This is a genomic window from Thermotalea metallivorans, assembly GCF_001562415.1.
Taxonomy (GTDB): Bacteria; Bacillota; Clostridia; order Peptostreptococcales; family Thermotaleaceae; genus Thermotalea; species Thermotalea metallivorans.
In genome coordinates this window covers 1-97,782 of sequence record NZ_LOEE01000072.1, presented here as the reverse complement: position 1 = coordinate 97,782, position 97,782 = coordinate 1, and the positions used below count along the sequence as shown (strand labels likewise).

95 protein-coding genes, 2 tRNA genes and 4 pseudogenes are annotated in these 97,782 nt (G+C 39.4%); 28 read left to right on the top strand and 73 right to left on the bottom strand.

Annotation, left to right across the window (positions count from 1 at the left end; translation table 11 throughout):
- Window positions 1–264 (bottom strand): annotated as a pseudogene (locus AN619_RS16215) (hypothetical protein); the annotation flags it as partial.
- 94 nt (window positions 265–358) lie between these two features.
- Between AN619_RS16215 and AN619_RS14255 the strand changes: the two are divergent.
- A complete protein-coding gene (locus AN619_RS14255) occupies window positions 359–694 on the top strand; it encodes a hypothetical protein (RefSeq protein ID WP_068557933.1) in 336 nt (111 codons plus the stop codon).
- A 38-nt stretch (window positions 695–732) separates the two neighbouring features.
- Here AN619_RS14255 and AN619_RS16400 read toward each other — a convergent pair.
- The 3 genes and pseudogenes from AN619_RS16400 to AN619_RS14245 all read right to left on the bottom strand — a co-directional run.
- Window positions 733–999: pseudogene (locus tag AN619_RS16400) on the bottom strand (IS4 family transposase); the annotation flags it as partial.
- Window positions 948–1,229 (bottom strand): hypothetical protein, encoded by a 282-nt coding sequence (locus AN619_RS16395; RefSeq protein WP_068557932.1) that lies wholly within the window; start codon window positions 1,227–1,229, stop codon window positions 948–950. The gene AN619_RS16395 and the pseudogene AN619_RS16400, both read right to left, overlap by 52 nt.
- 437 nt (window positions 1,230–1,666) lie before the next feature.
- A complete protein-coding gene (locus AN619_RS14245) occupies window positions 1,667–2,566 on the bottom strand; it encodes a LysR family transcriptional regulator (RefSeq protein WP_068557931.1) in 900 nt (299 codons plus the stop codon).
- 140 nt (window positions 2,567–2,706) lie between these two features.
- On the opposite strand from AN619_RS14245, the gene AN619_RS14240 reads away from it, so the two are divergent.
- The 4 genes from AN619_RS14240 to AN619_RS16385 all read left to right on the top strand — a co-directional run bounded on the left by AN619_RS14240 (window position 2,707) and on the right by AN619_RS16385 (window position 5,970).
- A complete protein-coding gene (locus AN619_RS14240; RefSeq protein ID WP_068557930.1) occupies window positions 2,707–3,288 on the top strand; it encodes a flavin reductase family protein in 582 nt (193 codons plus the stop codon).
- Between the two features lie 17 nt (window positions 3,289–3,305).
- Window positions 3,306–3,932 (top strand): class I SAM-dependent methyltransferase, encoded by a 627-nt coding sequence (locus AN619_RS14235; protein ID WP_068557929.1) that lies wholly within the window; start codon window positions 3,306–3,308, stop codon window positions 3,930–3,932.
- A gap of 736 nt (window positions 3,933–4,668) precedes the next feature.
- Window positions 4,669–5,475, top strand: a complete 807-nt coding sequence (locus tag AN619_RS16390; RefSeq protein ID WP_068557928.1) for a transposase — start codon at window positions 4,669–4,671, stop codon at window positions 5,473–5,475.
- Entirely contained in the window at window positions 5,476–5,970 is a 495-nt protein-coding gene (locus tag AN619_RS16385; protein ID WP_083525164.1) for a transposase, read from the top strand.
- Between the two features lie 308 nt (window positions 5,971–6,278).
- Here the strand turns inward: AN619_RS16385 and rlmH are convergent, their stop codons facing one another.
- From rlmH to AN619_RS14175, 11 genes are all read right to left on the bottom strand, one after another.
- Window positions 6,279–6,758: a 23S rRNA (pseudouridine(1915)-N(3))-methyltransferase RlmH gene (gene rlmH, locus AN619_RS14220; protein ID WP_068557926.1), complete on the bottom strand. Its 480-nt coding sequence runs from the start codon at window positions 6,756–6,758 to the stop codon at window positions 6,279–6,281.
- Window positions 6,759–6,895: 137 nt separating this feature from the next.
- Complete coding sequence (locus AN619_RS15735; protein ID WP_083525163.1) at window positions 6,896–7,063, bottom strand: CxxH/CxxC protein; 168 nt, start codon at window positions 7,061–7,063, stop codon at window positions 6,896–6,898.
- Window positions 7,064–7,128: 65 nt separating this feature from the next.
- Window positions 7,129–8,388 (bottom strand): serine protease HtrA, encoded by a 1,260-nt coding sequence (gene htrA, locus AN619_RS14215; protein WP_068557925.1) that lies wholly within the window; start codon window positions 8,386–8,388, stop codon window positions 7,129–7,131.
- Window positions 8,389–8,405: 17 nt separating this feature from the next.
- Window positions 8,406–9,218: an MBL fold metallo-hydrolase gene (locus tag AN619_RS14210; RefSeq protein WP_068557924.1), complete on the bottom strand. Its 813-nt coding sequence runs from the start codon at window positions 9,216–9,218 to the stop codon at window positions 8,406–8,408.
- A 72-nt stretch (window positions 9,219–9,290) separates the two neighbouring features.
- Window positions 9,291–10,553, bottom strand: a complete 1,263-nt coding sequence (locus AN619_RS14205; RefSeq protein WP_068557923.1) for a UDP-N-acetylglucosamine 1-carboxyvinyltransferase — start codon at window positions 10,551–10,553, stop codon at window positions 9,291–9,293.
- A gap of 302 nt (window positions 10,554–10,855) precedes the next feature.
- On the bottom strand, window positions 10,856–11,677 hold the full coding sequence (gene yycI, locus AN619_RS14200; protein WP_068557922.1) for a two-component system regulatory protein YycI: 822 nt from the start codon (window positions 11,675–11,677) through the stop codon (window positions 10,856–10,858).
- A 17-nt stretch (window positions 11,678–11,694) separates the two neighbouring features.
- Entirely contained in the window at window positions 11,695–13,167 is a 1,473-nt protein-coding gene (gene yycH, locus AN619_RS14195; RefSeq protein ID WP_068557921.1) for a two-component system activity regulator YycH, read from the bottom strand.
- 22 nt (window positions 13,168–13,189) lie between these two features.
- Entirely contained in the window at window positions 13,190–13,720 is a 531-nt protein-coding gene (locus AN619_RS14190) for a hypothetical protein (RefSeq protein ID WP_068557920.1), read from the bottom strand.
- A gap of 81 nt (window positions 13,721–13,801) precedes the next feature.
- Complete coding sequence (locus AN619_RS14185) at window positions 13,802–15,604, bottom strand: sensor histidine kinase (RefSeq protein ID WP_068557919.1); 1,803 nt, start codon at window positions 15,602–15,604, stop codon at window positions 13,802–13,804.
- Window position 15,605: 1 nt separating this feature from the next.
- Window positions 15,606–16,295: a response regulator YycF gene (gene yycF / locus AN619_RS14180; RefSeq protein WP_068557918.1), complete on the bottom strand. Its 690-nt coding sequence runs from the start codon at window positions 16,293–16,295 to the stop codon at window positions 15,606–15,608.
- A 333-nt stretch (window positions 16,296–16,628) separates the two neighbouring features.
- Window positions 16,629–17,453, bottom strand: a complete 825-nt coding sequence (locus AN619_RS14175; RefSeq protein WP_068557917.1) for a peptidase MA family metallohydrolase — start codon at window positions 17,451–17,453, stop codon at window positions 16,629–16,631.
- 327 nt (window positions 17,454–17,780) lie between these two features.
- Between AN619_RS14175 and AN619_RS14170 the strand changes: the two genes are divergently transcribed.
- Window positions 17,781–19,076: a S8 family peptidase gene (locus AN619_RS14170; RefSeq protein WP_068557916.1), complete on the top strand. Its 1,296-nt coding sequence runs from the start codon at window positions 17,781–17,783 to the stop codon at window positions 19,074–19,076.
- A gap of 215 nt (window positions 19,077–19,291) precedes the next feature.
- Here the strand turns inward: AN619_RS14170 and AN619_RS14165 are convergent, their stop codons facing one another.
- Together AN619_RS14165 and AN619_RS14160 are read right to left on the bottom strand one after the other, a co-directional pair.
- Entirely contained in the window at window positions 19,292–20,710 is a 1,419-nt protein-coding gene (locus AN619_RS14165; protein ID WP_083525161.1) for a M23 family metallopeptidase, read from the bottom strand.
- Window positions 20,711–20,998: 288 nt separating this feature from the next.
- Window positions 20,999–22,516, bottom strand: coding sequence for a M1 family metallopeptidase (locus AN619_RS14160; protein ID WP_068557914.1), 1,518 nt, complete (start codon window positions 22,514–22,516; stop codon window positions 20,999–21,001).
- A gap of 147 nt (window positions 22,517–22,663) precedes the next feature.
- On the opposite strand from AN619_RS14160, the gene AN619_RS14155 reads away from it, so the two are divergent.
- From AN619_RS14155 to AN619_RS14140, 4 genes are all read left to right on the top strand, one after another.
- Window positions 22,664–23,710: a DnaD domain-containing protein gene (locus AN619_RS14155; protein WP_242867414.1), complete on the top strand. Its 1,047-nt coding sequence runs from the start codon at window positions 22,664–22,666 to the stop codon at window positions 23,708–23,710.
- 14 nt (window positions 23,711–23,724) lie between these two features.
- Entirely contained in the window at window positions 23,725–24,708 is a 984-nt protein-coding gene (locus AN619_RS14150; RefSeq protein WP_068557912.1) for an ATP-binding protein, read from the top strand.
- 95 nt (window positions 24,709–24,803) lie between these two features.
- Window positions 24,804–24,879, top strand: a tRNA-Lys gene (locus AN619_RS14145).
- A 6-nt stretch (window positions 24,880–24,885) separates the two neighbouring features.
- A tRNA-Thr gene (locus AN619_RS14140) sits at window positions 24,886–24,960 on the top strand.
- A 109-nt stretch (window positions 24,961–25,069) separates the two neighbouring features.
- Here the strand turns inward: AN619_RS14140 and AN619_RS14135 are convergent.
- From AN619_RS14135 to AN619_RS13995, 30 genes are all read right to left on the bottom strand, one after another.
- Entirely contained in the window at window positions 25,070–26,356 is a 1,287-nt protein-coding gene (locus tag AN619_RS14135) for an adenylosuccinate synthase (protein WP_068557911.1), read from the bottom strand.
- A gap of 222 nt (window positions 26,357–26,578) precedes the next feature.
- Complete coding sequence (locus AN619_RS14130; RefSeq protein WP_068557910.1) at window positions 26,579–27,088, bottom strand: DUF421 domain-containing protein; 510 nt, start codon at window positions 27,086–27,088, stop codon at window positions 26,579–26,581.
- A 316-nt stretch (window positions 27,089–27,404) separates the two neighbouring features.
- Window positions 27,405–27,614 (bottom strand): DUF1858 domain-containing protein, encoded by a 210-nt coding sequence (locus AN619_RS14125; protein ID WP_068557909.1) that lies wholly within the window; start codon window positions 27,612–27,614, stop codon window positions 27,405–27,407.
- 125 nt (window positions 27,615–27,739) lie between these two features.
- Window positions 27,740–28,936, bottom strand: coding sequence for an HD-GYP domain-containing protein (locus tag AN619_RS14120; RefSeq protein ID WP_068557908.1), 1,197 nt, complete (start codon window positions 28,934–28,936; stop codon window positions 27,740–27,742).
- A 179-nt stretch (window positions 28,937–29,115) separates the two neighbouring features.
- Window positions 29,116–29,748, bottom strand: a complete 633-nt coding sequence (locus AN619_RS14115; protein ID WP_068557907.1) for a GNAT family N-acetyltransferase — start codon at window positions 29,746–29,748, stop codon at window positions 29,116–29,118.
- Window positions 29,749–29,882: 134 nt separating this feature from the next.
- On the bottom strand, window positions 29,883–31,214 hold the full coding sequence (gene dnaB, locus AN619_RS14110) for a replicative DNA helicase (protein WP_068557906.1): 1,332 nt from the start codon (window positions 31,212–31,214) through the stop codon (window positions 29,883–29,885).
- A gap of 12 nt (window positions 31,215–31,226) precedes the next feature.
- Complete coding sequence (gene lonC, locus AN619_RS14105; protein ID WP_068557905.1) at window positions 31,227–33,149, bottom strand: Lon family ATP-dependent protease; 1,923 nt, start codon at window positions 33,147–33,149, stop codon at window positions 31,227–31,229.
- Window positions 33,150–33,162: 13 nt separating this feature from the next.
- Window positions 33,163–33,609 carry a 50S ribosomal protein L9 gene (gene rplI / locus AN619_RS14100; RefSeq protein ID WP_068557904.1) on the bottom strand — a complete coding sequence of 149 codons (447 nt, stop codon included), beginning with the start codon at window positions 33,607–33,609 and terminating at the stop codon, window positions 33,163–33,165.
- Entirely contained in the window at window positions 33,606–35,603 is a 1,998-nt protein-coding gene (locus AN619_RS14095) for a DHH family phosphoesterase (protein ID WP_068557903.1), read from the bottom strand. The genes rplI and AN619_RS14095 overlap by 4 nt, the downstream gene beginning before the upstream one ends.
- Before the next feature lie 18 nt (window positions 35,604–35,621).
- Window positions 35,622–36,578 (bottom strand): YybS family protein, encoded by a 957-nt coding sequence (locus tag AN619_RS14090; RefSeq protein WP_068557902.1) that lies wholly within the window; start codon window positions 36,576–36,578, stop codon window positions 35,622–35,624.
- 13 nt (window positions 36,579–36,591) lie between these two features.
- On the bottom strand, window positions 36,592–36,918 hold the full coding sequence (locus tag AN619_RS14085) for a MazG-like family protein (protein ID WP_068557901.1): 327 nt from the start codon (window positions 36,916–36,918) through the stop codon (window positions 36,592–36,594).
- Window positions 36,919–37,180: 262 nt separating this feature from the next.
- Window positions 37,181–38,620: a spore germination protein gene (locus AN619_RS14080; protein ID WP_157065027.1), complete on the bottom strand. Its 1,440-nt coding sequence runs from the start codon at window positions 38,618–38,620 to the stop codon at window positions 37,181–37,183.
- 12 nt (window positions 38,621–38,632) lie between these two features.
- The gene (locus AN619_RS14075; protein WP_083525157.1) at window positions 38,633–39,778 is read right to left on the bottom strand and encodes a Ger(x)C family spore germination protein; all 1,146 of its coding nucleotides are present in this window, start codon (window positions 39,776–39,778) and stop codon (window positions 38,633–38,635) included.
- Window positions 39,759–40,853: a GerAB/ArcD/ProY family transporter gene (locus AN619_RS14070; protein ID WP_068557899.1), complete on the bottom strand. Its 1,095-nt coding sequence runs from the start codon at window positions 40,851–40,853 to the stop codon at window positions 39,759–39,761. Before AN619_RS14070 ends, AN619_RS14075 begins: the two co-directional genes overlap by 20 nt.
- A 318-nt stretch (window positions 40,854–41,171) precedes the next feature.
- Window positions 41,172–41,399, bottom strand: a complete 228-nt coding sequence (rpsR, locus tag AN619_RS14065) for a 30S ribosomal protein S18 (protein WP_068557940.1) — start codon at window positions 41,397–41,399, stop codon at window positions 41,172–41,174.
- Window positions 41,400–41,418: 19 nt separating this feature from the next.
- Complete coding sequence (locus AN619_RS14060; protein WP_068557898.1) at window positions 41,419–41,820, bottom strand: single-stranded DNA-binding protein; 402 nt, start codon at window positions 41,818–41,820, stop codon at window positions 41,419–41,421.
- Window positions 41,821–41,844: 24 nt separating this feature from the next.
- Complete coding sequence (gene rpsF / locus AN619_RS14055) at window positions 41,845–42,132, bottom strand: 30S ribosomal protein S6 (RefSeq protein WP_068557897.1); 288 nt, start codon at window positions 42,130–42,132, stop codon at window positions 41,845–41,847.
- Between the two features lie 540 nt (window positions 42,133–42,672).
- On the bottom strand, window positions 42,673–43,326 hold the full coding sequence (locus tag AN619_RS14050) for a group II intron maturase-specific domain-containing protein (RefSeq protein WP_242867413.1): 654 nt from the start codon (window positions 43,324–43,326) through the stop codon (window positions 42,673–42,675).
- The gene (locus AN619_RS16050) at window positions 43,310–43,447 is read right to left on the bottom strand and encodes a hypothetical protein (protein WP_157065026.1); all 138 of its coding nucleotides are present in this window, start codon (window positions 43,445–43,447) and stop codon (window positions 43,310–43,312) included. Before AN619_RS16050 ends, AN619_RS14050 begins: the two co-directional genes overlap by 17 nt.
- A 447-nt stretch (window positions 43,448–43,894) precedes the next feature.
- Complete coding sequence (locus AN619_RS14045; protein ID WP_068557896.1) at window positions 43,895–45,082, bottom strand: aminotransferase-like domain-containing protein; 1,188 nt, start codon at window positions 45,080–45,082, stop codon at window positions 43,895–43,897.
- 230 nt (window positions 45,083–45,312) lie between these two features.
- Window positions 45,313–45,507 (bottom strand): DUF951 domain-containing protein, encoded by a 195-nt coding sequence (locus AN619_RS14040; protein WP_198153323.1) that lies wholly within the window; start codon window positions 45,505–45,507, stop codon window positions 45,313–45,315.
- A 22-nt stretch (window positions 45,508–45,529) separates the two neighbouring features.
- Complete coding sequence (locus AN619_RS14035; RefSeq protein ID WP_068557895.1) at window positions 45,530–47,806, bottom strand: ATP-dependent Clp protease ATP-binding subunit; 2,277 nt, start codon at window positions 47,804–47,806, stop codon at window positions 45,530–45,532.
- 207 nt (window positions 47,807–48,013) lie between these two features.
- Window positions 48,014–48,883, bottom strand: coding sequence for a mechanosensitive ion channel family protein (locus tag AN619_RS14030; RefSeq protein ID WP_083525167.1), 870 nt, complete (start codon window positions 48,881–48,883; stop codon window positions 48,014–48,016).
- A 29-nt stretch (window positions 48,884–48,912) separates the two neighbouring features.
- Window positions 48,913–49,173, bottom strand: coding sequence for a DUF3343 domain-containing protein (locus AN619_RS14025; protein ID WP_068557893.1), 261 nt, complete (start codon window positions 49,171–49,173; stop codon window positions 48,913–48,915).
- A 9-nt stretch (window positions 49,174–49,182) separates the two neighbouring features.
- On the bottom strand, window positions 49,183–49,770 hold the full coding sequence (gene yedF, locus AN619_RS14020; RefSeq protein ID WP_068557892.1) for a sulfurtransferase-like selenium metabolism protein YedF: 588 nt from the start codon (window positions 49,768–49,770) through the stop codon (window positions 49,183–49,185).
- Between the two features lie 125 nt (window positions 49,771–49,895).
- Window positions 49,896–50,597 (bottom strand): CvpA family protein, encoded by a 702-nt coding sequence (locus AN619_RS14015; protein WP_068557891.1) that lies wholly within the window; start codon window positions 50,595–50,597, stop codon window positions 49,896–49,898.
- A 13-nt stretch (window positions 50,598–50,610) separates the two neighbouring features.
- A complete protein-coding gene (locus AN619_RS14010; RefSeq protein ID WP_068557890.1) occupies window positions 50,611–51,735 on the bottom strand; it encodes a DUF5711 family protein in 1,125 nt (374 codons plus the stop codon).
- A gap of 102 nt (window positions 51,736–51,837) precedes the next feature.
- Window positions 51,838–52,959: a SpoIIE family protein phosphatase gene (locus AN619_RS14005; RefSeq protein WP_068557889.1), complete on the bottom strand. Its 1,122-nt coding sequence runs from the start codon at window positions 52,957–52,959 to the stop codon at window positions 51,838–51,840.
- Between the two features lie 201 nt (window positions 52,960–53,160).
- A complete protein-coding gene (locus tag AN619_RS14000) occupies window positions 53,161–54,201 on the bottom strand; it encodes a YkvI family membrane protein (protein ID WP_068557888.1) in 1,041 nt (346 codons plus the stop codon).
- A 126-nt stretch (window positions 54,202–54,327) separates the two neighbouring features.
- Window positions 54,328–54,804, bottom strand: coding sequence for a DsrE/DsrF/DrsH-like family protein (locus AN619_RS13995; RefSeq protein ID WP_068557887.1), 477 nt, complete (start codon window positions 54,802–54,804; stop codon window positions 54,328–54,330).
- Between the two features lie 754 nt (window positions 54,805–55,558).
- On the opposite strand from AN619_RS13995, the pseudogene AN619_RS13985 reads away from it, so the two are divergent.
- Window positions 55,559–56,137 (top strand): annotated as a pseudogene (locus AN619_RS13985) (transposase); the annotation flags it as partial.
- A 161-nt stretch (window positions 56,138–56,298) separates the two neighbouring features.
- On the opposite strand, the gene AN619_RS13980 reads toward AN619_RS13985, so the two are convergent.
- The gene (locus AN619_RS13980) at window positions 56,299–57,642 is read right to left on the bottom strand and encodes an aminotransferase class V-fold PLP-dependent enzyme (protein WP_068557885.1); all 1,344 of its coding nucleotides are present in this window, start codon (window positions 57,640–57,642) and stop codon (window positions 56,299–56,301) included.
- A gap of 229 nt (window positions 57,643–57,871) precedes the next feature.
- Here AN619_RS13980 and AN619_RS15725 point away from each other — a divergent pair, with 229 nt between their 5' ends.
- Window positions 57,872–58,039, top strand: a complete 168-nt coding sequence (locus tag AN619_RS15725) for a Spo0E family sporulation regulatory protein-aspartic acid phosphatase (protein WP_083525154.1) — start codon at window positions 57,872–57,874, stop codon at window positions 58,037–58,039.
- Between the two features lie 44 nt (window positions 58,040–58,083).
- Here AN619_RS15725 and AN619_RS13975 read toward each other — a convergent pair whose 3' ends face one another.
- The 5 genes from AN619_RS13975 to AN619_RS13955 all read right to left on the bottom strand — a co-directional run bounded on the left by AN619_RS13975 (window position 58,084) and on the right by AN619_RS13955 (window position 61,827).
- On the bottom strand, window positions 58,084–59,037 hold the full coding sequence (locus AN619_RS13975) for a calcium/sodium antiporter (protein WP_068557884.1): 954 nt from the start codon (window positions 59,035–59,037) through the stop codon (window positions 58,084–58,086).
- A 140-nt stretch (window positions 59,038–59,177) separates the two neighbouring features.
- The gene (locus AN619_RS13970; protein ID WP_068557883.1) at window positions 59,178–59,552 is read right to left on the bottom strand and encodes a hypothetical protein; all 375 of its coding nucleotides are present in this window, start codon (window positions 59,550–59,552) and stop codon (window positions 59,178–59,180) included.
- A gap of 313 nt (window positions 59,553–59,865) precedes the next feature.
- A complete protein-coding gene (locus AN619_RS13965; protein WP_068557882.1) occupies window positions 59,866–60,504 on the bottom strand; it encodes an SdpI family protein in 639 nt (212 codons plus the stop codon).
- On the bottom strand, window positions 60,491–60,769 hold the full coding sequence (locus AN619_RS13960; RefSeq protein ID WP_083525153.1) for an autorepressor SdpR family transcription factor: 279 nt from the start codon (window positions 60,767–60,769) through the stop codon (window positions 60,491–60,493). Before AN619_RS13960 ends, AN619_RS13965 begins: the two co-directional genes overlap by 14 nt.
- Before the next feature lie 164 nt (window positions 60,770–60,933).
- On the bottom strand, window positions 60,934–61,827 hold the full coding sequence (locus tag AN619_RS13955; protein WP_068557881.1) for a nucleoside hydrolase: 894 nt from the start codon (window positions 61,825–61,827) through the stop codon (window positions 60,934–60,936).
- Between the two features lie 243 nt (window positions 61,828–62,070).
- Between AN619_RS13955 and AN619_RS13950 the strand changes: the two genes are divergently transcribed.
- From AN619_RS13950 to AN619_RS13920, 7 genes are all read left to right on the top strand, one after another.
- A complete protein-coding gene (locus AN619_RS13950) occupies window positions 62,071–63,309 on the top strand; it encodes an ABC transporter substrate-binding protein (protein ID WP_068557880.1) in 1,239 nt (412 codons plus the stop codon).
- Between the two features lie 4 nt (window positions 63,310–63,313).
- On the top strand, window positions 63,314–64,189 hold the full coding sequence (locus AN619_RS13945; protein ID WP_157065024.1) for an ABC transporter permease: 876 nt from the start codon (window positions 63,314–63,316) through the stop codon (window positions 64,187–64,189).
- A gap of 188 nt (window positions 64,190–64,377) precedes the next feature.
- Complete coding sequence (locus AN619_RS13940; protein ID WP_242867412.1) at window positions 64,378–65,025, top strand: ABC transporter permease; 648 nt, start codon at window positions 64,378–64,380, stop codon at window positions 65,023–65,025.
- 241 nt (window positions 65,026–65,266) lie between these two features.
- On the top strand, window positions 65,267–66,283 hold the full coding sequence (locus tag AN619_RS13935; protein WP_068557878.1) for an ABC transporter ATP-binding protein: 1,017 nt from the start codon (window positions 65,267–65,269) through the stop codon (window positions 66,281–66,283).
- A 4-nt stretch (window positions 66,284–66,287) separates the two neighbouring features.
- Window positions 66,288–66,965, top strand: a complete 678-nt coding sequence (locus AN619_RS13930) for a TIGR04283 family arsenosugar biosynthesis glycosyltransferase (protein WP_068557877.1) — start codon at window positions 66,288–66,290, stop codon at window positions 66,963–66,965.
- Window positions 66,962–67,669: a TIGR04282 family arsenosugar biosynthesis glycosyltransferase gene (locus AN619_RS13925; protein WP_068557876.1), complete on the top strand. Its 708-nt coding sequence runs from the start codon at window positions 66,962–66,964 to the stop codon at window positions 67,667–67,669. Before AN619_RS13930 ends, AN619_RS13925 begins: the two co-directional genes overlap by 4 nt.
- Window positions 67,644–68,657: a phosphotransferase family protein gene (locus AN619_RS13920; RefSeq protein WP_068557875.1), complete on the top strand. Its 1,014-nt coding sequence runs from the start codon at window positions 67,644–67,646 to the stop codon at window positions 68,655–68,657. The genes AN619_RS13925 and AN619_RS13920 overlap by 26 nt, the downstream gene beginning before the upstream one ends.
- On the opposite strand, the gene AN619_RS13915 is transcribed toward AN619_RS13920, so the two are convergent.
- The 4 genes and pseudogenes from AN619_RS13915 to AN619_RS13900 form a co-directional block, all read right to left on the bottom strand.
- Window positions 68,614–69,429 carry a chorismate mutase gene (locus AN619_RS13915; protein ID WP_068557874.1) on the bottom strand — a complete coding sequence of 272 codons (816 nt, stop codon included), beginning with the start codon at window positions 69,427–69,429 and terminating at the stop codon, window positions 68,614–68,616. The two genes, AN619_RS13920 and AN619_RS13915, sit on opposite strands and share 44 nt — an antisense overlap.
- Window positions 69,430–69,442: 13 nt before the next feature.
- Entirely contained in the window at window positions 69,443–69,886 is a 444-nt protein-coding gene (gene aroQ, locus AN619_RS13910) for a type II 3-dehydroquinate dehydratase (RefSeq protein ID WP_068557873.1), read from the bottom strand.
- A gap of 1 nt (window position 69,887) precedes the next feature.
- Window positions 69,888–70,766 (bottom strand): shikimate dehydrogenase, encoded by an 879-nt coding sequence (gene aroE / locus AN619_RS13905; RefSeq protein ID WP_068557872.1) that lies wholly within the window; start codon window positions 70,764–70,766, stop codon window positions 69,888–69,890.
- A gap of 608 nt (window positions 70,767–71,374) precedes the next feature.
- Window positions 71,375–72,283: pseudogene (locus tag AN619_RS13900) on the bottom strand (geranylgeranyl reductase family protein); the annotation flags it as partial.
- Between the two features lie 293 nt (window positions 72,284–72,576).
- Between AN619_RS13900 and yyaC the strand changes: the two are divergent.
- Window positions 72,577–73,179: a spore protease YyaC gene (yyaC, locus tag AN619_RS13895; protein WP_068557870.1), complete on the top strand. Its 603-nt coding sequence runs from the start codon at window positions 72,577–72,579 to the stop codon at window positions 73,177–73,179.
- 29 nt (window positions 73,180–73,208) lie between these two features.
- Here the strand turns inward: yyaC and AN619_RS13890 are convergent, their stop codons facing one another.
- From AN619_RS13890 to AN619_RS13860, 7 genes are all read right to left on the bottom strand, one after another.
- Complete coding sequence (locus tag AN619_RS13890; RefSeq protein ID WP_068557869.1) at window positions 73,209–73,478, bottom strand: YkuS family protein; 270 nt, start codon at window positions 73,476–73,478, stop codon at window positions 73,209–73,211.
- Window positions 73,479–73,541: 63 nt separating this feature from the next.
- A complete protein-coding gene (locus AN619_RS13885; protein WP_068557868.1) occupies window positions 73,542–74,456 on the bottom strand; it encodes a diacylglycerol/lipid kinase family protein in 915 nt (304 codons plus the stop codon).
- 14 nt (window positions 74,457–74,470) lie between these two features.
- Window positions 74,471–74,998, bottom strand: a complete 528-nt coding sequence (locus tag AN619_RS13880) for a DUF4446 family protein (RefSeq protein WP_068557867.1) — start codon at window positions 74,996–74,998, stop codon at window positions 74,471–74,473.
- Window positions 74,999–75,052: 54 nt separating this feature from the next.
- Window positions 75,053–76,201 (bottom strand): aminotransferase class V-fold PLP-dependent enzyme, encoded by a 1,149-nt coding sequence (locus AN619_RS13875; RefSeq protein ID WP_068557866.1) that lies wholly within the window; start codon window positions 76,199–76,201, stop codon window positions 75,053–75,055.
- A 753-nt stretch (window positions 76,202–76,954) separates the two neighbouring features.
- The gene (locus tag AN619_RS13870) at window positions 76,955–77,869 is read right to left on the bottom strand and encodes a PhzF family phenazine biosynthesis protein (RefSeq protein WP_068557936.1); all 915 of its coding nucleotides are present in this window, start codon (window positions 77,867–77,869) and stop codon (window positions 76,955–76,957) included.
- Window positions 77,870–78,062: 193 nt separating this feature from the next.
- The gene (locus AN619_RS13865; protein WP_068557865.1) at window positions 78,063–78,932 is read right to left on the bottom strand and encodes a ParB/RepB/Spo0J family partition protein; all 870 of its coding nucleotides are present in this window, start codon (window positions 78,930–78,932) and stop codon (window positions 78,063–78,065) included.
- On the bottom strand, window positions 78,933–79,706 hold the full coding sequence (locus AN619_RS13860; protein WP_068557864.1) for a ParA family protein: 774 nt from the start codon (window positions 79,704–79,706) through the stop codon (window positions 78,933–78,935).
- A gap of 219 nt (window positions 79,707–79,925) precedes the next feature.
- On the opposite strand from AN619_RS13860, the gene AN619_RS13855 reads away from it, so the two are divergent.
- Window positions 79,926–80,195 (top strand): TMEM165/GDT1 family protein, encoded by a 270-nt coding sequence (locus AN619_RS13855; protein ID WP_068557863.1) that lies wholly within the window; start codon window positions 79,926–79,928, stop codon window positions 80,193–80,195.
- 65 nt (window positions 80,196–80,260) lie between these two features.
- Here the strand turns inward: AN619_RS13855 and noc are convergent, their stop codons facing one another.
- From noc to rpmH, 9 genes are all read right to left on the bottom strand, one after another.
- The gene (gene noc / locus AN619_RS13850; protein WP_068557862.1) at window positions 80,261–81,061 is read right to left on the bottom strand and encodes a nucleoid occlusion protein; all 801 of its coding nucleotides are present in this window, start codon (window positions 81,059–81,061) and stop codon (window positions 80,261–80,263) included.
- A gap of 155 nt (window positions 81,062–81,216) precedes the next feature.
- A complete protein-coding gene (gene rsmG / locus AN619_RS13845) occupies window positions 81,217–81,936 on the bottom strand; it encodes a 16S rRNA (guanine(527)-N(7))-methyltransferase RsmG (protein WP_068557861.1) in 720 nt (239 codons plus the stop codon).
- A complete protein-coding gene (gene mnmG, locus AN619_RS13840; RefSeq protein WP_068557860.1) occupies window positions 81,929–83,824 on the bottom strand; it encodes a tRNA uridine-5-carboxymethylaminomethyl(34) synthesis enzyme MnmG in 1,896 nt (631 codons plus the stop codon). The genes rsmG and mnmG overlap by 8 nt, the downstream gene beginning before the upstream one ends.
- A gap of 114 nt (window positions 83,825–83,938) precedes the next feature.
- Window positions 83,939–85,321 (bottom strand): tRNA uridine-5-carboxymethylaminomethyl(34) synthesis GTPase MnmE, encoded by a 1,383-nt coding sequence (gene mnmE / locus AN619_RS13835; RefSeq protein ID WP_068557859.1) that lies wholly within the window; start codon window positions 85,319–85,321, stop codon window positions 83,939–83,941.
- 374 nt (window positions 85,322–85,695) lie between these two features.
- On the bottom strand, window positions 85,696–86,313 hold the full coding sequence (jag, locus tag AN619_RS13830) for an RNA-binding cell elongation regulator Jag/EloR (protein WP_068557858.1): 618 nt from the start codon (window positions 86,311–86,313) through the stop codon (window positions 85,696–85,698).
- Window position 86,314: 1 nt separating this feature from the next.
- The gene (locus AN619_RS13825; protein WP_242867411.1) at window positions 86,315–86,974 is read right to left on the bottom strand and encodes a YidC/Oxa1 family membrane protein insertase; all 660 of its coding nucleotides are present in this window, start codon (window positions 86,972–86,974) and stop codon (window positions 86,315–86,317) included.
- Window positions 86,975–86,995: 21 nt separating this feature from the next.
- Window positions 86,996–87,205 (bottom strand): membrane protein insertion efficiency factor YidD, encoded by a 210-nt coding sequence (yidD, locus tag AN619_RS13820; RefSeq protein WP_083525151.1) that lies wholly within the window; start codon window positions 87,203–87,205, stop codon window positions 86,996–86,998.
- A gap of 9 nt (window positions 87,206–87,214) precedes the next feature.
- A complete protein-coding gene (gene rnpA / locus AN619_RS13815) occupies window positions 87,215–87,550 on the bottom strand; it encodes a ribonuclease P protein component (RefSeq protein ID WP_068557857.1) in 336 nt (111 codons plus the stop codon).
- Between the two features lie 65 nt (window positions 87,551–87,615).
- Entirely contained in the window at window positions 87,616–87,750 is a 135-nt protein-coding gene (gene rpmH / locus AN619_RS13810) for a 50S ribosomal protein L34 (protein WP_068557856.1), read from the bottom strand.
- A gap of 655 nt (window positions 87,751–88,405) precedes the next feature.
- On the opposite strand from rpmH, the gene dnaA reads away from it, so the two are divergent.
- The 7 genes from dnaA to gyrA all read left to right on the top strand — a co-directional run bounded on the left by dnaA (window position 88,406) and on the right by gyrA (window position 97,553).
- A complete protein-coding gene (gene dnaA, locus AN619_RS13805) occupies window positions 88,406–89,743 on the top strand; it encodes a chromosomal replication initiator protein DnaA (protein ID WP_334292205.1) in 1,338 nt (445 codons plus the stop codon).
- Window positions 89,744–89,977: 234 nt separating this feature from the next.
- The gene (dnaN, locus tag AN619_RS13800; protein WP_068557854.1) at window positions 89,978–91,081 is read left to right on the top strand and encodes a DNA polymerase III subunit beta; all 1,104 of its coding nucleotides are present in this window, start codon (window positions 89,978–89,980) and stop codon (window positions 91,079–91,081) included.
- Between the two features lie 174 nt (window positions 91,082–91,255).
- Window positions 91,256–91,468 carry an RNA-binding S4 domain-containing protein gene (locus AN619_RS13795; protein ID WP_068557853.1) on the top strand — a complete coding sequence of 71 codons (213 nt, stop codon included), beginning with the start codon at window positions 91,256–91,258 and terminating at the stop codon, window positions 91,466–91,468.
- A gap of 67 nt (window positions 91,469–91,535) precedes the next feature.
- On the top strand, window positions 91,536–92,657 hold the full coding sequence (recF, locus tag AN619_RS13790) for a DNA replication/repair protein RecF (protein WP_068557852.1): 1,122 nt from the start codon (window positions 91,536–91,538) through the stop codon (window positions 92,655–92,657).
- A 120-nt stretch (window positions 92,658–92,777) separates the two neighbouring features.
- On the top strand, window positions 92,778–93,074 hold the full coding sequence (gene remB, locus AN619_RS13785; protein WP_068557851.1) for an extracellular matrix regulator RemB: 297 nt from the start codon (window positions 92,778–92,780) through the stop codon (window positions 93,072–93,074).
- A gap of 102 nt (window positions 93,075–93,176) precedes the next feature.
- Window positions 93,177–95,090: a DNA topoisomerase (ATP-hydrolyzing) subunit B gene (gene gyrB, locus AN619_RS13780; protein WP_068557850.1), complete on the top strand. Its 1,914-nt coding sequence runs from the start codon at window positions 93,177–93,179 to the stop codon at window positions 95,088–95,090.
- Between the two features lie 15 nt (window positions 95,091–95,105).
- Window positions 95,106–97,553, top strand: a complete 2,448-nt coding sequence (gene gyrA / locus AN619_RS13775) for a DNA gyrase subunit A (RefSeq protein ID WP_068557849.1) — start codon at window positions 95,106–95,108, stop codon at window positions 97,551–97,553.
- Window positions 97,554–97,782 lie beyond the last annotated feature (229 nt).

The window sequence follows — 97,782 nt, the reverse complement described above, 5'->3', positions numbered from 1 at the left end:
TTTCATGATGCCCATGCAATCCCATTGGTTTTTACTTAAAAATCGTTCCCAGCTTGCAAGATGCTTCTTGTAAAAGAAACAATATCTATATATATTTCTGGTAGTCTTTTTACCTTCAGTCACTAGAAGACACCAGATAAAATTAATAAAATATTTATAGTTTGGTATGGATAACAGTTCCTTGAGAAATAATAATTGTAGTATTTCTTGAGGAATATAAATGTACACAAGCTTCACTCCTTTGACTAGAGGTATTGTGTACATATATTCCTCTTTTATTTTGTAAATTATTATGTAAATTTTTGGTAACTATTTTAAAAGTGCAAAACTTTAGAAAATGATAGGGGGATAACTTAATATGGAATTAAAAGATTTTTATATGTTAACTAATTACACCACTATTAAAGCATTTGTGCTGGTTAGCATAATTATACTAACTAGTGCAGCATTGCAAAATAAATCACCTTTTTCTTCAATAAATTTTCATAGTTCTAAAAGTCCATTTTATCAAAAATCTAAACTTATATCTAAATTCATAACTGCTTTTTCATTTTTAGCATATGCCATATATCTTTCTCAATCTACTAATCTAGAAAAGAGAGTAAATTGGGCCCCTATATCTGTAATATTTATCTTTCTATATCATTTTTATATTTGGCTTATTACAAGAATATTTGAAGCTAAAAACCAGTAAAATACAAAAATATAGTGAACTCATCGGGCGGACACAATGCGTAAATCCGTGTTATTACGGTTTTCAACCGCTAACATGATGTACCTTGAAAAAACGATAGCAGTGTGGATAACCATCATATCCTATGAACGACCTTGAAATTCTTTGGCTAACTTAAGATATGACTTGCACATTTTAAAGAAGACTTCAATATCCCAGCGTTTTCCGTAAATCCTGATGATCTCTGTTTCCGGAAGGTTTATATCCGTAGAAATCAGGGCAAGCCATTTACTCTTGTTTCTTCGGTCACGAATAAATACAATTTTTTCCGGGCAAATGGTATAGGTGAGTTCTCGGCCTCATAATTCATAAACAGATTCTTACCCGTAAAATCAAGGGTAAAAAGAACCTTGAATACTTGGACACAAGGAATTCCCTTTTCCTTGTATGCATTTGCCTCTTTCAGCATTGAACTTATATGAAACTTTTTAAAAAAGATATCGACTGTTCGTGAAAAACCATTTTCTACTTTTATCTTCTGTGATACAATAGACATATTCAAGAACCTCCCAATCGTTGATTTTAATGGGATTTTATTCACTTCTATTATATCACGAGAAGGGGCTTCTTGGACTTTTTTATTGTCCAAAACTGTTGATTTTTTAATGTTTACTGGACATTAACCATGTGCGAAAGTTGATTAAAATTCTTTATGGATGAAGATGTGCCATCACCTCCAGACGGTGGCTCTTCTTTATATTATAAGAATGCATTGAGCTAACGGTGGTACGGTTCTCCGTAACGGGTATAACGGCGGTGTTTTTTATGTATTTCAAGCAACGATCTATTGCTACTAAACCTCCATTCGGGATAGAGTCCTGTCGCCTAGTAAAAGATTATCAAAACCTTTGTCGTTAACCCTAGCTTATCTATCTAATGAAAATAATAGAATCAAATCATTAGGGATAAGGGATCTGTCCCTATCCTCATGAGTTAGATACTTTTATTCTTGATGTGTTGTTTTGACAATTCTATCATTGCTGACAAGGCTGGAGAAAGCCATTTATTCCTACAATAAAGAATTTGGGTATGTATGTTAAAGTCTGGCGAACTCCATGATATTTCTTTTAGTTGTCCATCTCTGATTTCCTTTTCAACAGAAATAAGCGGAAGAATGGAAACTCCCAGCCCGCTGATGACACATTTCTTAATCATCTCAACACTGCCAAATTCCTGAATTGAACTTGGATAAACACCAGCTTCAGCCATCAGAGATTCAAATATCATTCGATAGCAGCATCCATCTTCTTCTACGAGTATCAAGTCTTCTCCTTCAAGATCCTTTAATTCTATAGTATTTTTATTTGTCATAAAATGGTCATTTCCGGCAATTAAAACTATTTGCTCCTGGCACAAACATTTCGAAACAAGACTAGGAACGTCAAGAGGAGTATCCATTAAAAAGGCTATGTCAATAATGCTTTTCTTAAGCCAGCTAAGAATATCCCTGCAACTTCCCAATTTCAACACAAGCTTTACATTTGGAAACCTACTACGGTATTCTTTCAATAGCTCAGGTAATCGGAAAACACTTAATGATTCTGGTGCTCCAATTATTAGGGTTCCTCTAGGCTGAGTACTTCCGGTTACTGAATCTTTTGTTTCCTCTGCCAGTTTCAATAATTGTTCAGCATAAACCAAAAGCCGTTTTCCTTCCTCAGTTAAGCACACCGCCCTTCCCAAACGTTCAAACAATCTGACTTCAAACTCTTCCTCCAAAGCCCTTATTTGACCACTTACACTGGATTGGGCATAATCAAGTAACTCCGCTGCCTTAGTAAAACTACTTACTTTTGCAATTGTTATAAATGTTTTAAGTTGCTGTAGTTCCATTTGATCTCCTTTCTCATCGATATAACCGATTGATATAATCAAAACAATCGCATGTAACTATTTTTCATTAATGTTACAATAAAACTGAAAAAAAATCTAGTAACTTTTTTAAAAAAAAATATTAAATGAGGAGGGATAAAATGAAACGTCAGCTCGGTCAAACAGATGTCTTTTTTCCTGCTCCTGCAGCATTGATAGTCGGCGGGACAATCGAGGAGGCTGATGTGGCCACGATAGCATGGATTGGCATGCTCAGCTCAACTCCGCCAATCGTTGGAGTTTCCTTTGATAACCGCAGGTATACTTTAGAACTGATTCGTAGAACAAGAGAATTCACTGTGAATATCCCCAGTGCTGATCATTACAAGGAGACAGATTTTTGCGGTCTAATTTCCGGCAGGGATACCAACAAGTTTATAAAAGCTGGTTTAACTCCGATAGCCGCAAGCAGAATAAAGACACCGATCATAAGAGAATGTCCTTTCAATCTGGAATGTAAGATTGTACAAGAATTTCAGTTAGGTGATTACCTATTAATTATGGGTGAGATTGTCGAAACACACATTGACGAGGACAAAGTTAATTTTGTAAATAATCGACCCCAAATTGATATCTCTAAGATAAATCCCCTTGTGTACTGCGCAACAGTACGTGAATATTGGAGTCTCGGAAAGAAACTGGGAAATGCATTTCAGTCCGGTATGGATTTACTAAATCAATAATAGAAGGAAGGTATCACATGGGTAGCAAAGATTATTTTGAAAAGGTAGCTGAAAATTGGGATAGCATGCGACAGAGTTTTTTCACTGTTGCAGTTCGTGATGAGGCATTTAAAAAAGCAGGTATTATTGCAGGTCAAATTGCTGCCGATATTGGGGCAGGAACTGGGTTTGTAACAGAGGGTTTAATTTCCCACGGATTGAGAGTAATTGCTGTTGATGAATCCGAAGCCATGCTTTCACAAATGAAAAAACGCTTTGCTGGTTTTAATTCAATTGAATACCGAATAGGGGAATCGGAAGCTCTACCTCTTGACACTGCATCTGTAGATTATGTATTTGCAAACATGTATCTTCACCATGTGGAATCACCAGGAACAGCTATAAAGGAAATGACCCGGATATTAAAACCAAAGGGAAAACTAGTAATAACTGATCTTGACGAGCACCAATTTCTTTTTTTAAAAACCGAACATCATGACCGCTGGATGGGTTTTAACCGTAAGGATATCAAAGAATGGCTAATAGATGCAGGCCTGACTGATGTCGTGGTAGATTGTATTGGGCAAAATTGCTGCACTCAGTCAATTTGCAGTAATGAAAAAGCTGCAATTAGTATTTTTGTGGCTTCTGGGAACAAAGCCTAACCGACTGGAATAGAAATAATCCATTTATATATGGAAGGGGCTATTATATTAGAAATTTACAAAGGATAATCACTATCTGAAAGATATTGCTCTGGGAGTATATCACACGAAAACCATGGACACTGAAAAATAGAGGAAGGTACCTTGATTTATATCTTTTTATTTGAATCGCGGTACCTGTCCCCATGATTGCACATGATTGCATGTAATGCGTTCGGTTCTCCGTATCGGGTATAACGGCGGTTTATACTAATATAAGCAATAAACGCAACTATCTTTACTTGTAATTAAATGACTGGCTTTTTAACAATTATATTGATTAAAGTAATGAAGAGTAGATATCTACTCTTCATCTCTATATATTTCAATCAACTTCTCATACCAATAGACGTTATATTCTGTCTTTCTCTGACTATTCATCGGAATTACCCTTATCCTCCTTGGAGAACTTAGTCGCAATTTTTTTAATATTCCCTTATTTTCGAGACTTCCTTTTACCAAGGCTTCATAATGTGATTTTCCAAATGAAGATATGTTTTTACTCCAGACATTTTCTGGCAACCATGTAGTAGCATAAAAAGATGTTCTATCTACGTAACTTTTGTACAAAGATCTAATCATGGATTGGATAAGTTATCCATGGAAATATAGCCAAAAAAATAACAAAAGGTAACACCTTGTGCCTATCGAAGTAGTATTTTTCCAACAAAAACTCTACGAAAGGCGGTATTACCTTATGAATAAGATAACATTTCACCAGAGTAATTGCAAGGAAGAAACTGCTTCAGCATGGTTGGTTTCACTACTGAAGTTTGCTTCTGAAACTGAGTATTTTAAAGAGCTAGAAGATTTTCAGCTTCCAATGATTAAAAAGGATTACACTATTTACCAAAAGCTGATGACCTTGATTGCTTCCATTGCCGTAGGCTGTGAGTCTACAAATGATATTAATGAAAAACTTCATCCTGAAAAAGTGGCTGCAAATATTTTAGGCATGGAAAGATTTCCTGACCAATCTCAGATCAACCGCTTTCTACAAGCGATGGATGAAAAAAGCATTCATCAACTTCAACAAATTCATCATCAAATTTTTATGAAACATAGCAATAGCCTTTCTTTAGACGAAGAAATTGTCGTTGATTTTGATCAAACAGGGCTGATCGCCAATGGCAAAACTTACGAATGTGCTAGCAAAGGTTACTTTCCAAACAAGAAAAATCAGCTAGGTTATCAAGTTTCTGCTGCTTTTGCAGGAAAAAACTCTGAAACCGTCGCTTTGTTCTTAGATACAGGCAACACCCATTGCAAGGATAGAATAGAAGATTTACTTACTGCTACCCTGCCAAAATTTAGAGAACATCCTTTAGACAGAAAGCTCATCATTCCCATGGATAGTAGTTATGGTTCTATGGAAACCATAGAAAAATTAAAAAGCATTCCTCATCTGCTATTCCTTACAAAGGGCTATTCTACCCGTCAGTCACCAAATTTAGCAAAAGGGATTAAGTTAGATGAATATACCCAAGCTGATGAAGGAGTATAGATATATGAGTTTTCTTCAAAAGATGGACTTAGAGTCATATTGGTTCAAATACTAACCAAACATGGAAAACTAGTATATACTCATTTGATTACCAACATTTCGGAGGAAGGAATGTCAGCCGTAGAACTCTTTTATTTCTACAACCAGCACCAGACCATAGAGGCTTTCTTTAAGATGGCAGAGAATGTATATGGTATGAAAAACTTAAGAACAGGAAAATTTTACGGGATTTATGCATTCTTATGGATAGTGTTTATGACCCATAACTTTATAACAAATGTCAAGACCCTGTTATTTGAAGGCTCACCTTTAGTTGATACCGGAATGAAAGTACTGGTAAAGAGAATTGGAAATATAAAAGCCCTTGTAGAACGAAGCGTCGAAGGTATAAACGTAATTATGCCTGCGTTTACTAAATTGGCAAAACAATTGGTTACCGCTTTAACAGAGCCGAAGTATGTGCAATTAAGCTTGTTTGATAATCAGAGATTCTGAAACAGTTTGTAAGTATGGAATAAGCAAATATATTCCAGAAAGGGTAATAATCCTATTCCCTTTGGTTTTTGGGACTATTTTATAGATGGAATATTATTCCTGTTAAAAGAAACCAAATAAAAGGAATAATATAGAATTCATTTCCTAATTTAAACTGGTAATTTAGTTCCAATTGCCTCGGTTATTTTTGTACAAAACTTAGGTAGTTAAAAAAACATCTATAATTCTCTTGCATAAGATTTGAAGTCCAGTGACTGCACCGTATATTGAAATATTTACCAACTAACAGAATTAACAAAAAACCGCCGTCACTTATGGTACGGTTCGCCCCTCATGATTCTAAATCCCCTATAAATCTGTTCCAGCAGAATGACCCGCATCAGTTGATGGGGAAAGGTCATGGGAGAAAAGGACAATCGAAAGTCTGCTCTTTTGAGAACTTCATTGGATAATCCTAAAGATCCTCCGATAATAAAAGCCAGGCTGCTGTTTCCCGTAACCCCCAGCTTTTCCAGCGTATCTGCCAACTCTTGGGAGGACAGCATTTTTCCCTTGACATCCAGGGCAATAACGTACATCCCATCCTTCACATGCTTTAAGATATTTTCTCCTTCTACATTTTTAACATTTTCCATCTCTTTATCGCTAAGACTCTCCGGCGCCTTCTCATCTGGTACTTCTATGATATTCAACTTGCAGTACCTGCGAAGCCGCTTTCCATATTCATCAATGGCCTTCGCAAAAAAATCCTCTTTTACTTTTCCTACGCCAATAATGGTTATATTCAACCTTCATCCCTCCGCCGCCACAAAATGATAAGGCGAGGTTTTCCCCGCCTTCATGATCTCGTCCTCTCAGTTTCCTAACATCTGATGTCTTGATCAAATCCAGAAAACAATTAATTTTTCCCACAAAAGAAATCAGACTATACCACCAAATATCTAGGCGGCCTATCGCAAAAATCACAGACATGGGGACTCGTCCAGTCAGTAAAAGACACTTTATCTAATTCATAAAGATCCGGAGGCTGCTCATATACTTCTATAAATTCATCAATGGCCTCCGAAAGGTGGTCCGGACACACTACATACATTTTATCCACTCCATATGCATTATTTTTTTATTCTGTCACAATCCCACCGCTGTTATACCATATTTTTAACCCCTCGGTGCAGCTTCTAAGGTCACCCCAAGCTCCATTTTCTTACCTCTTCGGATGATGCCCACAGTTACCTTATCCCCGGGTCTATATTGATACAATTTTCTCACCAGTTGCCCCATGGTGTCTATTTTTTGTCCATCCATAGAAACAATTACATCCCCATCCTCCATGTTTGCTTTATACGCCGGCGAATCGGGGGTTACCCTATAGACAAACACACCCTGTTCTGTTCCCAGATTATTTCCATAGCTTCTTATGTATTGTTGCACATTGATTCCCTGAATACCCAACTGGACCTTGACAAATTCCCCTTTTTCAATAAATTCATCTACAATAGGCTTTGCAATGTTAATGGGGATGGCAAAACCCAAACCTTCTCCCGTCTGAATCTTCGCCGTATTGATCCCGATAACTTCTCCCTTCGCATTCAAAAGCGGCCCGCCACTATTCCCAGGATTGATGGACGCATCCGTTTGTATCAGCCCTTCGATGCTTTCAAACTCTCCTATGGGAATGCTTCTCTCCAAACCGCTGATAATTCCTGAAGTAACGGTTCTCTCAAAAGTCAGACCTAAAGGATTTCCTATGGCAATCGCCGTCTCTCCTACTACAATCTGATCGGAATTTCCTAAAGCAGCCGCCGTTAAATTTTGGGCATTTACCTTTAATACTGCCAGATCCAGCAAGGGGTCATTCCACAGTACATCTGCCTTTAAGCTTTTGCCGTCATAAAGCAGTACCGTTACCTCTTCACTCTTGCCGTCATTCACCACATGGGAGTTGGTCAAGATATATCCTCTGCTGTCCACAACGACCCCTGTGCCTACGCCTTGTCCTCTTCGAGTGCCGAAAAACAAATCTCTTTGAACGGTAACCGTAGTAATGCCTACCACAGAAGGCATGGCTTTTTTGGCCACAGCAGGTATCACACCCAATTCTTCGCCCTTCGTAACAATTTCAATCTGAGGTTGGGGACTCATGCCCTTTCCTTGCGGATCAGGTATGTACTTTCCATATAAGTAGGCAGGCCCTATATAAGCACCGATAACTCCCCCCAGCATGGCAGCAATCAAAGCCACCAGCATGATAGTAAAATAGGGCATCCTTTTTTCCCTATAATAATACGTTTGGTTCGGCCTGCTGACATAATACCTGGAGCTGGGATGGCGTTCTTCCTGCTCTTCTCCGTTCATTTCCTGAAAGGCAATCCTTCTTTGGAAGTCATCCTGATTTTGATGGTCATCATGATAATCCATAGGCTTCCCTTCTTTCTCTAGAATGATTTGCATACATCATATACTTTACTTACCCGATCCCGATAAGTTAAATCTATATTTAGATCCATTCCTACTTTGATTTTTCTTGATTCCAATATTCCCCTCACTGTTTCATAAGCCAGCTCTGGAAAATTGTTTTCTTTGCTTAAGTGGGCTAAAAGCACATGGCGGATAGGAGCATTGGCTTCCATCATTTCCGCAATGACGTTCCCTGCTGTCTCATTGGAGATATGCCCCTTGTCCCCTAGAATTCTCTTCTTCAGATACCATGGGTATTTTCCCATTTTCAGCATCTCCACATCATGATTGGATTCTAGGACCAATAAGTCCGAATCTTGGATCTCTGCCTTGATCCGATCGTCCACATACCCCAAATCTGTAGCTACGCTGATCTTTCCCTGATCATGGTAAAAGGAAAAGCCCACAGGTTCCATCGCATCATGGGAAATAGGAAAGGCTTTGACACGAATATCGCCGATGGCAAAGGGCTCCCCTGTATGAAACACACGGATATTTTCCTCATGGACGACACCAATTTTATCTTTGATTTCATTCCATGTTTTAGTATTTGCATAGATCGGTATATGAAACCTCCGGGATAATACGCCAATTCCTCGAATATGATCACTGTGCTCATGACTGACCAAAATCCCGTCTATTTTCCCGATTTCTTCCCCAATACCTTCAAGACATTGAATAATTTTTTTCCCGGTTAGACCCACATCCAGCAAAATCCTGTATTCTTCACTGGCAATATACTGGCAGTTTCCACTGCTGCCACTGGCTAATGAGCAAAATCGAAATCCCATATGCGTCCTCCAATTCTATGTGCGTCTATAATTCCTCCAAAAGGAAAAAACAGGCGACTACATACAGCCTGTCTATATCTCTTTTTTACGATGGATCTTGGCACCCAGGCGCATCAATTTTTGTTCTATATTTTCATACCCTCGGTCAATATAATGGATATTTTCTATCTCCGTAATTCCCTCTGCCATCAATCCTGCAACAATCAGGGCAGCACCTGCTCTCAAATCCGTGGCGGCAACAGTAGCACCGGATAAACACTCTACACCCTCAATCACGGCTACTCTTCCCTCGACTTTGATTTTTGCGCCCATACGTTTCAACTCATCCACATGTTTAAATCTGCCTTCATAGATTGTTTCCGTCACAATGCTGGTCCCCTGAGCTTGGGTAAGCAGGGCCGACATGGGCTGCTGCAAATCCGTGGGAAATCCAGGATACACCAAAGTTTTTATATTACACCCTTTCAGCTTATGGCAACCAATCACCCTGATAGATTCCCCGTATTCCTCTATTTCCACGCCCATCTCTCTCAGTTTGGCTGTAACAGGATCCAAGTGCTTCGGGATAACATTGTCTACAATCACATCTCCGCCGGTGGCAGCAGCCATAATCATAAATGTTCCAGCCTCGATCTGGTCAGGAATGACACTGTAAGTACATCCCCTCATTTCTTCCACGCCATGGATTTTGATGACATCGGTACCGGCTCCTCGAATGTCAGCACCCATGGCATTCAAGAAATTGGCTACATCCACCACATGGGGCTCCTTGGCTGCGTTGTCAATAATGGTGATTCCTTTTGCCCTACAGGCTGCCAGCATGATATTGATCGTAGCCCCTACACTGACTACATCCAGATATATTTCTGCCCCTGTCAGCTCCTCGGCTTCTACATGGACAATTCCATGCTCAATCTCTACCTTTGCCCCCAAGGCTTCAAAGCCTTTGATATGTTGATCAATAGGTCTTGTCCCAATATCGCACCCGCCTGGATAGGCAACCCTTGCCTTTTTGAATCTTCCCAAAGCAGCACCTAAAAGATAATAGGATGCTCTAAGCTTTTTAGCCATCTCATAGGGTGCATAGCATTCTTGAATCATACTGGTATCTATATGCATTGTCTTTGCTTTACCGTCAAATTCCACTTGTCCGCCAAGCTCTTGCAACATCTCCCCTAGCACTTCCACATCCTTGATATTGGGAAGATTTTCGATGGTACATCGATTCCCTGCAAGGATAGCAGCCGGTATAATCGCCACTGCCGCATTTTTGAATCCGCTAATGCTTACTTTTCCCTTTAATTTGTGTCCACCCTCGATAACAAATTTCTCCATATGTTATTTTCAACCCTTTCAATCCATAATTGCACGATTTATGTAAACTTATAAAAAGACAGTATTTTAAAAGAATATCCATAGTTTTCCAAAGACATCATATGTCAACCTTCCCTCATTATATCACTATTGTTTCCATTTGATAAGTAGTAATTATATGGAAATGATTGTTTTTATTCAAAAAAAAGAACAAAATCTTCCCCCATTCTAAATAAAGAAGATTTTGTTGCTAAACAAGGAAAAAATCAAAAAAGTATATCGTGAAATTTCCCTTTTCTTTTTCAGTCCTATTTTTCATAGAATCAATCATTTTCATAGGCATCGATAAAGATCACATCCCCTTCTTTCAGCACAATCCTCCATACAGGAAAGGCAGTTCCTGACTTTACATTTTGCCAATTGGGCGGATCAAAGCGATAACCTAATGCAATATCCGTAATCACTTTTTCCTCTTCCGGGTTTCCCATTTTTTCAACAGATTTCAGCAATGCCTTGGTAGATGGTATAATTTCATTTTTATGACTTCCGGCCTTCAAAGGTCTTAACCATATCCTTTCAAACAACCGCACAGCACCTGTTTTGCTGATCACCACCTTCATATAACTTTCTTCCAAAAAAGTATTTTTATATTTTTGTTTAAATATGATCTCATAGCCCTCTTCATGATAGACAGTACGCCAATGATCCACGTCACTTTTCATAAATCCATAGGCCCTTAAAAATTTTTCTGCCACATTCAATGCCTTTTTATGATCCATTGAACCATTTGTGCCTTTTGCACCGGAATTGGTATAAACCAGCATTTTTCCATTGATAATCTCTACCTGTCCCCTGCCGTTTGGATCAGCATCTTTACGCCCCCCAAAAAGCTTCATCATTTTATCCTCATCATAGGTTTCATATGCTACTTCCAATACGGCCATAGGTGCCATATGTCTAGGAATATCCCCTTCCACTTTCATATTTTTTTCTTCCAATATACGGACAACATTTTCAACAGTTCTATCGATTGGCATTGGCATACCTTTACTGGCGAGCATATTTTTTTCTATATTGATGATCAGAAAAATATTCGTAATGGTAAATGCGATAATCAGTATATTTTTTGCCTTTGACCAATCCATAATGCCTTCACCATTCCTTATCCCTTAAACCTGCTAATGATTTTCCCCTTATAGCCATCAAAGAAATATATGTCTTCACCCAGTTGAAGCCTCCAGACAGGTGCCAGTTTGCCTCTTTCTCCATTCATATAGTCATAATAACAAAGCTCTACAGATCGTACGGAAGCCAAAATCTCATTAAACACTTTGCTATCTTCACCGGATAGCCCCATATGATTTTTAATCGTATTAAAATTTTCCACTAAAGCTTCCTGGGGTGTCAACAACATAGGCAAATTATCCGTATCTTCTATAAAACTTATATCGATCTTTTCCCTTGTCAAAAACCTCTTAAAATAAGTAACTTGTTTCCCAAACACTTCTACTTCAATGGGTGCCTGCATCCGATTGTCCTTTACATACACCGGCAACCCATTAATGCGATTGGTAAAGAGAAGCAAATATCCTTTTTTCTTATCTTTCTCAATGATTTTAATGTCTCTTAAATATATATTATGGCTTGGTGTAATTTCATGGGACAAAACAAATTGCACAGCCGCCTTGACAGACTCTCCCAGTTCTCCAGTGCCAAGAGCTTTTGTACTGTCCAATTCTTCCACATATTCTAGTCCTCCGAAAGCATCCACCTTCAATACTTTCCGTCCATACCCATACATGTAGGTTATCGAATTGTTGGTTCCGATGATTTTTTTTACAAAATCAAAGTTTTCTCCAAAAAAGGTACTGGCAAAGGCATCTACCTGTTTTAAATTATCCATATCAATCTCATTTACAACCTTAATCTCCGGTATTCCCTTCGATACATGCAAAGGAACAAGTACATGGTTATTCACATCAAACAAAACTTTAATGGAATAATAGTAATCGTACTTTGGAATTTCAAATTTCCTTTCATGGATGCTGTTTTCCTCTTCGATTTGATCAATAATGGCAGCAATTTTTTCTTTGCTCATACTTCCAACGGCTTTATAAAATTTTCCGTTGGACTTATCCCATATGTAAATCAATCCATCCTCGGAAATAGGAATCAAAATACCGCTTATGGCAGAAATCTTCCCATAAATTCCTGTTTCTTTTCCCTGGGCAAGATTTCTTAACACACCTATAGGCATGCTATACCCAAAATTTACCTGGATGGCCCTAACATTATGGATTTCTACCCATCGCTCCGGTGTTATTTCTTCAACGGTCACACCATCTTCAAAATATCCTTTGATCATCGGTAGGATTTCCTTCCAGATCCTATGGGAATCGGAAAAAAGTACCGTATGATTTACACCCCCAAAGTTAACTGTAAAACTTTGGGGGTTGATAACATCAGAAATATCAATTGTATTATTGAATTGTTTCCGGTTTGTATCAAGATCAGTCTCTTTTGAAGAAGGAATACCAGATGTGACTGGAATACTCATCCACAGTTGCCGGGTAAGGGCTATACTTAAAACAACTAATGCTGCGAGCAGTATTGTTTTAAAGCTCTCCTTACGCATTTCGGTGATCACTCCCCATACCCTATTTATAAATTAAATTGAGGGGATTTGTATTCTGGATACTATTTAAAGTTTTGCTCATTTCTTCTTCCTTATTCTTCACCGTAAATTCTTTTACGACAGCATCTCTTTTATTGCCGTTTTTATCTCTTATGTCAAATACAATGGCATATTTTCCCGGGGACAGTCTAATTCTTTTTTGATAAAATTTCAAATTCTCCCCTTGTTCCACCTTATCGGGTCCAAACACAACTGCTCCCTTGATAGTAGTATCACCCACAGTAATTTCTTCTATCTTCACATCGTCCGCTTTTACTGCATCTTGCTTGTATATCTTCAAAGATACAGTGGCATTATCGAAAACCTGTACAGAAATCAGCACATTGTTTTCAAAAATAATGTCTCCCGTAGGCTGAATAATCTTTACATAGCCTTCCGTTATCGTTCCGGTATATTGATAAGATGATAATTTACTTGATGCAGCATGACCAGTTACACTCGCTGTTCCTAATATAATCACAGCCAGTGCCCCAGCGACGACCTTTTTTAACATCGCAATTCCTCCCAGTGTACACAATCATCATGATACACTTACATTATATACTATAAATATTACAAACAGATTACAGCCATTTTAAATTCCCATTACACAAGCTTTTTCTTCTAGGGGCAATTGAATGATCACCTCTGTTCCCTCTCCATAAACGCTCTCGATCCAGATCCTTCCCTCATGGGCCTCAATAATCTGCTTGGCGATAGAAAGCCCTAATCCTGTTCCCCCCATTTCCCTAGACCGGGCTTTGTCTACCCGATAGAATCTTTCAAATAATCTTGGAAGATCCTCTTTAGGAATACCGATGCCATTATCTCTCACGCGGACAATGCTCTGATTGTCCACTCTTTCCAGAAAAACTTTAATTTCTCCCCCATCGGGCGTATACTTAATGGCGTTGGTAAGTACATTCAAAATCACCTGCTCAATCCTGTCGCTGTCAAAATAGCCCATCATTTTATCTTCGCTGGTAATCAACGTCATCTTTTGCTTCTTATTTTTTGCAGTCATATCTAATTTAAACACGGAATTTTTGACAATTTGCACAAGATCTGCATCCTTTTTATTCCATTTCACCTGCTTATAGTCTAAGCTGGAAAGCTGCAGCAAATCCCTGACAAGCCTTGCCATACGGTCTGCTTCACTGTTGATTACCCTTAAAAATTGTTCTGCCATCTCCCGATTCTCCAGAGCTCCTTCCAACAAAGTCTCTGTGTAACTCTTAATACTGGTCAGAGGCGTCTTTAGTTCATGGGATACATTGGCTACAAATTCCTTCCTCATATTGTCAAGCTTCTGCCTTTCAGTAATATCCTGCAGCACCATAACAATTCCGGCTTTATCGCCCTTTTCATCTTTAAAAGGGGCGAAATTGGCTTGATAAATAGAATCATTTACCCGAAGGATTTCACTTCCCATCCAGTCTGGGTTGTGTTCGTCCAAATAGGCAAGGGTTAGCTTCTTATTGAGTTCTCCGATAAAATCATCATAAGGCTCCTGAATCAGCGCGTCCCTTGACAAACTTAGCATCCTTCGGGCACTGGGATTGGCATGGATTACTTCCCCCTGCAGATTTACCGCAATCAGGCCGTCGGCCATATAGTTCAAAATGGTTTCCATCTTGCTTTTCTCACTGGAGATTTCAGAAAGGGTATCCTTTAACTTTTCCGTTAAATAGTTAAACATGTTGGCCAATTGTCCGATCTCATCATCGGACTTCACTTCAACCACCTGATCAAAATCTCCTTTGGCCATTTTTGCTGCCTTCACCGTAACATCGGTAATAGGTTCCGTTACGCTCCTGGCTATCAAAAAACCTAGGACCACCGTGATCAATAATGCCAACACCGTTGCCTGGGTCAAAATGATTGTGGATTTGCGGAGGGTTGCATAAATATCCGACAAGTCCGAACGCAGGTACAAAACCCCTTGAATATCACCATTGGCAGCCTTGATTGGAAAAACCATATTTTTTACATTGATCACCGTGTCCCGATTTTTAATTAAACTATCTTTTTCCGCGATTTGTCCTAGAAATCCGTCAGTAATCAACTGTTCATCCACAATATCTACAATGTTCCTATCCAACAGGCTGTCGTTGCTGCTAGCAATAATTTTAAAATTACGATTCACTACAATAATTTCCTCATTGATGCTTGCCTTTCCGATAATGTCTTGGATTTCTTTTCGATTGGCATCCAAATCCCCTATTTTTTCAACATTTGGAAGCAGATTCAGCCGGGCAATTCTGGTTAAATTTTCACTGACAACTCCCAGATGGTAGCCTTCAAACTGCTGAATGATAAATACCCCCACAATTACCATCGCAATAAACACGAGAAGAAAATAGATGGTAATAAACTTCCATCGAATACTTCGAAACATCTTACGCCCTCCTAAAGTAATATCCTACGCCTCTTTTCGTCTGGATATACTGAGGGTTGCTGGAATTATCCTCTATTTTCTCCCTTAATCTTCTCACTGTAACATCTACGGTGCGGATATCTCCATAATATTCATATCCCCATACTTCTTCCAGCAATTGTTCCCTTGTAAATACCTGATCCTCTTGGGTGGCCAGAAATTTCAGCAATTCAAACTCCCTCAATGTCAAATCAATCACTTGCTGTCCTTTCTTTACTTCATACTTGCTCAAATCAATATTTAAATCGCCAAAGCAAAGAACCTGACCCTTTTGGTGATTGCCGTTGGATTCCATTCTTCGCATATTGGCTTTTACCCTAGCCATCAATTCCCGAATGCTGAAGGGCTTTGTAATATAGTCATCGGCCCCCAATTCAAGCCCCAGTACTTTATCCACCTCTTCTTCCTTCGCTGTCAACATCAAAATGGGAGTATTCAAGTTCTCTCGAATTTTTTTGCATACTTGAAACCCATCCAGTTTTGGCAGCATAATATCTAATAAAATGAGATCGGGCTCAAATTGATATACTTTTCGGATTGCATCTTCTCCGTCATAGGCAACATTCACTTCATAGCCTTCTTTTTCCAGATTAAATTTCAAAATATCCGAAATGGGTTTTTCATCATCTACGACAAGCACTTTCCTTTTCATGCCGTTTCACCTCATTATTTTTTCACTTTTTATGATAATATTCTTTTTTTTTGTTTCGAATCCTTTTGCTGCCGTACAAAATATTTTAAGACTTTTGTACTAGACGAATCCTACAATCAACCCATATGCACAACCTACAAGTTGGGGTATAATGACATTAACTTATATTCTTCATAAGTACTTTTCCACATTTTCTCCATGATGTACCTTTTTCGCCAAAATCTATATTTTCCCTTCCTATCTGCAGAAATCTATCTATAGAAATTTCGTCTCCTCCTTTTCACATAGATCTGGCAGGATATATTTGCACCAATATATCCTGCTTTTTTGACGCTATTTTCCATAGATTGTTTCAATTTCTTTACCAAAAACCTCCCTGTGTACATCGGAAAAATTTTCCCCTCTGCCCAAGGCCCTTAAAACTTTATTTAGTCCATCAGGTCCATAGGTTTCCACCATATGCTTCATCATTTCAAAGGATCTCTTGTAAGCCAACATTTCATCCAGTTGATGAAAATTCTCTGTCATTTGGCTTATTGTATAAGGGGCGCCTTCAAATTCCAAATCCTTTCCCCATTCATATCCTGTATGAATATATTCTTGATATAGTGCAACTCCCTCCGTAAACCACAGGGGATAATTTCCCTTGGCTAAGTCATCCACCAGCAAATGGGCAAATTCATGGACCATAGGCCCCTCATTCAAGAATATCTCCCGCATGTCTTCATTTTCGGGAACCCATAATCTCGGGGATAGGATTTGGACTGTAGAGGCGTAATATACGCCCATAGGAGGCTTTCCTTGCCTTAGGTTTGTATTTTTCATCAGTTTCGCCGGATCATCATAGACAATCACGATCGTCTTTTTTTTCGGATAATAGTCCAACAAACGGCTTACATCATCGTAATATCTTTCCGATGCTTCCGCGATAAGATCCAACACTTCGTCATCTTTTGTCTGGTACTTTATAATAAAATGTTCCGTTTCCCTCACACCAAAATCCCTTGTCCGGTACGCTATGATACGATATTGCACTTCTCGAAAAAGAGGATATAAACCTACTTTCATGGTCTCCATGGGCAAAGCCCTAAAGATCAAGGCAAAACCTAGGAAAAGCAGTAGAAAAACTTTCCCCTTTCTTATGCATACTCTTTTCATCTGCATCTCCTCCCCCTTTATAAAACTTGCGGCAGAAAAACTAACCTGCCATAGGTCAGGATCAATGCCGCACAAAATTTCCAAGGAACCTGATGGCTAAATCCTTTGGGATTTATGTCCAGAGATTCAAAACCCAGATTCTTTTTTCAGGGTATGTATATGAGGAGATACACCGATATTATAACATAATGTTATGTCAACTTCACTAGCAATAATAGGAATTTCATTGGCCTCACCCCTGATTTCATCTTATTTTCTTCCTTTTGAACACTTTATGACATGCCGGCATACATTGGTATTGAAAATAAATGATATGGAGTGAGCATGATGAATCAAAATAGAGTAATAACCAAATTTGTCCATCCCACAGTATTAAAGCGTATTGCGGCAGGATCCAAACAGACCCTTTCGGTCATTGTATATAGCCATGGCAATTGTGACCATATAAGGGAATGCATCGTAAAAGCCGGAGGGAAGATCAAATATGAGCTGCCCGTTATCCATGCCATTGCCGCCGAGATTCCTGCAGAATCCATTGATCAAGTTGCAGCCCATCATATGGTCCAGTATATCAATGATGATGCCAAGGTATTCAAATGCATGGATATGGCTTCTCTGGCTGCCAACGCCGGCTTAGTCCATGACGCAGGCTATACGGGCAAAGGCATCGGCATTGCCATATTGGATACAGGGGTATATCCTCATAATGATCTGGTGAAGCCTACCAATCGCATCGTGGCTTTTAAAGATTTTATTAATAACAGAACACATCCCTATGACGATGACGGCCATGGCACCCATGTGGCAGGCATTGCCGCCGGAAACGGCTACAGCAACGAGCGATATAAAGGCATTGCCCCCGAAGCCAACATCATCGGTGTGAAAGTTCTGGATGAAAAAGGCAGCGGCACCACTTCTGATATTGTGGCAGGCATTCAATGGGTCATTGACAATAAAGATAAGTATAATATCCGGGTAATCAATATGTCCTTCGGTTCTCCCGCCGATGCCTCATACCGTGATGATCCTCTCGCCAGGGCAGCAGAAGCAGCAGTAAAAAACGGGCTTACCGTCGTTGTTTCTGCAGGCAACAGTGGGCCCAATCCCAGAACCATCACCACACCCGGCATTGCTCCCTCTGTGATTACTGTAGGCGCCGTAGATGACAACCGTACATCCACCTATGAAGATGATTTTGTAGCAAACTTCTCCAGTAGGGGTCCTACCCCCGGTGGCATCATGAAACCCGATGTGGTAGCACCGGGCGTAGATATCACCTCCCTTTCCAATACAGGACCAGGGGCCTATGTCAGTCATTCTGGAACCTCCATGGCAGCTCCTATGGTGGCCGGGGCAGCAGCACTGCTCTATGAAAAGGAATCCAATCTATCGCCGTCAGCCGTAAAAGCCAAAATCATGAATACTGCTGTCCCTATCACTCAATCAAGAAACGCAGGAGGGTCCGGAATCATTAATGTCAATAAAGCCCTAGGAGTAGAAGAAATTTCCCTGCCGGATACACCTCATTCTAAAAGGCCCAGACCATCCTTTCCTCGGCGACGGCCTAGGCCAGGTTTCACCTTTGACCCCAGCCTCCTGATCATGTTTTTGTTCCTTCTATAGCAAATAGCCTGACGCTTCAGTCAGGCTATCAGTCTATAGAAAAAGTAATAGAATAAGTAAGAACCCTTGAGATTTAGGCTTCGTCGCGAATCAGCAAGCCGCTTTTTTCTTCATTTTTTTTATTTAGAAAAGCGGCGCAGGTCTGAGCAGGAAGCCAAATCTCAAAGGTTTGTCTACAAGCAAATAGCCTGACGCTTCAGTCAGGCTATTTCTATTTAATATCGCACATATTTCAATGGATTTACCGGCTGCCCGTTCTTTCTTACCTCAAAATGTAGATGGGGCCCCGTACTTCGTCCTGTATTTCCTACTTCAGCAATTTTTTGACCCTTATATACCTTATCTCCTACTGCCACAAGATTCTTGCTATTGTGTCCGTAATAGGTCTGGGTTCCGTTGCCGTGATCAATAATTACCAACTTGCCATACCCGCTCCTTACGCCGGAAAATATAACTTTTCCTCCGTCAGCCGCATAGATAGGCGTTCCAATCCTCGCCGCAATATCAATCCCTTCATGTTTTCTTCCCCATCTCCAGCCGAATCTGGAAGTCAATTTGCCCCTTGTAGGATTCGCCAAGACACCCGTAGCCACCGTCAGGGGCTTCTTTTTGGTGCCCTGTAATACCACTTGCTTTTCCGGCTGTACAATCATCTTTTCTTCCAAAATCCTTCTCTCAATCTCTATTCCGTTATGTCTTACAATCTCTGCTATGACTTCCCTTTTCCCGTCTTTTCCTTCAATTTTTATCTTTTTCTCTCCTTGAAACAGTGCAGAAGTATTTTCCATCACAATTTCACGGGGGATCTTTTCTTCATATCTCACCTTTTCCACCGTAGCCACTGTTAATAGGGGCTTTGGAACAACCAAATTGATTTTTTGCTTCAGCTGCAGTTTTTCAGGATTGATGCCTGGATTGGCCTTTTCCAAATCCTCAACCCTTAACCCGTATTTTTTCGCAATGGTCCAGAAACTCTCCCCGCTTTGCACTTCATGCACCCGTATTTCATCGGTTCCCTGCTGAATCAGCTTTAGGGCCTCTTCTGTGGTTTTCAGATCATAGAATTCCGATACAACCTCTGCGATTTCAACCTTTTCTCCAAAGTACACTTGCCCATAGACTGCATTGGAATTGTCGGTGTATATTTTTTTGATCTCATCTAAAACTTTTTCTGCCTCTCCCTTCGTAGACAGGCAAGCAATCACCTGCCCATTGGCTTTGATGCCGTAGGCCCTTACCTGAAAATGCATCATTTCTTTTACAGCCTTTTTTAAGGCATTGCTATCCGTCAATTCTTTCTTTTTCGCCTTCGTCCTTTCATAGACAATGGTTTGATTCAAGACAATCTCTTTATTATATGTGCGATGCAAATTTGCTTGCATGGTTTCCACAAGTTTTGAAAAATCCTCTTTTTCTCTAACGATTCCCACAATCTTGCCGTCCACTTTCACAGCATAGGCCATATTGTGGTAGTGGATGAAAATGGATAACAACAGCATCGAAGCAATCGCCCCAGATCCTAGGGCAATCTTTTTTCGGTCTTTTCGATGGAGACCCATCCAATATCTCGTCAAGCGTATGTAATTCCGTGATATCCACCTTTTCACATGCTCATGGAATTTGTTTATAGGCATTGGAAAAGCTCCCTTCCTCTTTTCTATAGGTTTGCATTTTCTATATCTTTCACACTATGTTGATCCTTTAAAAATTTTTGTAACATGAATGTAATATTTACTTAAGCTTTTTCATTATATCAATACTTTCTAGTTTTATCAACCCTTATTCCCATCACCCCTGCTTGCCGGATTATCTTAAATTTTAGCATCCATCAAAATTTTCATGGAACAAAATTTTTTCACAAAATAGGATTTTCCATAAAATGGACAACCCCTTTGCTACTATTCTATGTGAAATTTTTTATATTATTCCTGATGATATCGAAGCCACGCTTTAAAATTATCTCTCCATCCTTTATCCGTTACCTGCTCGCAAAGTTTTATAAAATCTTCCGTATTGGCATTTTTAAATTTATACTTATCAAAATACACCCTCAGAAGCTTGAAAAACTCCTCATCCCCTAATTGTTGCCGCAAATCCTCTACAAACATAGCCCCTTTATAATACACCATCACCTGGTATTCCATAGAATCTTTAAACTGGTGCAAGCTCCTGTATACCGTTTCATTGCTTTCGGGCTGATGTTCTCTATAGGTATGATAATAATGGACAATCATGTTTTTATAAATCTGATCCTTTACTTCTTTTCCGTACTTCTTTTCGTAATAGAGCAAGGTAGAATACTCCGTCAATGCTTCATCCAGCCAAGGCTCGTTTACCTCATCATTGCCCACAATGCCGTACCACCATTGGTGGGCCGCCTCATGGGCAATGACATATTCCAATATGTCCTGCCGCTCTCCCCTGTACAGCCCTTCATCGATGAACACAAGATTGGGATACTCCATCCCTCCAATAAAAAAATCTGCCGCTGCCACAGAAAATTGTTCATAGGGGTATTTCCCGAAGCATTCACTGAATATTTTGATGGCATCCCTGGCCGTTTTTAAGGCAATATCTGCATATTTGTCTTCAAAATAATAGGAAAAAATTTTAATACCGTTCACCTGATCTTCCATGATTTTATACTTATCACTAATGATCATGGCAAAGTCTCGAACGGTCTTGGCATTCATGGTCCATACAACCTTGCCGTCCTTATTTTCTTTCTTTGTGATATTCCCCGTGGCAGCTACAATATATTCGGGAGGCACAGCAATAGAAACCCTGTAATTGGCGATATCGCTATAAAAGGGATCTCCAATGGCATAGTAGGGCTCCAAATTCCATCCCTTATGGTCAAATACAGCAGCGATGGGATACCAATTGGCTATGCTGATGGTATTTTCACCATAGCCAAATCTGCCGTAGCTGGGAGGAATTTTCACAGCAAAATCTATATCCAAATCGATGGTTTCCCTTGGTTCCAATTCCTTGATCAAATTTACTCTTAAAATCGTGTCCCCTTTTCCCATGACCACATAGCTTAAGGCCTCATCCCTGCTTTTTACCGATGTAATTTGTATGTATCCCGGTTCAAATCCCTTGGGGTAGGCTAATCCCATCTCTTTTTTCTCAAAAGGCACCGTTTCCTCGAGCTTAAAGGCATTGGGGTAAAGATGAAAATACAGGGTATGGAAAGGCCGATCTGCATGATTGACATAATGGATCTTCTGGCGGGCCGTTAGCATCTTCTCCGCAGGGTCCAATTGAACCTCCATATCATACGCATGAATATTTTTCTCTGAAAGCAGCTTCCCGTTGGAATAGACAGATGTAATCCTTTCCAATACATGCAATTTTACTGCAAATAAAGATAAAGACAATATGAAGAAAACTACCGTGAGGGCAGTAAATCTTTTGTTCAATTGTAATTTTATCAAACAAACCCCTCCTATTCCGGTTTTTCTGCTTATATAAACTATATGTCGCCAGCCTTCCAATATGTGCATATTTTGTTTCTCGACTTAAATTCTTCTTTGCAGTTATGATATAATGGAATCAGTCCATATCTTCAGTAAAAAGGGAGGATGAGGTTATTGCGTTTTATCAAGCAAATAGCGGATTTCGATTTAGGCGATACCCCCATTGAGAATATATTTATTAATGATTTTATGCCTATGGCCAACGGTACCTATGTAAAGGTATATCTACTGGGATACAAATATGCCTATGATAAAGATACTTCTTTGTCTGTAGATCATCATACCATTGCCAAGCATTTGAATATTCCTTTGTCTGATGTTCTGGATGCTTGGGATTTCTGGGAAAAAAAAGGTATTATCAAAAAACATGCCGCCGATCCGGAGGATAAATCCCAATTTGCCGTTGAATTCCTAAGCCTAAAACAGTTATATATACATAATCATTTTCAGAGCACGTCCAATGAAAATACCGCAAAAAGCTCCTACACCTGTTCTCCGGCCGATCTGATTGAGGCCAATAAAGTTCCGGAGATCAAAGAAATGTTTTACCATATCAATCAGCTTATACGGCGAAGTCTTGTTCCCAATGAGATGATGGAGATTCTGGAATGGATATACAACTATAACATGGATCCCGACTTGATCATCCAGGCTTTCATGTACTGCGTACAGCAAAAAAACATCAAAAACGTCAAGTATGTAGGTGCTGTCATCAGAAATTGGTATGATCACGGTATCACCAACGGACAAAAATTGGAGGAATACCTTTCCAAAACCGATGAAAGATACATGCAGTACAGCAAGATTTTCAAAGCCTTGGGATTTCGTTTCAGAGAACCTTCCGAGGCAGAAAGGAAGGCCATGGATACCTGGCTGGACGAATGGGGCTTCAGTATGGAGCTGATCTTAAAAGCCTGCGAAAACTCCAAAAAAACCTCTAATCCTAATATCAACTACATTCACGGCATTTTGGCAGATTGGAAAAATAACAATGTAAGGTCCGTAGAAGATATTCCCGAACAACGCTCGGGGGAAAAATCTCCCGCTAAGAAGCAGAGCCGGCGTGCAACAAACCGTTTCCATAATTTTGAACAACCCCCCTTTGAATATACAAATGAGGAACTGGAAGAGCTGCTGAGAAAAAAGAAATAAGGTAGGTGTTAAGCTTGTACCATCAATTTGTGAAAGACATATTGCTGGAATACGAAAAGATAAGGGATTTCGAGCATAAGGAACTGGAAAAAAGAAAGAAGCATGTATACAGCTTAGTACCCAGAATCAAGGCAATTGACGAGGAAATCGGCAAGACCGGAATGCTGGTAGCCAAGACGATCCTTTCCAATCCCCAAAACTATGAACAGTCCCTCCGGTACATCAAGGAGAAAATGGATCGGCTGAAACAGGAAAAAGCCATTCTTTTGACCGAAAACAATTTTCCCCTTCATTATATGGAGCTGAACTATCAGTGCAGTACCTGCAAAGATACAGGTTTTGGGCCGGACGGAGAAAAGTGTAGTTGCTTTAAACAACGGCTGATTAACCGTGCTTATGAAATGTCTAATATGTCCAGGGTTTTAGAAAAGGAAAACTTTCAAACCTTTAACTTAGAGCTGTTTTCAGACAGCAAATACAAGGATGAAGAGCTTACACCAAAACAAAATATGCAAAATATCCTGAGTATTTGCGAGGGGTTTGTCATCAATTTTGATCAAAAGCCAAAAGAAAATCTGTTTTTCTACGGAGCGACGGGGTTGGGCAAAACCTTCATGTGCAATTGCATCGCCAAAGCTTTGCTGGATAAGGGAAAAATTGTCATCTACCAAACAGCCTTTAAAATTTTAGAGATTCTGGAGGATTATAAATTTAACAACCAGAGAACTCCAGACATAGAAACCAGTTACCAGCTTCTTTTTGACTGCGACCTGTTGATTATTGATGATTTGGGTACAGAACTGAACAACTCTTTTACCAATACAGAAATCTTTAATATCATCAATTCCAGGTTAGTTCAAGGAAAGAAAATTTTGATATCCACCAATTTATCTCCCATTGAAATAGCAAATATATACAGCCATAGGGTATCCTCGAGAATCTTTGGAGAATTTACCATCCTCAAATTCTATGGCAAAGACCTTCGCTGGGAAAGATAATAAAATTGCAAAACTTTCCATAAAAAAATAGTGTATTTTTATTGACTTATGCTGTTTGATGGTGTAATATATATAACTGTGGTACAAAACAGTTGGACCCATTAGCTCAGCAGGTAGAGCACTTGACTTTTAATCAAGGTGTCCCGCGTTCGAGCCGCGGATGGGTCACCATCTTTTGCTGGCGTGGCTCAACGGTAGAGCAGCTGACTTGTAATCAGCAGGTTGGGGGTTCGATTCCCTTCGCCAGCTCCATTACATAGGAAAAAGGGATGTGAGATTGGTGTACTCATATCTCTTTTTTATGCATTTCCTGCATATGCAACAGACCCTGGAGTCATAAATCATACCCCAGGGTCTATTTTTATCTGAAAATTTTATCCCGAACCATCGTCTGTTTTCTTTTCGGTCCTACGGAAATCATCTTCACCGGAATGCCGATGAGGGCCTCTATGCGTTCAATATATTTTCGTGCATTTTCCGGCAAGGCCTCATAGGAAGTACAGCCGCTGATATCCTCTTTCCATCCGTCCATCTCTTCATAAATCGGTTCACATTTGGCCAATACCTCCAGACTGGCAGGAAAATGCTCAATGACCTTGTCCCCGATCTTATAACCCGTACAGATAAAAACTTTATCAAAACCTGTCAATACATCCAGAAGCATCATGGATAAGCAAGTCAGCCCGTTAATTCTGGCTGCATATTTCACCATTACCCCATCGAACCAGCCGCACCTTCTTGGCCTTCCTGTAGTAGTACCAAACTCATTGCCCGCTATCCTGATTCGATCACCGATCTCGTTGTCCTGTTCTGTGACAAAGGGTCCTTTGCCTACTCGGGTAGTATAAGCCTTGATGACTCCTACCACTTCTTCAATCATGGTCGGTCCAATGCCGGCACCTACCGTAAAACCTCCTGATATGGGATGGGAGCTGGTTACATAGGGGTAAGTTCCCAAATCCACATCCAGCAATGTTCCCTGGGCCCCTTCAAACAACACCTTTTTGCCGGCTCGAATGGCTTCATATAGAATTACCGTCGTATCATCCACATATTTTCGAATACGTTCTGCATATTCTAAATAGTTTCTGATGATTTCATCCTTATCCACCTTTTCGCCGCCGTAGACTTTCTCTATAATTTCATTTTTTTGCTCTATTTGCTTCGTTATCTTTTCAATAAATACTTCTCTGTCCATAAGGTCGCAGATCCTGATGCCGGAACGCTCTACCTTGTCCATATAGCAAGGACCGATTCCCTTCTTTGTGGTGCCAATCATTCCTTCTCCCCTGGAAGCCTCCGCCAGTGCATCAATTCTCTTATGATAGGGAAAGATCACATGGGCTCGATCGCTGATTTTAATATTATCTGTTTTCACTCCCTGCCCTTCCAGTTTCTCAACTTCCATTAAAAATCCTTCAGGATCAAATACAACACCATTTCCTATGATATTGATTGTTTCAGGATATAAAATTCCAGAAGGAATCAAATGCAACGCGTATTTTGTATCTCCCACCACCACCGTATGTCCTGCATTATTTCCTCCCTGGGCCCTTACAACCACATCTGCTTCCCCTGCCAGATAATCGATCACTTTTCCTTTTCCCTCGTCTCCCCATTGGGCTCCTACGACCACAACCGTTGACATAACCCACACCTTCCTTTACCAATATTTATCCTATCTATTTTACGACGCTCCCTATGATCAGATCTATCCTTCCTAATTTCCGAACGCACACAATTTATAGTATCAAATTCACCCTATATAGTCAATAAAAAACCGAATATTTATTTGTTATGATATATTTTTATTCGTAACATGAAAGATTTGTTTTTCCTTCTCTATCAACGATTGCATGATCAACTTCATCTACTCCTGGGGTTCCATTTTTGCCGGCGCTTCAGCATTTTTTATAGAACAGATTTCCTTGCCTTTGGCCATTTTGCTGTCCTTTTTGGGTACCGCAGTTATTTTGCCCGTATTTTCTAAAATGGCAAATTCTACATCGGCTACATTGGTATACCCCAAATCTTTTAACTCATCCACCAACTCCGATAAAGTGAGTTTTGCAGATTTTAGATTTTTTTCCGATATTTTTCCTTTTTCAATAAGCATTTTAGATTTTCCTAAGATATATTCCCTCATTTTATGGTTCATGCCCAATACCTTCAGAAGCAAATGCAATCCCATAAAAACGCCCATGCCTGTCAATGCCAAAGCAAAATCCGAAGTAATTAACGGCCCGGCTGCAATGGCACTGAGAACGAAAATATTGGCCAAGTCATAATTGGTTAACTGGGATACCAGCCTTTTCCCTAGAATTCTAAAGCTAAACAAAATAAAAATAAAGACAATGATAATTTTCAAGGAATATGCCATATTACCCTCCCATATATTCATATTTCTACGGGTAATATAACGCAAACTTTCATGAAATATACCTTCGCCTGCAGTCTTTTGCATTATCTATTATCTTTTGTGCTATAGATTTACAACTTCAAAATTGAATTTACTGTAAAAAGTTATATTTTTTGAATAACAGTTCGTCGCCAGTTATCAGTTGCCAGTACTGATGACTGGTAGCTGGTAGATGCAACAAAAAAATTTATTGAACTGAACAAGCAATATTCAATTGTAGAATTGCTTATCTATATATGTAAAAAGTGCCTAAGTTTCCCTAGGCACCTTGAAAAAATTACTCCCCTTTGTTTTCAAAATAATCATTTAAATCTTTTAATAAAGCGTCCACATCTAATCCGTGAACCATTGCAGCATCACCAATGCTTTCCATAGAAGATGCAGGGCATCCTAAGCAGTGCAAACCGTGTCTCATGAATATGGGAGCAGTGGCTCTATCCATTCTCAGTACATCGGCAATAATCATGTCCTTTGTTATTTTTGCCATTTGATTTCCTCCTCTTTTTGATTTCACAATCCATTACCATTATACCATTTTTCAAAGAAAAACAAACAATATTTTCTAGAGGGACTCCATCAATGGATGCAGCCTTCCATGCCCTTAGTATCTCTTTAAATTACTGCTTCTAAACAATCCACGATTTTTTTCATAATTTTTTTGCCCTTTACTAATTTATCCAAAATTTGCAAGGCCTCTTCTTTTCTGAGTCCCCTGCGATAGGGTCTATTCTCCGTTAAAGCCTGATAAATATCTGCTACGGCAATAATCTGATCCTCTTCCGTAATCTGATCTCCCGTCAAACACTCAGGATACCCTTCTCCATCCAGTTTTTCATGATGGTTTCCTGCCCATCGGGCAATATCTTCAAAACCTTCCACTTGATTAAGAATCAGTTTTGTATAGTAGGGATGCGCTTTGATTTTAAAAAATTCTTGAGGTGTGAGAGCCCCCGGCTTATCCAGAATGTCATTAGGAATTGCCAACTTGCCCAAATCATGAAGATAAGCTGCAATGCCGATTTTCCTCCACTTGAGCTCGTTATATCCCAAAAACTTTCCCATTTTTCTAGAATAATAGGAAATGCCCTGGGAGTGCATATAGGTAAATTCACTCTTATTGTCGATCAAAAGGGCAAAAACCTCGGCAATTTTTTCTAAATCCGAAACATCCATGGTTACCGTCCGAACAGGTTCCATCTTGTTTAAAATAGGGTGCATATTATGGTACTGCAAGTCCATCCAGAATTTTTCCGTTTCTGCAATGGCCACCAAGCTCTCCACCACATCGGGATGAAATTGGGTCCCTGCCCCTTCCTTTATCTTTTCCATGATCACTTTTCTGGATTCATAGGAACAATCCCTGCGATGAAGTAGAATATCAAAACTATCAGCCACATGGATAATATGGGCCCCCAAAGAAATTTCATTTCCCTTTAATCCATTGACACCGGTACCATCCCAATGGTCATGATGAAACAGGATAGCGTCCGCAACAAATTTACTGAAAGGCAGTTTTTGTATAAGCTCAAATCCGTTATCCGCATGAAGTTTTTTCAAAGTTTGATTTCTGTGAAATTCTTCGATACGATATTTTGACAAAGCGCCTGACATCCCAATGTCATGGAGTAGAGAAGCAAAATATATATCCGATCTTGTGTTGACATCCAATGCCATCTTATCTGCCAACCTCAATGAAATATAGGCCGTTCTCCGAGCATGTTCATGACTTCTATTCTGGGCCAAATCCAACGCAATGGATAAAGACGATAATAACTGATTCAAGCTTATATTGATTTTCTCCCTAGGCATCCACAACCCTCTTTTCAGATATTGAAACTCGTTTTCAGTTACATAATGCTATCATCTTATTTTCCCTTGTCAATTATATCATCTTTTTCCAACATTGTCTAAGGAAATCCTCGTTATCCCCAGATTGTATCATAGATTTTTGTGCAGTTGCTCTAGCATTGTTTCACTTATCCACAACTTTATTCACATTTCCACACAGTTTTTGTGGACAGGCTGTTGATACGATGTTCATAATTCTCTTTCTTTAGAGCCATTCTCATGTATTTCGTTGCCATTCCTTGCTTTGTCCTTGTGAATAACTTTTGAAGATCATGGTATTTGGGATTGTAAAAAATCTCTGCCCTCTGATCTTCAAAGGCCATCTCCTCTTCACCAATCACCTCAAAACCGCACTTGCAGTAGCATCGGATAGCCCTTTCATTAAAATGGGCTACCCTTAAAGTAATCGTCTTCATCTTCATCCCTTGAAAATAATAGTACAAAAAGGCTTTGATAGCATCGGTCCCATACCCCTCATTCATACAATCGGGATTTAAAACAATGCCCAATTCGGATTCCCTTTTTATCCACTGAATATCCCGTATGGAAAGAAAGCCAATGACTTCTCCCCTTGTATTCTCAATGGCAAAGCTCTTTTTTCTAAACTTGCCCGTTTTCGACCGGTACCATTCATCCCTCTCGTTTGTGTCCAGATAGGGAAAATTATAATGAAAAAAGAGGGGATCCCTATGGCTTCCCCAATTTTGCATTTGATCCACATCTTCCCTGAATAGCTTCCTAATCCTGGTTTTCTCTCCTATTGCAATCCACATGATGCAGAGCCCTCCACTTCAGTTCTCTATCATCTTGCTGTGCCATCCTACCATCGATGGATTATCTCTACCGATCTATCCTCCCATCAAGGTTATTTATTTCCGGCCATGGCATTTTTCAAACAACTGTTTTTTTATTCTCTATACTTTTCAAGATTGGCAAATTTCGTGAATTGTCCGAGCCATGCCAGCTCTACCGTTCCTGTAGCGCCATTCCGCTGCTTGGCAATGATGACTTCTCCTATATTTTTCTTTTCACTGTCGGGATGATAATATTCATCCCTATATAAAAACATCACCAGGTCCGCATCCTGTTCAATAGCCCCGGATTCCCGCAGATCGGAAAGAATGGGCCGATGGTCAGCCCTCAGCTCCGGTGCACGGGAAAGCTGAGAAAGGGCAACCACAGGACAGTCCATTTCACGGGCCAAGCCCTTTAGGGCACGGGATATGGAGGAAATCTCCTGCTGCCTGCTTTCAGCCTTTCCATCACCGGACATCAACTGCAGGTAGTCAATCATAATCATATCCAATCCATGTTCCATCTTGAGCCTGCGGCATTTTGCCTTCATCTCCATTACCGTAATGCTGGGGGTATCATCAATAAAGATTTTGGCCTGAGCCAAAGGCCCCATGGCTTTGGCCAATCTTGGCCACTCATCTTCACTGAGGGTTCCCGTTCTGATTTTCTGGATCTCAATATGGGATTCGGCACTGAGCATACGTTGTACCAACTGTTCCTTCGACATCTCTAAACTGAATATAGCCACCGATGCACCGCCCTTTAAAGCAGCATTCTGCGCTATGTTGAGGGAGAAAGCGGTTTTCCCCATACTAGGTCTTGCAGCAACCAAAATCAGGTCTGAGCGTTGAAGTCCCGAAGTTTTCCTGTCTATGTCCGTAAATCCTGTGGTAATTCCCGTAATGCCGCCTTTATTTTGATAAAGCTCTTCAATTTTATTAAAGCTCTCCAAAAGGACTTCTTTGATAGGATGAAAGCCTTCTTGAGATCTTTTCTGGGAAATATCAAAAATATTCTTCTCTGCTAAGTCCAAAATATGATTGATTTCATCCTCTGCTTGATATCCTTTTTCCAAGATTTCGGCCGAAGCCTTGATAAGCTTGCGAAGAATGGATTTTTCCTCTACAATTTTGGCATAATATTTTACATTGGTGGTGGTAGGTACGGCGGAAGACAAGCCAGCCAGGTAACTGATACCTCCTACGGCATCCAGAATCTGACGTTGGGCTAATTCTTCCGCTAGGGTAACCATATCCACGGGCTCATCCCGATTATACAAGTCCACAATGGATTCAAAAATTTCCCGATGGGCCTCTTTATAAAAATCTTCTCCCCGAATCATCTCCGTAGCCGTAATAATGGCCTCCCGATCCAGGATCATGGCTCCCAGCACCGACTGCTCCGCATCGATATTATGCGGCGGAATTCTACCCAAGTATTCCATACATGTCCCCCCCTACACAACGCTTACAAACATGATCTGTAAAACTTCCTCTATGGTTTCCACAGGAATAATCTCCATATCATCCCATTGGCGATGGACATCCTTTACATTATCCCTTGGAATAATCACCTTTTTCATTCCTGCCTGCTTCGCCCCGTAGATCTTTTCATTGATGCCTCCTACAGGCTTAATTCTTCCCCGTAAAGAAATTTCTCCTGTAACTGCTGTATCCTGTCGTATCTTCCGATTCTGTATGGCACTGATGATGGCGGTCACAATAGCAGCTCCCGCAGAAGGACCGTCGATATTTCCTCCTCCAATCACATTTACATGAACATCATAATCTGAAAGCAGTTCCCCTGTCATCCTGCGCACCAAGGAAGCCCCATTGAAGAAAGAATCCTTGGTCATAGCACCGGCCGTATCATTCAACCGGAGGCTGCCCCTTCCCTTTTCGGCTGCCTGAAAAACTACACATTCCAATTCCAGTACGGAGCCTAAAAACCCATTGACCCCCAACCCGAAGACCTTCCCTATTTCCGGCATATTACTGGCCTTGCAGGCTGCGACCGGTGTCAATCGGCTCATCTGCACAACCTCGAATATATGTTGTTTTGTAATGCAGATATGCTTCTGATTCCCTTGCTCATACAGAGCCATGCTATAAGCATCGGAAAGAAGGTTGATGGCTTTCCTTCCCTCAACTGTATACTGACTGATGATTTCTGCAACTTCTTCATCCAGTTTTACCGATAATCTCTCTGCTGCCTTCTTTACAATATCTTGGATATGTTGTGCCGTCAAAGGTTCAAAATATACTTCCGCACATCTTGACCGCAAAGCTCCATTGATCTCGTGGGGTTGCCTTGTAGTTGCCCCAATCAGTATAAAATCGGCCGGAGCTCCCTCATGAAACAACTTCTTTACATAGAGGGGCACAGCCGGATTATCGGGATCATAATAGGCAGACTCAAACTCGACCCTTTTGTCCTCTAAAACCTTTAACAGCTTATTTTGAAGCATTATATCCAATTCTCCGATTTCATCGATAAACAATACACCCCCATGGGCTTCCGTTACAAGACCAGGCTTTGGTTCTGGTATTCCCACTTCAGCCAGATCTTTTTTGCTTCCTTGATAAATTGGGTCATGGACAGAACCTAACAGGGGATTGGTAATTTCCCTGGGATCCCATCGTAGAGTCGTTCCATCTACCTCTACAAACTTGGCATCCTCTGCAAAGGGTGTATGTTTCATTTTTTTTGCATACTCTAAAGCAAGCCTCGCTGCCGTCGTCTTCCCTACCCCCGGAGGACCGTAAATAATGATATGCTGTGGAAAAGGGGATGCAATCTTAGATACCAGAGACTTTATCGCCTTGTCCTGTCCTTCAATATCCTCCAATCTTTGGGGCCGGAAAAGCTCCATGGCTGATCTGGTCAATTTTTTGGACTCCAATTTTTCCAGAAGAGCATATTTTTTAAATGTATATGCATTTTCCGGTCCTGCAGTGCTTTTCAAAATCTGCATCTTTATTTCTTCCATGTACTGCTTCTGCTTACGTTCTAGTTTGTCTAGGGTTTCCCTTTCAATTCTATACTCCACCGTCTTTCGCGCCAATATATCGGCAATTTTTTCTTCAATACGGCTGAGAATCAGCTTTATATTGGATTCTTTGGACATTTCCTCTGATTCCTCCGAATCAAATACAATGCGATGAAGTGCCAAAATTCGATCCTCCACCTTTTCCGAATGGATTAATTCCTGTAGCCCCGTTTCCTGAATCTTTTTGGAAACCTTCTCTGTTCCCAACACATCATTTAAAATATGATAAAGAGCGGAGATTTTTCTTGGGATCAGTCCGCTCTCACTGATTTTCTCGTAAAAATTTTCCATATCCTTCATTTCTGGATGCTGGTCCAATTGTAACGCCATGGATATCTCCCTTCTATTCTGCTGTAACCTCTACCTTTGCCTTTGCTGTTACCTCTGGATACACTTTGATTTCTACAACCGCTACCCCCAATTCTCGAATAGGGTTCTCCAACTGGATCTTCCTCTTATCAATTTTAATCTTATGCTGCTGTTCCAATCCTTCCGCTATATCCTTCGATGTAATGGAGCCAAACAATCGGCCTCCATCTCCTGCTTTTCCCTTCAGCCTTACGGTAAGTTGAGATATTTTATCGGCTAAAGCCTTCGCTTCTTCCAATTCCTGCTGTCTCTTCCTCTCTTCGGCGGCTTTTTGTTTTTCTAATGCCTTGATCCCACCTTCTGTGGCTTCCTTGGCCAATCCCCTTGGAATCAAAAAGTTTCTGGCATGGCCGTCGCTGGCATTGACAACTTCCCCTGCTTTCCCCAATCCTTTTACATCCTTTAACAAAATTACTTTCACTTGATATCACCTTCCTCAAAATATTCATCAATTGCTTTTTTCAACATCTCCTTTGCCTCCTCTAGGGTTACGTCCTTCAGTTGCGTACCGGCAATGGTCAGATGTCCCCCTCCCCCTAATTTTTCTAGAATAACTTGAACATTGATATCCCCCAAGGATCTTCCGCTGATAAACAGCTCCCCGTTTTCCCGAATACCTAATACAAAGGAGGCCGTAATCCCCCGGATGTCCAACAGCTCATCAGCAGCCTGGGCTGCAACCAATGCCGCATTATGAGTTCCCTTGGGGCAAACAGATATGGCGATATTCCTTCCGATATCCTCGGCATTCTTTACCACCTGAGCCTTTGCCACAAAGGTCTGAAGATCATCTTGAAACAACTGCCTGACACTGGTAGTATCTGCCCCTGCTCTCCTTAGCAGGGATGCTGCCTCAAAGGTTCTAACGCCCGTCTTGAAAGAAAAGTTCTTCGTATCCACGGCAATCCCCGCCAACAGCGCCTCGGCCTCCACCTTTTCCAATGTGATTTTGTCCTCCATATACTGGAGAATTTCTGTCACCAACTCGCAGGTAGATGAAGCATAGGGTTCTAAATATGTAAGAACCGTATTTTCTATGAACTCCGTACCTCTGCGGTGATGGTCAATTAAAACAATCTTGTCTGCACGGCTTATAGCCTCCGGACACTGGGTAAATTGAGGCCTATGGGTGTCCACCACCACCAATAGGGCATTGTGATCTAAAGTTGCCGGCACATCTTCCACATCGATCATCCGGTATTCTCCATGCTGTTGAATCCGATGATATAAATTCTCGATGGCAGGATTTACGCCATCAAATACAATATATGGGTCCTTCCCTCGATTTTTCACAGCCCGGTATACACCAATGGCCGCCCCAAAACTATCCATATCGGGGAACTTATGTCCCATAATTATCACCTTGCTGGATTGATCAATCAACTGCCTTAGGGCATGGGCAATCACCCTGGCCTTTACCTTATTTCGTTTCTCTACGGCCTTTGTTTTTCCTCCGTAAAAATTCAATGTGTCAATTTTTTTCACCACAGCTTGGTCGCCGCCCCTTCCCAAGGCCAAATCTACTCCGGCCCGAGCAAACTCCTCCAGCTGTATCGGGTTTTTTCCGTTTACGCCCACACCTATACTTAACGTGATGGGAATTTCATTGCCTCCTTGTATTTCCCGAATTTCATCTAATATGGCAAATCGCTTTGATTCTAATCGCTCCAGATACTTGTGTTCAAAGAACACAATATATTTGTCCTTTTGATACTTCTTTACCACAGCATTCATCCTGGCCGCCCAAAGACTAATCCTTCGATCAATCTCTGCAATCACCAAAGGACGGCTGGCTTCCTCCGTATTCTGCAGCACATCATCATAGTTATCTACTTGGATAAGAGCAATGGCAGGCTTTTCCTCATTATATTTTGCTTTTAGATTCTGGAAATTGGTGATATCGATCCAATACACCATAATAATATATCTGGAATCGCAATCGCTGGCTATTTTCACTATATTATAGAGGACTTTATAATGTCTATCCTTAATTGTTACCTCTGTTACCATATCTTTTTTGTCCTGCAAAATATTGCTGACCTTCAAGCTTGGAATCAAGTCTTCAATATTTCTTTCCAATATGTCCTTAGCATCGATCATTTCAGAAAATTTGGGATTATACCAGGCTATGCTGCCATCAAATTCTACAATGGCCAAGGGAATTGGCAGATTCAAAATAGCATGTTTCGTGGCTGCATCGATGTCCGAAGACAAACTCTCAATGTACTTGGTCCACATCTCCTTTCGGTCATGCTGGGTTTTCCAATGATGATAAATAAGATACAGTAGCACAAAAATACCGATTCCACCTATCATTAGATTATAATAGGCCAAAATAGAGATACACACTGTCATAATCCACAAATGTATCTTCGTATCCGGTATAAGCATTTTCATAAATCGTTTATTTCCCATGGGTTGCACTCCTAATGATTATTCATGACTTTTTCTCAGTTTCCTAAAATCCGCAAAAGCATCCGCAAGTCCCAATAATATGGCAACCGTTCGCCCCAACGGATTTAACACCGCAAGAATATAAATGAAGATTCTTAGCGGTTTGCCAAGACCATAGGCCGATGTTAAAAAACTGATCACTGCCAATCCCTGTATAAAAAAGACCATGTTAAAAAGATAAGATACGTTCACCATCAGTGTTTCATAGTTTACGATTTTCAGATAACCGGTAACATAGGTAAGCACTAAAATAATGACCGTGCCCATGATAATGCTCTTTGGCAGCCGGAAATAGCGAAACGGTTGAAACGTAGCAGTCTTGTGCCCGATACGGTTTAAAATAAAAGCCGTCAGGATGTAGTTGATATAGGAAGAAAATACCGCAGCCAAAATAACAGCAGAAGGCAAAATCATCCTGGCAGTATAGAGCATATAATCATACATTTTTTCCATCTCATTCAATTTATCTGCATCTACGCCCATGCCACGATAAAAGGACATGGTCATATCAATGGATTTTTTCATGGTTTCCATCATTTGTTCGACCAGATTCACCCCATGGACAGCGGAAATCAAACTAATGATGAGCAGTATAGAGATAAGGGATGCAACGGTTCCGCCTGCCCAAACCTTTCCAACGGCGTATTCTTTGCCCATCATATATCCCATAACTATCGCCATAATTCCAAATTGAATAAATAGGAATAACATGGGCATGGGTCCGATAAGGCTGCCAATGACCATGCCAGCAGTAACAATGGAGAGAATTTCCATATAGGCTCCGTGCCTTTTTCCCAAGATCATAAAAGGTACCGGAAGAAAGATTAATAACATACTTAGAAAAGGTATATAGTTGCCAATAATAACAAATATGCTGGTAATTGCCACGATAAGGGCAGCTTCCACCAATGCCCTTGTTTTATTTTGTATACGCAAAATTTAATCACTCCTAGCTTCTATTTCTATCTAAATATTGTTTCAAATTTGACAAGTCTCCATACCAATCCTCAACTTTGTGCTGCTCCAATATTCCCAACCGTATCTTATCATCTATACGCATATCTATAGTAGCAAAGTTGATCCCCAAACGTTTGCCTAAAATATACGTCACAAGAATAATATTGGCCAATACATCTATTAAAGTGTCCTGGGTCCCCTTTACGCCCTTTACCAAAATCTCAAATAGAGATGCGATGGTCGTCAGCAATTCGCTTTTCAGCCACTCAATAGTTTTTATATTTTTGGTTACATCAATTTGTTGATCTCCCATAGCCATATGTATACTCTCCTCCTTTATATACATTATAGCAGATTCCCCCCCGTTGTATATATTCTGCAGGAAAGATTCCTATCCTTTTTAGAATATTTTCCATTAGGAAATCCATTTTATTTTCCCCCTGTTAGCAAGAAAAAAAGAGAGGCCTTTGCCTCCCTAGAGTTTGCAGACAAACCATCTTTCTCATTTCTTCTCCTCTATAATTTGACTAATCTTTATAGCGTAAAAACCATTGAAAAAATCTTTCCTCCGCATCTCAGGCTTATTGCCTTGTTTTATCCCGCGTATTCAAAAATTTTGGTCTTTTTTTCGCTAGAGTTACATCACTGAAAAGATAATCTTTCAAATCCGTCAGATTGAAGGGTACCATAGGAGTAAAATAAGGTACACCAAGACTCTTCATAGAAATCACTTTGATCATAATCATGGTAAGTCCCAGTACAAATCCCAATAATCCGAATATAGCCGTTACAATGATCAATGGGAATCTCAGGATACGTATAGGATTCATGATCGTATGATCCGGAGCTAAAAAAGAAGCCATCGTCACCAAGGATATCACGACCACCATCAGGGGACTCACTAGACCGGCACCTACGGCTGCCTGGCCAATGACAATCGTCCCTACGATGCCGATGGCAGGACCAATTTGTTTCGGAAGTCTTGTACTGGCTTCCCGAAGTATTTCTGCAACAATTTCCATAATGAAGGTTTCCAAAGCCACATTGACGGGAACCATTACCCGGGTAGATGCCAAAGCCAGGATATATCGTGCCGGAAGAATATCGGGATGGAATGCCACCACCGCTATGTATAGGGAAGATAATGTGAGGGTTATCAGTAAAGCTATGATTCTCACCCACTTCAACAATACCGCCAGGAAGATATTATCATAATGATCCTCTCCAGCATCTAGAAATTCCATGAAGGGGTACGGCACTATCAATGCTATATTGCTGCCCTCCACAATCATGCAGATCATCCCCTTCAAGATGCTTGCACATGCCCTATCGGACCGCTCGGCAGTACCGGCTTGGGGAAAAAGACTAAAGGCATTATCCACTATAAACTTCTCGATATGGCCTGATGCTAAAATGCCATCCACACGGATCTCCTGCAGCTTTCTGTTGATTTTTTCTACATATTGGTGGTTTACAATATCTTCGATATAGATCACAGCTACCCTCGTCTTTGTTCTCCTTCCAATGGCATGTTGCTGGATGCGAAGGGCCGGGTCCTTGATCCGATAGCGTATCAAAGACAAATTTGCCTCGTAGTTTTCTGTAAAAGCATCCTTCGGTCCCCTAAGGGTGTTTTGTATCTCCGGCGATTCTACATTCCTTTTTTCAATCTTTAAAGTATTGGCAATCATGTACTTTTTGCTGTTGGCCATAAGGATTACAGAATAACCGTCTAAAATGTAGTCAATGATCTTCTCTTCGTCTTCATCCATAGAAATATCATCAATATATACGACAGCGGCAGCAATCATATCAATAGTCATCACTTCCTTCCCATGATACTCAAGGATGGGTTTAATAATGTCATGGGAAAGACGTTTCCTATCGGTAAGCTGCGGAATATACAATATATGGACTTCCACACCCATGGCCCACAACTTTCTCATGGATATGCCCTGATCGCCCTGACAAAGGGCTTCAATTTTCATAATGCGTTTATCTTTTTCCTTCATTTCCCTCATCTTCTCTATCCTTCAATATTTTTTTTCAGCATTAGGATCTGATAAATGTTGGTTTACAATCTTTGTTTTTACCATTACCCGGATATCTGCCTTAGGATATTCTTCCTTCCATTTGATTTGTTTATAGATATCTGGATGATCTGCCCTAAAATACATGCCAAATCTAAAAATATCACATTCGAATTCTTTCTGTGTTCTTTCTACAATTTTGAGAATATCTTTTTTTACTTGTTGTGAGATTTCCTGCTCCAGCTTCTTGATTTCTGCATCGCTAACCGGCTCTATATGGTACTGGTACTGCAATTCCCCCTTTAAATCCAGTTGAATATGGATGATAGGCCTTCCATCGTTATAATCTGTCTTGATCTTTCTTTTTTCTAAGGTCTTTTTTACGGAATATAAATTGCCATTTTCCTTTGGACTGGGAATTGCTTGGGTAGATTGCAATTGATCCGCCAATATATATAGAATCCCCTTGGTATCTTTGACGTCTATGATTTCAATCAACTTAGAGTCCTTCATTACGGCAAGCCCAAGATATCTTATGGCTCCCTCATCGATTCCTATATAGGGAAGCACATAGCCGATTTCTCCCATGGCTATATTGGACAAAAGTTCTCCTATCGTTGGATATAAGACAGCCCCGGTCCTTTCTAAAAACCGCAAGTTATGTTCAATGAAAAATCCTACAGATATGTCATTTTCTACTCCAAAATCAAATAATTTTCTAGGAGGGTCACGACTCACCACCGCAGGGAGGGTCTTTCGATAGTCGAATATGTTATTGATTCTATTTAAATAAGATTCAATTCCTTCCCTTGCGTATTTTTCACTGAAGACCACAACCCTCGTTGTACCTAAGAAAGTTGGATAGGCACGTTTACTGTCATAACTGACCCTTGCTTCTTCAAAGGTCTTTCCGTAAGATACATCCCGATATACTCCTTTGATAGCAACTTGTTCTGCCGCAGCTTCACCTCTAGAGATAAGTTTGGCAACTTCCGTAGAAAATTCAACCTTGTCCCCAACACGATCCACCCCTACGGAAATTACAAGGCTTTTTTTGTCGATATCTTCATAATCCCAACAACCGATCAATAATATTGTACTGATGAGTACAAAGCACACCAAAGTCCGTCTATTTCTCTTTTTTAACATATTTTCTCACCTGCACAACGATCAATAATAGCATGGGAATTGCCAATACAACAAACATTCCTAAATAGCCCACATAGGAAATTACTTTTTCTATCTCTTCCATGGTTTCTGGAATTTGGGAAACCACAAAGGCTCCTGTGATGACAACAGTTGGAAGTCTGCGGGAATGATTGCCTGGAAACCTCTGTTGGATGCAAAATACAGTGCCATAGGCATATAAAGCAACAGTAGTGAATATGGCCATGATCCATGCCACCAAAAAAAGCCCGTCCAGCCTGCTTAAAAACTCCAGATAGGGTACATCCACCCGCCGTATGGCAGCAATCAATGCATCTTCATAATGAATAATATCATCCACCCCTATCACAGACAAACAAGATTCCACAACAACGATATAAAGAACCCCAATAAAAGCGATCATTCCTATGACGTTCTGAAATATTCTTTTCTTATTCTCTTGACAAATAGGAATAAAGACAAGGACTTCCATGCCTAAAAATGGGATAATGGCTTCCTTGCCTGCTTTTACATATGTCTGAAGATCTTCAAAGTGAAAGAAGGGTCTTAAATGAATAAGATCTCCCTGGGTAAACATCACCGTATGTATAAATATGGCAAATACAATAATTATCATCCCATAAAATTCACAAATCCCCGCAATGGTTGGTAGGCCTTTCGATACAGCGTAGTATATTACAATAAAAAAAAGTAAGGATATAGCCCATACAGGAGTTCTAATCAGCATAGTCAATCGGATAATTTCACTGGAAATCCGGACAACCATGGCAAATAACAGGAAAAAATATACAATATACAGGATCATAAAGACAGATGTAACGGATTTCCCCACCAACAATTGGCTGTACTCGTAAAAGGTTTTATTTTCATAAATATATCCCAGGTAGGTAAGGACACATGCAACGATAATCGCTATCACAATGGCAATGAGTAAAAAAAACCATCCCTCCGTGCCGACAATACTGGCAATATCCTTTGGCAGGCCTACGACACCATACCCTACGATTGCTCCGAAAAGAGTAAAAGCAATTTGCCGGTTGTTTAGCTTTTGATCCATCTGTCCACCTCCCTGCAATTTGTAAAATTAGTATGTCCAATCGTAAAAAAATAATATGTATTTCTCCCATAAAAACTCCCACAAAAACACATGGAATTTATTCGGAGTATAAAAATTTTTCAAAAACTTTTTTATATCACGGTTTTTTATATTTTTGAGACCGTCACATCCATCTATAAAGAGGCGTATTCTGTATTAGACAAATAAAACTACATATCCGATAAAGGAGATGCAAATCCATGATCTCTTTCCCCTTCACACATATCCGTACAACATGAATAAAAAGAAAGAGAAGTGATTTTCTCACTTCTCCTATTCTTACTCTGCAGTATATGGTAATAAAGCAATGATTCTTGCTCTTTTGATTGCTGTTGTTAAAGCTCTTTGGTGTGTTGCACAAGTACCGGAAATTCTTCTTGGAAGAATTTTGCCTCTTTCTGTAATGTACTTGCCAAGCTTTCGAATATCTTTATAATCTATATAAGTTGCTTTATCTGCACAGAAGCTGCATACTCTCTTTTTGCGAGAACGTCTCTTCTTCATCATCATCTTTGTTCCCTCCTTTTTAGAACGGAATATCATCATCTTCTTCGATGGCTTGGAATCCGTCGGTATCCATAAAGCTCGAATTGTCAAATCCACCGCCGGCTCCTTTATTTCCCCAATCTAGAAACTCTACTCTATCGGCAACAACTTCCGTTGTATATCGTTTTTCTCCCGTTTGAGTCTCAAAATTGTTATTTTGAAGTCTACCTTGGATTGCAACAAGTCTACCCTTTGCTAAATAGTTGGCACAGTGTTCACCTTGTTTGCCCCATACAACGATTCTAAAAAAATCTGCTTCATTCTCTTTGGAAAATGGCCTGTTTACTGCAATTGTAAAGGTGGCTACTGCTTTCCCGCTGCCTGCCGTAAAGCGAAGCTCGGGGTCCCTTGTTAACCTACCGATAAGGATTACTTGATTCACAAAAACACCACCTTAATTTTTCTCTTACTTCTCATCAAGATTTACGATCAAGTGTCTGATTACGTCGTCAGAAATTCTGAAGTTTCTGTCCAACTCTTTTGGCAAATCAGCACTTCCATTGAAGTTGATCAAAACGTAGTAACCCTCATTCATTTTGTTGATTTCATAGGCTAACTTTCTGTTGCCCCACTCATCAACATTTGTTACCTCACCGTCAGCAGCGATGATTGACTTGAACTTGTTAATTACTTCGTTTCTTTTCTCTTCTTCAATGTTTGACTTTAATATGAACATTGCTTCATATTTTCTCATGTATTCCACCTCCCTATGGACTTATTCGGTCCTACTTCCCGTAGGACAGAGAGTATCATCTCACGTCTTAGTATTATATCATCTGCATTGAAAATATGCAAGGATCAAAATTCTATTTTGTGTTTAGTGTGTGATTGGGAAATAGATGTTTATTCAGAGCAAAGATAGCATTATCATACTTTCAAAAATAAAGGAGTGGTAGATTTGAAGAAGTTTAATTTTATATATCTTATATTAGTTCATATCTCTTGCTTGGTTTTATTTTAGCATTTCGCCTTTATAACTACTATAAAATACGAAAAGCCCCTTCTATTCTAAGTGGCAATATAGATATTAGCAAATTTTACTCTATATTGTTTTGGGTGGCCTTAATTTATATAGTCTTTATAGTTGTTACTTATAGAATATTTGTTATTCCAAAGAATAAGGTTGAATAAGGGTTTTCTCTTTAAAAATCGAGTAGGAGGTAGATAATTATTTTATCTACCGACCTCTCACACCACCGTACGTACCGTTCGGTATACGGCGGTTCAACAGGAATTAATGTACTTGCTTATACCTTTTATGAATACTTGTATAACCTATGGTTTCAAGATAAGTATTTGTAAGAGTTGTGCTAAGTATCGGGCTATTGGATATTCTCCAGTAGCCTTTTCTTGTATTAGCGTATTCCCATGCTTTTTGTTCATTGGCTCCAAGTCTCTTGAGGTTATCATGCTTGGTCTTTATTTTCTTCCACTGCTTCCAAAAGCACATTCTTAGCCTTCTTCGTGTCCATTCATCAAGTTCTTTTGTTAACTTACTTATATCAGCTATTCCAAAGTAATTAATCCACCCAATTATGCACTGCTTTAATTTTTGCATTCTATAATCTATGCTTTTCCCTGTACTTCTTGAGGTGATTTCTTTTATCTTTGCTTTAAACTTGTTTATAGACTTCTGGTGTACTCTTATTCCTATCTTTCCGTAAAATTGATAGAAGGTAAACCCTAGAAATTTTCTTTTCCATGGTCTATCCACTGCACTTTTATCTCTGTTTACCCTAAGTTTTAGCTTCTCTTCTAAGAATTTTGTTAAACTAGCCATGATTCGTTCTCCTGCCCTTTTGCTTCTGACGTAAATATTGCTATCATCCGCATAACGGCAAAATTTATGTCCCCGCTTTTCAAGTTCTCTATCAAATTCTTTTTCCACTTTCAAATGCCGTAGAAATACTATGCACTCCCATGGTTTCTCGGAATTCCATTCCTACCTGCCATGACCAGTCCTCATATGAAGTTTTCTGCAATCTTCGCATTTCTCTCGAATTTTTCAAGTTTCTAAGACCTCCTATTGTTCAGTCCTTCCTAGAGCATTCATGACTGCTCTGGTACTATGACCTCTGCTGACTTCTCATGATAAATCTTGTTTCAACCATGCTTCGAAGTTCATCTTTGCATGTCCATGAGACCTCCCCAGGTAAGAACGATAACCTTCATCTCATCTATCTGCCCCATTTACTCCTTGAAATTCGTGTAGTGTTGGACTTTGTTTTGTCTTGCAAACTCGTCCGTTCCAAGAAGCCTTATATGTGGTTCGTGTTCCTCAGACCGAGACTTTGCCTAGGGCTTCCTTCAGATTCCACCTCACGATGGACACCCTTGCCTTCGGCTAGTGGTTCCCACTACCAAGCCCACAGCGGACTTTCACCGCCAAGTTACCGCCCATGCTGGGCGCACACAAACAAGAAGTCGTATTTCATCCATACGACTTCTTGTTATTCTTACTTTTGAAGTTCTTCTCTTAATACCTCGCCTAATCTCTTAATACCTTCTACAATCTTATCTTCAGGCATATTGGAATAGTTTAAGCGGAATGTATTTTCACGTCCTCCATTAGGGAAGAAAGATCCTCCGGGAACGAAAGCAACATTCTTCTCCAATGCCTTGACCATCAGCTCTCTGGCGTTAATATGGGCCGGCAGCTCCACCCATGTAAACAACCCGCCCTCCGGATAAGTGAATTTTGCTTCCGGCGGGAAAGTTTCCTTCATGGTATTGATCATGAGATCACGGCGTTTTCTATAGATATCCTTAATTTTTTCCACGTGTACATCCAAATCATACATATTTAAGTATGCATCTAATTCTCTTTGAGAAATAGAGCTGGATTGCAGGTCTGCCCCCTGCTTCACCAAGATATACTTATTTAGAATTTCATGGGAAGCAGCTACCCAACCGATTCTTAACCCAGGGCAGAAGGTCTTGGAGAAAGTTCCCAAATATACAACTCTGCCCTCTGTATCGAAGGATTTGATAGACGGCGGGATTTCTCCTTCAAATCTTAGCTCTCCATAGGGATTGTCCTCGATAATTGGCAAATCATATTTATTTGCAAGTTCAACCAGTCTCTTACGTCTTTCTACAGGCCATGTTCTACCTGTTGGATTTTGGAAGTCCGGAATTACATAGATCATTCTCGCCTGTGGTGTCTTTTCTAAAATTTTTTCTAACTCTTCCATGATCATTCCATGGTCGTCTGTAGGAACTTCTACAAATTCACACTCATAGGCCTTGAAAGCATTGATAGCTCCTAAATAGCTTGGACTTTCGCAAATTACCACATCACCGGGATTTAAAAAAATCTTTCCGCTAAAATCCAAGCCCTGTTGGGAACCGCTGGTAATAAGAATATCCTCAGCCGTTGCCTGAATACCGAATTTGGCCATCCTTGCTGCAATTTTTTCTCTCAAAGGCAAATATCCTTCTGTCGTACTATATTGAAGTGCCTGTCTTCCTTCGTCTTCTAATACCTTGAATGTCACTTTTTTCATTTCCTCCACAGGGAACAGTTCCGGTGCCGGTAGCCCGCCTGCAAAAGAAATAATTTCTGGTCTTGTGGTCAACTTTAATAATTCACGTATCTCAGAAGCTTTGATTCTTTCCATACGCTTTGCGTATTGAATTGCCATTTTCCAAAGCACCTCCACAATAAAATTTCAATGAGGAAAAGGTTTGCCCGACCAATTATCCATTATTATTATATCATGAATCCCGTGTTTTTTGTGGGGATTTTTAAAAAATTTTTGTATACATGCAACAAAATTTGTAAGAAAATTCTGTGTTTTGCTGCCGAATACTTGAAATCTCTCTATGGACCATCAAAAGGTTTTGCATATTTTTCCACAGGAATATGTTGGAGTTATACTTCTTTTCTTTCTAAAATCTTTTTTATTCTCTTCTCTAAGTTTACCCTGGAAATCCAAACCTGCTTATCGCAGCCCAGGCATCGGATGCGGAAATCCATTCCTGTCCTCATGATTTCAAATTTATTATTCCCACAGGGATGATTTTTTTTTACCTCAACAATATCTCCCAATCTTAAATCCATCGGCATACAACCTCATCCTTTCTTTTTCCTACAACTCTTTTTGTAACACAATTTTTCCCTTTTCCATTTCCATTTTTATATGGGTCCCCTCAACCAAATGATTTTTCAGGTATTGTTCTGCAATTTCATCTTCAATGTATCTTTGAATTGTCTTTCGCAAGGGTCGTGCACCATATTTTTCACTATATCCCTTTTCCAATATAAATTCCTTAACTTCGTCTGAAATCTCTATGGTCATGCCTTTTTCCTTTACTTCTTCCACCACTTCCTTCAGCATAAGATCTACAATTTGACAAAGTTCTTCCCTGGTAAGGTGGGAAAATACAATAATCTCATCTACCCTATTCAAAAATTCGGGCCTGAATGTTTCTCTAACAGCATCCTTTATACGGCTTTCCAAGGCTTCATATCCTTCCTTTGCAAAACCAATACCATAGGATTTCAAATGAGTTCCGGCATTGGATGTCATGATGATGACAGTGTTGTCAAAGTGTACGGTTCTGCCCTGGCTATCCGTCAGTCTTCCATCCTCTAGAATTTGCAGCAGTATATGAAAAACATCGGGATGGGCCTTCTCAATCTCATCCAATAAAATCACAGCGTAGGGTTTTCTTCTCACCTTTTCCGTCAATTGGCCTCCCTGATCATGTCCTATATATCCCGGCGGTGCCCCGATCAACTTGGATACCGTGTGTTTTTCCATGTATTCCGACATATCCACCCGGATCATGGCTTCTTCACTGCCAAAAAGCTCTGCCGCCAAGGCCCTTACCAACTCCGTCTTTCCTACCCCCGTAGGCCCTACAAAAATAAAGGATGAAGGTTTTTTCCTTTTTCTAAAGCCGGAACGGTTTCGCCGTATGGCCCTGGCCAGACTGGCAATAGCCTCATGCTGGCCGATGACCCGCTCGTGGAGTTTATCCTCTAATGCTAAAAGTTTCTGAGCCTCTTTCTCCGTAATCTTTTGCACGGGGATCTTTGTCCATGCCTCAATCACGGCAGCCACATCCTCCACGGTAATCTCACTTTCGCCTGATTGTTTCTCAATTTCTTCTATTTTTTCCTGGATTGCACACTCCTGCATCTTGTATTGGGCTGCCCTTTCATAGTCATTGTCTCGGGCCGCAGCCTCAATTTGTTCCTGTATTTTTCCCAATTCCTCCTTCAGGGCTTCCAGTTCCACAAGTCCTTGATTCCTCAGATTCACTTTTGAGCCGGCCTCGTCAAGAACATCAATGGCTTTATCAGGCAAATATCTATCCGTTATATATCTTTCCGACAGCCTTGCTGCCGCTTCAATGACTTCATCGGATATCTTTACCTTGTGGAAATCCTCATAATAGTCCTTGATTCCTTTTAAAATCTCGATGGTTTCCTCTATGTTAGGCTCCTCCACCAGTACTGGCTGAAATCTTCGTTCCAAGGCAGAATCTTTCTCAATATGCTTTCTGTATTCTTCAAGGGTCGTTGCCCCGATGATTTGTATTTCTCCCCGGGCAAGGGCAGGCTTCAAGATATTGGCTGCATTCATCACGCCCCCATGGACCTCTCCTGCTCCCATGATGTTGTGAACTTCATCAATCACCAAAATGATATTGCCACACTCCTGGGCTTCGTTGATAATGGCCTTCATTCGGCCCTCAAACTGACCCCTAAACTGGGTGCCAGCCACAATGGCCGTCAGATCCAAAAGATAAACCTCCCTATGAAATAACTTGGCCGGAACCTGCTTCTCAACAATACGAACTGCCAAGCCTTCTGCAATGGCAGTTTTCCCTACCCCCGGCTCTCCGATCAGTATGGGATTGTTTTTTGACCTTCTGTTGAGAATTTGTACAACCCTGTCTATCTCCCTATGTCTTCCGATAATCTTGTCTATTTCTTGATTTCTGGCCTTTTCCGTCAAGTTTGTTCCATACATTTCTAGGTACTTCTTCTTTCCTTTGGCCTTCTTATCTTTGGACTTATCCTTTACACTGGACCCTTGCTTCCTGCCTTCGGCCTCATCCTCCCTATAGCCTATGGCATCAGCGGGAGAGAAAGAACCGTTGAAAAGATCCATTAACGTCTTATTTTCATCAAAACCCTCCATCTCCATATCATCAAAGGTATCGTTCATTTGCTCTGTTAAGCTTTCCACCTCTTCCCGGGTCATGCCTGTCTGCTCCATGATCTGGTCAATTACAGGAATCCCCAGTTTTTTAGCGCATTCTATACACAAACCTTTCATTTCAGACTTTCCATGTTCAATTTTCGTCGCAAAAACAACTGCCATGTTTTTATGGCACATAGAACATTTTTTCATACAAACCCTCTCCATTATTTTCATAATATCGTCAAATTTATTGATTAAAAATGCTCAAAGTTTTTCCCTTTTATAAATTGCGTAATTTTTCCAAAAATTATTCTGGACTATCCTTTATAATAGAAATGATCACTTTCAAATTTACTTTATTATAACATAAATTCATCATGGAAAAATATAACCCGGGATCTTTTGCCCGGGCTTTCTTTATCTTCGATCTGCCGACTGGATGATTACCCTTCTGGGATAAGGAATCTCAATGCCTTTTTCATCCAATCTTCTCTTTATTCTCTTTCTTAATTCCCTCTCAATCGCCCACTGCTCCATAGGTACAGTTTTGGCCATAATAGAGATGACGACTTCCGATTCTCCCAGCTTCGTCACTCCCAGAACCGTAGGTCCTTCCAAAATCTTATCATTTTCCTGGGCCACTTCCTGACATACTTCATCCAATACGCGGATGGCATTGTCTATATTCTCCTCATAGGCAATGCTCACGTCCACCCAAGCCCGCATGTTTCCACGACATTTATTGGTTACCTTGTCGATGGAACCATTGGGAATAATATGGAGGTCCCCATTAAAATCCCGGATCTTGGTCACTCGCAAGGCCATTTCCTCTACGATTCCCGACTTGCCCCCCGTTTCAATATAGTCTCCTACATGAAATTGGTCCTCCAGCAGGATAAAAAAACCCGTAATGACATCCCGCACCAGATTCTGGGCGCCAAAACCAATGGCCAAGCCGCCGATTCCTGCTGCCGCAATAAGGGAAGAAACCTTTACCCCCAGCGTTTCCAAAATGGGCGTAAAGGCAATGAAATAAATGGTATATCTCAAAATGCTCTTGGTGATTCCCTTTAAGGTATTAAATCTCTTCTCCTCTCCAATGATTTTGAGTTTTTCCCTATTGTTAAAAAATTTATCTACCACTACATTCATAAATCGAATGGCTATGATTGCCACAAATAGAATCAGTACAATTTTCACCAATTTGCCTGTATATTCCGCCAGTTTATCAGGATGGGTATACAAGATAAGCACTTCTTGAAGTTTATGAAGAATACTTTGATACATTTCTTTCAAATGAACCTCATCCCCCTCCATCAAGATACTTTTGTCACATGCCTGCCGTTACTTGATTTTTCTATGCGAAAAACCTTGTATTCTCCTTGGTCTTCTTTCAGCATTTCCATCACAGGATCAAAAATAGCCTTTGAAAACTTGATGGAAAGACCACAACTGGCACTGATTTCTCTGGGCGTAGGAATCATTTCCACCGGAAATCTGCCCTTTAGCAACTTCTCTGTTTTGAGGGCATGGTGGGTAGAATCAAAAGAGATTACATAAAATTCTTTTTCCAACATAGCCTTCCTCTATATCTTTACCGTATTTTTTGCACTGTTCATTTTCTCTACAATGGTATACATATTGGTTACACCGCCAACCAACAGTTTGTTTTTCAGATTAAAATAATCTAGACAAGTACCGCAGGATAAAATCTCCACTCCGTCACCCTCCATTTGTCTTAAATAGTGGATGACCTCAGATCCTTCCGTCGTCAGCTTCACACCAGAATTGACAAATAGGATTGCCTTGGGATAGGGCTGACTCTCCGTCAATGTGTAGATAAATCCTTTCATAAGTACTTTGCCCAATTCAAAAGCACCCTCTCCCATGACTTCACTGGCGATCAGCAGCACCATATCCTTTTTATTGATTGGCTTCATGGCGGTTTCTTTTCCCATATCCTCTTTATAAATATTGATATAAAAATTCCCATCATGTTCTCTTACATCTACATGGTAAGCCATGCTTTGGGCCAGTTTGATTACATTTTCCTTTGCAACTTCATTATCGACAATGGTAGTAACGCTGCCTTCCTTCAAAGTATCCAATATTTTTTTTGTCTCAATTACGGGCTTCGGGCAGCCCATGCCCCTCGCATCAATTTGTCTGTTCATTTTCTTTCCTCCGATTCTTTCGTTGAAATAATCCTACGTTTATTATATCGATAATCTTCCCTTCCATTCTATAGATTTTATCTATGAATCTCCGTATTTCTATAAATTTTATCTATGTTTCTCCGCTATATTTCTGTGAATTTCTCAAACATGGCAATAATGGGATTATGATTGTATAAATATTTTCCTAAAACAGAGGCATCTACACCCTCGGTAAAGATATTCTTTTCGGCCATGGCTGCAAAGGGAGTGATCATCGTAAGAAAAATCAAGACGATAAACAACCCCTTCATCACCCCTAGGGATAACCCTCCCAATCGATTCATTCCGTTTAAAACAGGCAAGGATGCAATCCCATTCAGCCCATAGGCCAACAGATTCAAAATGATTTTTATTGTCATAAATAAAATCAAGATACTGATACAATCAATAAACATCCGGGTGAGCACATCGGCAATATAACTCTGAACCCCCTCCATGGCCTTGGCACTATAGTCTTGTATCACTTCATTCTTCATCAGCAGGGTCTCCAAGCCTTTAGGAAACCGCAGCACTTGAAATATATTTTCACCGGGAACCATACCCATGGAAGCTCCTTCTCCGGCAATGGCTATCTTTATTCTTCTCCACACCATATCATGGAAAAACAGAAAAAACTTCGGGTTTTTCATCATATAGGCCGAGAGCACAGGATGGTACATCTTAGCAACAAATCCCGCAATCAGAAAGCCCATCATACTAAAAAAAGTATAGATCAGACCCCTCTGCCAGCCATGCATTCCATTGATAAAAAGAATTACCAGAATCAACACATCCACCCAGCTCATGCCTACACCCCTATCATTTTTTTATTCGCATCATTTCCAGCCTGTTACTTAACACCAAGACCATAGTATCATTGGTCAACATACAAACATTTTGAAGATCATTGTAGACTTTTTTCTCTCCCAGCCCTTTGCCTTCCTTAGAGAAGACATATAGGGTTCTTCTTGTAAAGGTGACTATATTTTTTCCCCTTGTATCAATACCCAATATATCTCCCTTTATTGCAGTCCTCCCCAATTCTTTCCCATCCATATCTACTGCCAGAAGATAATTGCGATTTTTGGTATCAATCATCATCTTTTTATTATTGACCAAACTGAGTACGGCAAAACCCTGAGGATTCCATGCCATTTTATGGACTGATCCGTCGATTTCTCTGCTCCATAACAATCCCTTTTCTTTTTCAAAGGCCATCAGATGCCTATCGCCTACATGGAACAATCTGTTGTCCCCATGGAAAAAAAGCTTTGTGATAATCTCGTTTTCGTATAGATTGCCCCCCAACAGCTTTCCCTTTGCTCCATAGAGAATCACATTGGTTTTTAGTTGATCATTTTCCACATCCAGTACCGATAGGGCAACCATCTCTCCATCCTTTGAAACTGCCCCATCTACAATATGTCCTTTATTCAAGTGGATAATCCCCTTTTGTTGTCCCTTGGGATCATAGATAAAAATTGTTCCTCCAAGTTCTTTTTCCTCACCCCATAAAACCATGTATCCTTGGTTGCAGGCCATGTCCCGAAAGGCTTTTCCCGGCTTTACATAAAAAACTACATTCCCCAGGGTATCAAAACTGTAGATTTCCCCCTTGTCCTTATCCCCCAAAAACAACAGCTTGCCACTGCTGTGTAAAATAGGATTTTCAATCCTTTGCTCCTTTTCCCATATCATCTGACCCTGGCTGTTATATACCGCCAGCTTTCCCTGATTGTATAGGGCAATATGGTTTTCAAAGGGTTGTATGATGGTATCCTCATTTTTTTGATAGGGGATAGTACCTATTTTTTTTAATTCCAACTCTCCCCGGCCCGTCAAGGTTTTGATCCAAGCAATCCCCTTGGTGCTGCCAAATATAAAAATGGTAATAGTCAATGTTGCAATTATCCATCTTCCCCATGGTTTTCTTTTCCGTACCATTTCTTCTCCTCCTGCAGAATTCCTACATTTCATGATAAATTTCTTCTGAAAAAAAGAGAGCTGGCAGCAACCGAACTCTCCTTTTTGCTTTTTCCTTATTTCTTAGCCTATGATTTCACCTGCCATAATAGCAATATCATCCTTTATCTCCTCTGTGGCAAAATGTTTCACCCTATCAATTACCGCATCAATCAATAGTTCGGTGCCTTTGTCCCTATTTTCTAGGCACACCTCTAAAACCTTTGTATTTTGGAAAAATCCTTCTTGCACATTGTATGCTTCAGAAATTCCATCGGTATAAAAAAGTAGCTTGTCCCCCTTTTCTAGGATAACTTGCCTTTTCTCATAATCTACCTCTTCAAAAATGGTACAAATGGGCAATCCCCCGATGGAAATCTCCTCTACCCCATTCTTGTTGATGAGTATAGGCATACAGTTATGGCCGGCATTGGCGTAGGTAAAAAGCCGTGTGCCTTTGTTATATACCCCGTAGAATATGGTAATATAGTACTGGTCGTCAATATTTAACTCCCGGTAGCGGTGGTATAGATACTGCAGGGTTACCGCCGGATCTATGGCCTTGTCCCCTAGATTTTTTAAGGTTTGCCGGATAAACATCGTCATCATGGAAGAAGTGACACCATGGCCGGAGACATCGGCAATATACATCCCGAGATCATCATCGTTGATTTCAATAACATCATATACATCCCCACCCAAAATCTCACTGGGAATATATTTCGACGCAATCTTTAAGGTATGGTTGTATATCCTGTTTTCCGGCAATATTTTATGCTGCAGCTGTTTTGCAAAATTCAGATCACTCTTCATTTTTTTGTTTTGCTCCAAGAGCAATCGCTCCATAGCCCTTTTTTCCGTTACATCCCGAAACACTTCCACAGCACAATATATATTATTATTTTCATCACGTATGGGAGAGCTTATCACCGAGAAAATTCTACCGTCAACAATTTCTTCCTTTGCAATAGATTTTCCATCAAAAATCGCACGATTGGAAATGCAATACTCACAAGGTTTATTTTTCCCAAGGGCTTTATAACATTCCTGGCCTATTCTGTCTCCCACATATTTCCGCATGGGTTCGTTCATAAAAATAACCCTGTTGTTTTGATCAATCACCCGTACCCAATCCTTCATTCCCGATAAAATATCTTCAAAAAACTTCCGCTGCTTGATTAGTTGACTCTCCAGCTCTTTGCTCATATAGGCATCTCCTCAAACTCATTACTATGTATTCTATTATTCGAGCAAACTTGTAAAATTCCTCCTAGGGAACTCCTTAGGTGCTTAAATCCTGCAAATATCCCCCTGGAAAACCTTACTTCACCGTTGCTGGCAGCGTTATCCCAATGATTCATAGTTGTAGAAAAAATCTTATTCTCTTGAAAATGATAGTCCTAAAATTTATGCTTTAGAAAATGATTGAAAAAACATAGCACATACAATGAAGATGCCGATGTATCCAAATAAGGGGTATAGGGTATGGATCAGGTTTTTGAAACCAAAACTTGCCAAGGGTATGGCAGCAATACAAAATGCTAAGGATGTCCATACATGTCCAATTCCCAATGTATCCTTTATGCCTTCTATGCAAACAAATCCATTGGCGATGGCCGTTGTCAGCATAGCCAACCACAGGAGAATTCCATAACCAATTTTGACATTCTCTCCCAGCACTGCCACAACGGCCATCATGGGAATCTCCACACCGCTGATGTCCGTATATAAAATCAACATAGGCACCAATAGGAAAAATGCCAATAACCCCAGGCCCAATCCTCCTAAGATTCCTCCTCCCACGGCTACTCTTTTATGTTTTATCAAAGGCAATAAAGAAGCCATGACAGCAATGGCGCCAATACTGTTATAGCTTACATACAAAAGAGATGAAGTCAGCCAGTTGCCGGTCATACCGGTAAAAATTGCCCCGGAGGCATTGCTCATAGTAAAATTGTTTTGAGCTATCACCATGCTTCCAATGGATAAGATCCCAAGCAACAGAAGAGGAACAACCAGACTGTTTACAAAAGCCAAGCCGCTGATGCTAAAGATAAAGGTGATAAAGGCAGCGATCGTCATCGCCCAAATCCCTATCCCTTTTCCCAAGCCGAACTGTTCCTGAAATAGGGCCCCACTCCCCGCCAGCATGACACAATAGCCCGATAGCAATAGCAAGTATAAAACGACCTTCACCATCCTTCCCAGTTTCGGCCCCAACACCGATTGAAGCAACTCCTCAAAGGATTTCAGGCGTGCGGAATAGATCTTTAACAATATCAAACTGCCAGTAAGGCTGAATAAAATCGAAGCGATGGCAATCCCATACAAACCTTTGACGCCATATCGGGCAAAAAACTGCATGATTTCTTGCCCTGAAGCAAAGCCAGCGCCAATTACTGTTCCCATATAGATACTGGCTATCTTGAAGGTATTTGACTTATACATATGGGCCCTCCTCTTTTATTGATAATTCATTTTATGTCTAGGCAAGGGCTTTTCATGATAAAATTAAGGAATAAAAATTGCCTGCCTATACCCTTCCTTCCATAATGATATAAGCAGGCTCTTTGATTATATAAACAACTGGATATCCGATTCTAAAGCCTCTTGGATAAAGGTTTCCGCCGTTACTACTTCCAATTCCGGAATCAACTCTTCCTGTTTTAGGCCCATAATCTCCATGGACAGCTTGCATCCATAAAATTTTACTCCTTTTTTTCTCGCTCCTTCCACGAAATCAATTAAGCGAGGAGCTTCATCATCTCGCATCATTTCCAAAAGCATTTGCTTTCCCAATCCGCTGAAATTCATTTTTGAAAGAGGCAAATCCTCGGGTCCTTTTGGGGTCAGTGCTCCAAACATCTTTTCAAAATTGGTCTTGTCCTCCATGGTCCCATGCTCAGGATTTCTTAAAATAAACAGTCCCCAAAAAGCAAAAAATATACTGACCTCTATATTCATCTCCCTGGCAGAATTGGCCAATATAAAGGCTGCTAAGGCTTTATCATAATCTCCGCTAAACATCAAAAGGGTCATTTTTTTATCCAAAGAATGATACCTCCTCTTTTATAGGAACAAGCCTTTTTCCATTTTATAAGTTTATTTTGCCCATCCTGCCGTTTTTTCATGCCGTGAAAATGAAATTTCAAACAAAACAAAAAAACCTTCTCTTTGGAAGGCAATATTGCACAAATTTTAACTTTATACACCGCTATTCACCAAATGCAGCCACAAAAGTTCTATGACAATAAAGGAGATTGTGATGATCCAAGTAAACACGATAAAAATGATATCTTTTTTTATATTTTCGTCCTGTTTCTTTCTACGAAACCATGAAAGTCCTTCTTTCAAAGACCATATAAAGCTTATAACAGATAGGAGCAATACAAGGAATGTTCCAAAATAAAATCCCGTTGCTCCATGAAATATCGGAATATAAACGGTCCAAAAATCTGTGATTTGATTGAGAATGAATACAAAAATGGATAGCAAAGCGATTAGGAAAAACTTATATTTACATATGTCCATTGAATAACTCACCACCAAAGCCTTTTTATTTTTATTTAAAAAGTAAAATTTCCTTCTGTTCACAAGTTAATTTCCCTTTATTGGCCGAGGCTTTCAATTACCAATATTAAAATTCATAAACTGTAAATAATCTTTAATCTAATATTATCATATCTTGCACCAATAAATTTTTTTATGTTCTAGATTAATGGTTTTTTCAATTTCAAAATTATTTAAATTTATAATAACGTATGTTTTACAAAATACCGGCGGATGAAAAAATGCCCGATCCGACTTAACTCAAAAACTTACCCATCAAGCCAAAGAAGTTGTTATGGGCAACCGGGTAATCCCTGACAGGCTGGTAAGCTTTTTTGACCCCGAAGCCAGGCCGATAAAGAAAGGAAAACTTTCAAAGAATACGGAATTTGGCTACAAGCTTCGGATAGACGAAACAGAAAGTGGATTTGTAACAGGCTATGAAATATACCAGGGAAATCCGTCAGATGACACATTGCTTATCCCTGCAGTAGAAAACCATCAACGGCTATTTCAAACTGTGCCCAATGCAGTAGCAACGGATAGAAGTTTTAGCAGCAAAGACAATGAAAAAGAATTATCGGAAAAGGGTGTTCGACATATCAGCTGCCCTACAAGGGGGAAAAAGAGTCAGAAGAGAACGGACCATGAAAAGCGTCCATGGTTTCAAAGCCTGCAAAGGTTTCGTGCGGCCGGTGAAGCCAAAATCAGTTTGCTAAAAAGAAGGTACGGCTTGAGTCGAAGCCGATATAGGGGTCTTTTTGGCTCAAAAACCTGGATTGGATTTGGGATCTTGGCCCATAACCTAAGAAGAGCCGCTCAGATGGCAAAATAAAGGGAAAATCCCAAGAAGTTGTTTAAAAATTTCTAATATATGCGGATAGATAAATCGAAAATATTGAGTTTTTCAGGGGAAACTAGTTCTAGTGTGATGGCCCCAAAATATTTTCCATAAAAAAAATAATGCATAACGCCAACCAAAAAAATATTCGGACTTTATGCACGATTTAAGATTTTTTTGTATTTCAAAAGGTAATCATCCCTATGGGCGGCAATTTTGTGAAGCATCTGCACCAAAACATTGATTTCATCATAATGGTTATAAATCCCAAAGCTAATACGAACCATCCCAGGGTGATCCATTTTGGGATCTTGAATGCGTTTTTTCACTTCTTCCCCAGGTATATTCAACAACCTTTGAACATACGGCTGGGCACAAAAACAACCGTTTCTTACAGCAATCCCTGCTTCATAGGAAAGAATTGCAGCCAAAATATCATGGGGCATCCCTTCAATATTAAACGGAATGATGGCCACACGATCCTGGCAATCCTCTTTATTGCCGTACAACCTAAGACCCGGTACAGTTCTGATCCTGCACAATGCATAATCCGTCAGACTTCTTTCATATCTTTCTACATTTTCCATGCCGATGCTCTCCAACATTCTGACAGCCGCTGCTAAGGCCACAACGCCAATGATATTGGGGGACCCGGCCTCTTCCTTGTGGGGCGGTTCTGCCCAGCGAATGAAATCATGAGTAACAATTTCTATCGTTCCTCCCCCCACGTCGGCCGGTACCCCTTGTTCAAAGACAGATTTGGGTCCAATCAATACACCTATGCCAAAGGGAGCATACATTTTATGGGCAGAAAAAACAAGGAAATCAATATGTTCCGGCGAGCCATCGGGCTTCATATCAAAAGGCACATGGGGAATCAATTGGGCTCCATCTACCAGTATTTTCCCATGATATTGATGCACCAGGGCGGCAATCTTATGGATTGGATTCCTATATCCCGTCACATTGGAAGCTCCCGTTACTGCTACCAAAGCAATAGAATCCTTGTATTTCCTTAACTTCCTTTCCAAATCCTCCATAGAAAGTCTTCCGCACTCATCAATGTCAATATAATCTACCTTGTATTTATCCCTCCAGGGAAGATCATTGGAATGATGTTCCATGCAGGTGGACAGTACAACCTTCTTTTTTCCCTCTTCACAGAAACGATAAGCAAGCTTATTGATAGCCTCCGTTGTATTTTTTACAAAAATAACTGTATTTTTTTTGGGGTCAGCCTTGACAAATCGGGCTATCACGTCCCTTGACTGCTCATATAGATTTGATGAAAACTGGGATTTATATCCTGTTCCACGATGAATGGAAGAATACCATGGGGCAAAGCGGATAATTTCCTGCAAAACCGATACAAAGGGCGGTGTGGTGGCAGCATTATCAAAATTTATAGCCGTAACATAGCTGCCATTTATCAAAGGAATTTTTGTATTGACACCTACTACCAAATTCCGAAAGTTTGTCTTGTATTTTACAAAATTCATGAATACCTTCACCTACTTATAGCCTTTTACTATCTATTGTATTCATGAAAAATGTAATGGTGATACCAAAATATCGTCTGAAATCTCCCTCGATTGTTTTCCACAGCATATCTAGTGAAAAATTTAGCATGTTTTATAAAATTAACATGCTTTTTTTATAAATACTATTTTAAGATTTAACAAAATAGTATAATAGTTCTATCAATGTACATCAGAAAGAAGGGGTGTCATGGATAAAATTGAACAATTAAAAATGCAAATGGAATCATTACGCGATCAATTGTCCCAATTGCTGGATCGGCATAATAGCCTTCATGCACAGGAATTAATCCAGCTTAGCGATCAGCTTCACCAAATGATGAACGAATATTACAAACTTTTAGGATTGGATAGATAGTGATTGTCTATTTTTTGTTAATATTGATTTTTATTCATTTATCTTTATTTTCTTGCAATGATATAAACTGTATATAGTATATAAGAAAGCAAGAGAATTAGGCCTTCTGCCTTGGTTATCTTATGATGGGTTCTTGAAAAAATCAGCAAAAGAACTGTATATCCAATCATCAAGTTTAGATCAAAGAAAATTTTTTGTTCTACGGGTATCGATGTAATTATCGATGAAATTCCCAGGATAAACAGGATATTGAAAATATTGCTTCCTACAATGTTGCCTACAGCAATTTCACTCTGTTTTTTCAAAGCCGCCACAACGGAAGTAATCAATTCCGGCAAGGATGTTCCAACAGCTACAATCGTTAATCCGATCAGAGTTTCACTCATGCCGAATTGCTGGGCAATCTTGATGCTGTTTCGAATAACGATTTCTCCGCCCAATATAATAGCACCCAGTCCGCCCCCTGCAAACAGTATTTGTTTGGTCATGCTTCCTGCAGGTTTCTCGATCTCTTCGGTGCTTTGCTCACGACTGTGAAGCGCCACTTCCAGCAGATAGTATATGAATATAGAAAAGAAGGCAAGAAGTACAATACCATCTGCTCTTGTAATGGTGTTGGTTTGATATCCCTGCAGCCCCATATCCGCCGCCAAGACCAATAAAAGAATACTGGACAACAATGCAAAAGGAATTTCTTTTTTCACCGTTTCCCGTTCTACCTGCAAGGGATACAGCAAGGCAGTAATGCCGACAATCAATGAAATATTAAATATATTGCTTCCCACTACATTCCCCAGAGCAATGCCATTGTTTCCTTTGATGGCAGCCCCGATACTGACCGCTGCCTCCGGTGAACTGGTTCCGAAAGCCACAATCGTAAGACCAATCAGTATCGGCGGAATTCTCAAAATTCTTGCAATCTCTGATGCTCCTTCTACAAAATAATCTGCACCTTTCATCAGTAATACAAATCCAATAATCAATAAAATATATGCCATTTTTTCCTCCTGTTTGATTTTTACTACTTATTTTTGCTTTGTATACCCCATATTTTTGACAATAGGCACAAAATTATGTGCATTGGAAAACCATGGATATCATCATCTCTTCCACCTTAGATTGCAGCAAAATCTTCTGCCTATTTCATCGTCTTGCCAGATTTCAGCCACTTCTCCCAGCGCTCGTCATCACTGCTATAGGTGGCAACCTTTCTCTTTTCCAGCATCCCCCGAACAATAAATCCTAAAATCAAAGGAATTGACGCACTGGTCATATATTTTATGATTTCTTCTAAACTATGTCCCTTTTCTAAAAATTCCTCCAAAGCATAGTCTGCAAAACTACTAAGATAAAAGGCCTCACAGTAGTCCAACAATGCCCAACTGAAAAAAATCAGCAGTACTGCATTCAACAAAGTGCTGCGGTCCTTGAAATGAATCATCAAATATTTTACGCTAAAGATGATGGGTATAAATACAAGAATGATATTTATCATGGAAAGCACTCTGTACACAGGTAAACCACCCTCTTTTTTCCATAATAAGATATGGGTTTTTTACTTTTTATAACCAATGATATGCTATTTTTTACAGATAGGCCGGATCGTATCAATGGATATAAAAAAATAATTCCATATTTTTTAGAAAATTCCTTTTTCATTATTTCAGGAGAATAAAAATATTTTTTATCGCCGTCATGAAAATATTTTTTCTATCCACTTATAGATGCTATAGAACACCACTACGATATATGGCTATCCTCAAGGACCTTCTCTTTGCTCGCTGAATATGTCCATCGATTACAATTTATATGCAGAAATTTTTCTCCTATTCTTCTTTTGTAATCCTCTTATATAAAAAATAGGAATAGACATTGGTATATATCAAGGGAATAAATAGTCCCAACATCAGCGCGATAAAAGCAATGGAATCTCTTAGAAAAATAGTAAAAACAGCAATAATCCCGGATAAAATAAAGGCATATCCCCCAATCCGGTGAGTTTTTTTCCATACCTGCTCATTGGCCAAGGTCCATGGATTTTTTATGCCAAAAAAATAATTCTGACGAATTTGGCTCATATAGTTTCCGGTGACGATAAATAAGAATCCCATTCCCAATCTGACCAATATACCTACGTTTAGTGAATATCCCAGTGCTACTGCCACCGTAATCCAATGAATTGCTATTAAAAATAATGTGATAAAAATTTGAAAAATCTTGTAAGCCCTTTCATGTTTCAAGTATGCTGCTTTTTTAGGATCTATTTTCGGCAAAAAAAACATCAACAAATACAATCCCAAAGGCAGTATCGCCGTCAGAAATAAAAACCCTTTACTCTGATAGCGGTCAATCTCTCCTTTAAAATTCCAATGACCTGGCACCATTTCCGGCACATATGGATACACAATTGCCGTACCGATCACCGATAAAAGAATGAGGACTATCAGCCACTTATTGATTTTCATCAGATTCTCCCCTTTCCATAAATTCAAAAAACCACTGCATAACTTCCTGAAAAATTGTGGTATTTAGAGAATAATATACATTTTGGCCCTGTTTTTCACTTAGAACCAAACCCGCTTGTTTTAGCAAATTTAAATGATGACTAATGGAGGGTTTGCTGATATAGAAGGCATCGGCAATCTCTCCGGCAGATAAATCCCCCTCTCTTAGCATTTTCAAGATTTTTCTTCTCGTAGGATCGGCTAAGGCTTTAAAGATATCATTCAAAATCTAACCCTCCTTCTCCTCGGTATTTATTGTATTATTCTATTTGAATAGCCTATTTAGATATTTATATATTTAGATAAATATCTAAATATATTATATTTCTTTTTTATCCCCTTCGCAACCCCTATTTTTATGGCAAACAACCTATATGAAAGCTCCGATGCCTACTTTCTTTCGTCAAATGCATATGCTACATTTGCCCATGTGTTGAATATGATCTCGTTAAATTCCTCGATATTATTGATTGCCGTCGGCATATTTACCCTGTAGCCTTTGTTTGAATTGTTATCAATTTTCAGCAGTCCCGTTTTTAAATCCTCCGACGTAGACACAAGATTTGTGATGTTTGTATCGAACAACTGAGGATTTGTAAGATAGACACCTGCAACAATATCCCAATTGTAAAAGCCTTTGATTCCAAATTCTTTCATGATATATACAAACCAGTGATTCGTCTTGTTCCTTATATATTGATATATTTTTATGTCATGACTTTCCATAAGTCTTTTATATTCCTTTTCTCCAAAAAGTGCCTGGAGACAGATATGGCCTGTGATCACTGTAACTTTTGCACCTGAACTTAATACTTGATAGGTTGCTTCCGGATCACAGGAAAAATTAAGCTCATCCAGTTGCTTCCCATTTATCATCAGCGGGTTGGTAATTCCACCCATAAGAATGATTTGTTTTGCATGGTGAAAGAAATTGCTGTCAATTTCATATGCGCCGAGCAGATTTGTAAGGGAACCCGTTGCCAGGACAGTAATTTCCCCCGGAGATTCAGCAGCCTTTTCAGCTAAAAATTCTGCCGCTTCACTATGTCTGTTCTTCGGAGAAGAAGCACCCCGCAGCAGAGGTATATCTTGAATCGATAACTCATGAAACATCCGTAACGTATTATCATAAACAATATCCATTGTGCTGTTTCCATAAGTTGTCGTAACACCTGATATGCAAACATCTTTTCTTCCTAGCAAATATAAAAAGGTAAGTCCATCGTCCACATCCCTTTCTTTTACTCCCATCGTATTATCGCAGTCATATATGATTTTGTGCATTTTCCATCCCCTCACTTTTTATAGTTTTTCACCCATTTTATCATAGCAGCTGATATAATAGAAAGAAAGTGCAACACATTATAATATATCATTATCCTATATAATAATTTTGTATAGGTATCTTTTGATGAAGTAATATATAATAGACATGACGGTTTGTTTATTATTTAACAGACAACCAATCGTCCTTAAAGGAGTGAGAGGCATTGGCTGCTAATAAAAATACGGAAAGGAAGAAACAAAATGAAAAAATCAATTCTTTTATTCCTTGCCTTATTGCTTATTATCAACTTCGCCGGATGTACGTCTAGAGACGAAAAGCCAACGGCACAAATTACAGCGGAGGACTGGAACAGCATTTTAGAAAAAGCCAAAGGAACAACCGTAAACTTTTATGGATGGGGTGGAAGCCAAAAAGTTAATGAATGGATCGACAATTATGTAAGCAGGAAATTGAAGGAGGAATATGATATCATCCTGAACAGAGTACCGATGGATATCGATGATATTTTAAATAAATTATTAGGTGAAAAGCAGCTCAACAGCAAAGAGGGAACCATTGACATTGTTTGGATCAATGGTGAAAACTTCTTTACAGCTAAAAGAAATGGCCTGCTTTTCGGACCCTTTGTAGATGATCTCCCAAATTACAAGAAATATGTGGATACAGAATCCATAGAAATAAAATATGACTTTGGATTTCCTGTAGAGGGATATGAGGCTCCTTATGGAAAGGCCCAATTGGTATTGATTGGAGACCAGGCCCAAATAGTCCAGTTTCCTAGGAACCATGAAGAACTGTTTGAAATGGTGAAAAACAATCCTGGAAAATTTACATATCCTGCACCTCCTGATTTTACAGGAAGTGCCTTTGTAAGAAATATCATTTATGATATTGTGGGCTATAAACAATTTATGAATATGGAAGCCGATAAACAAAAAGTTGCGGAAGTTATAAAGCCTGCCATGGACTATTTAAAGAAGATAAAACCATACCTGTGGCAAGAAGGAAAAACTTATCCGGCAACAGTAGCCCAATTGGATAATATGTATGCCGATCATGAAGTTTTCATGACCATAAGCTATAATCCAAACCATGTTGCATCAAAGATTGGAACGGGAGAATTTCCTACTACATCACAAGCTTTTATATTTGAAAAGGGAACCATCGGCAATACTCACTTTTTGGCTATCCCTTATAACGCAACGAATAAAGAAGGAGCACTGGTGGCCATTAATTTTCTCCTTAGTCCAAAAGCCCAAGCTTCGAAATATGATCCTAAAAACTGGGGCGATTTGCCTGTTTTAGATAACGGTAAATTCAGTGATGAAGAAAAAAAGCTTTTCCATGATGTAAAACTGGGTGAAGGCGTATTGCCTCAGGACATACTCCTTGCCCACAGATTACCGGAGATACCGGCCCATCTCATTCCAATCATAGAAGAAATCTGGCAGGAAAACATACCTGTAGAGGGTGAATAGGAAATTGTATAATAAATTAAAGCCTTATATCATGTTAACCCCCGTATTGGCAGTAATCTCCTCTGTATTCATATCAGGTTTGGTCATGGGTTTTTTGCAAAGTTTAGGGCATTTCTCCGTAATAGGCATGAAACAGTTTACTTTCAAATACTATAAAGAAGTCTTTATGGATAGGGGTTTCCTAGAATCGTTGAAATTCAGCTTGTATATCTCCTTTGTATCTTCCGTCACAGCTGTAATCGCGGGAGCTCTGTTGGCTTATTCTATTTTGCAGAACAAACATAACAAAGGAATCGAACAGCTATTATACAAACTGCCTGTGATTGTCCCCCACTCCGTTGCAGCTTTGCTTGCGTATAATATGCTGGCCCAAAGCGGAATAGCATCCAGGATTTTATACCATATGGGCATCATCAATGCACAAACGGATTTTCCTTCTCTGGTATTTGATAAAAATGGTGCAGGAATCCTATTCGCCTATTTATGGAAAGAAATCCCTTTCGTTGCCATGGTTGTATATGCCATATGGCGCAATATGAATGATCAGTTATCTGAAGCTGCACTGAATTTAGGAGCAAACAAAAGACAGGTTTTTTGGCATGTACTTTTGCCCTTGGCCATGCCAACCATTGCATCCACCTTTATCATCATATTTGCATTTTCCTTTGGAGCCTTCGAGATTCCATATCTTCTGGGGCCAACGGCTCCCAAAACCTTGCCTGTAAAGGCTTATATCGAATATACAAATCCTGATTTAACCCATAGACCTTATACAATGGCTATCAATATGATATTGACTTTGATTTCTCTCTTTCTGCTATGGTTGTACAATAAAGCATTCCAATTGATTTCAAAATATAACCATGAAAGCAGGACATAGGGCACAGGACCTCTATAGGAAAGGTGGATTTTATGGGCAAAAACATGGTTTTCAAAATCATATTCAATATATTCCTCCTCTTATTAATCTTTCCCCTATTCATTATCCTTTTGTGGAGTTTTACAAAAATATGGCCCTGGCCGGATCTTTTCCCTAAAGCCTTTGGTTTACGGGGATTCCAATATCTATTGAATCCCTCAAATAACTCCTTAAGAATATTAGGGCTTAGCATTTGGCTTTCTACCGTCGTCATGTTTATTGCAATTCTGATCAGCATTCCGGCGGCAAAGGCCCTGGGCCTTTATCATTTTAAGGGCAAAGGTTTCATCAAGACCTTGATTCTGGCTCCTATCGTTGTTCCTACCGTAGCAGTCACCATGGGAATTCATGTTTCCTTTATCAGCGTGGGGCTTGCCAATACTTTTTGGGGCGTTGTTATTGTCCATTTAATCCCTTGTATACCCTACAGTGTCAGAATACTGACCGATGTTTTTGAAATCATGGGAAATTCCATGGAGCTTCAGGCCAGGATCCTCGGTGCCAATAAAATGCAGACCTTTTTTTATGTCACTCTCCCCATGCTAGCCCCCGGTCTTATCACTGCCGGAAGCATGGTCTTTATCGTATCCTTCAGCCAATACTTTCTTACCTTCTTAATTGGAGGAGGAAAAATCGTTACTTTTTCCATGGTAATGTTTCCTTTTATACAAAGTGGGGATCGAATGATGGCATCGGTATACAGTATGGTTTTTATATGGACTACCTTGCTCATCCTTATATCCGTTGAAAGAATAGTAAAGAGCTACTATAAGGGTGAAAATTATTTTTATCTCTAATTGCTCAATAAAGATCTAAAATTGGACTTGCATATAAATAAGCAATTTCAAAACCTAGCACATATGATTCAGCTCAATAAATTTTTTGTCGCAGTTGCCAGTCACCAGCCATCAGCAGCTAGTAGCCGGCAACCGGCAACTACTAATTAGCAACAACAATTTGCTTTACCAAAAAATCATCTTCATAAAGACATAGATTAAACTTTAGGATCGTATTCCTATATAGCAAGGAGAGCGAAAAATGTCTCAAATCGAATTAAGAAATATATGCAAGAAGTTTGAAAATAAAAGAATATTGCATCATGTGAATCTTTTGGTGCAGGAAGGGGAAATGATTTCACTTTTAGGGCCTTCGGGATGCGGTAAAACCACCACCCTGAAAATTATTGCCGGACTCATGGAGCCTGATGCCGGGGATATATTGTTCAATGATACCTCTATTTTAAATATTCCTGTTGAAAAAAGGGGTGCTATCATTGTATTTCAAGATTATCTGCTGTTCCCCCACCTCACCGTAGAAGAAAATATTGAATTCGGCCTAAAAATGGCAAAAGTGAAAAAATCAAAGCGAAGAGAAAAAGTAAGGGAAATGATAGATCTGGTACAGCTTGAAGGCCACGAGAAAAAATATCCTAAAGAACTTTCCGGAGGACAAAAGCAAAGAGTGGCTATCGCAAGGGCATTGGCAATTGAACCGAAAGTTCTTTTGCTGGATGAGCCTTTTTCAAACCTGGATACACGTTTGAGAGAAATCATGAGGGAATTCATTTGTGATATTCAAAGAAAATTTAAAATTACAATGATTCTGGTTACCCATGACAAGGAAGAGGCCCTTATGACATCCAGTAAAATCGCCGTAATGCTGGATGGAGAAATCAAGCAGTTTGGCACACCCAAAGAAATTTATGAACGCCCGGTATCTTCTTTGGTAGCTGATTTTTTTGGTGAAAAGAATTATGTCGACGGAGAAATAAAGGAAGGGATATTTTACAGCATTATGGGTAGTTTTCAGACTGGATTGCATAAGAATGGAAGGGTGAGGGCCATGATCAGACCAGAAGAGATAGAAATCACACCAAAGGGCAATATTGCCGGAATTATTAAAAATAAGACCTATGCCGGTGAAAAGATTTATTATATCATTGATTGCAATGGTAAAAGGCTAAAATGCATAACCAATGGAAAAACATTCTATAATATTGGAGAAAAAATCAATGTTTATATAAATTTTGACAATATCGTATTTTTTGAGAGGTAATGGTATGGTATCCATCATCATCCCGGTGCTGAACGAGGAAAGAAACATCAAAGGACTTCTTGAACAACTGAATACCCTTGATGGCAAAAAAGAAATCATCGTCGTTGACGGGGGAAGTTGTGATCGAACTGTGGAGATAGCGGCAGATTATGCTAGGGTTATCTGTAGCGAAAAGGGCAGGGCAAAGCAAATGAACAAGGGCGCCGAAGCAGCAAAGGGAGACATTTTGTGGTTTGTTCATTCCGATTCCATCGTCCATGAAAGATCTTTACAGGCGATGTATAGGGCTGTTTCCCAAGGATATGCAGGGGGAGGCTTTTCCCTTTATTTTTATGATTACCCTACGAAATTTATGAAATTTGTCGCCATCACCTCCAATATGAGAGCAAAATATTTTGGGTTATTTTTTGGCGATCAGGGTATTTTTGTCAAGAAGTCTGTTTTCTTTCAATTGGGAGAATATCCTGATATAGAATTAATGGAGGATTGGGAATTTTCCAGAAAGCTTTTCAAAACCAGCAAGACAGTCGTTCTGGATGTACCCTTAGGTACTTCGGCCAGAAGGTTTAAAAAGAGAGGACAGCTCCGAACCCTTTTGCTGATGCATAAAATAAAGCTGTTGTATATTCTTGGAGTACATCCTTCCAAACTGAAGGAAATGTACAGAGAGGTGAGATCGTGAAAGCCTTAATATTGATGACCAGAGTACCTCTTCCCGGGTGTACAAAAACCCGGTTGATGGAAATCCTATCGGGAGATGAATGTGCTGAACTCCATAAATGTTTTTTATTGGACTTATTTCATGTTTTTGAGTTTATCAAAGAAGATATGGACATTTTTTTGACTTATACCCCCAAAGAATCTTTTTCACAGATGGAGCATTTGGTACCTTCTTTCATCTGTTGTTTTCCCCAGGAAGGTAAAGATTTAGGAGAAAAAATGCATCATGCATTTCAATACGTTTTCAACAGAGGATATGACAAGGTTGTTTTGATAGGAGCCGATACTCCGGATATACAGCCCTATGAAATCAAAGGTGCCTTTGATAGGCTTCAAGCAGGAGATGTTGTTCTGGGGCCTACCTTTGACGGAGGATATTACCTGATTGGGATGAAAAACAGCATCAAGGAATTATTTCATCATCAGATCAAATGGGGAAACAAATCCGTATTGGAAAGAACCATGGATATTGCCAACAGTTTAGGATTAAAGCTGCAATTCACTTGCAAACATAGGGATATTGACACAAAAGAAGATTTCATAGCCCTGAAAAATAGGATTAGCGGCGGAGATTTTGATAATAAAATCCCACCGATGTACACAATAGATTTTATACATAAGATATGGAGTGATGGTGAGCATGCTCAGAGATACATTCATAGATAAGATAAAAAATTATCTTCTTGAAAGGGATTTACACCCATACATCCCCTTAAAAAAAGATTTTCAGGTGGAATTTCTAGCCCAAGGAGAATACAATATCAATTTTATTGTAGATGATTCTATCCATCGATATGTTTTCAGGGTTAACACAGGAAGCCAATTGGAACTTGCCAATCAGATCAAATATGAGTTTGATGCACTAAAAAGCCTTGAGCACAGTGGAGTAACACCAAAGGCATTTTATATAGACGATACCAAGGAATATTTCGATTACGGCATACTCATGATGGAATATCTCGAAGGAAGACCTTTAGCGTATCATAAGGATTTAAAAAAAGCAGCAGAAATCTTTTCTCGAATTCATTCCATTGATACAAAAGAAATCAGCCATGGTTTCATCATAGAGGAAAAGATATGCACGGACAGAGTAGAAGAGGGCAGAAGGTGGCTGAAGGATTATTTAAAATCACCTATGGTAGACATAAAATTAAAAAATTTTTTTGAAAAATTCCTTGACTGGGCAGAACAAAACAAAGACAGGGAAAAATATTTTATAGAAAACAAGTGGCATGTCATTAACAATACAGAAGTTAATTCCCACAATTTTATTATAGGTAAAAAACAAAGCTATCTCATTGATTGGGAAAAGCCCGTCATCAGCGACCCCTGTCAGGATCTGGCCCAGTTTTTAGCACCGACCACTACCCTTTGGAAAGCCGATTATAGAATAGACAGCGACGAAAAGGAAATGTTTTTTCAATCTTATGCAGAAGGCTTCCATGGAAAGGATAATCATATAAGAGAAAGGGTACACCTGTATACCCCCTACCTATATCTGCGGGCATTATCCTGGTGCGCCCATGCATGGCTAGAGTATCAAAATCCCCACAAGGAAATAAGAAATATGGATACCTTTCAAAAGATCAAACAATATCTGGACATAGATTTTATGAAAAATCTGCTGAAAGATTACATGTTCCTTTCTCAATAAGTTGCAAAATAATTTCATGGCACACCTCATCAATGCTTTTATTCTCCGTATCAATCACCAGTTCTGCTGCTTTCAGATACCGTTGCCTTCTTTCATCCAATATTTTTGTAATTTGGGTTATGCTCATATCATCTTTTAACAAAGGTCTTGAGAAATCCCCCTTGATTCGATGGTATATGGTATCTGCCCCTGCCTGCAGCAGAACAAGTTTTCCTTTCTTCTTTAAAGCTTCCACATTTTCACCCTTTAGAATTACGCCGCCGCCGCAGGATATAATCATATGGTCCCCATGCTGCAGATCTTGAACAACCGCTTTCTCCAGTTCTCGAAAATACTTTTCCCCATAGATTTCAAAAATTTCTCCTATGGTCATCCTCGCCCTCTCTTCAACCATTCGATCCGTATCCGTCCAAGGCATCCCCAACCATTGGGACAATTGTTTCCCTACGGCACTTTTTCCTGTTCCCATAAAACCAATCAATACAATATTGTAAGGAAACAAATGCTTGGACTGCAATCTCCTGCTCACCCGCATAATTTCTCTATATACTTCTTTTATTTCCCCGGAAAAGTTTTTGTTTCGTAGGTTAGATACTACTTTCTCCAATATCTGTTCCTCTCTTTCCGGTTGAAAGACACCCATCCCCTTTGCTTTTTTACACTCTAAAATTTGAAGTACAATCTCCATTCGTTTTTCAAAGGCCTCGACAATTTTTTTATCACATTCATCGATTTCCTGACGCAACTTTTCCAATAAATCCAGTGTTTCCACCAGCCTTTCCTACCTATCTTTCTGATTTTCCCGAAACTTCCAAAAGGGCTCTCAAGGCCAATGCATAAGATACGTGGGCAAATCCAGATATTTGCCCTATGCAAACAGGAGCAATTACAGACTTTCTTCGAAATTCCTCTCTTCCATGGATATTGGACAAATGTACCTCTACAGTCGGTATGCTGATGCCCGCAATGGCATCTGCAATGGCATAGCTGTAATGGGTAAAAGCTCCAGGATTCATAATAATTCCATCCACTTTTCCCATGGCATGTTGAAGTCGGTCTATAATTTCTCCTTCATGATTGGATTGAAAAATTTCTACTTCCAGTCCCAAGGTTTCAGCTTCCTGCCGTATGTATTCATTCACAAAGCTTAAATCATGATTTCCGTATATATCTTTTTCTCGGATGCCTAGCAAGTTCAAATTTGGTCCGTGGATTACCAAAACTTTCATTTCATTCACCTGTCCCCTGCTTTATTTTCTCTAAGAAATATTTCTCTATTTCTTTATACAGGAAATATAATATTTCTTCCTTCAATACCTTGCCTGTCCATATTTCCTGGGCCTTTACCGCTTGATAAAACAGCATGGGCAAACCGTTCTGTGTTTTGCAGCCGTATTGTTTTCCTTGAAGAAGCAATTTTGTCTCATAGGGATTGTAAATCATATCATATACAAAGGCAGTACCCCTTAAAACTTCCTCTTTCATAGGCATCTCCTCGCACCATGGACCCATCCCCAGCGGGGTAGCATTGATTACACAATCAAAGCCCTTTTCTAACTGATCCAAGGACCTTATCTCTATCTCCTGAATCCCTACATTCCCAATCAAAACATTTTTTAACCTTTCTGCTTTCTCTGTATTGCGATTGGCAATGGTTAGTTTTCCCCCTAACAACAAAATTTCATGGGCTGCTACCCGGGCCGCTCCCCCTGCCCCTATGAGTAAAACTTTCCTGCCTTTTAGATCTATTCCTGCTTCCAAGAGGCTTTTTACGAAGCCATACCCATCGGTGTTGTATCCGATCATTTTTCCCTCTATAATCTTTACCGTATTCACTGCCCCATACCATTGAGCCCGTTCATCCATCTCATCTAAATAAGAGATGATTGTTTCCTTGTGAGGAATCGTTATATTGAAGCCCTGAAAATTATTTTTCAGCAAAGGAATTGTCCGTGCCAATTCCTCTGGTGAAACGGCCAAGGGAATATAAATACTGTTCTCCTGATTTTTGTCAAAGATGCTGTTATGAATTTCTGGCGACAGACTGTGGGATATAGGATATCCAATGACGCCATAAATCTTCGTATGCCCATTGATTCTGGTATTCACCTTCTATCCCTCCATATCCTTTTCAAAACTATGCTTTCCCTATCCATATTTTACAGAGGAATCTCCCATGCTCTTTTCAGTATATCTACTCCTTTCTTGTGGCAGACAACGCTTTTTTATCATCTCCCACAATGGCATATACATCTGCCAAATCCACATAAATTTTTCCCAATGGCTTTGTCCTTGTCTAAGTCCTTTGTTTTTATGTAATAATTTACATATGGTGTCTGCCAAAGAAACATCTTGCATCTCTTTTTTCAAAATCTTTTAAAGTCATATTCAAGCGTTTCCGATGCAGTTTGATTTTTTCTCCTAAGCTCAAAATTTCCACCCATTCTTCCACTCGCAAAAAATATTTTGAATACGATGTTTTTATATTGTTCTACTTTTTTTTCTATATTCCTCTTTTTTAAGATTATTTTTGAATGTTTTTGCCCTTTTCATTATATTTTCTGCATCATCTCCACAAAGTGTTTACATCTTTTTTCTCTTAACAGTTTTATATTCATATATTTTTTGTTGCATCCCAAAACAGCTTCCATGAATGATTTTCTCAATCTGGGATAAAATTCTCCCATGCATCTCTCTTCATAAGCGGAAAGGTTTTGCTTGCAAATCTGCTCCGCTGCAATTTTAGCACTGCGAACAGCGTAATATATTCCCTCTCCTGTCAGAGGATCCACAAAGCCTGCTGCATCACCAATCAATAAAATTTTTTCATTTGTCAGCTTTCTTCTAAAACCTCCCGCCGGCAAAAATGCCCCTTTTATTTTTATCTCTCTGTTTTCCAATTGATAGATTTCATGTATCTTCTTGATATGATTTTGAAAAACTGCGAGCAACTCTCTCTTTTTAAATAAAGGTCCCCCAACCCCTATATTTACCTGCTGACCCATAGGAATAGCCCACCCCATAGAAAAAGCAACAGGTATGCTGAATAATTTGAAGTCATTGTTTTTATCATCCTTATGCCTGTATACATTTGTACTTATGGCAAAACCTGTTTGATACGGGTTGATTTGATTCTTTTTGTCAACATAGGTTTTTACTTTGCTGAAGACACCATCGCTGCCTATCAATATCCTGCATCGGTATTCCCCCGAGGAAGTAAATATGTTTAACCCATCCCCATGCTGTTCCAAATGATAAAAACTTGTCTTATCCATAAACCGGGCACCTTGTCCGATGGCCTTATTTACCAGAAACTGATCCAGCTCTGCCCTCGGTATAGTAATGCCTAGAAGATCTCCCTTTCCATAAGTGGATGCTTTGAATCCATGGCTATAGAGAGATACTTGATAAACTTCATTCCGAATAAATACCTCCGGCAGATGAAAATCCAGCTCCTTTAAGACCTTTACCGGAATAAATCCGCCACATGTTTTATCCCTGGGAAATTCTTTTTTATCAATCAATAGGACATCCTGGCCTTTCTTTGCCAATTCCCTCGCCGCCGTAGCCCCTGCCGGGCCTGCACCTACAATGATTACATCATAGTTTTTTTGATTATTTGCCATGTTTTCTATCATCTCCCTCAACAAACCCTGTAGAACAAAATCTTCCTCCAGCCTTTACAGTGAAAATTTTGCTGCAATCCATCAGGAAAATGAAATGGATTCACAGTCTATCAAAGATTGATCCCTCCCCTATGCATTATCAAGGTTTTTGCCTGCTATTGATATCGTTCCAATTTTTTGTCCCCTCTATCCTTCAAATCTTATCCTGATTCTAAGATTCTCATGTATTTTCCGAACCTCTTTCGGACACACTTTTAGTATATTGAAATTAGAAAGGAGTCATATCATCCACCATGAACACAATCATTTCTTCCTCCGATCATTCCGTGAATATCCAAACTCCTATGGCCGCTTCTGCTTTTAGCAAAATCTTTATTGACTACCTGCATACCTACTATTCTGACCAATACAGCGATTTGGTCATCATGTGCATAGGAACGGACCGTTCTACAGGGGATTCCCTCGGACCCCTCATCGGCCATAAGTTGCAACGGATATTCAAGAAATATGGTAATGTTTTTGTACACGGAACCCTCGATGAACCCGTTCATGCTAAAAACCTCAAAGCTTCCATCGATTACATTTATCGTTCCTACAAAAATCCATTTGTTATTGCCATTGATGCTTGCCTTGGCAGATTGGAACGGGTAGGCTGTATCCATATATCCCACGGACCTTTGAAACCTGGTGCCGGTGTAAACAAAGACCTTCCTCCCGTGGGCGATATCCATGTTACCGGTATTGTAAATTTTGGGGGTTTTATGGAGTACATTGTGTTGCAAAATACAAGATTAAGCCTCGTTATGAAAATGGCCGATACCATTTCCGAAGGCATACAATACGGTCTTTGGAGATTTTTGCAGGACAAAACAAGGGAGCAGTCAAGACGAATTTAATCTCGACTGCTCCTTATATCTTTACATTTTCATGAAAATATAGATTCGTAGCTCCTTCTCTCAATGGCATAGATAATCTGATCGATGGTTTTTCCCCTGATGTCTACAACGAAGGCGCCCCTGTCCATATCAATCACATTCTCAAAATTTGTTAGATAACTCAATGAACTGCCGTGGCTATCATATAATATAGTGTCCACATATCCCTGGTATCCTTCGTCAACAACTTCATAGCCTCGAGCTTCCAATTGGCGACCGATTTCTTCCAATCCTTGCGAAATTGCAATCACTTTAGGCATTTCAACACCTCCTAGCTGTATTATGACTAGAAGGTCTTTTCTTTATACCTATTTTCCCAAAAACTATTTTGAAACAAAAGTTATGACATCTTCTGATATATTTTCATGGGTTGCCATCACCCTAATGCCATTTTTGAGCATCTCAATACATACAGGTGTTTCCCCTCCAATATCGCCATCCATATTCAAAATCAGCTTTTCTCTGCTCTCGATTTTTATGTTTTTTCCTCTTAACAGCTCCACTTCATCCACCAACAGATGTTTCCCAGAAAAAATGGTTGGAAACAACCTTAATAATTTACCCTTGGATATTTTATTTACAATGCATATATCAAAATATCCGTCATCTATCCGGGCCTCTGGAGCAATTTTCATTCCTCCACCATAACACCTTCCATTGGCTACAGCAATCAACATGATATTTTTCTTCATCTCTACACCATCTATATCTATCCATACTTCCTTATCATGAAAGTAAAGCAACGTTTTAAATACTCCCATCACATAGGCAGAGGGCCCTTTGATATATTTTTTAATCATTTCCGTTTCCTTTACGATTTCCGCATCCAATCCTACACTGGCTACATTCAGAAAAAGTCTTCCGTTAGCCTTGCCACAATCTATAGTCCTTTCATATCCTTCAAAAATTATATTTAACGCCTTTTCTATATTCCCAGATATCCCCAAGGACTTGGCCAAATCATTTCCCGTGCCGCAAGGAATAATTCCCAGAATCCCATGGGAGCCGACCATTCCATTGGCTGTTTCGTATACAGTGCCATCTCCTCCTACAGCGATGATTTTGTCATATCCCTTTTGAATTGCATCCCTGGCAATAGCCTCTCCATCCCCTTTACAACAGGTAAACCGTATATCATAAGCCATTGCCTTCTCTTTCATAAAACGTTCAATATGCTTTGCTGTCTTTTTACCCCTGCCTTTGCCGGCCACGGGATTAATAATAAATAATCCTTTCATATTATGAATCCTTTCTAGGAAATAGCCTTTGCGTATTCATCCAAAGAGTTATTCTTTGCCCGATCAAGGGCCTGCAACTCTTCTGCCGATAATGTATAGGAGGATTTTCCTTTTTTAATCGGTTTTCCATAAACTACATTGTTGCTTCTCCCGTAAATGCTTGTAAGAATAAATCCATTATGTTCCTCATCCAATAGGGCAATGGAAAAGCTTAAATCACCACCGATATCATGAAAGGCATTGTATCGAACCATACCAACCTTTTGAATGCTTTTCAACAGCTTTCCTTCTACAATGGCCAATCGTTGATCTATTTTATTTATCCTGATATCTGTCTGATCTATTTTTTCATAATAGCGATAAATAATTTCTTCTAAATTTTTATCTTCCATGCCCCTTGCCAGATTTTTATATTTTTTATCTAGCTTTGAAATCTTATTGGCCTGAAGAATTAGCATCATAATCAGAAAAATGTTGGCAATTGCACTATATAAAATCAACAATTCGCTATTTTCTTTTATAAAATTGAACAACCACTGCATGGGCATCCCCTCTATTCCTTTCCAGATTATATGTTTATCGTCTATATTATCTTATTATCCTTCTAATTCCTCGCAGATTTTCTTTAAGGCTTCAATGGCCTTTTCAATATCTTCCTTTGTATTAAAATAGCCTATGCTGAATCTTACCGTCCCCTGTTCAAAGGTCCCTATGGTTTGGTGGGCCAACGGAGCACAATGCAGTCCGGATCTTACGGCAATATCAAATACTTTATCCAACACATAACTTACTTCCGAAGAATCTTCATCCCCTATATTCATAGATATCACCGCCGCCTGTTTTTTATGGTCTTGGGGACCGTATATTTTGATCTTATCTATTTTCTTTAGCTCGGAAAGCATGTAGGCCGTCAATGCCTCCTCATGCTCACGGATTTTATTCAATCCCTCCGCCAAAATAAAGGCTATGCCTGCCCCTAATCCCACGATGCCAGGCGTATTTGGTGTTCCGCTCTCATACCGGTCAGGTAGGATTTCTGGCTGAAGCAAAGATTCGGATTTACTCCCTGTCCCCCCTTCTTTCATATGCCTTAGGATAATTCCTTCACGCACGTAAAGTATACCCGTGCCTTGGGGTCCCATCAATCCTTTGTGTCCGGGTGCAGCAAGCAAATCAATATTCATTTTTTGCACATCGATAGGATAAATCCCCGCCGTTTGGGCCGCATCTACCAAAAGTAAAATATTTTTCCTCTTTGCAATCGCTCCTACTTCACCAACAGGCATCAGGGTACCGGTTATATTGGAAGCATGGGTCATGGCAATCAGCCTTGTGTTTTCCTTTACAGCATCTTCCACTTTTTGCGGATCCAGCTCTCCTGTTTTGCTGCATGGAATAATCGTATGTTCTACCCCAATTTCTTTCAATGCCATAATAGGACGTATCATGGAATTATGCTCCATGCTTGTGGTAATCACATGTTCTCCCGGTCTTAACAGGCCTTTTAAAGCCAGATTCAATGAGTCCGTAGCATTATATGTGAAGATCACCTGCATAGGATTTTCAATGTTAAATAACTGGCATATCAGTTCCCTTGTCTTATAAATAGCCCTTCCTGCTTCTAACGCCAACTTATGACCTGACCTTCCCGGATTTGCTCCAAAATTTCGCATACACCTGTCAACTGCTTGATACACTGCCTCCGGTTTAGGAAAAGTCGTGGCAGCATTATCCAAATAAATCATAGTTTCACCTCCGTTAATCTCGCTAAACTTATTATCCTTGATAAAGGTTTTGGGCCCTTCTACAAAAATTTTTCTTTCTAATGTTTCACGTGAAACATTTTTGACCTCTACAGGAACACATATCTCTCAAATTTCGTCTATACCCTTATTGTAGAGAGAACTTTTCTATCCATGGATAAACATTCTGTTGTCCGTTGCCAATTGCCAGCCAGCAATGCGGATAGGCAGCAGCTGGTAACTGTCAAGCGGCAACCTATCAGTCATTAGCTATGAGCCTTCAGCAACAACTTTAAACTCTTGTCCTCTGGTTTTGCCAAAAATTTCACGAATGAACCCTTTATCCGCATCAGTTTCGTCCTTATTTCATTTTATTTGCATCATAAATCTTTTGTTCATAAAGAGAAAAATATATCTCCTAGTGTCTTTCCATATAGATTTGCAACTTTAAGATTGAATTTATTTTAAGAAATTACATTTTTTGAATAGCAGTTCGTCATCGGTTATCAGTTACCAACTGCCAGTACTGCTAGCTGACAACCGGCAACTGGCAACACAACATTTGCTGCACAAAAAGCTTATCGTCATAAAGACATAAATCAATCTTTATCGTTGCTTATCTATATTATACCAGAAATACAAGTTCCCAACAGCAATCTTTTATGCCACCCTGCCCATTCCCTTGCAGTTGCTCATCCATAGAGAAAACCTCCTATGATGCCCGTCATAGGAGGTTCAAATCTCCTCATCCTATTCTCATCCATAAATCATGATACCTTCCAAGGTAATAACCGCCTTCCCACCTACCTTGACAGTAAAATTCTCTTTACTGCCTTCCAACTTCACTATCACCTTGCTTGGCCTTCCTATATAGTGTCCTTGTTCACAAATCAAGGTAATTTCATCCTGAAATGCTACAAGACCGTTTTTCAGCAGATATGCACCCAAAGCACCGTTTGATGTCCCTGTGGCGGCCTCTTCATCAATTCCTACAGCCGGAGCAAAATTTCTGCATGCCAGAGTGGAATCCTTTGCTTCTGTTTCAAAAGTAAAAACATGAACACTTATTACCCCATGACGTTTGCTATATTCAATCAATTTATCCCTTTTAGGCTTTAGTTTCTTAAGCACTTCCAAGCTTTTCACAGGCATGATGATGTCTGGAAGGCCTGTAGATACGACCTGTGGCAATACTTCGCAATCTTCCATGCCTATCTCATGGGCCTCTATGCCCATCACCTCTGCCAGTGCTGCCGTATCAGTTATGGTAAATAAAAACTCCGGCGCTGCCTGTGTCATCATTATCTTTTCCACTTTGTCTTTTTCAAAATAAATTTCTACAGGAAGAATTCCCGCCTTTGTCCTTTGCTTTACAATGATCTTATCGTCTTTTCCTTCTAAATATCCTTTTGTCGCTAAAGCATAGAAAGCCCCGATAGTAGCATGTCCACACAAATCAACTTCCTGCTCCGGTGTAAAAAATCTTACCTCATAGTCAATTCCATTCTTTTTCAAGGGAATCACAAAGGCCGTTTCCGACAAATTCATCTCCATTGCAATCTTTTGCATTTGTTCTTCTGTTAATCCAGTGGCATCGGGTACAACCCCTGCAGGATTCCCTCCAAACCTTACATCCGTAAATGCGTCCAGTTGATAAATAATTTTTTCCATAGGCATCTCTCTCTTCCAATAGAATCAAAAATATCTTATGATAACAAAACAATTTCTTTGCACAGACGATCTCTCTTTTATCATATTACATTGTTGTCCGTCTGTCTATGACATAAAAATGGCAGAAGAGTTATCATTCTGCCATTTGCACGCACCTTCATATAGTTTTATAGTTGTTTCACGTGAAACAATGTTATTTTCTCTGCAGCAAATCAACCAATCTTTCTAATTCTTCATCGCTATAATATTCTATTTCTATCTTTCCTTTCTTTTTTCCCCGAATAATATTCACCTTTGTCCCTAAAATGCTTTTTAAAGCATCTTCTAAAAATAAGAGGCTTGTATCCTTTGCTTTCTTTGGTAGTGCTTTCTTAATTTTTCCCTTCAGAATTTTTGCCACCAAAGCCTCTGTTTCACGAACAGATAAACCCTTTTCATCCACCTCCTTGGCAATTTCCCGCTGCAGTGCAGCATTCTCCAATCTTAACAAAGCCCTCGCATGACCACTTGTGATTTTATTCTGAATCAGCATCTCCTGAATTCCATCATCCAAATTCAATAACCGCATGGTATTGGCAATATAGGGCCTGCTTTTTCCTATGGCTTGGGCAATCTCCTCTTGGGTTAAATTGTAATGGTTCATTAAGTTTTCGTAGGCAAGGGCTTCCTCTATGGGATTCAAATCTTCCCGTTGAAGGTTTTCAATCAAAGCAATTTCTATGCCCTGCTGATCATTTAAATCTTTAACAATACAAGGAATCTCTTTCAGCCCTGCCTCTCTGGCTGCACGCCATCTTCTTTCTCCGGCAACAATCTCATACCCCTCTTCCACAGGCCTGATCACAATCGGTTGAATAATGCCATGGACCCTAATGGAATCCGACAATGCTTCTAATCTCTCTTTTGCAAAATCCTTTCTCGGCTGGCTTCGATTAGGCGCGATTTCATGAATGCTTATTTTAACAACATCTCCCTTCTTGGACACAACCCCTTCTATTTCGGGCTTTCTATCAGGAATTAAAGCATTTAATCCTTTGCCAAGACCACCTTTTACCTTTGCCAATTATATCACATCCTCTTCCAAATCTAAGAACTCTTCTGCCAGTTCGCAATAGGCTTCAGCTCCCTTTGATTTTGCGTCATATTCAATGATAGACAAGCCGTAGCTGGGTGCTTCCGCCAATCTGACATTTCGGGGAATGAGGGTCGTATATACTTTTCCCCTAAAATATTTTTTCACCTCATCAACAACCTGTATAGATAAATTGGTTCTTCCATCAAACATGCTCAAAACAACCCCTTGGATTTCAAGGGCGGGATTCAAATTTTTCTTCACCAGTTCTATGGTATTCATAAGCTGGCTTACTCCTTCCAGGGCATAATATTCACATTGGATGGGAATCAATACACGATCAACGGCCGTAAGAGCATTAATCGTCAACAACCCTAGGGAAGGGGGACAGTCCACAAAAATATAATCATATTCATGGCAGATATCTTGAATGGCACATTTCAGCCGCATCTCACGCCCTTCCATTTCCGTCAGTTCAATCTCTGCCCCTGCCAGCTGAACACTGGAAGGTATAATAAAAAGATTATCCCTTTTTGTATCATAAATGCATTGTCTTACCTCGGCATTGCCTATAATCAAATCATACATGGAGTAAGCCAAATGATTTTTATCGATTCCCAGTCCGCTGGTTGTGTTCCCCTGAGGATCAATATCTATCACCAGCACCTTCTTCCCCTTCGCTGCTAAACATGCACTCAAATTAACGTTGGTTGTGGTCTTGCCCACACCCCCTTTTTGATTAAAAACAGCAATTACTTTTCCCACCCAGATCACCTCACCAATGAATTGTACTCATAATGAATACATTTCGTTAAAATATTTTCTATTCCTTCTTAAAAATGAAAATGAAATCATGAAAATATAAGAAAGACGAATATAATATAAAAGCATCTTTTCTAATGATTCTCCATGCCGACAACCTATTTTATGTATTATAAAAAATAAACCCTTGAATTTGAAATATAAAATGAGGAGGACCTCTAGATGTGGAAAATCATAATCAGTGCCTTTTGGATGGTATTTCTGGCAGAATTAGGAGATAAAACACAGTTGCAAACCATGCTCTTGGCAACACAATCCAAATCTGTATTCGCTGTTTTTATCGGTGCTTCCGCAGCCTTGGTGCTCAGTGCATTTATCGGGGTTTTTGCTGGAACATATATTACAAAATACATTCCTCCCCAATATTTGCAATTTAGCGCAGGCATTGCTTTTATTATTATCGGCGTATTGACCTTATTCGGTAAAGTATAGACAAACAAAGAAGGCTACTGATGATCATCATCAATAGCCTTTATATTTCCATAAAGGGACATTTTTTATCGGGTCTTTGGTATTTTGACAACCACCTCAATATAATCTCCCTTGTCTAATTGCTTATACTCTGCATCCAACCCCGTTTGCTTGATGGCATGAAAAGCATTCTTTAAGGTATTCAAATAAATTTTAAAATTAAAGGCACTTTTGATGTTTTGCCTTCTCTCCGGTTCCTTTGGCTTGGACAGTTCTTCTAATGTATCGGTAATTAATTTTTCTGTTTTCTTAACCGTTAAATCTTTTTTGACTACTTCCTCCAGTATAGCCAACTGAAGCTTTTCATCAGGAAGTTTCAGCAAAGCCCTAGCATGCCGCTCTGTCAGGCCATATTCTAGCAGCTTCTCTTTTACAACCTTCGACAGTTTTAAAATCCTCAATTTATTGGCAATGGTGGACTGATTTTTGCCTACTTTTTCCGCAATATCCTGCTGGGTAAAATTATGGTCTACAATCAGATGATTATATCCTTCCGCTTCTTCAATGAAATTCAGGTCTTCCCTCTGAAGATTTTCAATCAGCGCCAACACTGCAGAATCTTGATCTGCCATCTCTGATACAATAGCAGGTATTGTTTGTAATTGGGCAAGCTTGGCTGCTCTTAATCGTCTTTCGCCGGCTACCAATTCATAGTGATCTTGTCCAATTTTTCTGACACTAATGGGCTGCAGCACGCCATATGCTTTGATGGACTCGCTTAGTTCTTCCAGGCTAGCCTTTGTAAAAACTTTTCTGGGCTGATATGGGTTCGGTCTTATATGATCTATCGGTATTTGCAGCACTGTTGTATTCTGTTCTATCACCATACGCAATCTTCCCCTCTTACAAAACTATATGGATTACCGTCTTTAAAAATTTCATTCATCTGCACAAAATAATTATTCGTCAAAAACACCTTACTTCCTGCCTTTTCGTTGAAATTTGGTCTGTTTTTTACTCTACAAAAATCACAAAAAAACGACTATGCCAATGGTTTTTTCGTCGGCATTCCGGCTTTCCTGGGGAATTTTGTCGGTGTGATCTTCACTTTTTCGATTACAACGATATTATGGGTGATATCACTAAAGGGAAGTAAAATATCTTTCCTTTCTACAACTTTCCCTCCCAAAAGTTCAATAGCTTTTTTTCCCCTTTCCATTTCCTCATCAATACTAGGTCCTTTCTGGCAAATAAAATACCCTCCCACCTTTACAAAAGGAAGGCAATATTCGCTCAAAACATTCAATTCCGCCACTGCCCTAGCTACGGCAATATCATATTTTTCCCTATAGTGTTTATTGGCTCCAAAATCCTCTGCCCTGCCGTGGACAAATTCTACCCGGCTCAATTCTAAGCGGCTGCATACCTCCCTTAGAAAATGAATCCTTTTGTTTAGGGAGTCAAGCAGGGTCAAGGATAGATCCGGATAATATATCTTTAGCGGTATTCCAGGAAAACCTGCTCCCGTTCCAACATCGATGATCTTGACATGGGATTTTAACTTGTCTATTGAGGCACAGGACAAAGAATCTAAAAAGTGTTTCATCATGATTTCTTTTTCATCGGTGATGGCTGTCAAATTCATCTTCTCATTCCATTCCAATAGCAATTCCTTGTAAGTTATGAATTGATGTATTTGCCTATCGGTCAAAGATAAACCGAGGGCTTTTGCTCCCTCTGTTAAAATTTCCATACTATTCATTGGTTTCACTTCTCCTTCTCTTCTGCTGCTCTAAATAGACCAGTAAAACAGAAATATCTGCCGGGGATACCCCTGATATTCTGGAAGCCTGTCCCACAGACAAAGGTTTGATGGCATTCAGTTTTTGCCTGGCTTCCAATCGCAGGCCATCAATCATGCTATAGTCAATTTCAGGATCTAATCGCTTTCCCTCCAGCTTTTTAAACTGTTCAATTTGCTTCATTTGCTTTTCAATATAGCCCTCATATTTAATTTGTATTTCACACTGCATAATTACATCCTTAGGCAACTTTTGACGATGCAGATCAATCTCCTCCATATGGTCATAGGTCAATTCCGGCCGCCTTAGCAAATCATACAAAGAAATTCCGTTTTTTATCTCCGAACTTCCCATTTTTCTCAAAAATTCATTGGCATCCCCAGGGGTAACGACGGTATTTTTCAATCGTTCCATCTCTTTTTCAATAAGTTCTTTCTTTTTTAAAAATTTCCTGTAGCGCTCCTCTTTGACAAGACCGATCTTATATCCTTTTTCTGTTAATCTCAAATCTGCATTGTCCTGCCTTAATATCAACCGGTATTCTGCACGGGATGTCATCATACGATAGGGTTCATTGGTTCCTTTGGTGACCAAATCGTCAATCAAGACACCGATATAGGCTTCCGAACGATCCAAAATCAAAGGTTCTTTTCCTTGTATTTTTAATGCTGCGTTAATTCCTGCCATCAGTCCCTGGGCAGCCGCCTCCTCATATCCGGAAGTTCCGTTAAATTGCCCCGCAGAGTAGAGATATGCAATATCTTTACATTCCAATGTCAGATGTAGCTGCTGAGGATCAATGCAGTCATATTCAATAGCGTAGGCCGGCCTCATAATTTTCACATTTTCAAGTCCCGGGATTGTTCTTAAAAACTTCAATTGTACATCTTCAGGAAGGCTTGTAGACATGCCTTGGACATACATCTCATATGTATTCAATCCTTCCGGCTCTATAAAAAGCTGATGTCTTTCCTTATCAGCAAACCGCACTACCTTATCCTCAATAGAAGGACAATATCTGGGCCCCGTACCCTCAATTTCTCCACTATACATGGCAGAACGGTGGAGATTTTCCATAATAATCCGGTGGGTTTCCTGATTGGTATAGGTTAACCAGCAGGGAACCTGCTCCTTCTCCAAGGAATCATTCATAAAGGAAAAGGGTACGATTTCCTTATCCCCCGGTTGTATCTCCATTTTGCTGAAATCTAAAGTTTTTTGATCTACTCTCGCCGGTGTACCGGTCTTAAATCTTCTCATTTTTAAACCCAGAGCCTTTAGGTTGTTGGTTAATTCCTTAGATGGTGCTAATCCGTTGGGCCCGCTCTCATAGTTTACTCCTCCGATAAATACTTTTCCTCCCAGATAAGTTCCCGTAGCCAAAATTACCGCTTGACTGTAATAAATCGCTCCAGTCCTTAACAAAATACCCCTTGCACGGTTTTCTTCCACCAATATTTCAACAACTTCCCCTTGTTTTAAATCAAGATTTTCCTGGTTTTCCAGCACCTTTTTCATCTCCATATGATATAAGGTTTTGTCTGCTTGTGCCCTGGAAGAATGCACAGCAGGACCTTTTGCCGTATTGAGCATACGACTTTGGATAAAAGCCCTGTCAATATTTAAGCCCATCTCTCCTCCCAAGGCATCAATTTCTTTCACCAAATGTCCTTTTCCCGTTCCCCCTATGGAAGGATTGCAAGGCATCATGGCCACAGAATCCAGATTTATGCTTAAAATCAATGTTTTACATCCCATTCTTGCAGCAGCCAAGGCTGCTTCACAACCTGAATGTCCTGCACCAATCACAATCACATCGTAGGTGCCGGCTACAAACTTCTCAACCATCCATCCATCCTCCTTTATTCGTAATATCGTAGAAATACCAGTAGATTATGATGGAAATCCTTTGCATCCCTTTATGTCAATCTTGCCAAATGTAAGCTTCTAACTGCCTATAAATTATTTTCCTAAACAGAAATTTGCAAAAATCCGATCTATAATATCCTCATCCACCGTATCCCCTGTAATTTCACCTAGATTTTCCCAACAATTTTTTACATCCACTTCTACAAAATCCAAGGGCATATTTCTTTGAATGGCCTTGATGGCATCCTCCATATTCTTTTTTGCCCGTTCCAAGGCATTTTGATGGCGCACGTTGGTCACCAGAGAGTAGTGTTTATGCTTTACTTCTCCGCCATAAACCATTTGCACAATTGTTTCTTCCAGTTCCTGGAGTCCTATGTTTTCCAATATGGAAATTTTAATGATTTTTTTTCCGGGAAGCATTTTCCTCAAGTCCTCTTCATCCAATACCATGGGCAAATCCGTTTTATTCAATAAAATAATGGCATCCCTATCCTTTACCAGTTCAATGATCTGCAAATCCTCCTCTGTGAAAGGTTCTGAGGCATTTAGCACAAAAATAATCAAATCTGCCTTGTTAAAAAATTCTTTGCTCTTTTCAACGCCAATCTTTTCTACAAGATCCTCCGTTTCCCTTATTCCTGCCGTATCCACAATATTTAATGGAATTCCTTGAATGTTTACATATTCCTCAATCACATCCCGTGTAGTACCAGGAATCTCCGTAACAATGGCCCTTGCCTCCTTCAGTAGTGCATTTAAGAGAGAGGATTTTCCTACATTCGGTTTTCCCACGATAACGGTCTTTAGTCCTTCTCGCATAATTTTCCCTGTATGGGCCGTTGACAATAAATCCTCTATCTCCTTCATAATCTTTTCCCCTTGTTTTTCCAACTTTTCATATGTAATTTGTTCAATATCCTCATCGGGAAAATCGATATTTACTGTAATATGTGCAATCATTTCCAGGATATCATTTCGAATTCTTTTCACTTCCCTTGACAGGGTGCCTTCCAATTGTCCTAAAGCAATATCAAAACCTTTCTCTGTTTTGGCACTGATTACATCCATAACAGCTTCCGCTTGGGCTAGATCAATCCTTCCGTTTAAAAAGGCCCTTTTCGTAAATTCTCCCGGCTCTGCGATCCTAGCCCCCATCCTTAGGACAATTTCCAAAATTTTACGAACAGGCACAATGCCTCCATGACAGTCAATTTCTGCCACATCTTCAGCAGTATATGTATAGGGCCCCTTCATGTAAACAACCAATACTTCATCTATTCTGTTTTTTGTATAGGGATCCACAATATACCCATGGGTAAATCTTCTGCTGGGAAAATCTTTAATACTTTTTCCCTTGCTAGGAACAAAAATTTGATCTAAGATAGCTATGGACATGGGACCACTAAGTCGGACAATTCCAATCCCTGCTTCTCCGGGAGCAGTGGCAATGGCCGCAATTGTATCATCAAGCATTTTCTCACCTCTTATCTAAAAAACATCTTTCTCCTGCATAAGAACCCATAATAATTATATTATACCAATTATTTCTCAAACCATCCCAAAACATGATTTCCTATGTCTTGTCATAAACAAAACCCAGTATGGCTACTGGGTTTAGCTTGTGGACAAACCCTTGAGATTTGGCTTCCTGCTCAGACCTGCGCCGCTTTTCTAAATAAAAAAATAAGGAAAAAAGCGGCTTGCTGATTCGCGACGAAGCCTAAATCTCAAGGGTTCCTACTTATCCCGTTACTTTTTCTACAGACTGAACCCAGTATGGCTACTGGGTTTTGCTACTTCCTTCTCTTCCCTCTTTTTTCTCAATCTTATTGCATCTTCCAACATCTTTACTTTGCAGTAATAATGACCTTGCGATAGGGCTCTTCTCCCTGGCTTTTTGTTTCTACATAAGGATGATTCTGCAAAGCAGAATGAATAATCCTTCTCTCATAAGGATTCATAGGCTCTAAAACAATATCTCTCTTAGAATTTTTTACTTTTTGTGCGAGTCTGTTGGCAAGCCTGATCAAAGTCTGTTCTCTTTTTCTTCGATAATCCTCCGTATCCAATACAACTCTCAGATATTGCTCCCGTTCCTTATTTACCACCAAACTTACCAGATACTGAAGAGAATCTAATGTCTGTCCCCTTCTGCCAATCAAAATCCCCATATCCTTCCCAAATAGATCTACGTACAGTGTATCTCCCTTGATCTTTGTTTTGTATTGAGCCTCTAGTCCCATGGTTTTCAAAACATCCTTCAAAAAAGATACCGCCGTCTCTTGGGGATTGTCAATTACCTTAACCCTTACCCTAGCCTGTCTGGTCCCGATAATTCCAAATATGCCCTTGCTTGGAGCTTCTAAAACCTCAATCTCTACCTTGTCCTCTGTAACCTTTAATTCAGCCAGGGCACTTTTTACAGCTTCCTCTACTGTTTTTGCCGTTTTTTCCGTAAACCTCATATTAATTTGACTCCTCCTTAGGTGTTCCTGCTGTTCCAGCCTTAGGCATAAGATATTGCTGCACCCACTGGAATATATTGCTTACTACCCAATACAAGGTTAATCCTGCAGGGAAACTTCTCCCCCACCAAAGAATCATCACAGGAAATACCATGTTCATGGTTTTCATGCTTTGATTTTGTGCTGCTCCAGTACTTGCAGTATTCATTGAAAAATAAGTTGTAATACCTGCCAGAACAGGTAGTATAATCGGATCAGGTTTGCTCAAATTGGGTATCCATAAAAAAGCTTCATTGACAGCCTGTACAAAGTGAGGATCACTGATATATTTTGTCGGCTCTCTCAATACAGCAAAAAGACCAAATATAATGGGCAACTGAATGATCAGGGGCAAACACCCTCCTAAGGGATTTACCTTATACTCCTTATACAGCTCTACTGTTTTTATATTCAAGGTTTCCTTATCATTTTTATACTTTTCCTGCAAAGCTTTCAGCTTTGGTTGCAGCTCTGCCATTTGTTTGGTTGATTTCAACTGCTGTATTGTCAAAGGCAACAATACTAGTTTTACGACCACTGTAAATGCAATAATAGTAATTCCATAATTTCCTATCAGACTATATAAGAAATTCAAAAGCATTCCTAAAGGTTTTGCGATCAAATCTTTTACCCCCTATCATTTCTACTTTAAAGGATCATACCCTCCAGGATGAAATGGATGGCATTTTACAATTCTTTTGAGGATCAATAGTGTTCCACGGAGAGCTCCATATTTTCCTAAGGCCTCTAGTGCATATTGAGAACAAGTAGGATAGAATCTGCAAGAAGGCCTTTTCAAAGGCGATATATATCTTCTATATATTTTCACCATCCACACCAATAATTCCTTCAATAATTTCACCTATTTCAATAATTTTGATTTTTTTAAAAGATGCACCATGGCCTTTTCTACTTCTGCATAGGTCGCTTCTTTTATATTGATTCTCGCGATAAAAACCAGATCATAACCCTTTAAAGCTGTAGGACCAACGGCTCGAAAACTTTCCTTCATCAGTCTTTTAACACGGTTCCGTACAACACTCTTTCCAACCTTTTTGCTTACAGAAAATCCTACCCTGTTATAATCTTCTCCGTTTTTCATGACAAAAAGGACCAGTAATCGGTTTGCTGTAGATGTACCCTTATCATAAACCTTTTTAAATTCCATATTCTTTTTCAATCGTAGCGTATGATCCATGTTTTTTTGCCTTCCTTTGAAAAATTCCTACATATTTATAGAAAAAGGCCACTTTTATGCGGCCCTTAAGCAGTCAATCTTTTTCTGCCTTTTTGTCTACGTCTTTTTAAAACATTTCTTCCAGACTTTGTTTTCATTCTCTTTCTAAAACCATGCTCTTTTTTTCTTTGTCTTTTCTTTGGCTGATATGTCATCTTCACGAAAAACACCCCCTTCAACAACTACCTACTTTATATCCTTTATGATATTGATATCGCATCTAAAAATGAGCATTTACTAAATAATTATAACTTCACAAATACAATCTGTCAAGAAACTTATTTTTTCTTTGTTTTTGTGGATAAATATATCCCCACTCCATTTTCCTGTGGATAATTTTTGTGTTTTTGATTGAAATCCTCTTTTTAATTTGATATGATTAAGACAAGTTGTTGATATGTGGAAAGCCATATCAACATATTCAGTTTTATACACAATCTGTGGATAAATTTGTGTATAACTTATATCTTTTAGCTTTTTTTATTGTGATTTTCTTATTCTGCCCCTGTGAAAAACAAATATATTTTTATCTACGTATTGTGTACAAGTTTTTTTTTGGTTAAAAAATAGTTTTTTACCCTATAAATTATCCACAAGATTATTCATTTCCTAGTTGCTAAAAATTATTCAACAAAATTTTAAAAATCTCATAAATATCAACAATTTTTGTGGATATCCTGTGAATAGGTTGTATTTCATGTTCTATAAAATTTTTTTATCCACCATAAAAATATTTAGACTTGCTTCATCTTCTAGTTCTCTTCTATGGGATTATTTTTATTTCATATTGTATTGATAGGAGGCTGCTATATGAGTATGAATCTGCCTGATATATGGCAAAAAGCTCTCAATTTGATCAAAACAGAGTTGACAGAAGTGAGCTACAACACTTGGCTAAAACCCATAGAACCAATAGCTATTCATGGGAATACCATCCTTCTTGGTGTCATGAACGATTTTTCAAAGGGGATTTTAGAAGGCAGGTACGCAAATCTTATTATGAATGCCATTAAACAAATCACTTCTCAAGAATACCAACTAGACTTTATTGTGCCCGGAAGTGAAAAATACATCAAGGCTACGCAACAGACAAACCAACATAATATCAATTCTTCTGACACCTTCGATACCTTGAATCTAAATCCAAAGTATGTGTTTGACACCTTTGTTATCGGGAACAGCAATCGTTTTGCCCACGCCGCCTCTCTAGCCGTGGCAGAAGCTCCGGCAAAAGCCTATAATCCCCTGTTTATCTATGGAGGCGTAGGTTTAGGAAAAACCCATTTAATGCACGCTATTGGTCATTATATATTAGGGCAAAATCCAAATGCCAAGGTCGTATATGTTTCTTCTGAGAAATTTACCAATGAGCTGATCAACTCCATCAGGGATGACAAGAATGTAGAGTTTCGAAATAAATACCGGAATGTAGATGTTCTATTGGTAGATGATATTCAATTCATTGCTGGCAAAGAAAGAACACAAGAGGAATTTTTCCATACTTTTAATGCCCTCCATGAAGCCAACAAGCAAATTATTATTTCCAGTGACCGGCCACCCAAAGAAATACCCACTTTAGAAGACCGGCTTCGCTCCCGTTTTGAATGGGGCCTTATTACAGACATTCAGCCCCCTGATTTAGAAACAAGGATTGCCATTCTTCGCAAAAAAGCAGAAGTGGAAAATATCGATGTGCCCAATGAGGTCATGCTTTACATTGCAAAAAAGATACAGGCAAACATTCGTGAACTAGAAGGTGCGTTGATTCGAATTGTAGCCTACTCTTCCTTAACCAATAACGAAGTTACGGTAGAATTGGCCAGTGAAGCTTTAAAAGACATTATTTCATCCAGCAAGCCGAAACAAATTACTGTATCCTTGATTAAAGAAGTGGTGGCAGAGCATTGCGGGTTAAAAATGGATGATTTTAACTCCAAGCGAAGAACAAGGTCTATCGCCTATCCAAGGCAGATTGCCATGTACCTGTGTCGAGAACTGACAGACCTGTCCCTTCCTAAAATCGGTGATGAGTTTGGAGGTCGCGATCATACAACAGTTATCCATGCCCATGAAAAAATCAGCCAGGATATTGAAGGCGATATGGATTTAAAAGCAAAAATAGAAGATATGATTAAGGATATCAAGAGCAAATAATGCACAGCCTTATGTGATTAAATTCTTCATAATATGTGAATAAAAAGCAATCCTGTTTTGGTTTTTGTATATGTGGATAAGTTACACTGTTTTATACACAACTTTTGAACATACACAAAATAGGTATTTTTCTTGATGCAAAATACTTATCCACAATTTCACAAGCCCTACTACTATTACTACTAAAAACTTATATTTATTTATACCTTTCTCAGACAAGGAGGTTATCCACAGATGAAACTCAGATGCAGTCAAAAAAATCTGGCATCCAGTATAAATATTGTTCAAAAAGCTGTCTCCATGAAAACAACTTTGCCGATTCTAAAAGGTATACTCTTTGAAACATGTGGACAAACACTAAAATTGGTAGGCACAGATCTAGAAATCGGAGTAGAACATCATATCAACGCAGAAGTGCTTTCTCAAGGTGCCGTTGTAATTTCTTCACGACTTCTTGGGGATATTATACGAAAACTTCCTGAAGCAGATGTGGAAATAGAGGTAGATGCTTTAAACAACATGACGATTCGATGTGAAAATTCAGAATTTACATTGGTTGGGCAACCGGCCATTGAATTCCCTGAATTGCCTTTGGTAGAAGAGGATCATGCCTATGAAATTCCTCAAGATTTACTGAAAAATATGATTCGACAAACGGTTTTTGCGACGGCTCTGGATGAAACGAGACCCATATTGACAGGGGTATTAATGGAAATGCAAGAAGGCGTCATCAATATGGTGGCCTTAGATGGGTATCGTCTGTCCCTCCGGCAGGGAAATATAAAGACTTCTTACAGCAATAGGGCCGTAGTTCCCGGAAAGACATTAAATGAGATTTATCGCATTCTTTCAGAAGGAGAAGATGGCAAAGTTGAAATATCCTTTACAGATAAGCATGTTTTGTTCCAAACGGCAAGCACAAAAATCATTTCTAGGCTTTTGGAAGGTGAATTTATTAACTATCGGCAGATTATTCCAAAGGAATTTAAATCGAGGGTAAAAGTAAAAACAAAGGATCTCTTAGATAGTATAGAAAGGGCTTCTCTTTTGGCAAGGGAAGGAAAAAATAACCTCATCAAGTTTTCTATAAAGGATGAATTCATGACTATTACTTCTAACGCCGAGATCGGAAGGGTTTTCGAAAACCTTAGGATTGAACTGGAAGGGGACGACATTGATATAGGTTTCAACTCAAAATATTTTTTAGATGCTTTAAAAATTTTAGACAGTGAAGAAATATATTTGAATTTTACAACCAATGTAAGTCCCTGCATTGTAAAACCCACGGACACCAATAATTATACATACCTTGTACTACCTGTCAGATTAGCAGGCTAAGAAGCGATGAGTCCTTTATAGCTGGATCATATAAAGGGCTCTTTGTCTTTTGAACAAAATATTTTTATTTATCTTTAACAGCAGGGATTTGTTCTATATAATAGATACACTGGAATAAATAAAAAGAAAATATATCAAGATAGAGATAAAATAAACTTTGAGGAGAGAGCCCATATGTATAAAGAAATTAAAATTGAAGGAGAATACATTAAATTAAGTCAACTGCTGAAGTTGGCCAATTATGTGCAGTCGGGAGGACATGCAAAAATCTTGATTCAAGAAGGATTGGTAAAAGTAAACGGTATTACGGAGTACCAAAGAGGAAAAAAAATAAAACCAGGGGATGATGTAGAACTTCAAGGAAAAAGAATAAAAGTCATCGAATAAATTATGAAGGAGATACAGTAAAAGAAATGAAACAATGTGATATTGGCAATGTCAAGGGGTGCTCAGTGTGTATTTAAAAAAATTAAAGTTGATTAATTTTAGAAATTATCAACAGTTGGATTTAATTTTCCACCCGAAAATCAATGTATTTATTGGAGATAATGCCCAAGGAAAAACCAATATATTGGAAGCTATTTATTTGACCAGTACAGGAAAATCTTTTAGAACCAACAGAGATAGGGAATTAATCAAAATGGATAAAGATAAGGCGTATATTCTCGTGGAGGGTGAAAAGAGATACACCAGTGTATCGGTAGAATTAAAGCTAGAGGAAAATAAGAAAAAACAAATAAAAGTAAATGGCATAACATTAACAAAGAATACAGATTTGTTAAACAATATTCACGTGGTGGTTTTTTCACCAGAGGACTTGAAGTTAGTAAAGGAAGGACCTGTGGAGAGAAGACGTTTTATGGATATGGAAATATCCAACATTAGGCCCCGCTACTGCCACTGTCTGGGACAATACAATCATGTGCTAATGCAGAGAAATAATCTTTTAAAGAAAATACATCATGATAGAAAATATATAGCAACCCTTGACGTATGGGATGAAAAGCTGGTGGAATTAGGAACAATTTTAATATTAGAAAGATTAAAATTTATTCATCGTCTGAACACATTAAGCAGGCTGCTCCATAGAAAAATTACCGATAGCAAGGAAAACCTGGAGATAAAATATATTGCCAGTGTGAAAGATATAGCAGAAGAAGAAAGAATTTCACAATCTTTCCATAGAGAATTAAAAAAAATGCTGGAGGTGGATATCTGTCGAGGAACAACGACCATAGGGCCTCACCGAGATGATCTTGTCTTTTATGTAAATGGCATTGATATAAGAGTTTTTGGCTCCCAAGGACAGCAAAGAACCTCAGCTTTGTCTTTAAAATTGGCTGAAATTGAGTTGGTAAAGGCTGAGACCGGAGAATATCCAGTATTGCTTTTGGATGACGTCATGTCTGAACTGGATATGAAAAGACAAATGTTTTTAATCAAGAGCTTAAGAGACATACAAACTTTTATTACCACTACGGATATGAGTTTGTTGGATTCAATCCGTTTAGGAGAAGAAAATATTTTTTATATTGAAAAGGCATCAGTGAAAAAGAAAAATGAAAATATATCATAAAAATATGTGGAAAAACGGGTCAAAGGTCTTATTCTCCAAGGAGATGGGCGAAAAAACTTTTATATAAGGTTTAAAAAGGTTATAATATAAGGTGGAGAATTTTTTTAAGGAGGAGATTTTATGTTTCTTCATCTGGGTGGAGATGTAGTCATTCCCATTGGCGATATTGTATCGATTATAGATATTTCTACGGCTTTAAAATCTAAGGACAGTAAAGAATTTTTCAAAAATGTAGAAGCAGAGGGATTTGTGCATAGGATCTCAGAGGAAGAACCAAAAACTTGTGTTATCACTGAGAAGAGGGAAAAAAAAGGGAAAAAACCTTCGAAAAAAACACAAATGATTATCTATTACTCACCTATCTCTTCCGTCACTCTTCAAAAAAGAGCCAATTTTATTGATACTCTGCATCTTTAAGGTTTATGAAAGAGAGAATTTAGCAAAAGCAGCTTTGCTGCTTTTTTATATGAAATATGAACGGTTTATTTGCAGTATATTTGATTGTAGGGGGGTAAAAAAATGGTTGAAAAAGTAAATCAAGAATATGGAGCCGAACAGATACAAGTACTGGAAGGATTAGAACCTGTAAGAAAGAGGCCGGGAATGTATATAGGGTCTACAGGCCCTAAAGGATTGCATCATTTGGTGTATGAAATTGTAGATAACAGTATTGATGAAGCTTTGGCGGGATACTGTAAAAACATAGAAGTTGTGATTCACGAAAATAATGCAATTACCGTAAAGGATGACGGCAGGGGTATGCCCGTGGACATTCATCCTAAGATGGGAAAACCTGCAATAGAAGTAATTCATACGGTGCTCCATGCCGGAGGAAAATTTGGTGGTGGCGGATATAAGGTATCGGGAGGACTCCATGGTGTTGGTGCATCTGTCGTAAATGCATTATCTGAATGGATGGAAGTAGAAGTCAACAGGGATGGTAAAATCTACAGGCAGCGATATGAAAGAGGTCATACGGTAACGGATCTGGAAATCATTGGAGAAACCAATGAGACCGGTTCGAAAACAACCTTTTTGCCGGATAGAGAAATATTTGAAGAAATCGTATTCAAATTTGATACCTTGGAACATCGTTTAAGGGAAATGGCTTTTTTAAATAAAGGAATCCGCATTCGCTTAATTGATAAGAGGCCGGAAAATCCTAAGGATGTAACTTTCTATTATGAAGGCGGTATTAAGGAATTTGTAAAGCATCTCAATAAAAATAAGGATATTATCCATGAATCTATTATCTATTTTGAAGGGAATAGGGATCTTTCGCATGTGGAAATTGCCATGCAGTATACGGATACCTATACGGAGAATATTTTTTCCTTTGCCAATAATATCAATACCCAAGAAGGGGGAACCCATTTAATCGGATTTAAAACGGCTTTGACGAGGGTAGTCAATGACTATGCAAGAAAAAATAACCTTTTAAAAGAAAAAGAAGAAAACCTTATGGGCGAAGATATTCGGGAAGGTTTAACAGCCATTATTTCTGTCAAGTTAACAGAACCTCAGTTTGAAGGCCAGACAAAAACAAAGCTGGGAAACAGCGAGATGAGAAGTATCGTGGAGGCCATTTCTGCCGATGCATTGACGGCATTTCTGGAAGAGAACCCTGTTGAAGCCAAAATCATTGTGGAAAAATCTATTCGGGCAGCCCGTGCTAGGGAAGCTGCCAGAAAGGCCAGAGAATTGACAAGAAGAAAGGGTGCCCTGGATCATATGGCTCTTCCTGGAAAATTGGCCGATTGTTCCGAAAGGGATCCAAAACTCAGTGAAATATTTTTGGTAGAGGGTGATTCTGCGGGAGGATCTGCAAAACAGGGAAGGGATCGCAGAACCCAAGCAATTCTTCCTTTGAGGGGTAAGATCTTAAATGTTGAAAAGGCTAGATTGGACAAAATACTGAACTATAATGAAATTCGGGCAATGATTACGGCCTTCGGCTGTGGGATTGATGATGATTTTGACATAGAAAAATTAAGATATCACAAAATTGTCATCATGACCGATGCCGATGTAGACGGGGCCCATATCAGAACTTTGCTGCTGACGTTTTTCTACCGATACATGAAGCCTTTGATTGAATATGGACATATATATATTGCACAACCGCCCCTTTATAAGGTGAAAAAAGTAAAGGAGGAATACTATGTTTACTCCGATAAAGAATTAGATCAACTTCTCCATCAGATTGGCAGAAGCAATATCAATATTCAACGATACAAAGGTCTTGGGGAGATGAATCCGGAACAGCTATGGGAAACAACGATGGATCCCACCAAGAGAACGTTGATTCAGGTAACCATTGATGATGCCGTAGCAGCAGATGAAATTTTTACTACACTTATGGGGGATAAGGTAAAACCCCGTAGGGATTTTATTGAAGAAAATGCGAAGTATGTAAGCAACCTAGATGTGTAGTAAGGGGGAAAAAGGATGCTAGAGGATAAAAGTAAAATTTTGCAAGTGGATATAGAGGAAGAAATGAAAAAATCCTATATTGATTATGCCATGAGCGTTATTGTAGGCCGTGCTCTGCCTGATGTGCGGGATGGTTTGAAGCCTGTTCACAGGAGAATTTTGTATGCTATGAATGAATTGGGATTAACGCCGGACAAACCCCACAGAAAATCTGCCCGTATTGTTGGGGATGTACTAGGTAAATATCATCCCCATGGAGACAGTTCTGTATATGATGCCATGGTAAGAATGGCTCAGGATTTTTCAACAAGATATCTATTGGTAGACGGTCATGGAAACTTTGGCTCCATTGATGGTGATGGTGCTGCTGCCATGCGATATACGGAGGCTAGACTTTCAAAGCTTGCCATAGAGCTATTGAGGGACATCGGAAAGGAAACGGTAGATTTTGTACCTAACTTTGATGAAACATTAAAGGAGCCTGCGGTACTTCCCAGCAGGTTTCCAAACTTATTGGTGAACGGCTCTAATGGTATTGCCGTGGGGATGGCTACATCCATTCCTCCCCATAATTTGTCAGAGGTGATTGATGCTACCATCAAGATGATAGATGATGAGGAAACCACTGTTGAAGATTTGATCAAAATCGTAAAGGGTCCTGATTTTCCTACGGGAGCCACTATTATGGGTGTGGAGGGCATCAAGGAAGCCTATCGAACAGGACAGGGAAGGATTACGGTAAGGGCCAATGTGGAAATTGAACAAGCAGCCAAAGGGAAAACCCAAATTATTGTCAGTGAAATCCCTTATCAGGTAAACAAGGCAAAGCTTATAGAAAAGATTGCCGAGCTGGTAAGAGATAAGAAGATAGAAGGCATAGCGGATTTAAGAGATGAGAGCGATCGGAGCGGGATGCGCATCGTGATTGAATTAAAGCGGGATGCCAATCCAAATGTAATATTGAATAAGCTTTATAAGCATACTCAAATGCAAGATACCTTTAGTGTTATTATGATTGCCCTTGTCAATGGAGAACCAAAAATTTTAAATTTATATGATATGATTCACCATTATTTGGAGCATCAAAAAGATGTGGTGACGCGAAGAACAAAATATGACCTGGCAAAGGCTGAGGACCGGGCCCACATTTTAGAAGGCTTAAAGATTGCCTTGGATCACATTGATGCAGTAATTCAGCTGATTCGGAGCTCTGCAAATGTGCAGGAGGCCAAAGCTGGATTGATGGAGCAATTTCATTTGTCAGAAAAGCAAGCACAGGCTATTCTGGATATGCGTCTGCAAAGACTTACAGGATTGGAAAGGGAAAAAATTGATGCAGAGTATGAAGAATTGATCCAGCTCATTAGCCAATACAAGGAAATTTTGGCCAATGAAAGATTGCTTTTGAATATCATTAAAGAAGAGTTGGCGGAAATTAAAGAGGCCTACGGAGATGAGAGAAAAACTGCCATTACCGCAGCAGCAGACGAAATTGAAATAGAAGACTTGATTGATGATGAGGAAGTAGCCATTACCCTGACCCATTTCGGGTATGTAAAGAGGTTGCCGGCAAATACCTATAAGATTCAGAAGAGAGGCGGCAAGGGAGTGACAGCCCACACCACAAGGGAAGAAGATTTTGTAGAACATCTGTTTATTGCTTCTACCCATAATTATATTTTATTCTTTACCAATATGGGCAGGGCTTATCGACTGAAGGCTTATGAAATTCCGGAAGCAAAACGGCAGGCCAAGGGTACGGCCATTGTAAATCTTCTGCAGCTTCAGCCAAACGAAAAAATAACGGCTGTCATTCCGATTCGGGAGTTTGAGAACAACAAGTTTCTTGTTTTGGCCACAAAGATGGGAATTATTAAAAAAACAGAGTTGTCCCAGTTTGATACATCCAGAAAAGCTGGGATTATGGCTATGAATCTAAGGGAAGATGATGAATTGATCAGTGTAAAATTAACCGATGGACAACAGGAAGTCATCATGGTGACAAGACAGGGGATGTCTATCCGATTTAATGAAAATGATGTGAGGGATATGGGCAGATCAGCTATGGGTGTGAAGGCCATGCATTTATCAGAAGATGATTATGTTGTAGCCATGGATCTGGTAGGAGAGGGCAAAGATTTGCTAGTGGTGAGTGAGCATGGTTTTGGAAAGCGTACATCCCTAGAGGAATATAGGGTGCAATCAAGGGGCGGAAAAGGGATTATCACTTATAATAAAACAAACAAGACTGGCATGTTGGTAGGAGCAAAGGTTGTAAATGATGAAGATGAGATTATGCTGATCAGCACTGATGGCGTCATTATTCGATTGGAAGTCAAGCAAATATCAAGAATGGGTAGGATTACCCAAGGGGTTACTTTGATGAAGGTGGGACAGGATACCAATATTGTATCCATTGCTAAGGTAGCCCAAGGTACCGAAGAGGAAGAACAAATTGAGTGAAAGAAGTGCTCTTTTAAAAATTAGGATTTGACAGATGCGCAAATGATAAATGTTTTTGCGTATCTTTTTTTAAGGCAAAACCAAAAGGAATTTTTTAATAAACTCATATTCCGCTGAATACATCATAACTTTTTCATAATTTAATTCAGAACTTTTAAATTATGATGCACCTCTGATGTAGATGTTCTCAGGAATCCCTAAATAGCGCAAAATTGTTTTGACGTTAGGA

Bases quoted from the DNA above. Each gene is read 5' to 3' on its own strand.
- lonC (WP_068557905.1), bottom strand. From the start codon at position 33,149: ATGGCGTTACAATTGGACCAGCATCCAGAAATGAAGGATATGGAAAAT.
- AN619_RS14070 (WP_068557899.1), bottom strand. From the start codon at position 40,853: ATGGATCAAAAGCTAAACAACCGGCAAATTGCTTTTACTCTTTTCGGA.
- AN619_RS13880 (WP_068557867.1), bottom strand. From the start codon at position 74,998: ATGCAGTGGTTGTTCAATTTTATAAAAGAAAATAGCGAATTGTTGATT.
- AN619_RS13875 (WP_068557866.1), bottom strand. From the start codon at position 76,201: ATGATTTATTTGGATAATGCTGCCACGACTTTTCCTAAACCGGAGGCA.
- yyaC (WP_068557870.1), top strand. From the start codon at position 72,577: ATGAACACAATCATTTCTTCCTCCGATCATTCCGTGAATATCCAAACT.
- AN619_RS14155 (WP_242867414.1), top strand. From the start codon at position 22,664: ATGAGGTTATTGCGTTTTATCAAGCAAATAGCGGATTTCGATTTAGGC.
- AN619_RS14170 (WP_068557916.1), top strand. From the start codon at position 17,781: ATGAATCAAAATAGAGTAATAACCAAATTTGTCCATCCCACAGTATTA.
- gyrA (WP_068557849.1), top strand. From the start codon at position 95,106: ATGCTAGAGGATAAAAGTAAAATTTTGCAAGTGGATATAGAGGAAGAA.
- AN619_RS14255 (WP_068557933.1), top strand. From the start codon at position 359: ATGGAATTAAAAGATTTTTATATGTTAACTAATTACACCACTATTAAA.
- AN619_RS14030 (WP_083525167.1), bottom strand. From the start codon at position 48,883: ATGTATCAAAGTATTCTTCATAAACTTCAAGAAGTGCTTATCTTGTAT.
- AN619_RS14125 (WP_068557909.1), bottom strand. From the start codon at position 27,614: ATGGCAAAAATAACAAAGGACATGATTATTGCCGATGTACTGAGAATG.
- AN619_RS14075 (WP_083525157.1), bottom strand. From the start codon at position 39,778: ATGTTAAAAAAGAGAAATAGACGGACTTTGGTGTGCTTTGTACTCATC.
- AN619_RS15725 (WP_083525154.1), top strand. From the start codon at position 57,872: ATGGATAAAATTGAACAATTAAAAATGCAAATGGAATCATTACGCGAT.
- AN619_RS14085 (WP_068557901.1), bottom strand. From the start codon at position 36,918: ATGGCTATGGGAGATCAACAAATTGATGTAACCAAAAATATAAAAACT.
- AN619_RS14095 (WP_068557903.1), bottom strand. From the start codon at position 35,603: ATGGGAAATAAACGATTTATGAAAATGCTTATACCGGATACGAAGATA.
- remB (WP_068557851.1), top strand. From the start codon at position 92,778: ATGTTTCTTCATCTGGGTGGAGATGTAGTCATTCCCATTGGCGATATT.
- AN619_RS13795 (WP_068557853.1), top strand. From the start codon at position 91,256: ATGTATAAAGAAATTAAAATTGAAGGAGAATACATTAAATTAAGTCAA.
- AN619_RS14205 (WP_068557923.1), bottom strand. From the start codon at position 10,553: ATGGAGAAATTTGTTATCGAGGGTGGACACAAATTAAAGGGAAAAGTA.
- AN619_RS14040 (WP_198153323.1), bottom strand. From the start codon at position 45,507: ATGCCGATGGATTTAAGATTGGGAGATATTGTTGAGGTAAAAAAAAAT.
- AN619_RS14045 (WP_068557896.1), bottom strand. From the start codon at position 45,082: ATGGCAATTCAATACGCAAAGCGTATGGAAAGAATCAAAGCTTCTGAG.
- dnaN (WP_068557854.1), top strand. From the start codon at position 89,978: ATGAAACTCAGATGCAGTCAAAAAAATCTGGCATCCAGTATAAATATT.
- rsmG (WP_068557861.1), bottom strand. From the start codon at position 81,936: ATGAATAGTATGGAAATTTTAACAGAGGGAGCAAAAGCCCTCGGTTTA.
- AN619_RS16390 (WP_068557928.1), top strand. From the start codon at position 4,669: ATGAATAAGATAACATTTCACCAGAGTAATTGCAAGGAAGAAACTGCT.
- dnaB (WP_068557906.1), bottom strand. From the start codon at position 31,214: ATGGAATACTTGGGTAGAATTCCGCCGCATAATATCGATGCGGAGCAG.
- AN619_RS14245 (WP_068557931.1), bottom strand. From the start codon at position 2,566: ATGGAACTACAGCAACTTAAAACATTTATAACAATTGCAAAAGTAAGT.
- AN619_RS14165 (WP_083525161.1), bottom strand. From the start codon at position 20,710: ATGCCTATAAACAAATTCCATGAGCATGTGAAAAGGTGGATATCACGG.
- AN619_RS14130 (WP_068557910.1), bottom strand. From the start codon at position 27,088: ATGGCATATTCCTTGAAAATTATCATTGTCTTTATTTTTATTTTGTTT.
- AN619_RS13965 (WP_068557882.1), bottom strand. From the start codon at position 60,504: ATGAAAATCAATAAGTGGCTGATAGTCCTCATTCTTTTATCGGTGATC.
- AN619_RS14190 (WP_068557920.1), bottom strand. From the start codon at position 13,720: ATGTTAAAAAAGGTCGTCGCTGGGGCACTGGCTGTGATTATATTAGGA.
- AN619_RS13855 (WP_068557863.1), top strand. From the start codon at position 79,926: ATGTGGAAAATCATAATCAGTGCCTTTTGGATGGTATTTCTGGCAGAA.
- AN619_RS14210 (WP_068557924.1), bottom strand. From the start codon at position 9,218: ATGGGATTTCGATTTTGCTCATTAGCCAGTGGCAGCAGTGGAAACTGC.
- AN619_RS13885 (WP_068557868.1), bottom strand. From the start codon at position 74,456: ATGAAAGGATTATTTATTATTAATCCCGTGGCCGGCAAAGGCAGGGGT.
- rpsR (WP_068557940.1), bottom strand. From the start codon at position 41,399: ATGATGAAGAAGAGACGTTCTCGCAAAAAGAGAGTATGCAGCTTCTGT.
- AN619_RS14000 (WP_068557888.1), bottom strand. From the start codon at position 54,201: ATGTATAAGTCAAATACCTTCAAGATAGCCAGTATCTATATGGGAACA.
- dnaA (WP_334292205.1), top strand. From the start codon at position 88,406: ATGAATCTGCCTGATATATGGCAAAAAGCTCTCAATTTGATCAAAACA.
- AN619_RS13980 (WP_068557885.1), bottom strand. From the start codon at position 57,642: ATGAATTTTGTAAAATACAAGACAAACTTTCGGAATTTGGTAGTAGGT.
- AN619_RS14015 (WP_068557891.1), bottom strand. From the start codon at position 50,597: ATGAGCTGGGTGGATGTGTTGATTCTGGTAATTCTTTTTATCAATGGA.
- AN619_RS13975 (WP_068557884.1), bottom strand. From the start codon at position 59,037: ATGGCATATATTTTATTGATTATTGGATTTGTATTACTGATGAAAGGT.
- AN619_RS14235 (WP_068557929.1), top strand. From the start codon at position 3,306: ATGGGTAGCAAAGATTATTTTGAAAAGGTAGCTGAAAATTGGGATAGC.
- AN619_RS14120 (WP_068557908.1), bottom strand. From the start codon at position 28,936: ATGCCTAGGGAGAAAATCAATATAAGCTTGAATCAGTTATTATCGTCT.
- AN619_RS13955 (WP_068557881.1), bottom strand. From the start codon at position 61,827: ATGCACAAAATCATATATGACTGCGATAATACGATGGGAGTAAAAGAA.
- aroQ (WP_068557873.1), bottom strand. From the start codon at position 69,886: ATGAAAGTTTTGGTAATCCACGGACCAAATTTGAACTTGCTAGGCATC.
- noc (WP_068557862.1), bottom strand. From the start codon at position 81,061: ATGGTGATAGAACAGAATACAACAGTGCTGCAAATACCGATAGATCAT.
- AN619_RS13930 (WP_068557877.1), top strand. From the start codon at position 66,288: ATGGTATCCATCATCATCCCGGTGCTGAACGAGGAAAGAAACATCAAA.
- yycH (WP_068557921.1), bottom strand. From the start codon at position 13,167: ATGCGTAAGGAGAGCTTTAAAACAATACTGCTCGCAGCATTAGTTGTT.
- AN619_RS16395 (WP_068557932.1), bottom strand. From the start codon at position 1,229: ATGTCTATTGTATCACAGAAGATAAAAGTAGAAAATGGTTTTTCACGA.
- AN619_RS14135 (WP_068557911.1), bottom strand. From the start codon at position 26,356: ATGTCAACGGTTGTGGTCGTAGGAGCCCAATGGGGAGACGAGGGAAAA.
- htrA (WP_068557925.1), bottom strand. From the start codon at position 8,388: ATGGATTATCATGATGACCATCAAAATCAGGATGACTTCCAAAGAAGG.
- AN619_RS14010 (WP_068557890.1), bottom strand. From the start codon at position 51,735: ATGGTACGGAAAAGAAAACCATGGGGAAGATGGATAATTGCAACATTG.
- AN619_RS14185 (WP_068557919.1), bottom strand. From the start codon at position 15,604: ATGTTTCGAAGTATTCGATGGAAGTTTATTACCATCTATTTTCTTCTC.
- AN619_RS14240 (WP_068557930.1), top strand. From the start codon at position 2,707: ATGAAACGTCAGCTCGGTCAAACAGATGTCTTTTTTCCTGCTCCTGCA.
- AN619_RS13890 (WP_068557869.1), bottom strand. From the start codon at position 73,478: ATGCCTAAAGTGATTGCAATTTCGCAAGGATTGGAAGAAATCGGTCGC.
- AN619_RS13950 (WP_068557880.1), top strand. From the start codon at position 62,071: ATGAAAAAATCAATTCTTTTATTCCTTGCCTTATTGCTTATTATCAAC.
- jag (WP_068557858.1), bottom strand. From the start codon at position 86,313: ATGAGGTTTACGGAAAAAACGGCAAAAACAGTAGAGGAAGCTGTAAAA.
- AN619_RS14005 (WP_068557889.1), bottom strand. From the start codon at position 52,959: ATGAGCAAAGAGCTGGAGAGTCAACTAATCAAGCAGCGGAAGTTTTTT.
- rnpA (WP_068557857.1), bottom strand. From the start codon at position 87,550: ATGGATCATACGCTACGATTGAAAAAGAATATGGAATTTAAAAAGGTT.
- AN619_RS13920 (WP_068557875.1), top strand. From the start codon at position 67,644: ATGCTCAGAGATACATTCATAGATAAGATAAAAAATTATCTTCTTGAA.
- AN619_RS13935 (WP_068557878.1), top strand. From the start codon at position 65,267: ATGTCTCAAATCGAATTAAGAAATATATGCAAGAAGTTTGAAAATAAA.
- AN619_RS14080 (WP_157065027.1), bottom strand. From the start codon at position 38,620: ATGAGGGAAATGAAGGAAAAAGATAAACGCATTATGAAAATTGAAGCC.
- AN619_RS13870 (WP_068557936.1), bottom strand. From the start codon at position 77,869: ATGGAAAAAATTATTTATCAACTGGACGCATTTACGGATGTAAGGTTT.
- gyrB (WP_068557850.1), top strand. From the start codon at position 93,177: ATGGTTGAAAAAGTAAATCAAGAATATGGAGCCGAACAGATACAAGTA.
- yedF (WP_068557892.1), bottom strand. From the start codon at position 49,770: ATGAACAGACAAATTGATGCGAGGGGCATGGGCTGCCCGAAGCCCGTA.
- rpsF (WP_068557897.1), bottom strand. From the start codon at position 42,132: ATGAGAAAATATGAAGCAATGTTCATATTAAAGTCAAACATTGAAGAA.
- AN619_RS14035 (WP_068557895.1), bottom strand. From the start codon at position 47,806: ATGAAAAAATGTTCTATGTGCCATAAAAACATGGCAGTTGTTTTTGCG.
- AN619_RS15735 (WP_083525163.1), bottom strand. From the start codon at position 7,063: ATGTATGTAGTGTGTCCGGACCACCTTTCGGAGGCCATTGATGAATTT.
- AN619_RS14025 (WP_068557893.1), bottom strand. From the start codon at position 49,173: ATGTTGGAAAAAGAATTTTATGTAATCTCTTTTGATTCTACCCACCAT.
- mnmE (WP_068557859.1), bottom strand. From the start codon at position 85,321: ATGCTTGATGATACAATTGCGGCCATTGCCACTGCTCCCGGAGAAGCA.
- yycF (WP_068557918.1), bottom strand. From the start codon at position 16,295: ATGAAAAGGAAAGTGCTTGTCGTAGATGATGAAAAACCCATTTCGGAT.
- AN619_RS14175 (WP_068557917.1), bottom strand. From the start codon at position 17,453: ATGAAAAGAGTATGCATAAGAAAGGGGAAAGTTTTTCTACTGCTTTTC.
- AN619_RS14115 (WP_068557907.1), bottom strand. From the start codon at position 29,748: ATGTGGATTGCAATAGGAGAGAAAACCAGGATTAGGAAGCTATTCAGG.
- yycI (WP_068557922.1), bottom strand. From the start codon at position 11,677: ATGGATTGGTCAAAGGCAAAAAATATACTGATTATCGCATTTACCATT.
- mnmG (WP_068557860.1), bottom strand. From the start codon at position 83,824: ATGGTTGAGAAGTTTGTAGCCGGCACCTACGATGTGATTGTGATTGGT.